Origin of the sequence: Streptoalloteichus hindustanus, assembly GCF_900129375.1 — a bacterium.
Lineage (GTDB): Bacteria > Actinomycetota > Actinomycetes > Mycobacteriales > Pseudonocardiaceae > Streptoalloteichus > Streptoalloteichus hindustanus.
Genome location: NZ_FQVN01000016.1, coordinates 1 through 114,780 on the forward strand (window position 1 = coordinate 1; position 114,780 = coordinate 114,780).

At 73.7% G+C, this 114,780-nt stretch carries 98 protein-coding genes, 2 tRNA genes, 1 other RNA gene and 2 pseudogenes (1 of these 103 only partly in view); 56 read left to right on the forward strand and 47 right to left on the reverse strand.

What is annotated here, in order from left to right; genetic code table 11:
- The first annotated feature begins 616 nt into the window (after positions 1 to 616).
- The 4 genes from BUE43_RS29700 (at position 617) to BUE43_RS29715 (ending at position 4,239) form a co-directional block, all read left to right on the forward strand.
- Complete coding sequence (locus tag BUE43_RS29700) at positions 617 to 1,054, forward strand: helix-turn-helix domain-containing protein (RefSeq protein WP_073489660.1); 438 nt, start codon at positions 617 to 619, stop codon at positions 1,052 to 1,054.
- A gap of 87 nt (positions 1,055 to 1,141) precedes the next feature.
- Positions 1,142 to 1,690 carry an ImmA/IrrE family metallo-endopeptidase gene (locus tag BUE43_RS29705; RefSeq protein WP_073489661.1) on the forward strand — a complete coding sequence of 183 codons (549 nt, stop codon included), beginning with the start codon at positions 1,142 to 1,144 and terminating at the stop codon, positions 1,688 to 1,690.
- Between the two features lie 5 nt (positions 1,691 to 1,695).
- Positions 1,696 to 2,949, forward strand: coding sequence for an MAB_1171c family putative transporter (locus BUE43_RS29710; RefSeq protein WP_073489730.1), 1,254 nt, complete (start codon positions 1,696 to 1,698; stop codon positions 2,947 to 2,949).
- A gap of 57 nt (positions 2,950 to 3,006) precedes the next feature.
- A complete protein-coding gene (locus tag BUE43_RS29715) occupies positions 3,007 to 4,239 on the forward strand; it encodes a cytochrome P450 family protein (RefSeq protein ID WP_234995995.1) in 1,233 nt (410 codons plus the stop codon).
- 222 nt (positions 4,240 to 4,461) lie between these two features.
- Here BUE43_RS29715 and BUE43_RS29720 read toward each other — a convergent pair whose 3' ends face one another.
- The 5 genes from BUE43_RS29720 to BUE43_RS29740 form a co-directional block, all read right to left on the reverse strand.
- Entirely contained in the window at positions 4,462 to 5,133 is a 672-nt protein-coding gene (locus BUE43_RS29720) for a PepSY domain-containing protein (protein WP_073489662.1), read from the reverse strand.
- Between the two features lie 150 nt (positions 5,134 to 5,283).
- Positions 5,284 to 5,559: a helix-turn-helix transcriptional regulator gene (locus BUE43_RS29725; RefSeq protein WP_073489663.1), complete on the reverse strand. Its 276-nt coding sequence runs from the start codon at positions 5,557 to 5,559 to the stop codon at positions 5,284 to 5,286.
- 100 nt (positions 5,560 to 5,659) lie between these two features.
- Complete coding sequence (locus tag BUE43_RS29730; protein WP_073489732.1) at positions 5,660 to 6,541, reverse strand: aminoglycoside phosphotransferase family protein; 882 nt, start codon at positions 6,539 to 6,541, stop codon at positions 5,660 to 5,662.
- Positions 6,542 to 6,728: 187 nt separating this feature from the next.
- Positions 6,729 to 7,916 (reverse strand): sensor histidine kinase, encoded by a 1,188-nt coding sequence (locus BUE43_RS29735; RefSeq protein ID WP_143174482.1) that lies wholly within the window; start codon positions 7,914 to 7,916, stop codon positions 6,729 to 6,731.
- 2 nt (positions 7,917 to 7,918) lie between these two features.
- A complete protein-coding gene (locus BUE43_RS29740) occupies positions 7,919 to 8,572 on the reverse strand; it encodes a response regulator transcription factor (protein WP_073489664.1) in 654 nt (217 codons plus the stop codon).
- A 161-nt stretch (positions 8,573 to 8,733) separates the two neighbouring features.
- On the opposite strand from BUE43_RS29740, the gene BUE43_RS29745 reads away from it, so the two are divergent.
- Complete coding sequence (locus BUE43_RS29745) at positions 8,734 to 9,996, forward strand: serine hydrolase domain-containing protein (RefSeq protein ID WP_234995997.1); 1,263 nt, start codon at positions 8,734 to 8,736, stop codon at positions 9,994 to 9,996.
- Positions 9,997 to 10,240: 244 nt separating this feature from the next.
- Here BUE43_RS29745 and BUE43_RS29750 read toward each other — a convergent pair.
- Positions 10,241 to 10,314 (reverse strand) — tRNA-Arg (locus BUE43_RS29750).
- Positions 10,315 to 10,469: 155 nt separating this feature from the next.
- On the reverse strand, positions 10,470 to 11,093 hold the full coding sequence (locus tag BUE43_RS29755) for a hypothetical protein (protein WP_073489735.1): 624 nt from the start codon (positions 11,091 to 11,093) through the stop codon (positions 10,470 to 10,472).
- A 116-nt stretch (positions 11,094 to 11,209) separates the two neighbouring features.
- Here BUE43_RS29755 and BUE43_RS29760 point away from each other — a divergent pair, with 116 nt between their 5' ends.
- Complete coding sequence (locus BUE43_RS29760; protein ID WP_407697144.1) at positions 11,210 to 13,258, forward strand: bifunctional copper resistance protein CopD/cytochrome c oxidase assembly protein; 2,049 nt, start codon at positions 11,210 to 11,212, stop codon at positions 13,256 to 13,258.
- An 87-nt stretch (positions 13,259 to 13,345) separates the two neighbouring features.
- Here the strand turns inward: BUE43_RS29760 and BUE43_RS29765 are convergent, their stop codons facing one another.
- From BUE43_RS29765 to BUE43_RS29775, 3 genes are read right to left on the reverse strand one after another with little or no spacing between them, the layout of a single operon-like run.
- Complete coding sequence (locus BUE43_RS29765) at positions 13,346 to 14,179, reverse strand: ABC transporter permease (protein ID WP_073489665.1); 834 nt, start codon at positions 14,177 to 14,179, stop codon at positions 13,346 to 13,348.
- Positions 14,180 to 14,195: 16 nt separating this feature from the next.
- Complete coding sequence (locus tag BUE43_RS29770) at positions 14,196 to 15,134, reverse strand: ATP-binding cassette domain-containing protein (protein ID WP_234995998.1); 939 nt, start codon at positions 15,132 to 15,134, stop codon at positions 14,196 to 14,198.
- Between the two features lie 23 nt (positions 15,135 to 15,157).
- On the reverse strand, positions 15,158 to 15,781 hold the full coding sequence (locus BUE43_RS29775) for a TetR/AcrR family transcriptional regulator (protein WP_143174483.1): 624 nt from the start codon (positions 15,779 to 15,781) through the stop codon (positions 15,158 to 15,160).
- 269 nt (positions 15,782 to 16,050) lie between these two features.
- Here BUE43_RS29775 and BUE43_RS29780 point away from each other — a divergent pair, with 269 nt between their 5' ends.
- The 6 genes from BUE43_RS29780 (at position 16,051) to BUE43_RS29805 (ending at position 29,093) form a co-directional block, all read left to right on the forward strand.
- Positions 16,051 to 16,530: a single-stranded DNA-binding protein gene (locus BUE43_RS29780; protein ID WP_073489667.1), complete on the forward strand. Its 480-nt coding sequence runs from the start codon at positions 16,051 to 16,053 to the stop codon at positions 16,528 to 16,530.
- 495 nt (positions 16,531 to 17,025) lie between these two features.
- A complete protein-coding gene (gene ettA, locus BUE43_RS29785) occupies positions 17,026 to 18,702 on the forward strand; it encodes an energy-dependent translational throttle protein EttA (protein WP_073489668.1) in 1,677 nt (558 codons plus the stop codon).
- A gap of 27 nt (positions 18,703 to 18,729) precedes the next feature.
- The gene (locus tag BUE43_RS29790; RefSeq protein ID WP_073489669.1) at positions 18,730 to 22,590 is read left to right on the forward strand and encodes a diguanylate cyclase domain-containing protein; all 3,861 of its coding nucleotides are present in this window, start codon (positions 18,730 to 18,732) and stop codon (positions 22,588 to 22,590) included.
- Between the two features lie 359 nt (positions 22,591 to 22,949).
- The gene (locus BUE43_RS29795; protein ID WP_073489670.1) at positions 22,950 to 27,914 is read left to right on the forward strand and encodes an NAD-glutamate dehydrogenase; all 4,965 of its coding nucleotides are present in this window, start codon (positions 22,950 to 22,952) and stop codon (positions 27,912 to 27,914) included.
- A gap of 113 nt (positions 27,915 to 28,027) precedes the next feature.
- Entirely contained in the window at positions 28,028 to 28,459 is a 432-nt protein-coding gene (locus tag BUE43_RS29800) for an acyl-CoA thioesterase (protein WP_073489671.1), read from the forward strand.
- On the forward strand, positions 28,452 to 29,093 hold the full coding sequence (locus BUE43_RS29805; RefSeq protein WP_073489672.1) for a DUF8185 domain-containing protein: 642 nt from the start codon (positions 28,452 to 28,454) through the stop codon (positions 29,091 to 29,093). Before BUE43_RS29800 ends, BUE43_RS29805 begins: the two co-directional genes overlap by 8 nt.
- 130 nt (positions 29,094 to 29,223) lie before the next feature.
- Here BUE43_RS29805 and BUE43_RS29810 read toward each other — a convergent pair whose 3' ends face one another.
- The 7 genes from BUE43_RS29810 to BUE43_RS29840 form a co-directional block, all read right to left on the reverse strand.
- On the reverse strand, positions 29,224 to 30,180 hold the full coding sequence (locus BUE43_RS29810) for a hypothetical protein (RefSeq protein WP_073489673.1): 957 nt from the start codon (positions 30,178 to 30,180) through the stop codon (positions 29,224 to 29,226).
- The gene (locus BUE43_RS29815) at positions 30,177 to 30,923 is read right to left on the reverse strand and encodes a phosphatidylserine decarboxylase (RefSeq protein ID WP_073489674.1); all 747 of its coding nucleotides are present in this window, start codon (positions 30,921 to 30,923) and stop codon (positions 30,177 to 30,179) included. The genes BUE43_RS29810 and BUE43_RS29815 overlap by 4 nt, the downstream gene beginning before the upstream one ends.
- Positions 30,924 to 31,318: 395 nt before the next feature.
- Positions 31,319 to 32,329 carry a DMT family transporter gene (locus BUE43_RS29820; protein ID WP_200797723.1) on the reverse strand — a complete coding sequence of 337 codons (1,011 nt, stop codon included), beginning with the start codon at positions 32,327 to 32,329 and terminating at the stop codon, positions 31,319 to 31,321.
- Positions 32,330 to 32,417: 88 nt separating this feature from the next.
- Positions 32,418 to 34,007, reverse strand: a complete 1,590-nt coding sequence (locus BUE43_RS29825) for an alpha-amylase family glycosyl hydrolase (RefSeq protein ID WP_073489676.1) — start codon at positions 34,005 to 34,007, stop codon at positions 32,418 to 32,420.
- 118 nt (positions 34,008 to 34,125) lie between these two features.
- On the reverse strand, positions 34,126 to 34,518 hold the full coding sequence (locus BUE43_RS29830; RefSeq protein ID WP_073489677.1) for a globin: 393 nt from the start codon (positions 34,516 to 34,518) through the stop codon (positions 34,126 to 34,128).
- 351 nt (positions 34,519 to 34,869) lie between these two features.
- Positions 34,870 to 35,796, reverse strand: coding sequence for a mechanosensitive ion channel family protein (locus BUE43_RS29835; RefSeq protein ID WP_407697145.1), 927 nt, complete (start codon positions 35,794 to 35,796; stop codon positions 34,870 to 34,872).
- A 31-nt stretch (positions 35,797 to 35,827) separates the two neighbouring features.
- Positions 35,828 to 37,972: a prolyl oligopeptidase family serine peptidase gene (locus BUE43_RS29840; protein ID WP_073489678.1), complete on the reverse strand. Its 2,145-nt coding sequence runs from the start codon at positions 37,970 to 37,972 to the stop codon at positions 35,828 to 35,830.
- A gap of 341 nt (positions 37,973 to 38,313) precedes the next feature.
- On the opposite strand from BUE43_RS29840, the gene BUE43_RS29845 reads away from it, so the two are divergent.
- Complete coding sequence (locus tag BUE43_RS29845) at positions 38,314 to 38,877, forward strand: HNH endonuclease (protein ID WP_234996005.1); 564 nt, start codon at positions 38,314 to 38,316, stop codon at positions 38,875 to 38,877.
- Positions 38,878 to 38,925: 48 nt separating this feature from the next.
- On the opposite strand, the gene BUE43_RS33880 is transcribed toward BUE43_RS29845, so the two are convergent.
- Positions 38,926 to 39,261 carry a hypothetical protein gene (locus BUE43_RS33880; RefSeq protein WP_143174485.1) on the reverse strand — a complete coding sequence of 112 codons (336 nt, stop codon included), beginning with the start codon at positions 39,259 to 39,261 and terminating at the stop codon, positions 38,926 to 38,928.
- Between the two features lie 514 nt (positions 39,262 to 39,775).
- On the opposite strand from BUE43_RS33880, the gene BUE43_RS29855 reads away from it, so the two are divergent.
- On the forward strand, positions 39,776 to 41,110 hold the full coding sequence (locus BUE43_RS29855; RefSeq protein ID WP_073489680.1) for an MFS transporter: 1,335 nt from the start codon (positions 39,776 to 39,778) through the stop codon (positions 41,108 to 41,110).
- A 108-nt stretch (positions 41,111 to 41,218) separates the two neighbouring features.
- Here BUE43_RS29855 and BUE43_RS29860 read toward each other — a convergent pair whose 3' ends face one another.
- Positions 41,219 to 41,698 (reverse strand): DUF4442 domain-containing protein, encoded by a 480-nt coding sequence (locus BUE43_RS29860; RefSeq protein ID WP_073489681.1) that lies wholly within the window; start codon positions 41,696 to 41,698, stop codon positions 41,219 to 41,221.
- 135 nt (positions 41,699 to 41,833) lie between these two features.
- Here BUE43_RS29860 and BUE43_RS29865 point away from each other — a divergent pair, with 135 nt between their 5' ends.
- From BUE43_RS29865 to BUE43_RS29875, 3 genes are all read left to right on the forward strand, one after another.
- On the forward strand, positions 41,834 to 43,249 hold the full coding sequence (locus BUE43_RS29865) for an amidase (protein WP_073489739.1): 1,416 nt from the start codon (positions 41,834 to 41,836) through the stop codon (positions 43,247 to 43,249).
- An 84-nt stretch (positions 43,250 to 43,333) separates the two neighbouring features.
- Positions 43,334 to 43,630 (forward strand): aa3-type cytochrome oxidase subunit CtaJ, encoded by a 297-nt coding sequence (ctaJ, locus tag BUE43_RS29870; protein ID WP_073489682.1) that lies wholly within the window; start codon positions 43,334 to 43,336, stop codon positions 43,628 to 43,630.
- A complete protein-coding gene (locus tag BUE43_RS29875) occupies positions 43,617 to 44,108 on the forward strand; it encodes a DUF5130 family protein (RefSeq protein ID WP_073489683.1) in 492 nt (163 codons plus the stop codon). The genes ctaJ and BUE43_RS29875 overlap by 14 nt, the downstream gene beginning before the upstream one ends.
- 126 nt (positions 44,109 to 44,234) lie before the next feature.
- Here BUE43_RS29875 and BUE43_RS29880 read toward each other — a convergent pair whose 3' ends face one another.
- Positions 44,235 to 44,981 carry a response regulator gene (locus BUE43_RS29880; protein ID WP_073489684.1) on the reverse strand — a complete coding sequence of 249 codons (747 nt, stop codon included), beginning with the start codon at positions 44,979 to 44,981 and terminating at the stop codon, positions 44,235 to 44,237.
- Between the two features lie 88 nt (positions 44,982 to 45,069).
- Positions 45,070 to 47,634, reverse strand: coding sequence for an aminopeptidase N (gene pepN, locus BUE43_RS29885; RefSeq protein ID WP_073489685.1), 2,565 nt, complete (start codon positions 47,632 to 47,634; stop codon positions 45,070 to 45,072).
- Between the two features lie 186 nt (positions 47,635 to 47,820).
- On the opposite strand from pepN, the gene BUE43_RS29890 reads away from it, so the two are divergent.
- Together BUE43_RS29890 and BUE43_RS29895 are read left to right on the forward strand one after the other, a co-directional pair.
- A complete protein-coding gene (locus tag BUE43_RS29890; protein WP_073489686.1) occupies positions 47,821 to 48,444 on the forward strand; it encodes a mycothiol-dependent nitroreductase Rv2466c family protein in 624 nt (207 codons plus the stop codon).
- Positions 48,445 to 48,723: 279 nt separating this feature from the next.
- Complete coding sequence (locus tag BUE43_RS29895) at positions 48,724 to 50,154, forward strand: aldehyde dehydrogenase family protein (protein WP_073489687.1); 1,431 nt, start codon at positions 48,724 to 48,726, stop codon at positions 50,152 to 50,154.
- A gap of 76 nt (positions 50,155 to 50,230) precedes the next feature.
- Here BUE43_RS29895 and BUE43_RS29900 read toward each other — a convergent pair whose 3' ends face one another.
- The 3 genes from BUE43_RS29900 to aceE form a co-directional block, all read right to left on the reverse strand.
- The gene (locus tag BUE43_RS29900) at positions 50,231 to 51,046 is read right to left on the reverse strand and encodes an MBL fold metallo-hydrolase (RefSeq protein WP_073489688.1); all 816 of its coding nucleotides are present in this window, start codon (positions 51,044 to 51,046) and stop codon (positions 50,231 to 50,233) included.
- A gap of 403 nt (positions 51,047 to 51,449) precedes the next feature.
- Entirely contained in the window at positions 51,450 to 52,223 is a 774-nt protein-coding gene (locus BUE43_RS29905) for a 2-phosphosulfolactate phosphatase (RefSeq protein ID WP_234996000.1), read from the reverse strand.
- A gap of 82 nt (positions 52,224 to 52,305) precedes the next feature.
- A complete protein-coding gene (gene aceE / locus BUE43_RS29910) occupies positions 52,306 to 55,080 on the reverse strand; it encodes a pyruvate dehydrogenase (acetyl-transferring), homodimeric type (protein WP_073489689.1) in 2,775 nt (924 codons plus the stop codon).
- Between the two features lie 321 nt (positions 55,081 to 55,401).
- Between aceE and BUE43_RS29915 the strand changes: the two genes are divergently transcribed.
- From BUE43_RS29915 to BUE43_RS29925, 3 genes are all read left to right on the forward strand, one after another.
- The gene (locus BUE43_RS29915; protein WP_073489690.1) at positions 55,402 to 55,836 is read left to right on the forward strand and encodes a DUF3052 domain-containing protein; all 435 of its coding nucleotides are present in this window, start codon (positions 55,402 to 55,404) and stop codon (positions 55,834 to 55,836) included.
- Between the two features lie 105 nt (positions 55,837 to 55,941).
- Positions 55,942 to 56,406: a peroxiredoxin gene (locus BUE43_RS29920; RefSeq protein ID WP_073489691.1), complete on the forward strand. Its 465-nt coding sequence runs from the start codon at positions 55,942 to 55,944 to the stop codon at positions 56,404 to 56,406.
- Between the two features lie 49 nt (positions 56,407 to 56,455).
- Positions 56,456 to 56,527 (forward strand) — tRNA-Val (locus tag BUE43_RS29925).
- Positions 56,528 to 56,861: 334 nt separating this feature from the next.
- Here the strand turns inward: BUE43_RS29925 and BUE43_RS29930 are convergent.
- Positions 56,862 to 58,049, reverse strand: coding sequence for a Shedu anti-phage system protein SduA domain-containing protein (locus BUE43_RS29930; protein WP_073489741.1), 1,188 nt, complete (start codon positions 58,047 to 58,049; stop codon positions 56,862 to 56,864).
- A 38-nt stretch (positions 58,050 to 58,087) separates the two neighbouring features.
- Between BUE43_RS29930 and BUE43_RS33885 the strand changes: the two genes are divergently transcribed.
- Positions 58,088 to 58,429, forward strand: coding sequence for a hypothetical protein (locus BUE43_RS33885; protein WP_143174487.1), 342 nt, complete (start codon positions 58,088 to 58,090; stop codon positions 58,427 to 58,429).
- Positions 58,430 to 58,458: 29 nt separating this feature from the next.
- Here the strand turns inward: BUE43_RS33885 and BUE43_RS29935 are convergent, their stop codons facing one another.
- The 4 genes from BUE43_RS29935 to BUE43_RS29950 form a co-directional block, all read right to left on the reverse strand.
- On the reverse strand, positions 58,459 to 59,166 hold the full coding sequence (locus tag BUE43_RS29935; RefSeq protein WP_073489692.1) for a TIGR02679 domain-containing protein: 708 nt from the start codon (positions 59,164 to 59,166) through the stop codon (positions 58,459 to 58,461).
- The gene (locus BUE43_RS29940; RefSeq protein ID WP_234996001.1) at positions 59,163 to 63,413 is read right to left on the reverse strand and encodes a TIGR02680 family protein; all 4,251 of its coding nucleotides are present in this window, start codon (positions 63,411 to 63,413) and stop codon (positions 59,163 to 59,165) included. Before BUE43_RS29940 ends, BUE43_RS29935 begins: the two co-directional genes overlap by 4 nt.
- 55 nt (positions 63,414 to 63,468) lie before the next feature.
- Positions 63,469 to 64,683 carry a TIGR02678 family protein gene (locus BUE43_RS29945; protein WP_073489693.1) on the reverse strand — a complete coding sequence of 405 codons (1,215 nt, stop codon included), beginning with the start codon at positions 64,681 to 64,683 and terminating at the stop codon, positions 63,469 to 63,471.
- A gap of 69 nt (positions 64,684 to 64,752) precedes the next feature.
- Positions 64,753 to 66,396, reverse strand: coding sequence for a DUF2397 domain-containing protein (locus tag BUE43_RS29950; protein ID WP_234996002.1), 1,644 nt, complete (start codon positions 66,394 to 66,396; stop codon positions 64,753 to 64,755).
- A gap of 147 nt (positions 66,397 to 66,543) precedes the next feature.
- Here BUE43_RS29950 and BUE43_RS29955 point away from each other — a divergent pair, with 147 nt between their 5' ends.
- A complete protein-coding gene (locus BUE43_RS29955; protein WP_073489694.1) occupies positions 66,544 to 67,509 on the forward strand; it encodes a cobalamin biosynthesis protein in 966 nt (321 codons plus the stop codon).
- A gap of 54 nt (positions 67,510 to 67,563) precedes the next feature.
- Here the strand turns inward: BUE43_RS29955 and BUE43_RS29960 are convergent, their stop codons facing one another.
- On the reverse strand, positions 67,564 to 68,427 hold the full coding sequence (locus tag BUE43_RS29960) for an SURF1 family cytochrome oxidase biogenesis protein (protein ID WP_073489695.1): 864 nt from the start codon (positions 68,425 to 68,427) through the stop codon (positions 67,564 to 67,566).
- Positions 68,428 to 68,630: 203 nt separating this feature from the next.
- Between BUE43_RS29960 and BUE43_RS29965 the strand changes: the two genes are divergently transcribed.
- On the forward strand, positions 68,631 to 69,443 hold the full coding sequence (locus tag BUE43_RS29965) for a class I SAM-dependent methyltransferase (RefSeq protein WP_073489696.1): 813 nt from the start codon (positions 68,631 to 68,633) through the stop codon (positions 69,441 to 69,443).
- 146 nt (positions 69,444 to 69,589) lie between these two features.
- Positions 69,590 to 69,679, forward strand: a pseudogene (locus BUE43_RS36125) (IS982 family transposase); the annotation flags it as partial.
- Positions 69,680 to 70,230: 551 nt separating this feature from the next.
- On the opposite strand, the gene BUE43_RS29970 reads toward BUE43_RS36125, so the two are convergent.
- Complete coding sequence (locus tag BUE43_RS29970) at positions 70,231 to 70,686, reverse strand: low molecular weight protein-tyrosine-phosphatase (RefSeq protein WP_073489697.1); 456 nt, start codon at positions 70,684 to 70,686, stop codon at positions 70,231 to 70,233.
- Between the two features lie 189 nt (positions 70,687 to 70,875).
- Between BUE43_RS29970 and cobC the strand changes: the two genes are divergently transcribed.
- From cobC to BUE43_RS30000, 6 genes are all read left to right on the forward strand, one after another.
- Positions 70,876 to 71,967 (forward strand): Rv2231c family histidinol phosphate aminotransferase CobC, encoded by a 1,092-nt coding sequence (gene cobC / locus BUE43_RS29975; RefSeq protein ID WP_073489698.1) that lies wholly within the window; start codon positions 70,876 to 70,878, stop codon positions 71,965 to 71,967.
- Between the two features lie 92 nt (positions 71,968 to 72,059).
- A complete protein-coding gene (locus BUE43_RS29980) occupies positions 72,060 to 73,196 on the forward strand; it encodes a Nif3-like dinuclear metal center hexameric protein (RefSeq protein ID WP_073489744.1) in 1,137 nt (378 codons plus the stop codon).
- Positions 73,193 to 73,930: a zinc ribbon domain-containing protein gene (locus BUE43_RS29985; protein ID WP_073489746.1), complete on the forward strand. Its 738-nt coding sequence runs from the start codon at positions 73,193 to 73,195 to the stop codon at positions 73,928 to 73,930. The genes BUE43_RS29980 and BUE43_RS29985 overlap by 4 nt, the downstream gene beginning before the upstream one ends.
- Positions 73,931 to 73,932: 2 nt before the next feature.
- A complete protein-coding gene (locus BUE43_RS29990; RefSeq protein WP_073489745.1) occupies positions 73,933 to 75,072 on the forward strand; it encodes a bifunctional RNase H/acid phosphatase in 1,140 nt (379 codons plus the stop codon).
- A gap of 63 nt (positions 75,073 to 75,135) precedes the next feature.
- Positions 75,136 to 75,547, forward strand: an RNA gene (rnpB, locus tag BUE43_RS29995) — RNase P RNA component class A.
- Positions 75,548 to 75,654: 107 nt separating this feature from the next.
- A complete protein-coding gene (locus BUE43_RS30000; protein WP_073489699.1) occupies positions 75,655 to 75,840 on the forward strand; it encodes a hypothetical protein in 186 nt (61 codons plus the stop codon).
- 32 nt (positions 75,841 to 75,872) lie between these two features.
- Here BUE43_RS30000 and BUE43_RS30005 read toward each other — a convergent pair whose 3' ends face one another.
- Positions 75,873 to 76,823 (reverse strand): LysR family transcriptional regulator, encoded by a 951-nt coding sequence (locus BUE43_RS30005; RefSeq protein WP_073489747.1) that lies wholly within the window; start codon positions 76,821 to 76,823, stop codon positions 75,873 to 75,875.
- 76 nt (positions 76,824 to 76,899) lie between these two features.
- On the opposite strand from BUE43_RS30005, the gene BUE43_RS30010 reads away from it, so the two are divergent.
- From BUE43_RS30010 to BUE43_RS30020, 3 genes are read left to right on the forward strand one after another with little or no spacing between them, the layout of a single operon-like run.
- Positions 76,900 to 77,652 (forward strand): succinate dehydrogenase cytochrome b subunit, encoded by a 753-nt coding sequence (locus BUE43_RS30010; RefSeq protein ID WP_073489749.1) that lies wholly within the window; start codon positions 76,900 to 76,902, stop codon positions 77,650 to 77,652.
- Complete coding sequence (locus BUE43_RS30015; RefSeq protein ID WP_073489748.1) at positions 77,652 to 79,586, forward strand: fumarate reductase/succinate dehydrogenase flavoprotein subunit; 1,935 nt, start codon at positions 77,652 to 77,654, stop codon at positions 79,584 to 79,586. Before BUE43_RS30010 ends, BUE43_RS30015 begins: the two co-directional genes overlap by 1 nt.
- Positions 79,583 to 80,341: a succinate dehydrogenase/fumarate reductase iron-sulfur subunit gene (locus tag BUE43_RS30020; RefSeq protein WP_073489700.1), complete on the forward strand. Its 759-nt coding sequence runs from the start codon at positions 79,583 to 79,585 to the stop codon at positions 80,339 to 80,341. The genes BUE43_RS30015 and BUE43_RS30020 overlap by 4 nt, the downstream gene beginning before the upstream one ends.
- A gap of 63 nt (positions 80,342 to 80,404) precedes the next feature.
- Here the strand turns inward: BUE43_RS30020 and BUE43_RS30025 are convergent, their stop codons facing one another.
- From BUE43_RS30025 to BUE43_RS35725, 8 genes are all read right to left on the reverse strand, one after another.
- Positions 80,405 to 81,169 carry a hypothetical protein gene (locus tag BUE43_RS30025; protein WP_073489701.1) on the reverse strand — a complete coding sequence of 255 codons (765 nt, stop codon included), beginning with the start codon at positions 81,167 to 81,169 and terminating at the stop codon, positions 80,405 to 80,407.
- A gap of 73 nt (positions 81,170 to 81,242) precedes the next feature.
- The gene (locus BUE43_RS30030) at positions 81,243 to 82,046 is read right to left on the reverse strand and encodes an ESX secretion-associated protein EspG (protein ID WP_073489702.1); all 804 of its coding nucleotides are present in this window, start codon (positions 82,044 to 82,046) and stop codon (positions 81,243 to 81,245) included.
- Positions 82,043 to 83,353 (reverse strand): hypothetical protein, encoded by a 1,311-nt coding sequence (locus BUE43_RS34470; protein WP_073489703.1) that lies wholly within the window; start codon positions 83,351 to 83,353, stop codon positions 82,043 to 82,045. The genes BUE43_RS30030 and BUE43_RS34470 overlap by 4 nt, the downstream gene beginning before the upstream one ends.
- Positions 83,354 to 83,372: 19 nt before the next feature.
- Complete coding sequence (locus tag BUE43_RS30040; protein ID WP_159447811.1) at positions 83,373 to 83,960, reverse strand: DUF3558 domain-containing protein; 588 nt, start codon at positions 83,958 to 83,960, stop codon at positions 83,373 to 83,375.
- Positions 83,953 to 84,288 (reverse strand): hypothetical protein, encoded by a 336-nt coding sequence (locus BUE43_RS34475; protein WP_073489705.1) that lies wholly within the window; start codon positions 84,286 to 84,288, stop codon positions 83,953 to 83,955. Before BUE43_RS34475 ends, BUE43_RS30040 begins: the two co-directional genes overlap by 8 nt.
- Positions 84,289 to 84,487: 199 nt before the next feature.
- On the reverse strand, positions 84,488 to 84,751 hold the full coding sequence (locus BUE43_RS35715) for a DUF3558 family protein (RefSeq protein ID WP_073489706.1): 264 nt from the start codon (positions 84,749 to 84,751) through the stop codon (positions 84,488 to 84,490).
- Positions 84,748 to 85,068, reverse strand: coding sequence for a DUF3558 family protein (locus BUE43_RS35720; protein WP_073489707.1), 321 nt, complete (start codon positions 85,066 to 85,068; stop codon positions 84,748 to 84,750). The genes BUE43_RS35715 and BUE43_RS35720 overlap by 4 nt, the downstream gene beginning before the upstream one ends.
- Positions 85,069 to 85,203: 135 nt before the next feature.
- Positions 85,204 to 85,326 carry a hypothetical protein gene (locus BUE43_RS35725; protein ID WP_268844457.1) on the reverse strand — a complete coding sequence of 41 codons (123 nt, stop codon included), beginning with the start codon at positions 85,324 to 85,326 and terminating at the stop codon, positions 85,204 to 85,206.
- 79 nt (positions 85,327 to 85,405) lie between these two features.
- Here BUE43_RS35725 and BUE43_RS30060 point away from each other — a divergent pair.
- A pseudogene (locus BUE43_RS30060) lies at positions 85,406 to 85,681 on the forward strand (DUF397 domain-containing protein); the annotation flags it as partial.
- Here BUE43_RS30060 and BUE43_RS30065 read toward each other — a convergent pair.
- Complete coding sequence (locus BUE43_RS30065; protein ID WP_073489709.1) at positions 85,572 to 85,892, reverse strand: hypothetical protein; 321 nt, start codon at positions 85,890 to 85,892, stop codon at positions 85,572 to 85,574. The pseudogene BUE43_RS30060 and the gene BUE43_RS30065 sit on opposite strands and share 110 nt — an antisense overlap.
- A gap of 377 nt (positions 85,893 to 86,269) precedes the next feature.
- Between BUE43_RS30065 and BUE43_RS30070 the strand changes: the two genes are divergently transcribed.
- The 13 genes from BUE43_RS30070 to BUE43_RS30130 all read left to right on the forward strand — a co-directional run bounded on the left by BUE43_RS30070 (position 86,270) and on the right by BUE43_RS30130 (position 98,364).
- Positions 86,270 to 86,545, forward strand: a complete 276-nt coding sequence (locus BUE43_RS30070; protein ID WP_143174490.1) for a hypothetical protein — start codon at positions 86,270 to 86,272, stop codon at positions 86,543 to 86,545.
- Positions 86,546 to 86,551: 6 nt separating this feature from the next.
- Positions 86,552 to 87,007 (forward strand): hypothetical protein, encoded by a 456-nt coding sequence (locus BUE43_RS30075; protein WP_143174491.1) that lies wholly within the window; start codon positions 86,552 to 86,554, stop codon positions 87,005 to 87,007.
- Positions 87,008 to 87,107: 100 nt separating this feature from the next.
- Positions 87,108 to 89,960, forward strand: a complete 2,853-nt coding sequence (locus tag BUE43_RS30080) for an ATP-binding protein (protein ID WP_234996007.1) — start codon at positions 87,108 to 87,110, stop codon at positions 89,958 to 89,960.
- The gene (locus BUE43_RS30085; protein WP_073489711.1) at positions 89,957 to 91,957 is read left to right on the forward strand and encodes a hypothetical protein; all 2,001 of its coding nucleotides are present in this window, start codon (positions 89,957 to 89,959) and stop codon (positions 91,955 to 91,957) included. Before BUE43_RS30080 ends, BUE43_RS30085 begins: the two co-directional genes overlap by 4 nt.
- Positions 91,958 to 91,977: 20 nt before the next feature.
- Positions 91,978 to 92,592 (forward strand): hypothetical protein, encoded by a 615-nt coding sequence (locus BUE43_RS30090; RefSeq protein ID WP_073489712.1) that lies wholly within the window; start codon positions 91,978 to 91,980, stop codon positions 92,590 to 92,592.
- Between the two features lie 2 nt (positions 92,593 to 92,594).
- Positions 92,595 to 93,572, forward strand: a complete 978-nt coding sequence (locus BUE43_RS30095; protein ID WP_073489713.1) for a C40 family peptidase — start codon at positions 92,595 to 92,597, stop codon at positions 93,570 to 93,572.
- Positions 93,573 to 93,612: 40 nt separating this feature from the next.
- Positions 93,613 to 94,065 carry an adenine nucleotide alpha hydrolase family protein gene (locus BUE43_RS30100; protein ID WP_073489714.1) on the forward strand — a complete coding sequence of 151 codons (453 nt, stop codon included), beginning with the start codon at positions 93,613 to 93,615 and terminating at the stop codon, positions 94,063 to 94,065.
- A gap of 442 nt (positions 94,066 to 94,507) precedes the next feature.
- On the forward strand, positions 94,508 to 94,699 hold the full coding sequence (locus tag BUE43_RS30105) for a hypothetical protein (RefSeq protein WP_073489715.1): 192 nt from the start codon (positions 94,508 to 94,510) through the stop codon (positions 94,697 to 94,699).
- 210 nt (positions 94,700 to 94,909) lie between these two features.
- The gene (gene npdG, locus BUE43_RS30110) at positions 94,910 to 95,575 is read left to right on the forward strand and encodes an NADPH-dependent F420 reductase (RefSeq protein ID WP_073489716.1); all 666 of its coding nucleotides are present in this window, start codon (positions 94,910 to 94,912) and stop codon (positions 95,573 to 95,575) included.
- Positions 95,576 to 95,584: 9 nt separating this feature from the next.
- Complete coding sequence (locus BUE43_RS30115; RefSeq protein WP_073489717.1) at positions 95,585 to 95,977, forward strand: DUF4326 domain-containing protein; 393 nt, start codon at positions 95,585 to 95,587, stop codon at positions 95,975 to 95,977.
- A complete protein-coding gene (locus BUE43_RS30120; RefSeq protein WP_073489718.1) occupies positions 95,974 to 96,744 on the forward strand; it encodes a helical backbone metal receptor in 771 nt (256 codons plus the stop codon). The genes BUE43_RS30115 and BUE43_RS30120 overlap by 4 nt, the downstream gene beginning before the upstream one ends.
- Positions 96,745 to 96,803: 59 nt before the next feature.
- The gene (locus tag BUE43_RS30125) at positions 96,804 to 97,970 is read left to right on the forward strand and encodes an MFS transporter (RefSeq protein ID WP_073489719.1); all 1,167 of its coding nucleotides are present in this window, start codon (positions 96,804 to 96,806) and stop codon (positions 97,968 to 97,970) included.
- A 16-nt stretch (positions 97,971 to 97,986) separates the two neighbouring features.
- Entirely contained in the window at positions 97,987 to 98,364 is a 378-nt protein-coding gene (locus tag BUE43_RS30130) for a MerR family transcriptional regulator (RefSeq protein ID WP_073489751.1), read from the forward strand.
- Between the two features lie 29 nt (positions 98,365 to 98,393).
- Here BUE43_RS30130 and pip read toward each other — a convergent pair whose 3' ends face one another.
- Positions 98,394 to 99,350 carry a prolyl aminopeptidase gene (gene pip / locus BUE43_RS30135; protein ID WP_073489720.1) on the reverse strand — a complete coding sequence of 319 codons (957 nt, stop codon included), beginning with the start codon at positions 99,348 to 99,350 and terminating at the stop codon, positions 98,394 to 98,396.
- Between the two features lie 55 nt (positions 99,351 to 99,405).
- On the opposite strand from pip, the gene BUE43_RS30140 reads away from it, so the two are divergent.
- Complete coding sequence (locus tag BUE43_RS30140) at positions 99,406 to 100,383, forward strand: glutathione S-transferase family protein (protein ID WP_073489721.1); 978 nt, start codon at positions 99,406 to 99,408, stop codon at positions 100,381 to 100,383.
- A gap of 204 nt (positions 100,384 to 100,587) precedes the next feature.
- On the opposite strand, the gene panB is transcribed toward BUE43_RS30140, so the two are convergent.
- Both panB and BUE43_RS30150 read right to left on the reverse strand, forming a co-directional pair.
- A complete protein-coding gene (gene panB, locus BUE43_RS30145) occupies positions 100,588 to 101,463 on the reverse strand; it encodes a 3-methyl-2-oxobutanoate hydroxymethyltransferase (protein WP_073489722.1) in 876 nt (291 codons plus the stop codon).
- Between the two features lie 318 nt (positions 101,464 to 101,781).
- Positions 101,782 to 102,045, reverse strand: a complete 264-nt coding sequence (locus BUE43_RS30150) for a DivIVA domain-containing protein (RefSeq protein WP_073489723.1) — start codon at positions 102,043 to 102,045, stop codon at positions 101,782 to 101,784.
- A gap of 237 nt (positions 102,046 to 102,282) precedes the next feature.
- Here BUE43_RS30150 and BUE43_RS30155 point away from each other — a divergent pair, with 237 nt between their 5' ends.
- Positions 102,283 to 102,810 (forward strand): fascin domain-containing protein, encoded by a 528-nt coding sequence (locus tag BUE43_RS30155; RefSeq protein WP_073489724.1) that lies wholly within the window; start codon positions 102,283 to 102,285, stop codon positions 102,808 to 102,810.
- Positions 102,811 to 102,863: 53 nt separating this feature from the next.
- Here the strand turns inward: BUE43_RS30155 and BUE43_RS30160 are convergent, their stop codons facing one another.
- Positions 102,864 to 103,736: an alpha/beta fold hydrolase gene (locus BUE43_RS30160; protein WP_159447812.1), complete on the reverse strand. Its 873-nt coding sequence runs from the start codon at positions 103,734 to 103,736 to the stop codon at positions 102,864 to 102,866.
- A 183-nt stretch (positions 103,737 to 103,919) separates the two neighbouring features.
- On the opposite strand from BUE43_RS30160, the gene lysX reads away from it, so the two are divergent.
- Both lysX and BUE43_RS34850 read left to right on the forward strand, forming a co-directional pair.
- Positions 103,920 to 107,294, forward strand: coding sequence for a bifunctional lysylphosphatidylglycerol synthetase/lysine--tRNA ligase LysX (gene lysX / locus BUE43_RS30165; RefSeq protein ID WP_073489752.1), 3,375 nt, complete (start codon positions 103,920 to 103,922; stop codon positions 107,292 to 107,294).
- A gap of 32 nt (positions 107,295 to 107,326) precedes the next feature.
- Positions 107,327 to 107,977, forward strand: coding sequence for a DUF998 domain-containing protein (locus BUE43_RS34850; protein WP_268844459.1), 651 nt, complete (start codon positions 107,327 to 107,329; stop codon positions 107,975 to 107,977).
- A 291-nt stretch (positions 107,978 to 108,268) separates the two neighbouring features.
- Here the strand turns inward: BUE43_RS34850 and BUE43_RS30175 are convergent, their stop codons facing one another.
- The gene (locus BUE43_RS30175) at positions 108,269 to 109,993 is read right to left on the reverse strand and encodes an NAD+ synthase (protein ID WP_073489727.1); all 1,725 of its coding nucleotides are present in this window, start codon (positions 109,991 to 109,993) and stop codon (positions 108,269 to 108,271) included.
- A 75-nt stretch (positions 109,994 to 110,068) separates the two neighbouring features.
- On the opposite strand from BUE43_RS30175, the gene BUE43_RS30180 reads away from it, so the two are divergent.
- The gene (locus BUE43_RS30180) at positions 110,069 to 111,670 is read left to right on the forward strand and encodes an alpha/beta hydrolase (RefSeq protein WP_073489728.1); all 1,602 of its coding nucleotides are present in this window, start codon (positions 110,069 to 110,071) and stop codon (positions 111,668 to 111,670) included.
- Between the two features lie 43 nt (positions 111,671 to 111,713).
- Positions 111,714 to 113,282: an alpha/beta hydrolase gene (locus tag BUE43_RS30185; RefSeq protein ID WP_073489753.1), complete on the forward strand. Its 1,569-nt coding sequence runs from the start codon at positions 111,714 to 111,716 to the stop codon at positions 113,280 to 113,282.
- A gap of 276 nt (positions 113,283 to 113,558) precedes the next feature.
- On the opposite strand, the gene BUE43_RS30190 is transcribed toward BUE43_RS30185, so the two are convergent.
- Entirely contained in the window at positions 113,559 to 114,257 is a 699-nt protein-coding gene (locus tag BUE43_RS30190; RefSeq protein WP_073489729.1) for an LppX_LprAFG lipoprotein, read from the reverse strand.
- 116 nt (positions 114,258 to 114,373) lie between these two features.
- Here BUE43_RS30190 and BUE43_RS30195 point away from each other — a divergent pair, with 116 nt between their 5' ends.
- Positions 114,374 to 114,780: the start of a glutamine synthetase family protein gene (locus BUE43_RS30195; protein WP_073489754.1), read on the forward strand. 937 nt of this gene lie beyond the right edge of the window; the window shows 407 of its 1,344 coding nt (coding positions 1-407); the start codon lies at positions 114,374 to 114,376; its stop codon lies off the right edge, out of view.

The following is a 114,780-nucleotide window of genomic DNA, read 5'->3' on the forward strand; positions in this document are numbered from 1 at the left end:
TGCGGGGGTTGGCGGGGTTGCTGGTGGTGGGGTGTTCGGTGAATGGTGTGGCGTGTGGGCCGGGGTGTTCCGGCCACCACAACCCCTGACACACCACCAGCCGCACTCCCTCGCCCTTGCTCGCCAGCGCGCTCGACGGCGTTCGGCGCCCGTGAGACCCGCCGGTTCTGTCACGTCTCCGTCAGGCTTTCGCCTGTCCGGGTGGCCTTTGCGAGTTCTTCGGATCACGGCGCGGCGGCGTGGACGCCCGACTTCGGGGGCGCGGAACGCCAGGGCGCGGGGGAACGGCGAGAGTGAACACAAGGTGTATACATGCCGTGGGCCCGGTTCCCTGACGGGGACCGGGCCGCACGACAACGGACGTCAGGTGGGCGAACCCCCAAGAACCGCCCACCGACCGGCGCCGCCCGCGCCGTCGTCCTCCTGCCACCACGCACAACTGGGATGAAGACGGGCAGGGTGACCTGTGGGTCGCCGCTTCACACCAGTTGATGTGCGGTGAGCGCGATGTAACCAGCCAGAGGCCCGGAGTGTCAACCTGTGTGGGCGCTAGGGTGGTACAACCTTCACCTCAGTTGAGGCAGTTGGTGCTGTGTCGGTTCTCGGAGGTGTCACCATGGCCGGGAGCGAGCGTGCCCCGCGCACGTTGGCCGAGAAACTGAACCACCTGTTCGAGTCCGTCCACCCGGCGGGCCGCGGTCCCTACAGCAACGAGGAGGTCGCGGCCGCCATCCGCGACCAGGGCGGCGCCACGATCTCGGCCACCTACATCTGGCTGCTGCGCAAGGGCCAGCGGGACAACCCGACGATGAAGCACCTCGAGGCGCTGGCCGCCTTCTTCGGCGTCCCGCCCGCCTACTTCTTCGACGACGCCACCGCGGCCGACGTGGCCGCGGAGATCGGGCTGCTCAACGCCCTGCGCGACACCGGCGTGCAGAAGGTTGCGCTCCGCGCCGCCGGCCTGTCCTCGCGCAGCCTCGACTCCATCGTGGAAATGATCAAGCGCGTGCGGGAGCTCGAGGGCTTGTCCCAGGACTCGGACGGGGGAGACTGAGAGGCGCCGCGGCCCCCAGGCCCCTCCGCCGTGCGGACGGTCGTCGCGGTGTGACAGCGACAGGACCGGGAGCTGGGCGGTGACCGCATGGATCGCAGGCGTTTGCGACGACGCTGCGAGCAGCGGGTGCGCTCGCTCGACATGCCCGACCCGTTCGACGTGCGCGCCCTGTGCGACCGCATCGGCCAAGCCCGGGGCCGCCCCATCCACCTGCTGCCGCTGGCGCTGCCCACCGGGAGCCCCTGCGGCCTGTGGCTCTCCACGAGCAGCGCGGAGTACGTCGTCTACGAGGAGCGCACCAGCCCCCTGCACCGGGAGCACATCGTGCTGCACGAGCTCGGCCACCTGCTGTGCGACCACGAGGCGGCCCCGGTGCTGGGCGAGGACGTCTCCCGGCTCCTGCTGCCGAACCTCGACCCGAGGATGGTCGCGCGGGTGCTCGGGCGGACGCACTACACCGCCGAGGAGGAGCAGGAGGCTGAGATGATCGCCTCCATGATCCTGCAGCGGGCGCGTCGCGGCGTCCCCGCGCCCGTCCGGCGGACCGGTCCGGTGCCCCCGCACCCGTCGGATCACGACGGGGCCGACGTGGTGGCGCGGATCGAGAGCTCGCTGGAACACCCGACAGCGGAGTGACGCCGGTGAACCACGTCCTCTACCCGCTGTGCGCGGCGGCCGCGTGGACCGCCTTCCTCTACAAGTTCCGCGGCCGCCGCCGGCAACCCGACAACCCCGCCATCACGGCGGTGTGGGTGGCGTTCCTGCTGCTCGCGCTGGTCTTCACCGTCTCGGTCCCCGCCGTGTGGGAGGGGCTGGACCGCTCGGTGGGCGTGCCCAACCTGTCGACCCTGCTCTCCCAGGGCTGCGTCGTGGGGTTCAGCGCGAGCATCCAGGCGATGTTGCTGTTCTGGGTGCACCCGAGGGACCAGGCCGTGGCCAGGATCCGCTGGCGGCTGCTCGCCGTGGCCGGCGCGCTGGTCGTGATGGCGGTGCTCTTCGCCACGACGGCGCCCGCCGTGGAGCGCAGCACCGACTTCGTCGTGTGGTACGCGGCGAACCCGTACTACGCCGTCTACCTCGTCTTCTACGTCTCCGCGTTCGCGGTGGGCCTCTGCGACACCGCCCGCATCGGCTGGCACTACGCCCGAGAAGCCCCACGCCCCTGGCTGCGGCGCGGGCTGCGGCTGACCGCCGCGGGCGCGGCCACCGGTCTGGGCTACTGCGCCGTCCGCATCGCCAACATCCTCGGCCCGGTGCTCGGCGTCGACACGCGTCGCTGGGAGGCGCTGGCCCCGCTGTGCGCCAGCGCCGGCGCCCTGCTGGTGATCGTCGGCCTGACGGTGCCGGCGTGGGGGCACCGGATCACCGCGCTCGCCGGGCTGGCCGGCCGCTACCTCGCCCACCGGCGGCTCGCCCCGCTGTGGCGGGCGGTGGCCCTGCGCTCCAGCCCGGAGGTGGTGCTGGACCCGCCGGCCGTCCGCGCGCTGGAGTGGCTGCGCGTGCGGGACCTGGACTTCCGGCTGTACCGGCGGGTCATCGAGATCCGGGACGGCCGGCTGGCGCTGCGCCCCCACCTCGACGCCCGGGTCGCGGCCGCCGCCGACCGGCTCGGCCGGGAGGCGGGGCTCAGCGGCGACGGGCTGCTCGCCGTGGTCGAGGCCGCGCGGCTCGCCGCGGCGGTGCGGGCCAAGGCCCGCGGCAGCCCGGCCGACGACGGCGCGACCGACGACGACGGCGCCTCCGCCGAACCCGCCGGCGCTGAGCCACACGGCGCTGAGTCACACGGTGTCGAGCCCGGCGGCGCCGACCTGTGCGCCGAGATCACCTGGCTCGTGCGGGTCTCCCGCGCCTACCGCCGATCCCCCGTGGTCCGCGCGGTCCTGACCGAGAGGTGACCCACCGGGGCCGCCCGACCCGCCGCCCACCCGCCCCCCACCACCCGAGGTGCCCCCGTGCCCGACACCCCGCCCATGCCCTTCGACGCCGAGTTCCTCGCCGACCCGCACGCCGGCTTCGCCCGCCTCCGCCAGCAGGCGCCGGTGCACCGGATCAGGACGCCGGACGGCGCTGCGGCCTGGCTCGTCACCCGCTACGCCGACGTCCGGGCCGCGCTCGCCGACCCCCGGCTCTCCCTGGACAAGGCGAACTCGGCGGGCCGGGGGTTCACCGGGTTCGCGTTGCCGCCGGCGCTGGACGCCAACCTGCTCAACATGGACCCGCCCGACCACACCCGGCTGCGCCGGCTGGTCTCCCGGGCGTTCACCCCCCGCTACGTCGAGCGGATGCGGGACCGCGTCCAGGCGATCACCGACGAGCTGCTCGACGCCGTCGCCCCCCTCGGCCGGGCCGACCTCGTCGCGAGCCTCGCCGCCCCCGTGTCGGCGATGACCATCTGCGAGGTGCTCGGCGTCGAGGAGGCCGACCGGGCCGACTTCCGGAGCTGGGTCGAGGCGATGGTGGCCCCCGACCCGAGGGACCCGGCGCGGGCCAAGGAGCGGATGCGGTCCGCGATCGGTCAGATGGCGCACTACCTCACCGACCTGGTCGCGCGGAAGCGCCGGGCGCCGGGCGAGGACCTGCTGTCGTCCTGGGTCACGGCACGGGACGCCGAGGATCGGCTGAGCGAGGACGAGCTGACCTCGCTCGCCTTCCTGACCCTCATGGCGGGCTACGAGAACCCGGTCCACCTGATCGGCAAGGGGGCGCTCACCCTCGCCCAGCGGCCCGAGCTGGCGGCCGAACTGCGGGAGCGCCCCGAGCTCGTGGTGTCCGCTGTGGACGAGTTGATGCGGTACGACGGGCCGCAGACGCTGGCCATCCGGCGTTTCCCGCTGGAGGACGTGGAGATCGGCGGGGTCCGCGTCCCGGCGGGGGAGACCGTGCTGCTGTCGCTCATGTCCGCCAACCGGGACCCGGACCAGTTCGCCCGCGCGGACGAGCTGGACATCCACCGGGCCGACAACCAGCACGTCGCCCTCGGGCACGGCATCCACTTCTGCCTCGGCGCGTCCCTGACGAGGGTGCAGGCCCAGGTCGCGCTCGGCACCGTGGTGCGGCGCTTCCCCGACCTCGCGCTCGCCGTGCCGGCGGCCGAGCTGCGCTGGCGCCCGTCCCACCGCAGTCACGGGTTGCTGGAGCTGCCGGTGGTGTTCACCCCCACCAGCCGGAGCGGTGCCGGCCGGTGATCTCGCGGCTCGCGTGAGATCGGGAGTGCCACGGCGGTCCCGGCGCGTCGCGGGGAGCGCGTCGCCGAACAGCATTCGGTCGGGGCGGGTACCGACCCCGCCCCGACCGAACACCGGCCGTGAGGCCTGTGACTCCCGATCGGTCCGTGCGGCCCGGGCGCCGACGCCGCGGCGCCCGGGCCGTCCCGGAGGAGGCGTGCTCGTGCGTGGCCCGGCCGGGACCTAGCTCCAGTCGTCGCCCTCGCGCCGGTCGATCTCCCGGTGCAGCACGTTGCCGTTCTGGGCGTCGATCTCGTACTCGACCTTCTGGTCCTCGCTGAGCACGGTGACCTTCCACATCGGCCGGTCGGGCTGGTCGGCCACGTTGTCCAGACGGACTCTGGAGACCGTGCCCTGCGTCTGCTCGGTCGCCATCGTCACCGCGTCGGTCCAGTCCACGCTCGCGATCTCCCGCAGCCGCGTCCACGGCTGCTCGGCCGGCGGCTGACTGCGCTGCCGCGCGTTGAACGTGCGCGGGTCCACGTCGTAGGCGGCCACCGAGGGCTCGGCGGTGAGCACCGCGATCCGCCACACCTTCCTGCCCTCCGCCGTCTCCGGCTCGGCGGCGAGCAGCCGGGCGTCCGACGCGCGGCCCTGCGCGGCCTCCACCGCGCGCCGCAGGTCGTTCGGCCCGATCTTGTTCGGCCCGGCGGCGGCGCTCGTGGCGGCGGAGGCGCTCGCGCGTCGGCTGGCCAGCGGCGGTGGCGAGCTGTTGCTCGGCGGCATGCTGGCGTGGGTGGTCATTGGCGCCTGCGGCGCGCCGCCCTCCTCCGACCGGCTGGCGCAGCCGGCCGTGAGCAGCGAAGTGGCGGCGAACCCGACCACCAGGGCACGCACGACGTTCCGGGTTGGCATGATCGCTCCCTCCGGGCAGTTCTCGCCGTCAGGGAAACCCGGGGTGCGGGGGCGGGCAACCGGAGATCGGGCGGTGGCCCCGCCTTTCCCCTCGAACCGGTGATGACCATTCACCTGCCGGCTCGTCCCCCGACAGCGGCGGCGATCCGGTCAGCCGCGGCCGGTCCAGCTCCCGTAGACCTGCTCGGACAGCGGCTGGAACGGCGTGCGGCTGAACACCGCCTCGACCGGCAGGCCGAACACCGCGCAGATCCGGAAGGCGAGGTCGAGGCTGGGGTAGTGGTCGCCCCGCTCCAGCGCGCCGATCGTCTGCGGGTTCACCTCGACCGCCTCGGCGAGCTGCGTCCTGGAGAGTCCCCGTTCGGCGCGCAGGACCTGCAGCCGATTGTAGATCGGCAGGTCTTTGCCCCTTCGGACTGGACTCATACCCCGAAGTCTTGCAAAAACCCAACCATAGGGACAAGTTGCCCTTTCGGGACCACCAGGCCGTTCACCTCTTCGGATGCCGCTCCGCCCGCCGGCCGCGCTAGATCGCCAACACGGCCTCCGCGATGGCGACCTGGACCGGGTTCAGCGCCGTGTGGCCGTCCTCCACGTCCCAGAGGCAGTTCTGCAGGACCCGGCCGAGCGTCCAGCCGACCGCGCGGCGCCGGTCCAGGTCGAGCACCTCGGTCACCAGGTCGAACCTGCGGCGGACCGCCCGCGCCACGTCGCCGGTCGCGACGACCTCCTCCCAGCGGTTGTCGAGCGCGGGCAGGAGCTCGAAGGCGGGGTCGCCGGAGATCGGCTGCGGGTCGATGGCCAGCCACGGCTCACGCCCCGACGACGGCGGCGACGCGAGGACGTTGTCGTAGTGCAGGTCCCAGTGCAGGAGCCGGTCGCCCGGCTCGCCGACCAGCTCGCGCACGGCGGCGGCGCAGGTCCTCAGCAGTTCCCGGTGGCCCGGGTCGGGCAGCGCCGGCAGCGCCCGGGGGAGGTGGTCGAGCATGCCCCTGGCGATCCCGTCCAGGGTGCGCACGCCCCGAGGCGCGGGTGTCGCGACCAGGCGGGCGAGCAACTCGGCGAGGATCTGGAGAGCCGCCATGTCGTCCGGAACGCTGGACAGCGACCGCTGGCCGTCCAGTCGCTCCAGCAGCATCGTGCCCGTCTCCGGGTCGTGGTCGAGCAACCGCACCGCGCCCTGCCCGTTCCAGGTCCGCAGCGCGAGCGGCTCGTCGACGTTGTCCTCGGTGACGGGCTGGAGTTTGAGGGCCGCGGGCGTGCCGTCCGCCCGGACCACGGGCAGCACGAGCGCGATCATGCCGTGCGCGCCCGGCCCGTCGGGCCGCAGCTCCCACCGCTCCAGGAAGCTCGCCGCCAGGTCCGGCAGCTTGGAGATCCACGCGGGATCCCACGTCGCGTTGTGCATGTCGTGGTACGCGACCAGGCCCGCGGGCACCTCGATCCGGTGGGTGTCGACCCCAGCGCCCAACTCCGCCCCCGAGCTCTCCGAAACCGGCACACCTCCATCCTGACCCGCCCCGCCAACCCAGTTACCGGCCTCGGAGGCCCCCGGGGGATTGCCCGGAGACGGGGAAACGCCGTTCAGCGGAGGGTCACGCCGTGCTCACGGGGGCGAAAGGGAAGCGGACCTCGACGTCAAGTCCGCCGGTGGGTGGGGCGTGGATGCGCAGCGACGCGTCGTGGGCGCGGGCGATCGCGTCCACAATGGACAGTCCGAGTCCGGTCCGTTCGGGCGCGGCCGCGCGGTGCGCGCCGAGCCGGTGGAAGGGCTGTACGAGGTGGTCGACGTCAGCAGGGGGAACGAGCGGGCCGGTGTTCCGGATGGTGAGGGCCGAGTGGTCGGCCCGGGTCGCGGTGGCGACGCGGATCGAGCCACCGGGGTGGTTGTGGTGCAGGGCGTTGTCCAGCAGGTTGGTCACCAGGCGTTCGACCAGCCGTGCGTCGCCCAGTGCCGTCGCCGGGCCGAGGTCGGCGCTGACCACGAGCCGCTGGCGTCGGATGTCCTCGCCGCGGCTGTCGAGGACGTCGCCGGCGACGTCGGCCAGGTCGACGGGTTCGCGGTGGTCGAGTCCGCGTTGGCTGCGCGCGAGCGTCAGCAGCGCCTCGATGAGCCTTTCGAGGTGGTGCCCGGCGACGACGGCCCGTCGGCAGGCCGCGCGCAGGGAGTCGACGGTCGGCGCGGGGTCGGCGAGCGCGACCTCGAGCAGGGTGCGCTGGCGGGTCAGCGGGGTCCGCAGTTCGTGCGAGGCGTTGGCGACGAACCGCCGCTGGGCGTCGAACGCCACTTCGAGCCGGCCGAGCAGCGCGTCGAACGTGTCGCCGAGCTCCCGGAGCTCGTCGGGGTGGCCGGTCAGGGCGAGGCGTTGGTGCAGGCTGGTGGCGGAGATCTCCCTGGCGGCGCCCGTGATCGTCCTCAGTGGACGGAGCGCCCGCCCCGCGGCGAGCCAGCCCAGACCGGCGGACAACACCGTCATGACGGCGAGCGCGATCGCGGCCCGCTCCAGCAACCGGTGTGCCACGGTCGCGCGCAGGTCTTCGGCCGGAATCCCGGCGGACGGCGCTTCGGCGATGTCCCGGAGCACACGCGCGGAGGAGTCGCTGTCTGTGAGGACGAGGATGCCCGCGGACCGCAGCAGCAGGTAGGTGACGATCAGCAAGGCCGTCCCCGAGGCGAGGAAGAGCCCGCCGTAGGTGGCGGTGAGGCGCAGCCGGACAGTGCTCCCGCGCAGCCGGAAGGTGCCCCGGCGCGGACGCCGGGCGCGCGGCGCGTCAGCCCGCACGCTCAGACGCGGTAGCCGGTGTGGGCGACTGTCTCGATGACGGCCGGCTCGCCGAGCTTGCGGCGCAGCCGGCTGATCGTCACCTTGACCGCGGTGGTGAACGGGTCGGCGTTCTCGTCCCACACCCGTTCCAGGAGCTCCTCGGCCGCCACGACCCGTCCCCGCGCCGCCAGCAGGAGCTCCAGCACGCCGAACTCCTTCGGACCCAGCTCCACCGGCCGACCACCGCGGGTGACCCGGCGGCGGGCGGGGTCCAGCCGCAGGTCGCCCGCCGCCAGCACGGGGGGCAGGGCGGGCTGCGCCCGCCGGAAGAGCGCGCGGACCCGGGCGACGAGCTCGTCGAACGCGAACGGCTTGGGCAGGTAGTCGTCGGCGCCCAGGCCGAGGCCGTCCACGCGGTCCTCGACGGTGTCCGCCGCGCTCAGCATGAGGACCCGGGCCCGGCAGCCGTCGTCGACCAGGCGGGCGCACACCTGGTCGCCGTGGAGTCCGGGCAGGTCCCGGTCGAGGATGATGACGTCGTACCCGGTGAGCGTCGCGCGGTCCAGCCCGCTCACCCCGTCGAAGGCCACGTCGACGGCCATGCTCTCGCGGCGCAGCCCGACGCCGATCGCCTCGGCCAGCTCGGCGTCGTCCTCGACCACCAGCACCCGCATCCCTCAGCCCTTCCGCTCCCGCCTGCGCGTGATGGTGTCCTGGCGACCGTTTCGTGGCGGTTACACCGCCCGCCGGTGTCGCCGAAACCACGGTGAAACCCCGTGCCGGGTACCACTGGCGGCACCGCGTGTTCACCCGCGAACCGAAACGGAGACCCAGGGTGGCGAAGATTCTCCCGTCCCGCCGCGCCGTGCTCGGCATGTTCGGCGCGGCCGGCCTGCTGGCGACCACCGGCGCCGCCGAGGCCGGCGACGACCTCAACCCGTTCGGCCCCGGCCGCGTCCCCCGGGACGTCCTGCCGGGAGGGTCGTACGACCGGCACATCGCCGACCTGGCGGCGCAGGACAGGTTCTCCGGCACCGTGCTCGTCGCGCACCGGGGCCGACCGGTCCTGGCGCGGGCGTACGGGATGGCGGACCGCGAGCGCTCGATCCCCAACCGGGTCGACACGATCTACGCGCTCGCGTCGGCGTCGAAGCCGTTCGTCGGCTTGGCGATCGTCCAGCTCGCACAGCAGGGCAAGCTGAGGTTCGGCGACAAGCTGGGCGCCCACCTCCAGGGCTATCCGGCCGACGTCGCCGAGAAGGTGACCGTGCACCACCTGCTCACCCACACCGCCGGAATGAGCGACCCCCGCTGGAACCCACCGCCGGAGCGGACCTACCACAGCGTCGAGGAGCAGATGCGGGACCAGGCGGCGGACCTCCGCCGCGAGGAGCTGAGGTTCGCCCCGGGCAGCCAGAGCTCCTACAGCAGCTCGGGCATGGCCGTCCTCGGCGAGATCGTGGAGAAGGTGACCGGCAGGACGTTCTGGGACTACGTCCGCGACCACGTCTTCCGCCCGGCCGGCATGACCCGGTCGGACTACTACACCCGCCCGCAGTGGCTGGCCGACGAGCGGATCGCCCACCCCTACATGCTCCAGGAGTCCGGCGAACGCGTGGACGGGGTCCGCCACCTCGACAAGGGCGGGAAGCCGGGGAAGATCCCGGGCGGCGGCCAGATCCCGGGCGGCAACAACTCGGCCCGCAACTTCATCGGCACGGCCGCCGGGAACGGCTTCTCCACCGCTCCCGACCTCGTCCGCTTCGCCCGCGCCCTGACGGGCCACAAACTCCTCAACCGCGCCTACACGGAGCTCTTCGTCGGCGGCAAGCACACCGGCCCGCGCCCGCACGTCGGCAACCCCGACCCGGCCGCGCAGGAGTCGTTCATGGCCTACGGGGTGACGGCGTCGGTCTTCAACAACCAGCGCCTGATCGGCCACGGCGGCGGCATCGCCGGCGGATCGACCAACTGGACGATCTACCTGGACTCGGACTGGACCGGGGTCATCCTGTCGAACTACGACTACGACAGCTACGACGCCCTGAGCACGATCATCAGCCGCGAGCGGCACGCCGTCACCGACCCACACCACTGACCGAACGGCTTGTGACGAGAGCCACCACCGGCGAGCTGGGGAAGGGACCGGAAGAACGACCGGCCGGCGCGTATGTGGCGGTCGGGGGACGCCGGGACACCCGTTCGCGTCCCCGTCACCGGGGAGTCGTCCGCCGACCTGACCGCGCCACGACCGGCGGACGCCAGCCCGAAGTGGCCGCTTCCCGCACGTCCGATCTTGTGGCAGGATCGCGCCACACCCGTGTTGACCTGGGAAAACTGAGTGCCCCCGGCAGGACTCGAACCTGCGACCCAGAGATTAGAAGTCTCTTGCTCTGTCCAGCTGAGCTACGAGGGCGGAGGGTGACGCGCCGAGCGGCGCCGCCGTCACCCGAGGTGGTAATCGCCGCACCGGCCGCCCGCGTTAGTCGGTGTGAGGCACTGTTAGCCACTCGCGACCAAGGAGCGACCAGCTCGTGTCCACTCGCGTCACACTACCGTGGTGACCAGGGGTTATGCCGAGGGGAGCCGGTGGAGGGCGACCACGGTGAGCGCGTTCAGGGCGTCACGCACCGTGTCGACCGGGGTGTCCCGCTTGGACAGCGCGGTCAGCAGCGTGCGGTCCGGGCGCACCGCGACCGCCGCCGTGCACGTCTGGTAGCCGCTGTCGACCTTGCAGCGGAACCAGGTCGGGTAACCCTCGGTCACGAAATCACGCCCACCCGGCTGTTCCGCCTTCACCTGGTCCAGGGGCTTGAAGAAGCCGACGGCCGCCGAGTCGTCGGCCGCGCCCCCGGCCAGCAGGCGGAAGCAGCCGTCCGGCACCGGCTCGCCCCGCCGGGGCTCGCCCCTGGCCCCGCCGACCGCGCCCAGGTCGGCCGGCTGGAGCAGGGCGCAGGGGTCCACCCCGTCGACGTTCTTCGGCGCGGGGGCTCTGCTGCCCTGCGGGCCGCCCTGGGTACCGCCCTGGGTGCCGCCCGTCCCCGGCGGCGTGGGCCGGGCGGACCCGGTCGCCTCACCCGGGCGGAACCCGGCCGCCGCGGTCGGGTCGCCGCTCACCTCCCGGCCGCAACCGGAGAGCGCCACCACCGCGAACACGAGCGGCAGGACGAGTCGGCGGGCACGGCGACGCGGCATCACGAGGTGCAACGGTAGCGGCGCGATCGCCGGGGCCGCCGCCGAACCGGTGACAGGGGACACGGTTGCTCAGGCCGGCGGTGTCCCCGCTCCGGGGTGCTGCCTACCCTCGTCCCGTGCCCTCCGACGCGCCAGCACCCCTCTCCACCGGGGACGACACGGTCGGGCCCCGCCCCAGCCGTCCCGTCCTGAGCATCGCCGCGCTGCTGCTGCCCGGCGTCGCGCTGGCCGCGGTGCTGGCCGCCGCGATCACCTCGGTGACCGCCGGCGACGTGCTCGCCGCCCTCGGCCTGCCCGACCCCGGCGCCCTCACCCGGCTCGGGCTGCCGGTCGCGCGGGTCGTGGCCGAGTCCGGCGCGGTGGTGTGCGTCGGCTCCCTGCTGTTCGCCGCCTTCCTGGTCCCGCCGCAGAAGTCCGGCACCCTGTCCGCCGACGGCTACGCCGCGCTGCGCACCGCCGGCTGGTCCGGCCTGGCGTGGCTCCTCGGCTCCGTAGCGCTCGTGCCGTTCATCGCGGCCGACGTCGCCGGCCGGCCCGTCGGCGAGATCCTCCGCCCGCGCGTGCTGTTCGACCTCGTGGACGCCGTCGAGCAGGCCAGGTCGTGGACGATCACCGCGCTGGTCGCGCTGGTCGTGACCGTCGGCTGCCGGGTCGTCCTGACCTGGGGCTGGACCGTCGTGCTGTTCGGCGCGTCCCTGGCCGGCCTGCTGCCCGTCGTCGTCAGCGGCCACTCCGCCTCCGGCGGGGCGCACGACCTGGCCACCAACAGCCTCCTGTACCACCTGTTCGGCGCCGCGCTCTGGATCGGCGGGCTGGTCGCCCTGATCGCGCACGCCGCCCGCCGCGGCGACCACCTCGCGCTGGCCGCCCGCCGGTTCTCCCTGGTCGCCCTGGTGTGCTGGCTCGCGATGGCGTTCTCCGGCGTGGTCAACGCCCTGGTCCGGCTGCCGCTGAGCGAGCTGGTCACCTCCGACTACGGCCGGCTCGTCCTCGCCAAGATCGGCGCGCTGCTGGTGCTGTTCTGGTTCGGCTACGCCCAGCGCCGCCGCGGCGTCCGGGCGGTCGTCGAGAAGGGCAACCCGGGCGCCCTGCTCCGGCTCGGCGCCGTCGAGGTGCTGGTCATGCTGGCCACGGTCGGCCTGTCCGTCGCCCTGGGCCGCACGCCCCCGCCCGGCTCGCTCGGCGTCATCCCCGGCCCGCTGGAGCGGCTCATCGGCTACGACCTGCACGGTCCGCCCACCCTCGCCCGCCTGCTCCTCGACTGGCGATTCGACCTGGTCTACGGCGCCGGCGCGCTCGTGCTCGGCGGCCTGTACCTGGCCGGCGTTGTCCGCCTGCGCCGCAGGGGCGACCGGTGGCCGGTGGGCCGCACGATCGCCTGGCTCGGCGGCTGCCTCAGCCTGCTGGTCGCCACCTCGTCCGGCATCGGCCGCTACTCCCCGGCGATGTTCAGCGTGCACATGGGCGGGCACATGATCCTGTCCATGCTGGTGCCGATCCTGCTGGTGCTCGGCGCGCCGGTCACCCTGGCCCTGCGCGCGCTCAAGCCCGCCGGCCGGGAGGGGCCCCCCGGGCCCCGGGAGTGGCTGCTGGCGTTCGTCCACTCGCCGGTCTCGCGCGTGCTCACCCACCCGCTCGTCGCGCTGGCGCTGTTCGTCGGCTCGTTCTACGGCCTGTACTTCTCCGGCCTGTTCGACGTCGCGCTCCAGGAGCACTGGGCCCACCTGGCGATGAACGCCCACTTCCTCATCGCCGGCTACGTCTTCTTCTGGCCGGTGATCGGCATCGACCCGTCGCCGAGGCCGCTGCCGCCGCTGGCCCGCTTCGGGATCATGTTCGCCGCCATGTCGTTCCACGCCTTCTTCGGCATCGCGCTCATGATGTCCCGCTCCGTCATCGGCGAGATCTTCTACCGCGACCTCAACCTGCCCTGGGTGACCGACCTGCTCGCCGACCAACGCCTCGGCGGTGGCCTGAGCTGGGCCACCGGGGAGATCCCCGTGGTCTTCGTGGTGGTCGCCCTCGTGGTGCAGTGGGCGAGAGCCGACGAGCGCACCGCCCGCCGCACCGACCGGCGCGCCGACGCCGACGGGGACGCCGACCTCACCGCCTACAACGCGATGCTGGCCAAGCTCGCCGGCAACGACCGCGGTCCCCGCGCCTGACCGTGAACAACGCCGGCAACGCCGGACGCGGCGCCCGCCCCGAGCGCCGCGTCCGGTGACCCCCGCGTCACGTCACGTCATGTCACCTCACGGCCGGCGGATGCCCCTGGCCGCGAGCGCCCCGCCGACCAGCGCCAGCGCCGCGCTCGTCACCAACGCCCCCACCACGGACGACGCGGTCGCGCTCCCGAAGGCCAGGCCCCGCGAGGCGTCCACCGCGTAGGTCAGCGGGTTGACCCGGGCGACCGCCTGCAGCCACTCCGGCATCCCGCCGACCGGGACGAACGCGCTGGAGGCGAACATCAGCGGGAACATCGCGATGAACCCGACCATCTGCATGACCTCGACGTTGCGCAGCCACGACGCCAGGGCGATCAGCACCCAGGACACGCCCCAGCCGACGAACAGCGCCAGCGCCAACGCGCACAGCGTGCCGACCACTCCGCCGGCGGGCGCGAACCCGAACAGCGCCGCGGCGGCCACGAGCAGGATGCCGAGCTGCAACGTGTTCCGCACCAGGTCGTAGAGGCTGCGCCCGACCAGGACGCTCACCAGCCGCACGGGCATCGCCCGGAACCGCCCCAACACCCCGTTGCGCAGGTCGTTGGCCAGCCCGGCCCCCGCCCCCATCGCGGACTGCGTCGAGGTCGTCACCAGGATCGCCGGCATCAGGTAGTCGATGTAGTTCGCGCCCGCCGGGAACCCGGGACCGTTCGCGATCCCCCGGAACACCTGGCTGAACAACACCAGCATGACGAACGGCTGGATCAGGCTCATGATCAGCAGCCGGGGCTCGCGCAACGCGCGCAGCGAGCGCCCGGCGAACACCATCACCTGCGTGAACACGCTACTGCCCTGCCAACCGGCGCCGCCGGACTCGGCGGTGCGCACGGTGGGACGTTCCGCGGTCACTGTGGACATCCGCTCTCTCCTCCGGTCAGGCGGCCTGACGGCCGGTCAGGGTCAGGTAGACGTCGTCCAGCGTCGGCTCGTGCAGGTTCAGCTCGACGAAGTCGACGTTGACGTCGTCCAGCGCGCGCACGACCACCGCGAGCTGGCGCGACGACTCCACGGGCGTGGTGAGCGCGTGCCGCTCGGCGTCGTGCATCGGGGCCAGCCCCGCCTCCCGGAGCGCCCGGAGCGCGGGGGACGCGTCGGCCGGCTCCTCCAGCACGACCGTCACGGTCCGCTGTCCGACGTCGGCCTTGAGCTGCGCCGCGGTCCCGGCCGCGACGACGCGCCCCGCCGACAGAACCGTGATCTGGTCGGCGAGCCGGTCGGCCTCCTCCAGGTACTGCGTGGTGAGCAGGACGGTCGTCCCGTCGCCCACCAGGCCCTCGACGATCTCCCACAACGCGACCCGGCTCGCCGGGTCCAGGCCCGTCGTCGGCTCGTCGAGGAACACCACCTCGGGGTGGCCGATCAGGCTGCTGGCCAGGTCCAGTCGGCGCCGCATGCCGCCGGAGTACGTGCTGGCCTTCCGCTTGGCCGCCGCGGTGAGGTCGAAGGCCTCCAACAGCTCGCCGGAGCGCTGTCGCGCCTGACGGCGGTCGGCGCCCAGCAACCTGGCGATCATCACCAGGTTCTCCTCGCCGGTGAGCTGCTCGTCGACGCTGGCGAACTGCCCGGTCAGCCCGATGCGCCGACGCACCTCGTGGCCCTCGCGGACCACGTCGTGACCCGCGACGCGGGCGGTGCCGTCGCTCGGCGGCAGCACTGTGCTGAGGATGTTGACGAGAGTGGTCTTGCCGGCGCCGTTGTGCCCGAGCAGCCCCAGCACGGTGCCACGCGGCACGCCGAGGTCGACGCCGGTCAGCGCGGCCACCTCGCCGAACTTCTTGCCGACGTCGTCGGCCTCGATCATCAGGTCGGTCACGGTCTTCCCCCTCGGAAGCGGACTCAGCGGGCGAGCACGCCGTGCAGGAACACGTCGATGAGCTCGTCCGTGCTGGCGGGGGCCGTCTCGCCGAACGCGCGGCGGCCCATCTGGTCGGTGAACACCAGTCCCAGGAACATCCCCGCGACCGTCCTCGGGGCGACGCGCAGCCGGTCGGCCTCCGGGGCGAGCAGGTCGGCCACGGCCTGCGTGGTGAGCCGCGCCTGCTCCAGTCGCCGCTGGTGCCACTGCTGCTCCTCGTCGGGGGACGGGCGCTCGGGGCGCCATCCCGACGCGGCGAGGGCGTGCATCAGGGCGCCGGAGCGGCGGAAGTGGTCGCCCATCGCGTCGGCGGCGGCGCGCAGCAGCGCCTCCAGGTCGGAGGTGCGGGGGATCGCCTGAAGCGCTTCGAGCAACGGCTCCACGCGGAGCGCCGTGTGGACGCAGTACCCGAGCAGCTCGTGCTTGTCCTTGAAGACCCGGAAGACCGTGCCCTCCGCGATGCCGGCGGCCTCGGCGATCTGGCTCGTGGTGACGTTGATGCCGTGCTCGACGAGGAGCGGCAGGGTGGCCTCCGCGATCGCCTCGCGGCGGTCCTCGGGGGACATCGCCGGGGCGCGACGGCGGCGTGCTGGCTGGTCGTTCACGACGCCGACGGTACTGAGTGAGTGCTCACTCAGTCAAGGAGTGAGTGCTCACTCACTTCGGTGTGCACGAGCCGCCGGCTACCAGAACCCCCCGACAAGAACGCCCCCCACCACCCGTTCGAGCCCCCGTTTGTCCACAGCCCCAGCGGTTGTCCACAGCCGACGACGCACTGCTGGCCCCACCCCCTCGCCATGCCCGACCCTGCTCATGTCGGCCGACGAAGACCAACAACCCCAGCGCACGGCAGCGACTGATCAGGGAGGACGCGATGTACGAGACGCACGTGACCGTGGTGGGCAAGGTGCTGAGCGAGCCGCGCCAGTGGCGAACCCGGGACGGCGCCGCCGTCGTCCGGTTCCGCCTCGGCGCCACCGAACGCAAGTTCTCCCGCACCACGGGCGACTGGACCAACGGCGACCAGCTCTACCTCGACGTGAGCTGTTGGCGCCGGCTCGCCGAGGGCGCGGCCTCAACCCTGGACAAGGGAGACCCGGTCGTCGTCACCGGGCGACTGTTCACCAGCCACTACGAGATCGACGGGCAGACGCGCTACCGCACCGAACTCGAAGCCGTCGCGATCGGCCTCGACGTCGGCCGCTGCGCGGTCATCCCCGTCCGACGGCGGGCCGGCCCCGTCGCGGAGGTCTCCGGCGCCTCCGACGACGCCAAGCCGGTCGAGTCGGCCACGCCAGCTGCCGTACCCCCACCTGAGGAGGAGAAGGTGGCGCAACTCGCGGCGGTCCGCTGACACGGCCCCTGTCGCTCCTGGCACCCGGGAGTCAGGAGCGACAGGCAGGGGGTGGGCGCAGAGGTGAGTCGCGCGAGCGACGAGCACAGGTGTGAGCCACGTCGCCCTCACCTGCGGCCCGGCCGCCCGGACCGCCCGACCTCACCCACGGACAGCACTCAGACATCACGCACGGCCTCCCTCGGGCCATGCGCCACCAACGACCACATCCGAACCGGGGCACAAGACCAAACACCAGGGCGGGGCGGGGGAGGGGTGGGGAGGGGGGGCCCTCCCCCTCGTGGGGTGGTCGGGTGATCTTGGGGCGGGGTTGGAGGCGGTCCTCGGGGGTGGGGGACGGTGGTGGGTGGGGATGGGCCTGGTGGGGGAGGCGGGGTGGTCGGTTGGTGACGGTGTGGTGGGGGAGGCGGCTGGATCGGTGAGGTTTGTCCCCCGATCGCACGAGACGGGCCACCGCGGTGCTTCACCCGGGCCGACCGCTCTACGATCGCGGCCATGGCCGAGTTCATCTACAGCATGAGGAAGGTGCGCAAGGCGCACGGGGACAAGGTCATCCTCGATGACGTGTCCCTCGACTTCCTCCCCGGCGCGAAGATCGGCGTTGTCGGCCCGAACGGGGCCGGCAAGTCGAGCGTGCTGAAGATCATGGCGGGGCTCGACCAGCCGAACAACGGCGACGCGTACCTGGCGCCCGGCGCCACCGTGGGCATCCTGCTGCAGGAGCCGCCGTTGAACGAGGACAAGACCGTCCTGGGCAACGTCCAGGAGGGTGTGGGCGAGATCAAGCAGAAGCTCGACCGGTTCAACGAGATCGCCGAGAAGATGGCGACCGAGTACTCGGACGAGCTGATGGAGGAGATGGGCCGGCTCCAGGAGGAGCTGGACCACGCCAACGCGTGGGACCTCGACTCCCAGCTGGAGCAGGCGATGGACGCCCTGCGCTGCCCGCCGCCGGACGTGGAGGTCCGGCACCTCTCGGGTGGCGAGCGCCGTCGGGTCGCCCTCTGCAAGTTGCTGCTGAGCAAGCCGGACCTGTTGCTGCTCGACGAGCCGACCAACCACCTGGACGCGGAGAGCGTGCTGTGGTTGGAGCAGCACCTCGCCCAGTACCCGGGCACCGTGCTGGCCGTCACCCACGACCGGTACTTCCTGGACAACGTGGCCGGCTGGATCATGGAGCTGGACCGCGGGCGCGCCCACGGCTACGAGGGCAACTACTCCGTCTACCTGGAGAAGAAGGCGGAGCGGCTGGCCGTCCAGGGCAAGAAGGACGTCAAGCTGCAGAAGCGCCTCAGGGACGAGCTGGCGTGGGTGCGCTCCAACGCCAAGGCCCGGCAGGCGAAGTCCAAGTCCCGTCTGCAGCGGTACGAGGAGATGGCCGCGGAGGCGGAGCGGACCCGCAAGCTCGACTTCGAGGAGATCCAGATCCCGCCGGGCCCGCGACTGGGCAACGTGGTGGTCGAGACCCAGGGCCTGCGCAAGGGCTTCGGCGACCGCGTCCTGATCGACGGCCTGTCGTTCAGCCTGCCGCGCAACGGCATCGTCGGCGTGATCGGGCCCAACGGCGTCGGCAAGACCACGTTGTTCAAGACCATCGTGGGTCTGGAGCAGCCGGACTCCGGTGAAGTGCGGGTCGGCGAGACGGTGAAGCTGTCCTACGTCGACCAGAACCGGGCCGGCATCGACCCGGACCAGACGGTGTGGCAGGTCGTCTCGGACGGGCTGGACTACATCCACGTGGGCCAGGTCGAGATGCCGTCGCGGGCCTACGTCAGCGCGTTCGGGTTCAAGGGCCCGGACCAGCAGAAGCCGGCCGGCGTGCTCTCCGGCGGCGAGCGGAACCGGCTCAACCTGGCGCTGACCCTCAAGCAGGGCGGCAACCTGCTCCTGCTGGACGAGCCGACCAACGACCTGGACGTGGAGACGCTGGGCTCGCTGGAGAACGCGCTGGAGCAGTTCCCGGGCTGCGCGGTGGTCATCTCCCACGACCGGTGGTTCCTCGACCGCGTCGCGACCCACATCCTGGCCTGGGAGGGGACCGAGGAGGACCCCGCCAGGTGGTTCTGGTTCGAGGGCAACTTCGAGGGCTACGAGAAGAACAAGATCGAGCGGTTGGGCCAGGAGGCCGCCCGGCCGCACCGGGTGACCCACCGGAAACTCACCAGGGACTGACCGGGGACGGAAGCGGAGCGAACCCGAGTGGCGGCCAGGGGCGGAGCGCCGACGGAGAGCGGGGCGGGCGAGTTGTTCGAGCCCGCCTGGCGGTTGCGTTGGCGTGCGCCGGAACTGGCGCTGGTGCTCGGGGAGCGGGCGGCCAGGACGGCCGCCCTGCGCCGTGACGAGCGGGTTCGGCTGCGGTCGGAGCTGCTCGTCGTGTTCGTCCTCAACCGCCTCGGCCGTGGCGTGGCGGCCGCCGAACGCGCGGTGGCCGCGTTGCGCCCGGCCGAGGCGGTGGACGATCCGGAGTTGGCGTGGGCGTTGCGGGTCGAGCTGGCGCAGGCCGCCAGGGCGGCGGGCGCGCCCCTGACCGCCTTCGGCGTGTTGCGGCCGGTGCTGGCCGCCTCGGCGGTGCCGGACGAGGTGCGGGCCTCGGCCCTGGTGCAGCTGGCCGCCTGCCTGGCGCATCTGGGCAGGGGCCAGGAGCTGGCCGGGTCGTTGGCCGAGGCCGACCGGCTCTACGCCGGCGACCGGCGGCTCGACGAGGACGTCCGGGTGTTGTCCCGGGGCGTGCTGCGGGCGGTCACCGCCGCCCACCACCGGCGGTGGGGTGACCTGACGGCGGCGGTCGCCGCGTGCCGGGAGGGGCTGGATCTCCTCGGCGGCCTGCGGGACCCGGCCGCCGACGGCGGGCACGTCGGCGCCCGGCTCGTGCTGGAGCTGGTGTGCGCGTTGCTCGACGCCGACCGCCCGGAGGAGGCGGTGGCGGCGGCCCGCCCGGTGCTGGAGCGCCCGGTGCGCGCCGCCGCGGCCGAGCCCGCGGGGTGGTTGCGGATCGCCCTGGCGACCCGGTGGCACCTGCCAGCGGGCGAGCTGGACGCGGCCAGGGACCTGCTGCACGACGCCGCGGACCACGCGCGGCGGCACCAGCTGGACCTGCTGCTGGCCGAGGCCATGGTCGCCCTGTCCTCGGTGCACGAGCTCGGCGCGGAACTCGCCGAGGCGTTGTCCTGCCTGCGGGACGCCCACACCGCCGAGCGGCGGCGGCAGCGCGCCGTGCACGGGGTGCGGGTGCGGTTGGCCGAGGAGTTCGCCGCGCTGCGCAAGGAGGTCAGGGACGTCAGCGCCCGGCCGGCGGTGGCGGCCGAGCAGGTCTCGGCGCTGTTGCGGTCGGCGGAGGAGCCGGGTCCCGCCGAGACCGACGAGCTGACCGGGTTGGCGAACCGCGAGGGGTTCCAGCGGCGGCTCGGTCAGGTGGCCGAAGGCGCGCGGGCGGGGGAGCCGGTGGCCCTCGTTCTGGTGGACCTGCGCCGGCCGAGCGGTGTGGCCGAGACCGGCGCCGAGGTCGTGCGGGGCGCGGCCGCCGCGATCCGGGGCGCCGCGCCGGACCGGTCCGAGGTGGCCAGGCTCGGCGGCGGTGAGTTCGCGGTGCTGGTGGCGGGCGCCACCGGCGCCGAGGCGCGGCAGTGGGCGGAGCGGCTGCGGGAGTCCGTCGCCGGCGCGGACTGGGCGAGCCTGTCCGGGGGCGGCCGGGTGAACGTGCGGGTCGGGGTCGCCGAGCGCCAGCCGGGAACCGACGGGGCGGAGTTGCTGCGGGCGGCGGGTCAGGCGCTCCGGGAGAGCCGGCCGCCGGCCACCGCGCCCGATCTCGACCCGGCGTCGGCGGTGACCGTGGTGCTTCCGGTCATTCCCGCCGAGGAACCGCCCGGCGACCAGCCGAAGCCGACGCAGACAGCTGATCCGGCATCCACGTCGGCACCGACTTCGCCGTCGACGCGGAGGTCGGCGCAGGGCGGCTCCGGCCGTCGGCGGCGGAAGAGCGACGACGCCGAGGAGAGCCGGGGCTGGCGGGTGGTGCCCCGACGGCAGGGCGGTCGCCGTCGGCGGCGAGCCGCGGCAGCGGAGTCGGAGCACGAGGTGGAGACCGGCGCGCCGGTGGATTCCGGCGACGCGGCGGACACTGGGACGCGGGGGGAACCAGCACCCGAGGGCTCGTCCCCGCCCGCGCTTCCCGCCGCGTCGGCCGGTGAGCTGGCTGCCGACGAGCTGGCCGGCGGTGCGACGGAGGAGGCCGCCACCGGAGCCGGGAAGGCGGCCGGGGCGACGGGCCCGGGAAGGGCGGCCGCCGTGCCGAGGAGCCGACGAGGCAGACACCGCAGCGACGACGACGCGAGCGACGACGGTGACGCCCGCGACGAGAGCCAAGCCACCGCGCGGCCCCCGTCGCCCCTGTCACCACCGCGTCCCGACGACGAGCCCGAGCCCATGACAGTCCTCCTGCCGGTGGTGGGCGCCGAGGACCGGACGAGCGCGCGGGCGAACACGACCGCCGACCGGTCCGAGCCGGCCGGCCGGCTGGCGGCTGGCGGCGGCTGGCCGATCAGCGCCGCGCTCCCCGGTCCCGTGGGCGGGGGCGACCGGCCGAGCGTCTCCCTGTGGGGCGCGGGCGGCGACGAGCAGCGCGGCCCCGGGCCGCTGCCGGAGCCCACACCGGTGCCGCCGATGCCGGAGCCGTCGCCCATCCCGCCGACGCCGGAGCCCTCCCCGATCCCCCCGACCCCCGAGCCGTCGCCCATCCCGCCGGAGCCGGGGCCGACCCCGGTGCCCCGGCCGTGGGAGCCGGACCCCGTGCCCGGCCCGGAGCCGGAGTCGCGGGTGTCGCCGGCCCTGGTGGAGCTGGTCGGCCGGTCCGGCGCGCCCGAGGAGTTGACCAGGGCGTTGCTGGCCGCGCTGGCCAGGGCCGACCAGCCGGCCAGGGCCGACCAGCCGGCCGGGGAAGCCCAGCCGGCCGGGGAAGCCCAGCCGGCCGGGGAAGCCCAGCCGGCCGGGAAGGACCAGCGCACCGCGAAGGACCAGCGGGCCGAGAACAACACGAACGACGGGAACGACACGGACGGCGCGGTCGGCCAGGAGCGTTCCGGTGCTCGGGTCGTGGCGTCGTCGGCCTACCGCGAGGTCGAAGGTGGGCGTCCGGGACTGGGCGGGGACCCGCCCGAGCGGGTCGCGCCGAGGGCGGCGGACACGCACCCTGGACGGGACACCCCCAACCAGGACGCCGCGAGCAGGGACGATGACCACGCCCGGGTGCCGCCCGGCTCCGCGACGGTCGGGGCACCGCCCGTCGACCTGGTCGACGGCTCACCGGAGCCCGGGTCGGACGCGAGCCGAGCGCGTCGCCGCCACCTGGAGGCGGTGCCCACCGAGGAAGGTCACGGGGAACTCGGACCCGGGGAACCTGGTCACGCGGAGCCCGGTCACGCCGAGCGTGGTCACGCGGGGCTGGGGGCTCTCGGCCCCGAGCCCGCCGCCGTCGACGAGAACAGCCTCGCCGACCTGCTCGCCGGCGCGCTGGCCGCCTACGAGGTGACGCGGCGGGAGCAGCCCGAGCGGTTCGCCGACAGCGACGTCGATGCCGTCGGCGTCGCGCCGGCCGGCGCGACGACGTCTCCCCCGGAGCCCCTGTCCCTGGAAGCGCCGTCCGCCGGTTCGGCCGGTTCGGCCGGTTCGGCGTTGGCGGGCCGTGCCGGCGAGTCCGTGACCGAGCAGACCCTGCCGAAGATCCCTGGGCTCGTCGGGGAGACGCCGGCGGAGCGGGCGATGACCGGGACGGCCGGGCGGACCCCGACCGCGGACCGGCACGTCGCCGACAGCGGTCAGGACTCCGCGTTGGCCTCGCTCGCGGACCCCGTTCCGTGGCGCGTCGAGCCGCCGTCGTCCCGGACGTCGGCCGCCGACGCCCCGACCGGTCTGCCGGGCATCGGCTCGCTGGACGAGTTGGCCCGGTTCAGCACCGACCTCCCGGCCGCGCCCACGTCCCGGCCGGCGCCGGACCCCGGCGCCCGGCACCGCGCCGCGGACCACGGGCGCGGGCAGGTGTGGATACCGCCGGACTCCCGTTACTGACGCCCGCGCGTCGTTGAATTTTCAAGCGACCTCGGTGGATGAAGGTCGCGGAGCCGCGACACGCCGACCCCGGATCGGGCCGCGACACGCCGACCCGCGAACGACTCGGCGTGTCGCGTCAAGATCGTGCGACGCCCCCCCGGGTGGGCGTTTCGTCCGCCGCGTGCCGGGTACTGACGAGTAGTCCCTGCCCGTAATCGATCACGTGACCGATTCGCCCCGCGTCGGCGTGGCGCAGACCACTCCGAGCGGCCGGGACCCGGCCCCGCCCGTTGCCCCCCGACGGATCGCGGCTGGTTAGGGTTGAGGTGGTCCTGGCACAGCGGAGTGCCGGAGAGCGCGTGGAGCCAGAAGCAACGATGACCTCGACTTCGGCGAGTTCAGCCCCGTCCCGACCCGACAGCAGAACCGACGGCCCCGAGCGGACGGCGAGTCCGGAGCAGGGCCGAGAGCAGCTCCTGCGACGAGCCGCCGAGGCGGCCCCCGAGCTCGCGGAGCTGATCGAGCTGTACTACCGGCACGTGCCGGCCGAGGAGGTCGTCGACGACCGCCCGGCCGACCTCGTCGGCGCGGTGCGCTCGCACCACGACATCGCCGTCACCCGGGTGCCCGGTCGGCCCGTGGTGCGCGTGTTCAACCCCGACCCGACCGCCGACGGCTGGTCCTGCCCGGCCACCGTGATCCAGCTCGTCACCGACGACATGCCCTACCTGGTCGACTCGGTCGCCGCCGAGCTGGCCCGCAGGGGTGTCCAGGTGCAGCGGGTCGTGCACCCCATCGTCGTGGTGCGCAGGGACGTGGCCGGCGGGCTGCGCGCGGTGCTGCCGGGGGCCGACCCCGAGCAGCCGCCGGGCGACGCGCTGGCCGAGTCGTGGATGCTCATCGAGGTGGACCGGATCACGGACCCGGAGCGGGCCCGTGAGCTGGAGCAGCGGTTGCAGTCGGTGCTCAACGACGTCCGCGAGGTCGTCGAGGACACCGACCGGATGAGCGGCACCGCGGGCACGCTCGCCGACGAGCTGGAGCGCACCCCGCCGCCGCTGCCGGGCGAGGAGGTCCACGAGGGCGCGGAGCTGCTGCGCTGGCTCGCCGACGGCCACTTCACCTTCCTCGGCTACCGGCACTACGAGCTGGTCGAGGACCCCGAGACCGGCGACAAGGCGTTGCGGGCCGTGCTCGCCTCCGGGCTGGGCGTGCTGCGTCGCGACAGCCTCGCCGCCCGGAGCTTCACCACCGGCCCGGACGCCGCGGCCCAGGCGCTGTCGCCGCAGCTCCTCGTGCTGACGCAGGCGAGTGCGCCCTCGACCGTGCACCGGCCGGTGTACCCGTACTACGTGGGCGTGAAGACCTTCGACGCCGACCGCAACGTGACCGGGGAGCACCGCTTCCTGGGCGTGTTCACCACCTCGGCGCTGCACGAGGACGTGCTGGACATCCCGGTCATCGAGCGGCGCGTGCGCGAGGTCATCCACCGCGCCGGCTTCCCGCTGGAGTCCTACTCCGGTCAGCGGATGCTGGAGGTGATCCAGAACTACCCGCGCACGGAGCTGTTCTCCACCGACCCGGACTCGCTGTACGACACGACGACCGGGGTGCTGGCGCTGGCCGAGCGGCGCAAGCTGCGGCTGTTCCTGCGCAGGGACCCGTACGGCCGGTTCTACTCGTGCCTGGTCTACCTGCCGCGCGACCGCTACACGACGACCACGCGGCTGGCGATGCAGGACGTGCTGCTGGCCGAGCTGCAGGGCAGCTCGCTGGAGTACAGCGCGCGCGTCGGCGAGTCGGCGCTGGCCCGGGTGCACTTCACCGTGCACACCGACCCGGGCCGGCAGGTCGAGCCGGACACCGCGCGCATCCAGGACAAGCTGGCCGCCGCCGTGCGCAGCTGGGACGACCTGATGATCGACGCGGTCCTGGCCGAGCAGCAGGGGCCGGACGGCACGCAGGGCGTGGTCAGCGGCGAGTCCGCCACCGAGCTGGGGCAGCGCTACGCCACGTTCTTCCCGGAGGCGTACAAGGAGGACTTCACCGCCGGTGAGGGCCTGGCCGACCTGCGCCGCCTGGAGGCGCTCACCGGGGCGCCCGCCGACCTGGACATGCACTTCTACGTGCCGGTCGCCGCCGAGCCGGGGGAGCGGCGGTTCAAGCTGTACCTGGCGGGGCACCGGGTCACCCTGTCCGCGGTGCTGCCGGTGCTCCAGCGGATGGGCCTGGAGGTCGTCGACGAGCGGCCCTACGAGGTCGTCCGCGCGGACGGCGTGCGGTGCTGGATCTACGACTTCGGGCTGCGGCTGGAGCCGGCGGCCCTGGAGAGCATCGCGACCGAGGACGCCACGACGCTGCAGGCGCGGTTCCAGGACGCCTTCGCCGCCGCGTGGCGCGGGGACGCCGAGGTCGACCGGTTCAACGCCCTGGTGCTGCGGGCCGGGCTGAACTGGCGGCAGGCGGCGTTGCTGCGGGCCTACGCCAAGTACCTGCGGCAGGCCCGCACCCCCTACAGCCAGGACTACATCGAGGACGCGGTGCTCGGCCACACCGCCGTGGCCACCGCGCTGGTCCAGCTGTTCGAGACCCGGTTCGACCCGGCGCTGCCCGAGGAGACCAGGGCCAGCCAGGCCGAGGCGCTCACCGCCGAGATCACCCGGATGATCGACGAGGTCACCAGCCTCGACGCCGACCGGATCCTGCGCAGCTACCTGACCCTGGTCAGGGCGACGCTGCGGACGAACTACTTCGTCAGGGACAGCGCCGGCCAGGGCCGGGCGTTCCTGTCGTTCAAGCTGGACCCGCAGGCCGTGCCGGACCTGCCGGAGCCCCGGCCCCGGTTCGAGATCTTCGTGTACTCGCCGCGGGTGGAGGGCGTGCACCTGCGCTTCGGCCCGGTGGCCAGGGGCGGTCTGCGCTGGTCCGACCGCAGGGAGGACTTCCGCACCGAGATCCTGGGCCTGGTCAAGGCGCAGGCGGTGAAGAACGCGGTGATCGTCCCGGTGGGCGCCAAGGGCGGGTTCGTCGTCAAGCGACCGCCGGCGGCGACCGGCGACCCCGGCCTGGACCGGGAGGCGTTCCTCAAGGAGGGCATCGCCTGCTACCGGATGTTCATCTCCGGCCTGCTCGACCTGACCGACAACATGGTCGGCAACGAGGTCGTGCCGGCCAGGCAGGTCGTGCGGCACGACGGCGACGACGCCTACCTGGTGGTGGCCGCCGACAAGGGCACCGCGACCTTCTCCGACATCGCCAACGAGGTGGCCGCCTCCTACCACTTCTGGCTGGGTGACGCGTTCGCCTCCGGCGGCTCGGTCGGCTACGACCACAAGGCCATGGGCATCACCGCCCGCGGCGCGTGGGAGAGCGTGAAGCGGCACTTCCGCGAGCTGGGCGTGGACACCCAGTCGCAGGACTTCAGCGTCGTCGGCGTCGGCGACATGTCCGGCGACGTCTTCGGCAACGGGATGCTGCTGTCCGAGCACATCCGGCTGGTGGCGGCGTTCGACCACCGGCACGTGTTCCTCGACCCGGACCCGGACCCGGCCGTGTCGTTCCGGGAGCGGCGGCGGATGTTCGAGCTGCCCCGGTCCTCGTGGGACGACTACGACCGCAGCAAGATCAGCAAGGGCGGCGGGGTCTTCCCGCGCACCCTGAAGTCGATCCCGGTCAGCCCGCAGGTCAGGGACGCGCTCGGCCTGCCGGAGGGCGTGACCAGGCTGTCCCCGCCCGAGCTGATCAAGGCGATCCTGCTGGCCCCGGTCGACCTGCTGTGGAACGGCGGCATCGGCACCTACGTCAAGGCCTCCACCGAGACGCACGCCGAGGTCGGCGACAAGGCCAACGACGCGGTCCGGGTGGACGGCGCCGACCTGCGGGTCCGGGTGGTGGGCGAGGGCGGCAACCTGGGCCTGACCCAGCGCGGCCGGATCGAGTTCGCCCGCGCCGGCGGCAAGGTCAACACCGACGCGCTGGACAACTCGGCCGGCGTGGACTGCTCCGACCACGAGGTCAACATCAAGGTCCTGCTCGACCGCATGGTCGACGCGGAGCGGCTGGAGCCGGGCGAGCGCAACGAGCTGCTCGCCGCGATGACCGACGAGGTCTCCGACCTGGTGCTGGCCGACAACCACCGGCAGAACGCGGTGCTCGGCGTCAGCCGGGCGCACGCCGCGCCGATGCTGACGGTGCACGCCCGGCTGATCACCGACCTGGAGCAGCGGCGCGGCCTGGACCGGGCGCTGGAGGCGCTGCCCACCCCGGCCCAGTTCAAGGCGCTGGACCAGGCGGGGCAGGGGCTCACCTCGCCGGAGCTGGCCACCCTGCTGGCGCACGTCAAGCTGGCGCTCAAGGAGGAGGTGCTGGCCAGCGACCTGCCGGACGCCGAGGCGTTCGCCAGGCGGCTGCCGGAGTACTTCCCGGCGGTGCTGCGCGAGCGGTTCGGCGACGGCATCGCCAACCACCCGCTGCGCCGGGAGATCACCACCACCCTCCTGGTCAACGAGGTGGTCGACGGCGGCGGCATCTCCTACGCCTTCCGGCTGGCCGAGGAGATGACCGCCAGCGCCACCGACGCCGTGCGCGCCTTCGCCGTCGTGACCAGGGTGTTCGACCTCCAGTCGCTGTGGCGGGAGATCGACGCGCTGGACAACGTGGTGCCCACCGAGATCGCCGACGACATGGTGCTGGAGACGCGGCGGCTGCTGGACCGCGCCTCCCGGTGGCTGCTGACCAACCGGCCGCAGCCGCTGGCCGTCGGCGCCGAGATCAGCCGGTTCGCCCCGGTGGTCCGCGAGCTGGCGTCGCACGTGACCGAGCTGCTGCGCGGCCGCGAGCGCGACGCGGTGGTCGCGCACGTCGAGCGGCTGACCGGACAGGGCGTGCCGGAGGCGCTGGCCCGCCGGGTCGCGGTCCTGCTCTACACCTACGGGCTGCTCGACGTCACCGAGGTGACCGAGCTGGCCGAGCGGGAGAAGCTGGAGGTGGAGCGCAGCCCGCAGGAGACCGCGGAGCTGTACTACGCCCTGTCCGCCCACCTGGACATCGACCAGATGCTCAGCTCGGTGAGCGGGCTCCAGCGCGGCAACCGCTGGCACGCCCTGGCCCGGCTGGCGCTGCGCGACGACCTGTACGGCTCGTTGCGGGCGATCACGCTGGACGCCCTGCGCAGCAGCGACCCCGGCGACACCGCCGAGGAGAAGATCACCAAGTGGGAGGAGGCCAACTCCTCCCGGCTGGCCAGGGCCAGGGCCGCGTTGCGGGCGATCCGCGACTCGGGCCGGCTGGACCTGCCGACGCTGTCGGTGGCGGCCCGCCAGGTGCGCAGCATGGTGCGCTGACCGGCGCCGACGCCGGAGCGACCCGGCGTTGGTCCGGCCCGCGGCGATCGTGAGTACGTTAGGGGATGCAATCCCCTGATGGGCTCACGATCGCCGCGAGGAGGCGTTGTTTCTTGGGCGCGTTCGTCACCGAGGTCCAACCGCGCTGGTCGGACATGGACGCCTTCGGGCACGTCAACCACGCGAACACCGTGACGCTGCTGGAGGACGCCAGGGTCGCGATGCTGTTCGTGGAGGCGGCGCGGCACGGGGTGGACGGGCTGGCGCGGGGCATGGTGGTGGCCAGGCTGGCCGTCGACTACCACGCGCCGCTGCTGTTCACCGGCGAGCCGGTGTGCGTGCGGATCGCGGTGCGCGACCTGAAGGTCGCCTCCTTCGTCCTCGACTACACCGTCCACGGCGGCCGCTCGGGCGACGGCCCGGTGGTCGCCAGCGCGCAGACCCTGATGGCCCCCTACGACGTGGCCAACACCCGACCCCGCCGGCTCACCGAGACCGAGCGGGACTTCCTCGCCGCCTTCCACGCGGGGGGCGGCGTTGCCTGAGCTGCTGGTTCCCGACGCCGCCGACCGCGAGGCGCTGGGCGCCTTCGTGGCCCGCGCCGTGCGGCTGGACGCGCAGACCGTGGTGCGGCTGCGGGCCCGACCCCACCGGCCCGAGCTGCTGGACGCGTGGGCGGCCACCCCGTTCGACGCCCTGGTCACCCGCTCGGTGACCGGGCGGGCCGAGCCGGCCGACGTGACGGTCTCCGGCAACGAGCTGCTCGCCGCCCTCGCGGTGGTGGGCGGGCCGCGGCTGGACCCGGGCCCGCCCAGGGACCTGCTGTGGCGCTCGGCCCTGCCGCCCGGCGAGGGCTGGAGCCGGGTGGACGACCTGCCGGCCACCGTGGTCAGCGAGCTGACCGACCGCGGCGCGGCGCTGGCCAGGGAGAACCAGGGCCCGCACGGCACCCCGCCGGCGTCGCTGCTGGACCAGCCGGTGCTGGTGGTCAGCGGGGCCGGGTTCGACGTGAAGATCCCGCTGCGCTGCCTGTTCGCCCTGTCCGGGATGGGGTTCCTCGGCCCGGTCGGGCCGGACGACGTGGTGCGGGTCAGCGCCACCGACTCGTGGCTGCGGCTGGACGCCCGCTACGGCGCGGTGGTCCGGCGGCGACACGCGTTGCTGCCGCTGCTCGTCTGACGGGCACCGCCGGCCGTCGTCGCGGTGCCCGTCGTCGCGGTGCCCGTCGTGCGAGTGCTCGGCGAGGCCGGCGGGACCACACGGGGCCACACGGGGCCGGGCGCCGCCACCGGCGGCCCGGCCCCCGGCGTCACATCAGCTCGAACCGGTACGAGTACCGGTTGAGGTGCATGACCAGGCTGGACAGCAGCGCCCCCGTCTTCCGGAACTCGCTGAGGTTGACGTGGTTGACCTCGAACGCCAGCCGCGCGGCCAGGTCCTCCAGCAGCCGGTTCTTGGCCAGCTCGGCGGCGTGCGCCTCGCTGCCCGGCCGCAGCTCGTGCAGGTGCGACGCGTTGAGGACCGTGTTGTTCACCCGCACCGAGTTGCAGACGCCCGCGCGGCAGGCCGACAGCGGCACCGGGATGACCTCGGTGTGCCGTTCCAGCCGGCGGATCTCGCCCCGGTCGTGCGCCTCGACGCACACCAGCGTCCGGTCCCTGGTCAGGGGGAAGACGGTCTGGTCGAGGTGCGGTGGCGCCGCGGTGGGCGACTCGGCGGTCCGCAGCCGGACGACGCGCATGTCGAAGGTGCGCTCCATCCAGTCGTAGACCTGCGGTTCGGAGCGGGGGCCGCAGCCGCCCACGTAGACGTCGTCCCGCAGGTGCTTGAGGTCGGCCTCGCCCTCGAAGTGCCCGGCCGGCACGAACGCCCGGTAGCCGAGGGACTCGAAGAAGGCGAGCGCGATCTCGGTCCCCGCCCGCCGGGCCGGGTCGGCGAAGTGCGCCAGCACCACCACGTTCGCGGCCGGCAGGTGCTCCAGCACGACGCCCAGGCTCGCGGTGCGGGCCAGGTCCCGCAGCCCGGTCACCCGCGGCGTGGGCAGCAGGTAGACCAGGGCGTCGGCGGTGAGGTCGCGGTAGAGCTCCAGGAACTGGCTCATCGCGCGGTGCCGCTCCACCGAGGGACCCCGGGGCGGCCCCTCCCGACCCGCCTCGGCGACCAGCGCGAACGGCACGGTGAGCAGGAACGCCGGGTGCGGCAGCTGCGTCGGGTTGAGCCAGTCCGCCTCCCCCTCCGCCGGACCCGCGTTGAGCTGGGCGGTCACCGGGTCTCCCCCTCCTCCTGCTCGGCGAGCGGGCGGACGCGGACCAGCGGGTCGACCCCGGCCTCCACGTGCCGCCCGGTGCGCTGCACCGGCTCGAACCCGAACCGGTCGGACAGCGGGATGACCAGGTCGCACTGGGAGCCGTAGCGGATCTGGGAGAAGCGCTGGCCCTGCCGGCAGCGCCGGTTCTGCCTGGGGTCGAACGGGGTGATCCGGTTGACCGCCTGGTCGGCGATCTGGAGCACGTAGTAGTCCTGGCCGAGCCGGGCGGAGTGGAAGCGGTTGACCACGCGCTGGTTGCGGTGCAGGTAGTCGGCGGCGGCCAGGTCGACCCGCAGGTCGTCGAGGATGTGCTTCTCCATGTCCAGCATCGGCAGGTTGTGCGTGCTGATCGGCTCGGCGAACCGGTGCGACAGCCGGCCCGAGTAGGGGACCCGGTTGACGTGGACGTCGAAGAACGTCATGAAGATGCCGATCACCAGGGCCGGGCGGTCGAACGCGGGGTCGCACAGGGCGTCCCTGGGCGTGTAGGGCCGGCCCTTGACGTCCACCACCGGCTCGTCCGGTTTCGCCAGGCGCTGGTAGAGCAGGACGCCGTCGGCGGGGGAGAAGAAGAAGCCCGGGTCGCTGTACGCCGGGCGGGTGGGATCTCGGAAGAAGTGGTACTGCGAAAGCCAGGAAAGTGGTTTCTCTCGGTATGGGGATATGTCCGATCTCACCCATTCCTCGAGGTTCTTCACCATGCCGGGTGCGCTCCTTGTTCGGTGAGTGTTCGGAGTGCCGAGCGGCGAAGGTATCCACGGGATACCGGAGCGGCCACCGGAGTAGCCGGTTCGGGTGGGGTGACGCCAGGTCGAGTGGAGCCGGGAGGGGAACTCCGCCGACGCACGGTGATCCGGCCCCGGGCGCTCCCTGCGTCGGGTGGCCGAGCGGCTGCGCCGGGCGGGGGAGAACACGCCCACGCTCGGTGGTCCCGGGCTGCCGCCGGGCGGGGTGGTTCGGCCGTCCTGTCGGGGTTCGTCCGCTCCGTCGCCGAGTGAACGTCACCCGGATGAGTTGATCTGTGCGGCGAGCGCGTGACCTTCCCGCCCCGCCCTCCGCCCGTCGCCCGGTCCGGGAATCGTGGGCCGGTTCCGGTTCAGCCGGTCGGGGCCGGCCGATCGGGTGTCCGGCGTCCGGCCACCGGATCTCCGGGTTTCTGGTCTCCGGGTTTCTGGTGCCCCGCTTCCTGGCGTCCGGGTTCCTGGCGCCCGGCCGTCCGACGTCCGCGCGCCGGCAGGGCGAGCACCGCGAGGCCGCCCAGGACGAGGACCGCGCCGGCGACGCCACCGGTGGTGACCGGCTCACCGAGCACGGCGACCCCCAACGCGGCGGCGACCACCGGCTCGGCGAGGTTGAGCGTGGCGACCGTCGGCGCCGGCAACACCCGCAGGCCCGCCCCGAAGAGCAGGTAGGCCAGGACCGTGGGCACCAGGGCCAGGTAGCCCACCGTCAGCCAGCCCTGCGCGTTCTCCAGCCCACCCGGCCAGCGCAGCGCCAGCACCGGGACCAGCGGCACGGCGCCGGCGGCGAACAACAGCCCCATCGCCCCGTCCGAGCGCTGGCCCGAGGCGATCAGCCGGGAACCGGCGACCGTGTACACGCCGTAGCCCAGACCTGCGGCCAACGCGAGGGCCAGACCGAGCGGCACGCCGTCCCCGCCCCCGGCGGGCGCCCCGGCGAGCACCAGGGTGACGACACCGGCGACGGCCAGCGCCGTGGCGGTCGTCCACAGCCGACCCGGCGCGCGGCGGGTCGCCGCCCACGTCGCCAGCCCCGCCCAGATCGGGCACGAGCCCAGCGCGACCACCGTGCCGATCGCCACCCCGGCCAACCGGACCCCGGAGAAGAACCCCACCTGGAACAGCGCCACGCCCGCCGCGCCGGCGGTGAGCACCCGCCAGTCCACCCGCGCGGCGGCGCGGAACGCGCCCCGGGCCCACGCCAGGCCGAGCAGCACCGCGCCGGCCAGCGCCACCCGGGCCGCGCCCACCACGAGCGGGTCGAGCCCGTCCGGCCCGAGGGCCTGGGCGGTTCCGGTGGTGCCGAACAGCGCCGAGGCGACGAGCACGAGCGACGCCGCGCGACTGGTGGTGGCGGTCCCGGTCATCCGGGCCATGATGGACGGTGGCCCACCGCTCGGGCGAACGGTTTTCCCACGTCGCGGCGCCCGGCTCCGCGCCGGACGCCGGCCGGGCTCAGACCAGCCAGACGGCGGTGTCCGGCGGCAGGTGCTCGCCCTCCAGCGGGCCGCTGGCCAGCAGCACGTCGCCCGGGGGCAGCGGCACCGGGCCGCCGGAGGTGTTCAGCGCGCAGATCAGCCCGCCGCCCTTGCGGCGGAACGCGAAGCAGCCGGGGGGCGCGCCGTACCACTCGACCTCGTCGCCCGCGAACGCCGGGTGCGTCCGTCGCAGCTCGATCGCCTGCCGGTACAGCGACAGCATCGAGTCGGGGTCCTCCAACTGGGCCTCGGCGGTGAGCCGGCCCCAGTCGCCCGGCATCGGCAGCCAGGTGCTCACGCCGGTGGTGAACCCGTAGGGCGCGGTCTCGCCCTCCCACGGCAGGGGCACCCGCGCGCCGTCCCGGCCCGGCCGGGCCCCGCCGGTGCTCCGGAAGATCGGGTCCTGCCGGGCCCAGTCGGCCACCGCCACGTCCGGCAGGCCCAACTCCTCGCCGTTGTAGAGGTAGATCACGCCGGGCAGCGCCAGCTCCACCAGCGCCATCGCCCTGGCCCGCTGGGTGCCCAGCGCGCCCCCGCCGTACCGGGACACGTGCCGGCCGACGTCGTGGTTGGACAGCGTCCAGGTGGGCGGCGCGCCGGCGGCCGAGGCGAGCGAGCGCTCGATCGTCTCCCGCACGGCGTCGGCGTCGAAGGCGGTGGCCAGCAGGCGGAAGTCGAAGCCCAGGTGCGGCCCGTCGTGCGCGGAGCGGAGGAGGAGCTCGTCGTCCCCGGCCCGGATCTCCCCGGTGGCGACGCGGCCGGGGTACTCGTCGAGCACCTCCCGGACCCGGCGGTGGATCTCCCGCGCCCCGTCGACGTCGAACCGCGGGTCGACCTCGTCCGGGGTGACGGGAGTCGCCTCGGCCACCAGCAGACCCGAGGCCGCCTCCGGCCGGCCCACCTCCCTGGCCATGCCGTGCGCGACGTCCACCCGGAAGCCGTCCACGCCGCGGTCGAGCCAGAACCGCAGCGTCCGCTCCAGGTCGGCCCACACGTCCGGGTGCGCCCAGTTGAGGTCGGGCTGCCCCGGCGCGACCAGGTGCAGGTACCACTGCCCGTCGGCGACCCGGGTCCACGCGGGGCCGCCGACCATGCTGGACCAGTCGTTCGGGGGGAGGTCGCCGCCGGGGCCGCGGCCGTCCCGGAAGACGTAGCGGGCGCGTTCCCGGTCGCCGGGGGCCGCGCGCAGCGCCGCCTGGAACCACTCGTGCTGGTCGCTGGTGTGGTCGGAGACCAGGTCGATCGTGACCCGCATGCCGTGGGCGTGCGCGTCGGCCAGCAGCCGGTCGAAGGACGCCAGGTCGCCGTAGAGCGGGTCCACGTCCCTGGGGTCGACGACGTCGTAGCCGTGGTCGGCCATCGGGGAGCGGAAGAACGGGGTCAGCCAGAGCGCGTCCACCCCGAGCAGCTCCAGGTAGCCGAGCCGGCCGCGGATGCCCTCCAGGTCACCGACGCCGTCGGCGTCGGAGTCGGCGAACGAGCGGACGTACACCTGGTAGAAGATCGCGTTCCGCCACCAGGTCGGGTCGTCGGCGATCTCGTTGCGTAGGTCGGCCGATCGTCGCACGGTGAGTCATCCTGCCATCAGAAGCCGATCTCGCTCGCCCCGTCCGAGTGATCAACCTTGCGTCGGCTCCGTGACCAACACCACTCGGGACGGCGGGGTCGCGAACCCGCTCCGCGACTCAGATCCAGGCGTTCATCAGACTGTTCGCGGCCATCTCCAGGTACGACCAGAGCTGGGCGCGGCGCTCCTCGTCGAGGCCGGCCTCGTCCACCGCCACCCGCATGCACCGCAGCCAGGCGTCCCGCTCCAGCGGGCCGATCTTGAACGGCGCGTGCCGCATCCGCAGGCGCGGGTGGCCGCGCCGCTCGGAGTAGGTGTGCGGGCCGCCCCAGTACTGGGAGAGGAACAGGAGCAGCCGCTCCTCCGCGGGGCGGAGGTCCTCCTCCGGGTACATCGGCCGCAGCAGCTCGTCCCTGGCCACCTCCTGGTAGAAGCGGGCGACGATGCGACGGAAGGTCTGCTCGCCACCCACGGCCAGGTAGAAGTTCTCCGGAGCGCCCACGATCCCCATCCTTGCCTAAGCCGTCGTCGAGACGTCAACGCGGCCGGGCACAAGAACATTTCCGGCGCAGCACCGGTGCGACCCGCCCCACGTTCACCGGTCCGTGGCCGGGCCGTCGCCCGCGCGCCGTCCCGCCACCCTGCCATGCTGGAAATCGGGGGTTCCCCCCACGTAACACCGTTTTGGACGTACGGGCGGGCAGCGGGGGCCGAAACAACGGGCACCCCTGGCCCCACGAACGCCCTCCTGTCATGTCGTGCGGCACCGTGCGCCCCGTCCGGGTGAGCTGCCAGTGCCCGCAAAGCCGAGGGCCGCCGCCGACCACGAGGTCGGCGGCGGCCCTTCGAGCCGGGGTGGAGCTCAGCCCCCGCGCGTCATCGCGATCGGCGGCTCGAAGCCGGCCTCGTCGAACGCGGCCTTGATCCGGGCGCGCAGCGCCCGCTGCACCGCCCACTGCCGCCCCGGCCGGACCTTGACGGTCAGCCGCAGGGTGATGCTCTCCGCGGTCACCTTCTCCACGCCGAGCACCTCGACCGGCTCCAGCACGTCCTCGGACAGCGGGGCCAGGGACGTGGCCTCGGCCGCGGCCTCGCCGGCCAACTCGGTGGCCCGCCCCACGTTGGTGCTGTGCGAGACCGGCAGGTCCACCACGGCCACGGCGTAGCCCTGGCTGGAGTTGCCGACCCGCAGGATCTCACCGTTGCGGACGTACCAGACCGTGCCGTTGACGTCCCGGACCGTGGTCACCCGCAGGCCCACCGCCTCCACGGTGCCGGTGGCCGGCCCGAGGTCGACGACGTCGCCGACCCCGTACTGGTCCTCCATCATCATGAACATCCCGGACAGGAAGTCCTTGATGAGGTTCTGCGCGCCGAAGCCGAGCGCGATGCCGGCGACGCTGACCGAGGCCAGGATCGGCGCCAGCGGGATGCCGAGCTTGTCCAGCACCATCAGCGCGGCCATGCCGAGGACCAGGAACGAGGTCAGCGACTTCAGGACCGAGCCGATGGTCCGCACCCGCTGCGCCCGCCGCTCGGACAGCAGCGGCCCCAGCCCCTCGGTGGCCCGCTCCTTGAGCGGGGTCAGCAGCAGCGGGGCCCTGCCGTCGCCCCGGCCGCTGGTCAGTCGGTTGATCAGGCGGTGGATCAGGTACCGGACCAGGAACGCGATCACGATGATCAGCACGATCTGGCCGGCGTTCATGATCAGCGAGGGGAGGTTGGTGGCCAGGTAGTTGACGACCTTCTCCGGGTCCTGCGCGGCCTTGGTCACGCCGTTGAGGTCCACGTTCGGGACGTCGATCGGGTCGGTGGGCACGTCAGGGTCTCTCCAGCTCCATGCCGGTGGCGTCGGCGAGGAAGACGAGCTGGTCCACCGCGAGCGCGACGGTCCTGCTCACCGAGCGCGTCGAGTGGCCCACGTCGGTCTCCCTCCGCAACAGCACCGGTTGCTCGTCGGGGTGCGCCGCGGTCGCGTGCTGCAGCGCCGCGCACATTTTGCGCGCGTGCGCCGGGTCGACGCGGCTGTCCGAGTCGAACACCGTGAACAGCACCGACGGGTACTTCACCCCGGGCCGCACGTTGTGGTACGGCGAGTACTCCAGCAGCCAGGCCAGCGCCTCCGGGTCGTCGGCGCTGCCGTACTCCTCGTGCCAGATGCGCCCGATGAGGAACTTCTCGTACCGGGCCATGTCGAGCAGGGGCGCCGAGCAGACCACCGCCCGGTACAGGTCGGGCCGCTGGGTCAGCGCCGCGCCGACCAGCAGGCCGCCGTTCGAGCCACCCACCACCGACAGCCGCTCCGGCGTGGTCCACCCGCTGGCGACCAGGTGCTCCGCCGCGGCGTGGAAGTCGTCGAAGACGTTCTGCTTGCGCTCCCGCATCCCCGCCTGGTGCCACTCCTCGCCCTCCTCGCCGCCGCCGCGCAGCGACGCCAGGGCCCACACGCCGCCGGCGGCGACCCAGGCCAGCGCGGTGGGGCGGTAGCCGGGCTCCTGGCTGAGCGAGAAGCCGCCGTAGCCGGTGAGCATCGCCGGGCGTGGCCGGTCGGGCAGCTCGGTGGGGGTGATCAGGAACATCCGCACGACCGTGCCGTCGGCCGAGGCGTACTCGACCTGCCGGGTCCGCAGCGGGGGCGGGGCCACCGCGCCGGGCGCGGCCTCCACCAGCTCCGCGGTCCCGGAGCCGAGCCGGTACCGGTGGACGCAGGGCGGGGTCAGGAAGTCGGTCCAGCCCAGCCACAGCGTGTCCGCGCTGTGCCCGGTGGCGTCGTCGACCGTGGTCAGCCCGGTCAGCGAGCCCGTGCCGGGCAGCGGGACGGTCTCCACGTGCTCCCCGCTGGCCGGGTCGTGCAGGTGCACCTCGGCCACCGCGTGCCGGGTGCGCAGCACCGCCAGCCGGGGGCCGGTGCCCTCGTCGCCGGGCACCCAGCGCACCGCGTCGAGCACGGAGTCGGCCTCCTCGCCGACCAGCTCCGTCCAGTGCTCGGGCTCCGGGGCGGCGGGGTCGGCCACGCACAGCCGCCAGCGCGGCGCGTCGAGCGTGGTGAGCAGGTACAGCCGGCCGTCCCGCTCGACCCACGCCTGACACCGGGTGTCGCGGTCGTCGCTGACGACCTGGCGCAGCGCGGGGACCGGGGCCGGAGCCGGGCCCTCGGCGGGCGTCAGCTCGGCGATCCAGACGGAGTCCCGGCGCGCGGTGCCCTTGCTGCCGCTGACGACGAGCCAGCGGCCGTCCCGGGAGACGCGCACGCCGTAGTAGTAGGTGTGGTGCAGGCCCTCGCCGTGCACCATCACGTCCTCGGTGTCCGGGTCGGTGCCCAGCCGGTGCCGCCAGACCCGGCGGTGGAACTGCGTCTCGTCCGGTGGCAGCAGGCCGGGGTCCAGCCGGCGCACGTAGAAGAACTCCTCGCCGCCGGGCAGCCAGGCGATGTCGGAGTACCGGCACCGGTCGATCGGCCCCTCCACCAGCTCGCCGGTGTCGACGTCGAGCACGTGCAGCCGGGACTCCTCGTCGCCGCCCACCGACACCTGGTAGGCCAGCAGGCGGCCCTCCAGGCTCGGCGCCCAGGTGTCCAGGGTGGTCAGCCCGGACGGGTCCAGCGCGGTCGGGTCCAGCAGGACCCGCTCGTCGCCGTCGGGCTCCCGCACGCGCAGCACCGCGTGCTCCTGGCCGGGCTCGCGGCGCACGAAGAAGGCGCGCCCCGCCCGCCACACCGGCACGGACACCGACCCGGCGCTGACCAGCTCCTCCAGTCGGGCGGCCGCCGACTCCCTGCCGGGCAGCGCGTCCAGCCGGGCGCGGGTGAGCTCGTCCTGGGCGGCGGACCAGGCGGTGGTGCGCGGGTCGCTCGGGTCCTCCAACCAGCGGTAGGGGTCGGCGACCGGATGGCCGTGCAGGTCCTCGACGAGGTCGAGCCGCTCGGCGGGCGGGTAGGTCGCGTCGGCGGGGGGCGCGTCGGTCACGGCACCGACACTAGCCAGCGCGGGGACGGGAACGGGGTGGGACCGCGCCGTTCCCGCCGTGTTCGGTGTGGCCTGCTCGACACGTCGCGGATCGCGCGTGCGTTTCGGGGCGGGTTTGTGGTCGACTAGGCGGCAGCACCGGTGGGCCCGACCCACACGGGGAAGGCCCTCCGGTACCGGGCGTGGCTCGGGTGCGGGTGACCCGCGCCGCCAGCCCCGGAACCGGTGGAGGTGGTCGCGTGCCCGACCGACAACCGACCCCAATCGGCGCCCCCGGCGGGCCGGCGCCGCGGACCCTCGCGTGCCCGCTGCCCCGCCCTCCGACGTTGACCACGGGTCCGGTGGCCGGGATCGTCGCGGACAAGGCCACGGCCAGCGGCGCCCCCGCGTGGGGGCGGCGTCGGGTGCTCCTCCTCAACACCACCTTCGAACCGCTCACGGCGCTGCCGCTGCGGCGCGCGATCGTGCTCGTGGTCTGCGGCAAGGCCGAGGTCGTGCACGGCGACCCCGCCGGTCTGGTGCTGCACTCGGCCACCGACAGCATCCTGGTGCCCTCGGTCATCCGGCTCAGCACGTACGTGCGGGTGCCGTACCGGGCCAGGGTGCCGTTGACCAGGGCGGGGCTGATGCACCGGGACCGGTATCGGTGCGCCTACTGCGGGGGCCGCGCCGAGACGATCGACCACGTCGTGCCGCGCAGCAGGGGCGGCGCGCACTCGTGGGAGAACTGCGTGGCCAGCTGCGCGCGGTGCAACCACCGCAAGGCGGACAAGTTGTTGGCGGAGCTGGGCTGGCGGTTGCGGGTGCTCCCGACCGCCCCCAGGGGGCCGCACTGGCGGCTGCTCGCCGGGGTGCCCGACGCCGACCCGCTCTGGCTGCCCTACCTCGGCGAGCCCGCCGCCTGACCGGCCTCACCCCAGGAATCGGCGCGGTCGGCGGCGGCCCGCCGTCGGTCACATGGCGAACGCGGCGGCGCGGTGTTCGCCGTGGATGCGCACGCCCCGGTCCACGTCCCCGTGGATGCGGACCCCGCGCTCGGCGGCCCCGTGGATGCGGACGCCGGCGGTGAGGGCGTGGATGCGCACACCCCGCTCCACCGAGTGAATCCGCACGCCCCGCTCGGTGGAGTGAATCCGCACGCCGCGGTCGACGGCGTCGGCGGTGGGAACACCGTGTGCGCGGTGGATGCGGACGCCGGCGTGGATGCGCACTCCACGCCCGTCTGTCCGATGGATGCGCACGCCGGAGTGGATGCGCACGCCGCGCTGCGCCTCGCGGTGGATGCGCACGCCACGGCCGGTGGCGTCGTTCGCGACGCTGTGAATACGGACGCCGCGGGAAACCCGGGCGTCGCACCCGGCCGAACGGTCGAAGCCCGGCCTGCTCCCGGCCGGTCGCCGGGCGCCGCCGTCACCGCTGCGGAATGCAGCCGGACGGGTGAAAGCGTTGCTCTGAATGGTGGGCGTCACGATCCGCATAACCGGTCCTCCTGGGGGAAGCAGTCGTACTGAGGATCTCTCGCGTCATTCCGCAAGACCCGGACAGGTGAAAAGCTAGGAGCCGCGCTGTCGGGGGACAAGCCGCCAACCTGCCCGCCATTCGCCGCCGTCCGGCCCGGGTCTGTTCGGCTTCGGACGGTCGGCTGCTCGAGTGATGCGTGGTAACGCTGCGCAAGGACGCTGTCGCCCGCGGGTACGGTCGACAGGCGCCGGACAGACATCATGTCGGGCGAGCCGGCACGAGCCGCCCTGGTGGTGGGCGCGTGGTGGACGACGGCTTCGACGACGGCGGAGTGGGAGCGGCATGGGCGAGCGGGGCGCGGACGGCGGGGTCCGGTCGGACAGCGCCGAGCCGCGGCGGGACGTCGGTCCCGCCGGTGGGGCCGACGCCTCCGGTGGCGCCGACCGGCCGGCGGGGCCGGCCAGGGGTGTGCGCACCCCAGCCTTCCACCGACTGCTCGCCGCGTGGACGGTGTCCCTGGTCGGCGACGGCGTCCGGGTCGTCGCGCTGCCGTTGTTCGCCGCGGTGACGACCAGGGACCCGCTGGCCGTCTCGGCGGTGGCCGTGGCCGAGGTGCTGCCGTGGCTGCTGGTCGCCCTGCCGGCCGGTGCGCTGGTCGACCGCTGGCGACCCCGGCGGGTCGTGCTCGTCGCGCACGTCCTGCGGGGGGCGGTCACCCTGGGTCTGGCCGCCGCGGTGGCCACCGGCCACGCGGGGGTGTGGGCGCTCGTCTGCGTCGCGTTCGTCCTGACCTCCGCGGAGACCTTCGCCGACTCGGCCTCCCAGCTCCTGCTGGTCGAGATCGCCGGTCCGGCGGATCTGGACGCCGCCAACGGGCGGTTCATCAGCGCGGAGACCGTCGGCGTCGACCTGGCCGGACCGCTGGCGGCGACCCTGGTGTTCGCCTGGGAGCCCGCGGCCTGCTTCGCCGTGGACGGGCTGTCCTTCGTCGTGGCCGCGGCACTGGTGGCCAGCCTGCCGGATGTCGTTCCGCACCGCGAGTCGACGGCGGGGACGCGCCTGCGCGCGCAGATCGCCGAGGGCGGGCGCTACCTGCTGGGGCACCGGGGGCTCCGCGCGCTGGTGGGGGTGGTGGTCGTGGCGGCCGTCGCGGCCAGCGCCGTGAACGCCGTGACCGCCCTCTACGCGATCGAGGCGCTGGCGATCCCGGCGGCCGTGGTGCCGACCCTGATGGTGGCGATGGCCGTGGGCACGATCGTGGCGGCCAGGGCCGTCCCCCGGCTGGTGGGATGGCTCGGCGAGGGCAGGGTGATGGTCGCGTCGCTGGTCGTGCTCGCCGCGGGCTTCGCGGGGCTGGGGTTGGCGCCGCACCCGGTGACGGCCTGGGTCGGCTACCTCGTGGTGGGCGTCGGCGTGGGCGCGTGGAACGTCCTGTCGGCCACCCGGCGGCAGCGGCTCACCCCCGGCCACATGATGGGCAGGGTCTCCAGCACGTACCGAGTGCTGACCTGGGGGTTGATGCCGCTGGGCGCGGGCGTGGCCGGCCCGCTCGCCAAGGCCACCTCGCTGGGCGCGGTGTTCGTGCTGGCCGGCGGCCTGGTCGCGGCGACGGCGCTGGTGGCGGCCGTCCCGCTGCTCCGGACCGGCGCCGGCGGGCCCGAGCCCGAACCGGCCTAGCGACCGCCGTTCGGGTGTCATCCGGACGGGGGTAAAACCCGGACAGGCCAAGCCGTCCGGACGCTGCAGGTCATCCGGACGGCGGCAGGGGTGGTCGTCGGTGGGGGCTCAGGCGGGGCTGGTGGTCCGGGTGCGGATCGCCCCGCGGTCCTTGCGGCGCACGTAGACCTGCTTGCGCACCTTCGCCACCACGGTCCCGTCGGTGGCCACGACCTCGGTGTCGAACCAGAACAGCCCCTTGCCGTCCGCGTCGGTCCGCTCGCGGATCTCGGCCAGGTGGTCGTCGGTCAGCCGGAACTCGGCGAGGACGTCGCCCCGGCCGGGGCGGACGAACGTGATCTCGCCGGCCTTGTCCCACACGACGTAGTCGCGCCCCAGGTTCCGCAGCACGAGCAGCATCCAGAACGGGTCGGTCATCGCGAACAGCGAACCGCCGAAGTGCGTGCCGACGTAGTTGGTGTTCCACCGGTGCTGGCGCAGGCGGACGCGCGCGTGGCGGAAGTCGTCGGACAGCTCCAGGACCCGGACGCCGGCGAACAGGAACGGCGGCCAGAGGTTCATCAACCGGCGGAGGCGGCGGGCACGCATGGGCGCGATTGTCGCAGCAAGTGCTACTGGTCGGTAACTTGTTGCCCCCGCTCTTCCCGGGATGTGCCGGGGATCACTTCCGGGTGATCCTGGGAGGAGATCGACGCCGGCGTGACCGCGGCCTGGGGAGGCGGCATGGAACTGCACGAGCTCACCGCGCTGGAGCAGGCCGAGGCGGTGCGCCGGCGGGAGGTCGACCCGGTCGAGCTGGCGGAGCACCACCTCCGGCGCGCCGAGGCGCGGCCCGACCTGGGCGCCTTCGCCCTCCTGACCGCCGACCGGGCGCTGGCCGAGGCCAGGGCGGTCCGCCGGCGCGTGCTCGCCGCCGACGCCCCGCTGCCCCCGCTCGCGGGGGTGCCCACCGCCGTCAAGGACCTCAACCTCACCGCCGGCGTCCGCACCGCCTTCGGCTCGGCGCTCTACCGGGACTTCGTCCCCACCGTCGACGACGACGTGGTCGTCGCGCTGCGCCACGCCGGGCTGGTCGGCCTGGGCAAGACGAGCACCTCGGAGTTCGGCCTGGCCTGCTACACGGAGCCCGCCGGCCAGCCGCCCGCGGTCACCCCGCACGACCCGGGCCGGACGGCCGGCGGGTCCTCGGGCGGGGCGGCCGCCGCCGTGGCCGCGGGCCTGCTGCCGATCGCGCAGGGCAGCGACGGCGCGGGCTCGATCCGCGTCCCGGCGGCCTGCTGCGGCGTGGTCGGCCTCAAGCCGTCCAGGGGGAGGGTGCCCAGGGGGCCGCTGGCCGGCGACGTCACCGGGATGGCGGTCATCGGCCCGCTCGCGCGCACCGTCGCCGACGCGGCGGCGGTGCTCGACGCGATGGTCGTCGACCGACCGGGTGAACCCTGGACCGCGCCCCCGCTGCCGGCCGGCGAGACCTTCCTCGACCACGCCCGCCGGCGACCGGGCCGGCTGCGGATCGGTCGGTACGCCCGCCCGCCGGTGCCGGACACCGAGGTGGCCCCGGAGTGCCTGGCGGCATGGGAGGAGGCCAGCGAGCTGCTCGACCGGCTCGGGCACGAGGTCGTCGACGTCGAACCGCCGTTCCCGGACTACGCGGTGCCCGCTGTCGAGACGGTGTGGGCCGTGCTCGCCCACGCCGTGCCCGTCGACCCGGAGCGCGTGGGCGAGCTCCTGCCCCTCACCCGGTGGCTGCGGGAGCGGGGGCAGGCGATCCCCGCTCCGGACTTCCTCCACGCCCTCCAGGTCGCGCAGACGGTCGGGCGCGCCGCGGTGACCGCCCACCGCGACTGCGACGTGGTGCTCACCCCGGCGCTGGCCCAGCTCCCGCCCCCGGTCGGCTGGTTCGCCGAGACCGGCGACCCCGCGGCGGACTTCGCCAGGCAGAAGCGGTTCACCCCCTTCACCACCGGCTACAACGTCACCGGCCAGCCCGCGGTGGCGCTGCCGGTGAGCCGCACCGCGAGCGGGCTGCCCGTCGCCGTGCAACTCGTGGGGCGCCCGGCGGGGGAGGGCGCGTTGCTCGCGGTGGCGGCCCAGCTCGAAGCGGCCCGGCCGGACGCCTCCCACCGGGTCCCCGTGCCCTGACCCGGCAACCGGCGCCGCCCGTCGCGCGGTGATCTCGGCGGGTCCGAGGGGCCGAGTGCGTGGTGGATCAGCTACGGTACGGCCGTGAGCGTCGTGGAGACCGTCGTCGTCTTCGCGCTGATCCCGCTGGGCATCTACGGCGTGATCACGCTGTTGACGTTGTGGCCGAAGTTCACTCGTGGGCCGCGTTACCGTCCGGGCCAGGAGTGGGAGTACGAGCCGGTGTGGTGGACCGCCAACCCGGCCGGCCTCGGCGTGCCCGCCGGGGGACACGGCGGGGCGGCGGGATCGTCGACGCCCGGCGCGGAGCCGGCCGAGGAGACCCTGACGGCCGGGCAGCCGGCCGGAACCGCCCGGGGAGGTGCCCGTGGGAGCTGGTGAGATCCGCGAGCGTCGGCAGGTCGACGAGGCCGAGCTCGGGCCGGGCGAGGCCGTGATGGCCACCGGCCGGGTCTCGGTCGCCCGCCGCATCGTGCCCGGCCGCCCCCGGCTGCCGTTCACCCCGCAGCAGCTCGCCCAGATCGACGAGGCGCTGACCGTCACCAGCCGGGTCACCGGCCTGGACTTCAGCGTCTACCTCGGCGACCTCGGCGAGGACACCCGGGCCACGGCCGAGCGGCTGCACGCCGACGTCGGCCGGCGCGCCGCCGAGGCCGTGCTCGTCGCGGTGTCGCCCGGCCAGCGCGTGGTCGAGGTGGTGACGGGTGAGGAGTCGCACCGGCGCCTGCCCGACCGGGGCTGCACGCTGGCCGTGATGGGCATGGTCGCCTTCTTCAAGGAGGGCGACCTGGCCGGCGGCCTGCTGAGCGGCCTGCGCATGCTCGGCGACCAGGCCGGCCGCGCGCCCGAGCGGCGCTGATCCCGCTTCCGGCGCCGTGCCCGCCACCCGTGGGCACGGCGCCTTCTGCTGCCGCCCGCCCCCATACGGCGGTGCGGGGTCCTCTCGGCCGCCGGGGCTGCCCTGAGGAGGCCCCCTGAGGAGACCTCAGAGCAGGCCGAAGCGCTGGAAGTAGTCGAACAGCTCGACCGCCGAGGACGTGACGCCCACGGCGCCCAGCCCGTGCGCCCTGGCGCCGTACTGGGTCCCGTTGTGCGGCATGCAGTAGACGACGACCGGGGTGTCCACCCCGGTGTCCCTGGCCTCCCGCAGCAGCTCCAGGCCGGCGTCGGGATGGAAGGCGCCGTTCTCCTCCCGGCCCATGTCGGTCACAATCAGCCGGAACCGCCTGCGCGACAACAGGTTCATCGCGTCGCTGGTGTTGTCGACGAGGTCGACCCGGACGCCGTTGGCCCGGAGCTGCTCCACGAGCAGGGCCTTGGTCTCGGGTTTGTCGTCCACCCACAGCACGGCGAAGGGCTCGCCCTCGGGGCGTGGCGCGACCGCTTCCGCCGGTTCGACGCGGGTCAGCGGTTCGAGGGGCAGGGGTTCGAGCGGCGGCTGCTTCGGCTCGGGCGGCGTCGCCGCCGGCAGCCCCTTCGGCTCCTTCGTCCCGTCCACGGTCTTGCGCAGGGTCGCGACCTGCCGCTGGAGGTCCTGGATCAGCTCGTTCTGCTGGTGGTTCAGCTCGCGCATGGTCAGCCGCTGGCCGCCGATCTCGATCTCCACCTCGCGGTGCGCGGCGGCGCGCACGATCCGCGCGAGCGGGCCGCGGAACAGCAACAGGGCGGTCAGCGCCAGCGCCGGCCACAGGAGGCTGGCGACCGCTGACACCAGCGACGCGACCTCGGCCATGCCGCCAGCTTACGCTCGGTAGCACCACCGTTACCGCGCATTCGGGTGGTGGGTCTCCCCTGGCTGGGGAGACCCACCACCGAGCGCGTCAGGAGCGGTCGAAGGCGCGGGCCGCCAACGCCCGTTCGATACCCGAGCTGCCCTCGGTCACCAGCCGCCGCAGCGCCGGCGGGTGCTCCTCGACCAGCCACTGGTGGGCCGCCGTCAGCGTGGACCGGTCCACCGCCCACGCGGGGAACAGCCCGACCACGGTGGGCTGGGCGCGCTCGCTGGAGCGCCGCTGCCACACCCCGTCGACGTCGGCGAAGTAGCGCTCGACGTACGGGGCCAGCAGCTCCTTCTGCGCCGGGTGGGAGAACCCGCTGATGATCGCCTCGTTGACGGCGTTGGGCAGCTCGTCGTCGTGCACCGCCCGCCGCCACGCCTCGGCCTTGGCAGCCGCGGTCGGCACCAGCGCCCGCGCCCGCTCCGCCTGCCGGCGGCCGGTCGCGGTGCGGTCCCGCTCCTCCTCGGCGGCGATCTCCGCCTCGCCCGCCGCGCCGTGCGCGACCAGTGCCTGCAGCAGCCGCCACCGCAGGTCGGTGTCCACCACCAGGCCGGGCAGCGGAGCGGAGCCGTCGAGCCAGCCCCGCACGGTCGCGACCTGCTCCGCCCCCAGCACCGAGCTGGACAGGGAGTTGACGAACGCGAGCTGGTGGTCCGAGCCGGGCTCGGCGGCCACGGCCAGCTCCAGCACGCGGGTGGAGAACCGGCGCCAGCCCTCGGCCGTCCACGTCGGGTCGGTGTAGGAGTTCAACGCGGTCTGCGCCTGCAGCAGCAGCCGCTGGACCACGCCCACCTCGCTCTCGCCGCCCACGCCGCCGAGCACCAGGGTGACGAAGTCCCTGGCCTTCAGCTCGGCCTCCCGGGTCATCTCCCACGCCGCCGACCAGCACAGGGTGCGCGGCAACGGGTCGGCGATGTCGCCGATGCGGTCGACCAGCGTGGCCAGCGACTCCGGGTCCAGCCGCATGGTGCAGTAGGTCAGGTCGTCGTCGTTGACCAGCACGAGCCGGCCGCGGGGCACGCCGACCAGCTCCGGCACCTCGGTGCGGTCGCCGGAGACGTCCAGCTCCACGCGGTGCGTGCGCACCAGCTTGCCGGTCTCCGGGTCCTCGTCGTACACGCCCACGGCCAGGCGGTGCGTCCGCAGCTCGCCCTTGCCCGGCCGCGCCGGGCTCTGGAGCACCGCGAACTCGGTGAACCGGCCCTCGGCGTCGACGGCGAACCGCGGCCGCAGCATGTTCAGGCCGGTGGTCTCCAGCCACTGCGCGCTCCACCACGACAGGTCGCGGCCGGAGGCCGCCTCCAGCGCCGACAGCAGGTCGGCCAGGGTGGCGTTGCCCCACGCGTGCTTGTCGAAGTAGACCCGCAGCCCGGCGAGGAAGTTCTCCAGCCCGACGTAGGCCACCAGCTGCTTGAGGACGCTGGCGCCCTTGGCGTAGGTGATGCCGTCGAAGTTGACCTCCACCGCCTGCAGGTCGGGGATGTCGCAGGCGATCGGGTGGGTCGAGGGCATCTGGTCCTGGCGGTAGGCCCACGCCTTCTCGATGCTGGCGAACGTGGTCCACGCGTGCCGGTACTCGGTGGCCTCGGCCTGCGCCAGCACGCTCGCCCAGGTGGCGAACGACTCGTTCAGCCACAGGTCGTCCCACCACCGCATGGTGACCAGGTCGCCGAACCACATGTGCGCCATCTCGTGCAGCACGGTCTCGGCGCGCCGCTCGTACATGTAGGAGGTCACCCGGCTGCGGAAGACGAAGTCCTCCAGGAAGGTGACGCAGCCGGCGTTCTCCATCGCGCCCGCGTTGAACTCCGGCACGAAGCACTGGTCGTACTTGCCGAACGGGTAGCGCACGCCGAAGGCGCGGTGGAAGAAGTCGAAGCCCTGCTTGGTCTCGGTGAACAGCCGCTCGGCGTCCATGTGCTCGGCCAGCGACGCGCGGCAGTACAGGCCCAGCGGGATCGTGCCCTCGGCGTCGGTGAACTCGTCGCGCCACTCCGCGTACGGGCCGGCGACCAGGGCCACGAGGTAGGTCGACATCGGCTTGGTGGTGGCGAAGACGTGCCGCACGGCGCCCCCGGCCGCGGGCTCGGTGCGCAGGGCCGGCGCGTTGGAGATCACCTTCCAGTCCGCCGGCGCGACGACCGCGAGGTCGTGGACCGCCTTGAGGTCGGGCTGGTCGAAGCAGGCGAACATGCGCTTGGCGTCGGCCGTCTCGAACTGGGTGTACAGGTACACCCCGCCGTCCACCGGGTCGACGAACCGGTGCAGGCCCTCGCCGGTGTTCATGTACCGGCAGTCCGCCCGGACCAGCAGCTCGTTCCGCTCGGCGAGGTCGTGCAGGACGATCCCGTCGTCCTCGCGGTAGTCGGCGACGTCGAGCTCGACGCCGTTGAGCACCGCCCGGTCCACGCCGGCGGCGACCAGGTCGATCCAGCTCGACGCGCCGGGCCGCCGGCCGCGGAAGCGCACGGTGGTGGTGGAGCGGAAGGTGCCCTCGCCGGGGCGTCCTGCGCCGTCGGTGAGGTCCAGCTCGACGGTGTAGGACTCCACCTCCAGCAGCTCGGCGCGTTGCCGCGCCTGCTCACGGGTCAGGTTCGGGGCCGCCACGTTCCACCTCGTTCGTCCACGTCGAGTCGTTTCCGCGCGCATCCAATCACGATCCGTCCCGAGGGCGCGCTCTGGTTCCGGTGGGAACACGGGCGCGCGGCCGGTGGTTGAACGTGCATGGAGCGCCCCGGGTGGGGTGCGCACCGTCCGACAGGACTGTCGTGCTGTGAACGGAGAGGCCGGCTCATGACCGCTGCGACCCCTGACCACCGCTTCCGGGTGGACCTCTGGTTCGACCCGCTGTGCCCGTGGGCCTGGATCACCTCCCGCTGGCTGCTGGAGGTGGAGCGGGTTCGGGACATCGACCTGAACTTCCACGTCATGAGCCTGGCCGTGCTCAACGAGGGCCGGGACCTGCCCGCCGAGTACCGGGAGCTCATGGACCGGGCGTGGGGGATGGTGCGGGTCGCGGTCGCCGCCGCCAAGCACCACGGCGAGCAGGTGCTGCGCCCGCTGTACACCGCGATGGGCGAGCGGGTCCACAACCAGGGTGTCCGGGACTACGACGTGGTGATCCGCGAGGCGCTGGCCGAGGTCGGCCTGCCCGCCGAGCTGGCCGCGGCCGCCACCGGCACGGACTACGACGAGGAGCTGCGGGCCAGCCACGAGCGGGGCATGGCCCCGGTTGGCATGGACGTGGGCACCCCGGTCATCCACGTGGACGACGTGGCGTTCTTCGGCCCGGTGCTGTCGCGGATCCCGCGCGGCGAGGACGCCGGCCGCGTGTTCGACGGCGCCCGGCTCCTGGCGGGCTACCCGCACTTCTTCGAGCTGAAGCGGACCCGCACCGAGGACCCGGTGTTCGACTGAGCCAACCCGGACCGGTGGCCGTGTCCACTGGTCCCCCGCTGGAAGGCGCGTCCCGGGTGCACCCCGGGCGCGCCTTCCGCGTTCTCCGGCCCGGAACGCCCGGTCGGGGGACTGGACGTGGTGCCAGCGGCCGGTGTCGGCGGGGCGCCGGGCGGACGGCCAGCACGACCGGGCACGGCGTGGCGAGTCCCACGGGCGGGTGGATGCGCACCCCCACACGGATGTGACAGTCTCGACGCTGTCTCAGCGTCAAGTGTTACAAGCCCACTGGGAGGATCCATGGCGGCTCCGGTCACTGCGCGCACCGACCACCTGATCGGCGGCGAGCGGATCACCGGCTCCGGGGAGCGGATCGACGTCGTCAACCCGGCGACCGAGGAGGTCATCGCCTCGGTCCCCGCCGGGACCGCGGAGCAGGCCGACGCCGCGGTGCGGGCCGCCGCCGAGGCGTTCCCGGCGTGGGCGGCCACCCCGGTCGCCGAGCGCGCCGCGATCCTGACCCGCGTCCGCGAGGGCATGAAGGAGCGGTTCGACGAGCTGGCCGCCACCATCACCGCCGAGGTCGGCACGCCGATCACCTTCGCCAGCAAGGTCCAGGTCCCCAACCCGCTCGGCATCACCAAGGCCGTGCTCGCCGAGCTGGCCGCCGGCTTCCCCGCCGAGGAGGAGATCGGCAACTCCCTGGTGGTCAGGGAGCCCGTCGGCGTCGTCGCGGCCATCACGCCGTGGAACTTCCCGCTTCAGCAGATCGTGGCCAAGGTCGTCCCGGCGCTGGCGGTGGGCTGCACGGTGGTGCTCAAGCCCAGCGAGGTCGCGCCGCTGACCGCCGGCCTGATCGCCGAGATCGTCGAGGCGGCGGGCGTGCCGGCCGGCGTGTTCAACATGGTGCACGGCACCGGCCCGGTCGTCGGCGAGGCGCTGGCCGCGCACCCGCTGGTCGACATGGTCTCGTTCACCGGCTCGACCCGCGCCGGGCGGCGCGTCTCCGCCGTGGCCGCCGAGACCGTCAAGCGGGTCGCGCTGGAGCTGGGCGGCAAGTCCGCCAACGTCATCCTGGACGACGCCGACCTCGTCAAGGCGGTCAAGCTCGGCGTCGCCTACTGCTACCTGAACAACGGCCAGGCGTGCACCGCGTGGAGCCGGATGCTCGTGCCCGCCGACCGGCACGACGAGGCGGTCGAGATCGCCGCCGCCACCGCCGCGAAGTTCGCGCCGGCCGACCCGGCCAGCCCGGACACGCGGCTCGGCCCGGTCGCCTCCGCCGCGCAGCGCGACCGCGTCGTCGACTACATCCGCAAGGGCGTCGAGGAGGGGGCCGCGCTGGCCTGCGGCGGCCCGGAGGCCCCCGAGGGCGTCGAGCGGGGCTACTTCGTGCGGCCCACGGTGTTCGGCGGCGTCACGCCGGAGATGACCATCGCCCAGGAGGAGATCTTCGGGCCGGTGCTGTCCGTGCTGCCCTACCGGGACGAGGACGAGGCGGTGCGCATCGCCAACTCCACCATCTACGGCCTGGCCGCCGGCGTGTTCTCCGCGGACAGCGAGCGGGCGCTGTCGGTGGCCCGTCGGCTGCGGGCCGGCTCGGTGGACGTCAACGGCGGCGCGTTCAACACCAGCGCGCCCTTCGGCGGCTACAAGCAGTCCGGCACGGGCCGTGAGTTCGGCCGGCACGGCATGGAGGAGTTCACCGAGGTCAAGGCGATCCAGCGCTGATCGCCGGAGCCGTCCGGCCGGTCGTCGGCATCCCGCGGGAGGGGAGCCGACGACCGGCCGGCCCGGCTGACCCGGGTCAGGCCCGGCTCGCGAGCACCCGGTCGAGGACCGGCCGGGTGACGTCCTCGGGGTAGGGGGAGCGGCGGAGCGCGGCCTCGACCGACAGCTCACCCGCCTCGACCGCGCGGATCAGGCCGGCGACCACCGTCAGCTCGTCGCGCTGTCCCTCCGTGAACGCCCGGTCGACCGGCTCCCCGTGCCCGGGGACCACGACCACGGGATCGAGGGCGAGCACGGCGTCCAGGGTGGACGGCCACTCCAGCGGGTGGGCGTCCCTGCCGATCAGCGGCGGCGCGCCCTGCTCCACCAGGTCGCCGGTGAACACCGTGGCCACGTCGGGCACGTGGACCACCACGTCGTTGTCGGTGTGGCCGCGCCCGGGATGCGTCAGGACTGCCGTCCGGCCGCCGAGGTCCAGTTCCACCCTCGGCGCCACCTCGCGGTCCGGCAGGACGAGCTCGGCGCGCAGCAGGGCGTCGGCCAGCTCCGGCTTGCCCTCGTCGCGGTAGCGCTGCGCCCACGCCTCGCGTTGCTCGTCGGCTGAGGAAGCCATCTCGTCGCGGCACCGGGGGTGCGCCCACACGTCGCAGGGGCGGAAGGCCGCGGTGCCGAAGAAGTGGTCCCAGTGCGCGTGCGTGATCATCACCGACCACGGCAGGGCGGTCACCTCCCGGACCGCGGCCGCCAGCTCCTCGCCCTGCGGGTCGTTGCCCCCGGTGTCGACCACCAGGCACCGCTCGCCCCCGACCACCAACCCGAGGGACTGGTCCAGCTCGACGTACCGGCGCACGAGCACCCCGTCCGCCACTTCCACCCAGCGCCCGCGTTCCATCCGCCCTGCCTCCCTGAAGCCCGTCTGCGCCCGCCATCCTCCCGGGGAGGCGATGCGTGTCCCATCCAACCTGTGACGGGTTCACGACGGTTCTGCGTTGTCTGCGAGGCCGACAGGGGCGGCGTTCGGGGGTCACCTGTATGAGGGGAGCCACGGTGGTGGTCGTATACGAAATACACGAGCGGTGCGGATTATCGCATTTCGTATACGAAAGGCTGCGCCGGCCGAGGTGGGACGACTTCGTATGCGATCGACGATGGTTGCGAAGCCGGCACCCGTCGCCCTCGATCTCTGCCCAGAAGTGTGCTGTCCAGTGCCGTATTTCGTATACGAAAGCCAGGACCCCGGGCGGCTGGTATTTCGTATACGATATCGCCGGCTCGCAGGAGGACTGGCGCGTGCGTCAGCCGTCCGTGTTCCCCCAGCGTGCCCACGCGTCGACGAACCGCCCCGCGACCAGCACCGGAGCGGTGTCGCTCGCGTCGACCTCCGCCGCCAGTGACACGTCGGCGGGCAGGCCGGCGTCGGCGAGCTCGCGTCCGGACACGCAGTCCCGCAACACCTTGGACAGCCGCGGGCGCGCCGCGTGGAACGCGTCGGCGGCGAGCACGGCCTCGGGGGAGGCCGGTGCTGCTCCCAGCCCGGCCAGCGCCGCGACGACCGCCCCCGCGCCGAGCAGGTCCTCGATCGCGGGCCGCAGTCCTCCCTCGTGCGTCGGCCCCCAGCGCTCGCCGGCCGGAACCACGCCGACCGGCCGACCGCCGGCCACGCGCAGCGCCGCCCCGGCGACGGCGCGGGCGTTGCGCAGACAACCCGCCAACGCGACGGCCCCCGACCCGGAGGCCGTCGTCGCGAGGGTGGCGCCGTTCGGCGAGGGGAGGGCCACCAGCGTCCCGGTTGGCAGCTCCGGCAACAGAGAGGGGCGGGGCGGGCTCATGTCGCCGGCCACGAACACCGCTCCGGCCCGCCCTGCCTGCTTCCGCGCGCGAAGCACCGAGCATCCGGCGGCCACCAGGAGATCCGTGGTGGTGCTGAAGCTCAGCACGTCGACCACGACCAGCGCGCCGCACGAGCGGCCCAGCACGTGGACGCCGTCCAGGCCCCACTCCAGGCGTACGGCGTACCCGTCCTGGTCGACCACGCGGAGATCCTCCACCAGCGAGGCGGGCCGCCGCACCGAGGTTTCGTCCCCCGGTGGACAGCCGGCGGCCCGCGCGTCACGGGGACACGCGGGCCGCTCGGCTCACCGCACCTGCCGGTCAGGCCACGCCCGGGTCGGACGTCTGCGGGCCGGCGGCCCGCACGTCGTCGATCCGGTAGCGCTCCGCCGCCTCGGCCACCCGGGAGCGGTCGACCTCGCCGCGCCGGGCCAGGGCGGCCAGCGTGGCGACGGTGATCGACTCGGCGTCCACCAGGAAGTGGCGCCGGGCCGCCGGCCGGGTGTCGGAGAAGCCAAACCCGTCGGTGCCCAGGGTGACCATGTCGGTCGGCACGTACGGCCGGATCAGGTCCGGCACCGCGCGCATCCAGTCGGAGACGGCCACGACCGGGCCGTGCGACTCGGCCAGCACGCGGGTCACGTACGGCACGCGCTGCTCCGCCCGCGGGTGCAGCAGGTTGTGCCGGTCGCACTCGACCGCCTCGCGGCGCAGCTCGCCCCACGAGGTCGCCGACCACAGGTCGGCCTGGACGCCCCACTCCTCGGCCAGCATCTGCTGCGCCTTGACCGCCCACGGCATGGCCACACCCGAGGCCAGCAGCTGCGCGCGCGGCCCAGAGCCCTCCGCCGGCCGGAACCGGTAGAGGCCCCGCAGCAGGCCCTCGACGTCGAGGCCCTCCGGCTCCGCCGGCTGCTGGTACGGCTCGTTGTAGATCGTGAGGTAGTAGAAGACGTCCTCGGCGTTCTCGCCGAACATCCGGCGCAGACCGTCCTTGACGATGTGCGCCACCTCGTAGGCCCACGCCGGGTCGTAGGACACCACGGCCGGGTTGGTGTGGGCCAGCAGCAGCGAGTGGCCGTCGTTGTGCTGGAGGCCCTCGCCGGTCAGCGTCGTGCGGCCGGCGGTGGCGCCCAGCACGAACCCGCGCGCCATCTGGTCGGCCGCGGCCCACAGGCCGTCACCGGTCCGCTGGAACCCGAACATCGAGTAGAAGATGTAGATCGGGATCATCGGCTCGCCGTGCGTGGCGTAGGCCGTGCCGGCGGCGGTGAACGACGCGGTCGAGCCCGCCTCGTTGATGCCCTCGTGCAGGATCTGGCCGCGCTCGCTCTCCTTGTAGGCGAGCATGAGCTTGGCGTCCACCGACGTGTAGAGCTGCCCGTGCGGGTTGTAGATCTTCTGCGTCGGGAACATCGAGTCCATGCCGAAGGTCCTGGCCTCGTCCGGGATGATCGGCACGAACCGCGGGCCGATCTCCGAGTCCTTGGCCAGGTCCTTGAGCAGCCGGACGAACGCCATCGTCGTGGCGACCTCCTGCTTGCCCGACCCGCGGCGGATCACGTCGTAGACCTTGTCGCCGGGCAGCACCAGCGGCTTGGCCTTGGCCCGCCGCTCCGGCAGGTAGCCGCCGAGCTGGCGCCGCCGCTCCTGCAGGTACTGGACCTCCGGCGCGTCCGGCCCCGGGTTGAAGTACGGCGGGCGGTACGGGTCGCGCTCCAGCTCCGCGTCGGAGATCGGGATGCGCAGCGTGTCCCGGAACTTCTTGAGGTCGTCCAGGGTGAACTTCTTCATCTGGTGCGTGGCGTTGCGGGCCTCGAAGGTCGGGCCCAGGCCGTAGCCCTTGATGGTCTTGGCCAGGATGACCGTCGGCTGGCCCACGTGCTCGCTGGCCGCCTTGTACGCCGCGTAGACCTTGCGGTAGTCGTGCCCGCCCCGCTTGAGGTTCCAGATGTCCTGGTCGCTCATCTGCGCCACGAGCTCCTTGGTCCGCGGGTCGCGGCCGAAGAAGTGCTCGCGGACGTAGGCGCCGTCGTTGGCCTTGTAGGTCTGGTAGTCACCGTCGGGGGTGACGTTCATCAGGTTGACCAGGGCGCCGTCGCGGTCGCCGTGCAGCAGCGAGTCCCACTCGCGGCCCCAGATCACCTTGATGACGTTCCAGCCCGCGCCGCGGAAGAACGCCTCCAGCTCCTGGATGATCTTGCTGTTGCCGCGGACCGGGCCGTCCAGCCGCTGCAGGTTGCAGTTCACCACGAAGGTCAGGTTGTCCAGGCCCTCGTTGGCCGCGACGTGCACCAGGCCGCGCGACTCCGGCTCGTCCATCTCGCCGTCGCCGAGGAAGGCCCACACCCGCTGCTGCGAGGTGTCCTTGATGCCGCGGTCGTGCAGGTACCGGTTGAACCGGGCCTGGTAGATCGCGTTCATCGGGCCGAGGCCCATCGAGACGGTCGGGAACTCCCAGAAGTCCGGCATCAGCCGGGGGTGCGGGTAGGACGGCAGACCGCCGCCAGGACCGGCGTGCGAGTACTCCTGGCGGAAGCCGTCGAGCTGCTCGGCGCTGAGCCGGCCCTCCAGGAACGCCCTGGCGTAGACGCCGGGGGAGGCGTGGCCCTGGACGAAGATCTGGTCACCGCCGCCGGGGTGGTTCTTGCCCCGGAAGAACCAGTTGAAACCGACCTCGTACAACGACGCCGAGGAGGCGTAGGTCGAGATGTGACCACCGACACCCACGCCGGGGCGCTGCGCCCGGTGGACCGTCATCGCGGCGTTCCACCGGATCCACGCCCGGTAGCGGCGCTCGGTCTCCTCGTCGCCGGGGAACCAGGGCTCCTGCTCGGTGGGGATGGTGTTGACGTAGTCGGTGCTGGTCAGCGAGGGGACACCGACCCGGTTCTCCCTGGCGCGCTCCAGCAACCGGAGCATCAGGTAACGGGCGCGCTGCTGGCCGGAACCCTCCAGCATCGCGTCGAAGGACTCCAGCCACTCGGCCGTCTCCTCCGGGTCGATGTCCGGGAGGTGGGCGGCCAGTCCGTCGCGGATGACGCGCACCCGCTCCGGGGTGCCCGCGCTACCGGCGCCGTTGTTCTGCGGGGCCAAGGGTTCTCCTCGCCTGCGTCGTCGACTTGTGCACGGATAGGCAGGTGCCCATCCGGTCCATCATCCCTCTTATCGCGCGCGCGTAGCGAGCGGGTGCGACGTTACTCGCGGGTAACTGCCAATCGGCCGATCGAGGGTGATCGACTCGCTTCGCCGTGCTCCTGGGCAAACCCGTCCGGCGTGTCCCGGGCTGAGCGGTTGCGCAGGTGGCCACTGCCAGTGTTCGCTAACCGCGACCGATTTCGACCGACAGGTGCGGCGGCCACCTGCCCCACGGGTAGCGGTGCCGCCGCACTGGCGCACTAGGAGGAGTGAGAAGGCGTGGTCGCCGCGGGAGACGCCGGCAAGATCGGTGTCGCCGAGAAGCTCGGCATCGAGCCTGACATGGTGGTCCAGGAGCTCGGCTGGGACGAGGACGTCGACGACGAGGTCCGAGCCGCCATCGAGGAACGGTGCGGGAGCGAGCTCCTCGACGAGGACGCCCAGGACGTGATGGACGTCGTCCTGCTGTGGTGGCGGGAGGGCGACGGCGACCTGGCCGACGACCTGGTCGACGCGATCGGCCCGCTCGCGGACGAGGGCGTGGTCTGGGTGCTCACCCCCAAGACCGGTCGACCGGGCTACGTCGAGCCCAGCGACATCGCCGAGGCGGCCAAGACCGCCGGCCTGTCGTCGACCTCCGCCGTCTCGGTGTCCGACGACTGGTCGGGGACCCGGCTGGTCGGGGCGAAGGCGAAGCCGAAGTCCAAGCGCTGAGACGCGGACCGACCGGCCGACCGTGCCGGACCGGGCCAGCCTCTAGGCTGGCCGGTGTCAGCCGTGGGACCAGCCCAGCCACGAGACCAAGAGGAGAGTGCTTCCATGCCGATCGAGGTCGGTGCCGAGGCCCCGGACTTCACGCTCCCGGACTTCAACAAGGAGCAGGTCACCCTGTCCTCCTTCCGGGGCGAGAAGAACGTGCTGCTCGTGTTCTACCCGTTCGCGTTCAGCGGGATCTGCCAGGGCGAGCTCTGCCAGGTCCGGGACGAGATCGCCGAGTTCCAGAACGACGACGTGCAGGTGATCGGCGTGTCCGTGGACACCCCGTTCAGCCTCAAGGCGTGGGCCGAGCAGCAGGGCTACGCGTTCCCGCTGCTGTCGGACTTCTGGCCGCACGGTGAGGTCGCCAAGGCCTACGGCGTGTTCAACGACAAGGCCGGCATGGCCAACCGGGGCACCTTCCTGCTGGACAAGCAGGGCGTCGTCCGGTTCGCCGAGGTGAACCAGCCGGGCGAGGCCCGCGACCAGAGCGCCTGGAAGAAGGCGATCGCGTCGCTGTCGGCCTGACGGCTTCCCGACGGGGGCCGGTGGTCACCACCACCGGCCCCCGTCGCCCGGGCGCATAGCTCAGCGGGAGAGCACTCGCCTTACAAGCGAGGGGTCGCAGGTTCGAACCCTGCTGCGCCCACGTCCTCGGGGGACGTGTGTCCGCCGAAAGCGCGGACCGGGTCGTCCGTCCTTCATTGGGGGGCCGAGCCCCCAAACCCCCACGGTGCGCGCTCCTCCCGACCCAGCAGCGCATTTCGCACTTCACCAGCGACCTGCCGGGCCGCACCCTTCGTCAAGATCTGCGGAAGAGGTGTCCCGCCAGGCCTGCGGTTCTTGCTGTCGGCCATGTCTTCGCTCTGCTGAACCTTAGTGTTTGTCTCTGAATGAACCACGGCTCCTGCCGGTCTGTTTCCTTCGGAATGCGAGCGACGGGATTCAGATCTGGTCTTTCAGTAGGTTGCTGAGGTCTTGGATCATGTAACGTCCTCGTCTAGCGCGAGAGTTCGCTCGGCTGCATCGATCAGCTCCTGATAGGTGATTACCTCAACTCTGTTCAGAGCGGCGTTGTAGGTTCGGAGCGCGTCCGCGATCTCGTCTGCCCTGTACTCCGGGTTGACGAATTTGGGGTGGCCGATCAGTACGGTCGCGAAGGTGCGTCGGCACTCGATGCCGTGATCGGTGAGGATCGCAGGGCGGTGCTCGTCCAACGACCGCAGGTAGTTAGCTGCCTGAGAAACCGCTCGATGTACGTCGGCCCCGACCGCGCAGTGGGAGCGAATCCGCTCCACCAGATGGGGCACTTTTGCCCTCTTCAGCTCGACCACATGCAGCGAACCGTCGCCACGCAGGAGAGGTATATCGATCTCGTCGACTGTGGTGAGACGTCGTCGAGAAAGCTCTTTAACGTAACGTCCGCCAAAAATCCAGCTTTGTTGCTGGAGCTCTTTATGGATATCGCTTTCGCTGGCTTCTGGGTCTTCGACGACTGTTCTTAGCTGATCGAGCGCCGCTCTCCTCCGTCTCCGCTGAACCGCAGTAGCAATGAGTTCCGCGCCCGGTATGTCTGCAATCTCTTCGGCGAGATCGAGAAAGTTCGATTGGTCTTCGGGTTCATTGAGGACGAGTTGTACGCGCCGGAACCAGGTGAGGTAGTGTCGTTCCTGCCAGCGAATCTTAACTCCGCCATGTGAATCTTCGCCAACGGACCAACGTTCCATCATGTTGGCTACCTTGCTGAGCCACTGTTGTGCGTCCCGTGCGCTTGCGTCTGGTTGATCCTTGAGAAACTCTGTGAGCAGCTCGCTGGAGCGACGCAGTCCGACCTCAAGGAGCATGCGCGTGAACTTCTCTTCGGACTGCCTCCTCTCGGGAACATATCTCGTCTCCAAGAGGGCCAGAGGGATCTCTCCGGCGGCGTACTCGGCGAAGTCGGTCAGTCGGCCGCTGATGTTTCCGTGCTCCCGACTGGAAGCGGCTCGTGAAGCGTTTAGCAGGTGGTTGACAAGGTGCTTTCCTCGCTGGTATCGGCGGCCGCTCGAGCCCGTTTCATCCGTAATGAAGTTGATTGCCTTATCAATATGATCGCGGACCTCGGCTGTGCTTGCCAACTCGCGCGTCTCTTGGAGCAGCTTCAGGAGAGTGAAGCCTGTTCGGTACCCCATGGGGCGAGTGTCCCACATCCGAAGGTTAGGCTGTGGGCATGTCTTCGAACGTTGGGTCAGAGTTGCGTCAACTGCTGACTGAAATGAGTGGTCACCGCATTGCTGATCGTGACTACGTTGCTTATTTCGTCAATGAGTGCGGAGAGCGGATGATCTTCGTGCGGGAGCCGGGGAAGCAGCACGGAGTCTTCCTGCACTCCGATCTAGACTGGGAACCAAAGCTGGTGGAAGGGCCCCCGACGGCCGGAGCGAACGCTCAGGAGGTTCCCCCAACGGTGCGGCAGTTTCTTGGAGATGTTCCGGTGCTCGGTGATGTCATTCTCAATCAACCAGAAGCGTTGTGGCTCAAAGCTTGCCTTGCCGCAAGTGAGAGGTGGTGAGGTTCCGGAGTGTCAAGCCTGAAGGGACTTCAATGCCTGGAGGCTGACGCAGATGGAGTGACTGGCGAGGGCTGGTCGGTGACGCCGCAGTGGGTCCAGAGGTGGAGGCGGTCGGTGGTGGACTGGGGGTGGGGGAGGCCGTGGGCGAGGGCGGCGGCTCGGAGGACCTCGCGGTGGAGGGCCTGGCGGGCTGGTTCGTCGAGGGCCGCGACCTCGGGGAGGGCGGCCAGCTCGGAGCGGGAGATCGGGCGGGGCGGTGGGGTGGACGGGTCGAGGTGGAGGAGGGCGAGGACGGCGGCGGCCGGGGCGGCGAGGACGGCGAGGTCGGGCGGGAGGAGCTTGCCGTAGCGGTAGACGCCGTCGATCCACGGGGCGACCCAGTGTTCGTCGGCGAGGCCGTGGTTGGCCAGGGCGGCGCGGAGGAGTGCCTCGGTGCGGTGCCAGCGCTCGTCGCCGGGGCGGCCGACGGAGGCGGCGGCGACGGGTGTGCCGTGCACCTCGGCCAGGACCTGGTCGAGGTCGAGGCCGTGGGTGGCGAGTCGGTCGCGCAGGACTCGGAGGGAGATCGAGATGCGGCCGGGGTGGCGCAGTGGGCGCCCGAGGAGGGCGCCCACCGCGTCCGCCGTGGCCTGGTCGGGGATCTCCAGGCGCAGCGCCGTCCGGTTCTCGGCGAGGGCGTCGCGGGCCAGTGCCCAGAGCCCGGCCAGTTCGGGCTGGGACGGCTTCACGGTGGTCACAGGTCCTCGCGGTCCAGGCCGGCGCCGTCCCAGGTGGTGTGGGTGCAGGCGATGCCGCGTCCGGTCTTGGGACGCAGCACGTCGTAGATGTGCATGCGGGGGATCTTCGGGGAGACGCCCCAGCCGCTGGGCCAGGTGATGATCCAGTCCATGTCCAGGTCGACGAGCAGGCCGAGCAGCCGGGCGATGGTCGGGTCGTCGAGGCGCTCGAACGCCTCGTCCAGGAGCACGAGCCGCAGCGGGCCGGCCAGGCCGCCCTCGGGCGCGCCCTCGCCCGCCGGCGAGGCGCCCACGGCGTCGTAGAAGGACGCGGCGGCCGCGAACAGGGTCACGTAGGACACCAGGCGGGTCTCGCCGGAGGAGAGCTGGCGGAGTCGGCGGTCGCGGGGGCGGCCGTCGGGGCCGGTGTCGCGCACCCGGACGGTGAACGAGTACCAGGAGCGGTAGTCCAGGGCGCGGGCCAGGATCTCGGCGTAGCCGGCGGAGTGGGCGTCCCGCTCGGCCTCGATCCGCTCGGTGAAGACCCGCCGCAGGGCGTCGTCCTGCTCGCTGGTGCGCTGGGCGAACGGCATCCGGACCAGGTCCAGGGCCTGCCGGGTGCCCTCGTCCAGGGCCGCCGACGGCCGCCACTCCAGCCGGACGTGCACGCCCTGGCTGGACCGGGCCCGCTCCAGGACGTCGTTCATCCGCCGGCACAGGTCCTCGGCGACCGCGATCTGGCCGCGCAGCCGCTCGGCGAGGTCGCGGATCAGGTAGGTCGCGAAGATCTCCTGGTAGCGCTCGCCCAGGTAGCCGCGCTGCTCGGCGAGCCGGGTGGCGACCCGGTGCGCGGCCTCGGCCACCGGCCGCGGCCCCTCCTCGCCGGTCACGGTCACGGTCAGCACGCCGGCGTACGTCTCGGCGGCGATGTCGTGCGTGCCGGCCAGCGCGGTCTGCAACGCCTGGAGCTTGGTGATCACCGTGCCCTCGCTGGCCACCCGCTGGTCGGGCGCGGCGGCCACCGCGGCCAGTGCGGCGTCGAGGTCGTCCAGCGGCGGACCGGCCAGGTCGGCGTCCTCGGATCCGGCTCCGGCTCCAGCCGGGTCCTGGGTCGAGTCGGTGTTCGCGTCCGTCGCGGTGGCCAGGCCGACCGCCGCCGCCCACACGCCCGGTGCGGTGAGCGTGGCCCGGAAGCCCTCCTCGGCGCGGAGCGCGTCGTCCTCGCGCCCGCCGAGCTGGCCGCGCCGGGTCTCCAGCAGCGTCTCGGCCTTGGTGACCTGCTCCCGCAGGCTCGCCACCCGCTCGCGCGCGGCGGGCAGGTCGCGGCGGAGCTGGCGGCGCTGCTCCTCCAGCGCGGCGAGCTGGTCGGCCACCTGCTGCGCCTCGCCGCCGACCGCCCCGGTGAGCTCGGTGAGCGCCGCGGCCTGTTCGGCGTACTCGACGCAGGCGCGGTCGGCGGCCGTCTCGGCCTCGATCCGGTCGGCCACCGCCGCGTGGTGGTGGTTCACCGCGTCGGTCAGGTCGGCGACGGTGCCGGCGCACCGCTCGACGAGCGTGTCGCGGAGCTGCTCGACGCTGTGCCGCGCCTGCTCGGCCGCGCGGTGCGCGCGCTCCAGCTCGGCGGTGTCCGCGGCGAGCCCGGCCTCGGCGGTGTCCCTGGCCAGCTCGCCGGAGGCCGCCGTCCACCGCCGCTCGGCCTCGCGGTGCTGCTCGCGCAGCGTGACCGAGCGGCGCTCGGCCTCCGCGGCGGCCTCCCGGGCGCTGGCCAGCGTGGCGTGCGCGGCGATCAGGTCGCCGTCGTCGGGGAAGGCGTCCAGGTGCCGCTGCCACGTGGTGGTGACCGCCCTGGCGTCCTCCATCTCGTGCTGGGCGGCGGCCAGCTCGCCGCGCAGCACGTCCAGCTCGTCCTCCAGCGCGGAGATCCGCCGCTGGCGGGCCGCCTCCCGCGCGCCGGCGCCGACGTACTCCGCGGCGTCCTTGCGCCAGGCCCCGGTGAGGACGCCGGCGCTCCACTGCCCGAGCGTGGAGACCGCCAGGCCGCCCGTGGGCTCGTCGGAGAGCGCGACCGCCGCGAGGACGCCCCGGACCACCTCGGCCGGCACCGGGCAGCCGGGCTCCGGCGCGGGCGTGAGCACGTCGGCCAGGCTCGGCCCGGCCACGGCGGGGGCGGTGACGGCGAGCAGGTCGGCCAGCTCGGGGTCGGCGACCTGGCCGTCGGCGGTGACCCAGGCGGTGAGCAGGCCGCTGGCCTGCAACGCCGCCTCCAGCCCCGCCCGGCGCTCCTCGGCGAGCGAGTCGGCGAAGTCGACGAGCCGGTAGAACGGCGCGCCGGCGCCCGGGTCGCGCTCGGCGGTGGCGAACGGCGGACGGGCCGGCTCGGACTGCACGCCGCCCCGCAGGGCCCGCAGCTCGGCGTCCCGCTCGGCGATCGCCCCGCGCGCGGTGTTCACGGTCTGCTCCGCCGCCAACAGCTGCTGGGCGGCGATCCGCTGGTGCGGGGTCGCCCACTGCCGCACCGACTCGCGCGCGGAGCGGGAGGCGGTGCGGGTGGCGACCAGCTCGTCGGCGGTCGGCAGGACCGGCCGGTCGGCCGCCGGCAGCTCGGCCAGCGGGCCGACGCCCAGCCAGCCGGCGCACTGCTCCAGCCACACCGCGGCGGCGTCGGCCAGCCGCTGGCCCGCCTGGTTGCGCCGGCCCGCGGCCTCGGTGGCGGCGATCTGCGCCTCGCGGGCGCCGCGGTGCAGCTCCTCGACCCGGGTCCGGTGCCGGTCCAGCTCGACGGCGCGGTGCCGCAGGGCGTCGGTGAGCGCGGCGCGCTGCCGCGCGGCGGCCACCGCCCGGCCGGCCTGGTCGGCCGCCGCGTCGAGGGCGGCCAGCAGGGCCGCGGCGTCGACGGCCGGCGGCATCCGCCGCTCGATGGGCAGCGGGTCGGCGTCGGCGTCCGGCTTGGCCCGCACCTCGTCGGCGAGCACGGCGGCGTCCGCCGCCGGCGCCGCGGGCGGGCGCGGGCAGGCCGAGGCGTCCAGTCCGGCGCCGGCGAGCTGCTCCCGCCCGCGTTCGGCCAGCGCGTCGGCCGCGCCGGTGTCTTGGGCGAACCGGCGCAGCACCGCCAGCACCGAGTCGACCGAGCGGTCCTCCTGGGCCCGCTGGCGCGCCGCCGCGTCCAGCGCGGTCTCGGCCGCCGTCCTGGACCGCGCCACGAGCTGCTCCCGGTCCTGGAGGTCGCGCAGGTCGCGGTAGACCGGGGACGACTTCACCGCGTCGATCCGGGTCTCCAGCCGGCCCTCGGTCGCCTCCATCGCCGCGACCTCGGCGTCGGCCTCCGCCCGCTGCCGGCGCGCCGTCTCCAGCCGCTGCGTCTGCCGGTCCACGTCGCTCCGCAGCGACGCGAGGCTGTCGCGGGCGCCGGTGAGCCGGTCGCCGGCGGCGCGCAACTGGGCCAGCGCGTACCCCCGGTAGCTGGACAGGAACGCGCCCAGCGCGCTGTCGGCCCTGGTCAGCCGGGTGATGTTGGTGCGGATCGACTCCAGGTCCTCGAACGAGGTTGCGAGCTGCTCGACGAGGCCGGCGTCCAGCGGCGGCAGCGCGTCGGTGAGGATCTGCTCCAGTTGGCCCTCCAGCACCTTCAGACCCACGTCGGGGTTGCGCAGGGTGCGCTGGAGGTGGAGCAGGTCGGAGTACCGCGCCGCCGGCACGCCGTAGACGGTCTCGGCGATCTTGGCGCGGAACGGGGCGTCCTCCAGCACGCAGTCGGCCCCGAGGGCGTCGCGGAGCTGGGCGGGCCCGAGCGGCACGCCGTCCGGGCCGACCAGCCGCAGGTCCACGCCCACCCGCTCGGCGGTCACGAACCGCCAGGAGTCGGTGATCTGCTGGGAGGTCTTCGACGCCTTCACGCCGATGCCGCAGGTCAGGTACTCGGCGTCGGGCTCGTCGACCCCGCCGGTGGTCCCGCCGCCGGCCCCGCCGTTGGCGCCGACGCGGCGCAGCTCGATCCACGCGTAGCCGATGCGGTTCGGCCCGCCGTCGTAGTCGTCCAGCATCAGCCGTCGGATGCTGACCGTGTCGAAGCCCTTGGAGCCGAGCTGCCGCAGGTCGCCGTCCAGGCACAGCGGCAGCAGCAGCTCCAGCGTCCGCGACTTGCCCGAGCCGTTGGTGCCCTGGAAGATCGCCCGACCGCCGGAGAAGTCGAAGGTCTGCTCGGCGTACTGCCAGACGTTGACGATGCCGCCCCGGTGCAGCTGCCAGCGGGGGCTCACGCTCGTCGTCACTTGGGATCTCCTCGTGGGGCCGCGCCCGGCCGTCGTGGGGCCGGCCGCGGGGCCGTCAGATGCTGAACAGGGACCAGTTGGCGGGTTCGGGTTCCGGCGCGGGCGTCGGCTCGGCGGCGCCCTGGCGGGTCGGGGTGTCGTCCGGCTCCGGCTCCCAGCGGTGCGCGGCCGGGCTGAGCAGCCAGGTCCCCGGCTCCTCGGTGGGGGTGGCGAGGCCGACGCGGGTGAGCAGGGTCAGGACCTCGCCGGTCAGGGCGTCGAAGTCCTCGGTCGCCTGCCGCGACCACGCCGCCGGGTAGTCCTCGACCAGGCGGGCGCACTGCTCGCGGACCCGCTCGACCCGCACCGGGTGCCGCCCGTCCTGGCGGGCGTCGCCGTCGCGGAGCTCGCGCAGGGCCAGCAACGCGATCCGCGCGACCGTGCCGGGGCCGGGGAAGGCCAGGTCGGTCAGGTACTCCTCGGGGTCGGCGGTGAGCACGCCCTCCACCCGGGTCTCGGTGACCAGGCCGAAGCACCGCTCCAGCACGACGGACTCCCGCCGGTGGTGCCGGCGCAGCCACGCCGACTGCTCCTCGGTCAGGTCCGAGTGCAGCACCACCGGGTTCTCCACCAGCCGCCGGCGCACGACGTGCTCGACGCCGCGCGGGCCGGGGCGCGCGGCCAGTTCGACCAGCGCCTCGGGAGTGGACGCCTCGGTGAGCGGGCCGGCGAGCAGCAGGCCGAGCACGTCGGTGTCGATGGTGATCAGGGCCTCCACCGGGGCGTCGCCGGTCCAGGGCGCCACGGTGCCCTCGGTCTCGCTGATCACGCCCATGGCGAGCAGGTGCCGGAGCGCGGCGGTGAGCGCGCGGCGGTCGGCCTGGTCGTCCACCACCGCGACGCCCGCCTCGCCGGCGGCGGCGCGCACGTCGGCGACCAGCCGGGACAGCAGCACCTGCCGGCCGACGCCGGTCAACGCGGCCAGCGTGAGCGCCAGGTACGCGTAGCCGCGGGGCGACAGCGAGGGCTCACCCCGCGTCGGGTCGTCGCCGGGGCCGGTCTTGTAGAGCCGGGCGAACCGCCGCTCCACCACGAGCCGGTAGCCCAGCGCCACCGCGAACAGCTCCTGCAACGGCTCCCGGTGCCGGTAGACCAGCGGCAGCAGGTCGCCGTCCTGGCCGCCGGCGCGCAGCAGCGGCCGGCGCAGCAGCACGCGGGCGCAGCGGACGACGTTGGCCGCGTCGATGTCGGACAGCTTGTCCAGCACGTCCAGGGCGGGGTGGGCGCTCACCGGCGGACTCCCTCGGTGCTCCGCCGGGCCGCTCGCTCCCGGTCGTCCGTGGACGGAAGAGGACGGCGCTCACCCACGGTCGGCTCCCGAGGTCAGCTCGACCGCCGTGTCGTGCAGGGTGAGCACGCCACCGGCCGTCCTGATCCGGGTGGTGCGGCCGGCCTCGGGGACGACGGTCAGCCGCAGCCCGCGCACCGGGTCGGCGGCCGTTCCGGGCTGGTCGGTGCGCTCCCGCTGCGCCATCGCCAGGGTGAGCAGCTCGCACAGGACGCCGAGCGCGCCCGAGGACAGGCGTGCCGTGTCGAGCCGGGGCGCGGCCGAGGTCAGCTCCGCCACCGCCGCCGCGCGCCGCGCGTCGACCTCGCGGGCCTCCGCCAGCAGGGCCTGTTCCGTCATGGGGTCGTAGACGATCCGCGAGGTGCGGCCGCGCGCTCCGCGGTCGCCCCGGCTGCGCACGCTCACCGACACGTCCAGCACCGGGCCGTCCCGCCACGGCGTGTGCTCGTCGTCGCCGTCGTGGTCCGGGGCCGGCAGCAGGTGGCGCGCGGAGTGCAGGCCGAACGCCGCCGCGTACAGGGCGTGCGCCCGGTCGGCGCCGGCCCCGTCGAACCAGCCCGCGAGCCGCAGCAGCTCGGCGCGCCGGCCGGGCAGCAGGCCGCCGCCGGCCGTGGCCCGCTTCACGCTGGCCAGCAGCGAGCCGATCGCCCGGCTCGTGGCCTCCCGCAACGCGGTGACCTGGCTCGGCCGGCCGGGACCGTCCACGAACCAGTCGGTCAGCTCCCGCCAGTCGGCCGTCGACCGCCCCCGCGACCGCTCCACGGCGTCGCCGAGCGGCTCGGCCGGGCGCTGCGCGCCGAGCAGCCGCAGCAGCTCCGGGCGCGCCCCGGCCAGCGGGCCGGTCAGCGACTGCGCGATGGCGGGGGTGTGCCGCAGCACGTCCTCCACGACCATCTGGATGTACTCCACGAGCAGGTTGCGGAAGCCGGAGATCTCGTCGGGCGCGAGGTGGTGCCGGGTCAGCACCTGACCCAGGTAGGCGTAGAAGTCCCGCACGGTCGCGGCAAGCTCGGCGTGCTGGAGGAACAGCGTCGTGACCTGCTCGGCCAGCCGCTTGGCGAGCTTCCTGGCGGCGCGGGAGTGCGGGGCGTCCCGCTCGGTCCTCAGCGCGTCGGACAGGGTCGCCCCCAGCTCGGCGAGGCCGCGCTCGATGGCCGGCAGCAGCTCGCGGGAGACCTCGCGGGCGCCCTCGGGCACCCGCAGCAGCTCGTCGACGTCCCGCTGCACCCGCACCGCGAGCTTGCTCACCTGGTAGCGGGCGCTGCCGTGCTGGAACTCGGCGATGCTCGCGGCGACGGTCTCGCGGCGGCCGAGCACGAGGTTGCCCCACTCCACGAGCTGGCGCAGCCGGGGGATCACCGACTCGATGCGCGACTCGCCGGGGTCGATCCGGCCGGCGCGCTCGGCGGCGGCCAGCGCGCTCGCCACCTCGCCGGCCGACAGGTCGGCCAACAGGGTCGAGGTGAACAGCCGCATGATCTCCAGGTAGGTGCGCCGGTAGTCACGCGCGTCCAGGTACGCGTAGAGCCGCAGCCGGCGGTCCGTCCCGTGATCCGCCCCGACGTCGTCGGTGTCGCGGGCCGCGACGGCGTTGCCGGTGCCGTCGGTGTCGCCGGCGGCCTCCCGGACGACGAGCTCCCCCTGCTGCTCCCTCACGACGGGCAACCCTAACTTGCCGTCCCCTGTCAAGACGTCCCGCCGGCCGCCGCGCGCGGGTGGGGCGCTACGGTCCCTTCTTCGCACGGTCGCACCTGTGCGTCCGTGGTCGGGGGACGGAACGGCGCAGCGAGAGGGGAGGGCCGGGTGAGCGCGGCACGCGCCATCGGTCTGCTGTTGGGGGTGGCCGCGGACGCGGCCCTGGGCGATCCGCGCCGGGGGCACCCGGTCGCCGCCTTCGGAAGGGCCGCCACGGCCGCGGAGAAGCTGTTGTACCGGGACCACCGGGCTCCGGGCGCGGCGTACACGGCGTTGTTGGGCGGGACGGCGGTGCTGCTCGGCGTGGCCGCCGAGCGCGTGACCCGCCGCAGCCCGGTCGCGCAGGCGGCGACGACCGCCGTGGCGACCTGGGCGGTGCTCGGCGGGGCGTCGCTGGCGAAGGAGGGCACGGTCATGGGCCGGGCGCTGGACGCCGGCCGGATCGACGAGGCCCGCGCCCGCCTGCCGCACCTGTGCGGCCGCGAGCCCGGCACGCTGGACGGGGCGGGGCTGGCCCGCGCCACGGTGGAGTCGGTGGCCGAGAACACCTCCGACGCCGTGGTCGCCCCGCTGTTCTGGGGCGCCGTGGCCGGCGTGCCCGGCCTGCTCGGCTACCGGGCGGTCAACACGCTGGACGCGATGGTCGGGCACCGCTCCGAGCGGTACCGCCACTTCGGCTGGGCGTCGGCCCGGCTCGACGACCTGGTCAACCTGGTGCCCTCCCGGGCCGCCGCCGCGCTGACGGCGCTGTGCGCGCCGGTCGTGGGCGGCTCGGCCGGGGGCGCGTGGCGCACCTGGCGGCGCGACGCCTCGGCGCACCCGAGCCCCAACGCCGGCCAGGTCGAAGCGGCCTTCGCCGGCGCGCTGGAGGTCCGCCTCGGCGGCCGCACGATCTACGGCCGGGGCCCGGACCGGCGGGTGGAGGAGCGCCCGGTGCTCGGGGACGGCCGCACGCCCGACGCCGGGCACGTCACCCGGGCGGTGGAGCTGTCCCGGGTCGTCGGCGCGGTGGCCGGCGCGGCCTCGGCGGCGACGACCCTGCTGCTCGGTCTGCGCCGGTCCCGCCGCCGCTGACCCGACCGGTGCCCTCGGGCCGGTGCTGGCCCGCCGGTGCTGGCCGGAGCCGGCTCAGCCGCTGCGGTCGCCGTGCCGGCTCGGGGGCCCCGCCGCCCGACTCCTGGTCGCGACGCGCTCGCCCGGCTCGTCGTCGAGGTCGTCCTCGTCGTCCCTGGCGAGGGCGTCGTGCACCGAGACCCGCTTGGGCCGGTCCGGCTTCGCCTCCCGGAAGGCGAAGTAGCCAAGGCCCAGGATCGCCATGATCGCGAAGCCGGCCCACTGCAGCGAGTACGCGAGGTGCGGGCCGGTGGTCAGGTCGGGCAGGGGCATCGCGCCCAGCACGCCGGGCTGGCCGTCGACCAGGGTGAAGAAGCCGGGCCGCAGGTCGAGGCCGGTGGCCCGGCCGACGGTGGCCGCGTTGGCCACGTAGACCTGGAGGTGCCCGAACTCGGTGAACGCGTCGCGGTTGGCGCCGTCGACCTCGTCGACCCGCACGTGCGCGGTGACGCTGACCTGCCCGGTGGGCGGCGCGGCGAACGGGGGCACCCTGTTGCCCTCGACCGGGTGCACGTACCCCCGGTTGACCAGCACGGAGCTCCCGCTGGCCAGCTGGAACGGGGTCAGCACCTCGTAGGCCGCCTTGCCCTGCACGCTGCGCAGGCGCAGCAGCGCCTCACCCCGCGGCAGGTAGCTGCCGGTGAGCACGACGCGCCGCCACTCGGTGCGGCCGTCCGGCGCCTGGTCGCCCGGCAGCACCTCCTCGACGGGCACCGGCGCGAGCTGCTCCGCCGTGCGCACGCCGTCGATGAGCGCCTGCTTCTCCTCGTGGCGGTGGTACTGCCACGGCGCGAGCACCGTGAACGCCAGGGCCGCGAACACGCCGACCAGCACGATCGCCGCCAGCCAGCCAGGGCGGAACAGGAACTTCAGGCGCACCCCTCAACAGTAGGACGCCTACACGTGGTCGACACCAGGTGGTGCCCCGCGTCGCCGCCGGCGGGCACCCGCACGGGCGAAGCGGGCCGCCGCCGCGCCGTGGTTGATTGCCCGGCCCGGTGACCCCGGTGATGCTGAGGTGCGGTCAAGGTCGGCGCGCTCCGCGCCGATCCCGCCGACGAGGGGGAAGCGGAAGGAGCGGCATGGACAACCGCATCGAGAGCCGGACCCGCCCGCGGCTGCTGCCTCTCACCCACGTCGTGCGCCACGGCGCCCGGCGGCTCGTGGAGCGCACGATCGTCAAACGGGTGGGCTATCCCACCATGGGGCACCTGCTCCGGCACGACGCCCCGCTGCACCTCACCGCCTCCTCGTTCGTCGAGGGCGTGGCCGGCCGCGACGGCCTGGCCCGCTACCGCAAGGAGCTCGACGCGCTGGACACGGAGTGGCGGGAGCGGGCCGAGACCACCGCCGACCTGCCCTACCCCCGGCACTTCGACGTCGAGGACGAGTCGGCCCGCACGCTGTACCTGCTCGCCAGGGCCGTCCGGCCGGAGCACGTGCTGGAGACCGGTGTGGCCAACGGCCGGTCGACCTGGTGGATCCTGCGCGCGCTGCGCCGCAACGGCCGGGGCCGGCTGCACAGCTTCGACGTGCGCGGCGACGTCGGCGGGTACCTCTCCGCCGAGGAGCGGGACGGCTGGGACCTGCGGCTGCTGCGCTCCCGCTCCCGGCGGTCCTGGTCGGCGGCCCTGGCCAGCCTGCCCCCGCTCGACCTGTTCGTGCACGACAGCCACCACACCTACGGCTGGCAGTGGCTGGAGTACACCGGAGCGCTGAGCCGGCTCCGGCCCGGTTCCGTCCTCGCCAGCGACGACGCGGACGCCTCCTACGCCTTCAGCGCGTTCTGCGAACGCCACACGCTCCAGCCGCACTACCTCTTCGACCGCCGCAAGGTCTTCGCCGCCGCGCGCACGCCAGCAACGCCTGCCGACGCTCAGACGAGTGATGCGTGAGTCCGCGTGGCGCCCGGAGACGGGCGAAGGGTGTTCAAGATCCATTACGGACGACAGGCGTGAACACCCTTCCTCGCCGTGCTCCACGGCAGGGCTGACGGCCAACTGGCGGGCAGGCCCGTGCCGGCAGATCCCGGAGCCGCTTCACGCCGGTGGAGTGCGCCCGCTCCCACCCGGCAGTGCAGCGCTCACCGTTGGCCGGCTGGGCGAAGCACGGCTACTGCCGCTCGCACTCCGCTGGTTTCGAGGGCTGTGGCCTCACTTGTCCGCATCCCCGCCGGGCTGCCGGTCAACCCGCCCCGCTCACCGACCGTCTCGGGCTGCTGATCACCGGCGATGAGGGCTGCGCTTCCCGCGAACTCGACCACTACCTCGCCGAACGAGGCATCCGGCTGATCCGGCCGCGTCGCTCTCCATGCCTGGCCCTGATCGCCGCCCTCTGGCAGAACCGCGCCCACGTGCGCCGACCGAGACGGGAACTCCTCGCCCAGCCGTCGGCCCGGACCGCTCGCTCGCACCGATCGGCCAGACTGATCAGCCGCACCGATCAGCCGCACCGGTCAGCGCACTGATCGGCCCCGCCGATCGGCCGAACCGATCGGCCGGACTGATCGGCTCCACCGATCGGTGTCCGCTCGGCGCCCGTGCTCGGGATCGGCTCGACCGACTGCGCGAGGCCGGCTTCCGGTCGCGCGGCCGGGCCGCCGACCTCGTGCGCCGGCTCCGTCGGCTCCCGGGCTGGACGGCTGCCCGAGGGGACCTCAGCGCGCCGGGGCTGACGGGTCGGTCACAGCCTCTCCCGCACCCAGCCGAGCAGCCCGGGCGCCGCGGCCTCGACCATCTCCAGGACCTCGACGAACCCCTGCCGGCCGCCGTAGTAGGGGTCGGGCACGTCCAGGTCGGTCGCCCTCGGGTCGAACGAGCGCAACAGCCGCACCCGGGCCGGGTCGTCCACCAGCCGCCGCAACGCCCGGTCGTGGTCGGTGTCCAGCGCGACCAGCAGGTCCGCGTCCAGGTGGTCCCCGTCGACCCGCGCGGCCACGTGCTCGGTCGGGTAGCCGTGGTCGGCCAGCACCTTCGCCGCGCGCGGGTCGGCCGGGTCGCCCGCGTGCCACGACCCGGTGCCCGCGCTGGTCACCCGCACCCGGTCGGCCAGGCCGACCCGCTCCAGGTGGGTGGTGAACACCAGTGCCGCCATGGGGGACCGGCAGATGTTGCCGGTGCAGACGAAGCAAACATGCACGACGGTTCACCTTAGGTGGCGTGCGAGTCCGGACGCCGAGGTCCCGCCGGGGCGCTCCCGGGCGCTGACCCGCCGAGGTCCGGTGCGTGGTCCCGCCCGCTCCGCTGGCCGCGTGGCGCGTCGGACACACTGCGTCACGCACCCCTGCGGCGTCGGTCCGGCGCCGTCGCGCCCCTAAACTCTCCGGCGATGACCAGCGACGACGACCAGCGCACCGCCGAGCGGGCGAAGCTGCGCCACCACGGCGACGTGGACGCCGCCCCGGGGCTGGTCGACTTCGCGGTGAACGTCCGACTGGAGCGCCCGCCCGCCTGGCTGCGGGACCGGCTGCGCGTCGCGCTCGACCGGCTCGGCGCCTACCCCAGCGCGGAGGCCGACGCCCTCGCCCGCGCCGCCGTCGCCGCCCGGCACGGCCGCCGCCCGGACGAGGTGCTGGTGCTCAACGGCGGCGCGGAGGGCTTCGCGCTGCTGCCCGCGCTGCGCCCCCGCCACGCCGCCGTGATCCACCCGTCGTTCACCGAGCCCGAGGTGGCGCTGGTCGACGCCGGGGTCCCGGTCACCCGGGTGCCGCTCGACCCCGCCGACGGCTACGCGCTGCGCCCCGACCTGGTGCCCGCCGACGCCGACCTGGTCGTGCTCGGCAACCCGACGAACCCGACCTCCGTGCTGCACCCCGCCGCCGCCGTCCGCGCGCTGGCCCGCCCCGGGCGGGTGCTCGTGGTCGACGAGGCGTTCGCCGACGCGGTGCCCGGCGAGCGCGGGTCGCTGGCCGGCGACGCCGACACGCCCGGCCTGCTGGTGCTGCGCAGCCTGACCAAGACCTGGGCGTTGCCCGGTCTCCGCGCCGGCTACGCGCTCGGCGCTCCCGACCTGCTCGCCCGGCTCGCCGCGCCCCGCCCGCACTGGCCCGTCGGCACGTTGGTGCTGGAGGCGGTGGCCGCGTGCTGCTCCGCCGCGGCCGTCGCCGAGGCGGACGCGGCGGCGCGCGAGCTGTCCCGCCACCGCGACGACTTCGCCCGCGCGCTGGCCGAGCTGCCCGGCGTGGCGGTCCACCTCCCGGCGGCGGGGCCGTTCCTGCTGCTCCGCGTGCCCGGCGGCGACCGGGTGCTGGCCGGACTGCGCGCGCGGGGCATCGCGGTGCGGCGGGCCGACACCTTCCCCGGACTGGGCGTCGACCACCTGCGGGTGGCCGTGCGCGGCCCCGCGCGGAACGCCCTCCTGCTCGACGCGCTGCGCGCCGAGCTGGCCGTGTCGGACGTCGCCATGGAGGTCTTCACGTGAGCGTGAGCGAGCGCGGTGGGAGCGGTGAGCTGACCGCCGAGCCGGGTGGCGGTCGGGCCGGTGGCGCGCGCGTCGCCGACGTCGTCGCCGCCATGGAGGCCGCCTACCCGCCGGCGCTGGCCGAGTCCTGGGACGCGGTCGGACTGGTCTGCGGGGACCCGGACGAGCCGGTGCGGCGGGTGCTGTTCTGCGTCGACCCGGTTGAGTCCACAGTGGACGAAGCGGTCGAGGTGGGCGCGCAGCTCCTCGTCTCCCACCACCCGCTGATGCTCCGCGGCGTCAACGCCGTGCCGGCCAACACGCCCAAGGGCCGCGTGGTGCACCGCCTCGTGCGGTCCGGCATCGCCCTGTTCACCGCGCACACCAACGCCGACTCCGCCGACCCCGGCGTCTCGGACGCCCTCGCCCGGGCGATCGGGCTCACCGTGACCGGACCGCTGGACCCGCGCCCCGCCGACCCGCTCGACGCGTTGAGCACGACGGTGCCGCTGGCCCACGCCGAGCGGGTGCTCGCGGCGCTGGCCGGGGCGGGCGCCGGCCAGGTCGGGAACTACGGCGACGCGGCCTGGTACGTCGACGGCACCGGCCAGTACCGCCCGCTCCCGGGAGCCGCGCCCGCCCTCGGCGAGATCGACGCGGTGCACCGCGAGCCGGAGACCCGCATCGAGACCGTGCTGCCCCGGCGCCTGCGCCGGTCGGTGCTCGCCGCGCTGCGCGCCGCCCACCCGTACGAGGAGCCGGCCTTCGACCTGCACGAGGTGGCCGACCTGCCGTCCAGCCGGGGACTGGGCCGGATCGGGGAGCTGCCCGCGGCCGAGCCGCTGTCGGCGTTCGTCCGGCGGGTCGCCGACGCGCTGCCGCCCACCGCGTGGGGCGTGCGCGCCGCCGGCGACCCGGACCGCCCGATCAGGGCGGTGGCGGTCTGCGGCGGCGCCGGCGACTCCTACCTGGACCGCGCGACCGCGGCCGGCGTCGACGCCTACGTCACCGCCGACCTGCGGCACCACCCCGCCGGCGAGCACCTGGCCCGCGCCGACGTGCCGGGCGCGCGCGTGCCCGCGCTGGTCGACGTCGCGCACTGGGCCAGCGAGTGGCCCTGGTGCGACCAGGCGGCCGGCGTCGTGCGCGCCGCCCTCGGCGGTACGGTCGAGGTCCTTGTTTCCACCCGCCGCACCGACCCGTGGACGATCGGTGCGACGACCAGCCCGACCGGGAGGACGCCCGCGTGAAAGCCCAGCCCGCCGCCCAGCGTCGGCTGCTCGACCTGGCCAAGGTCGACGCCGAGCTGCACCGCGTCGCGCACCGTCGCCGCACGATGCCGGAGCTCGCCGAGATCGCCGAGCTGGAGCGCGCCGTCCGGGCCAGGCAGGACGCCGTGATCGCGGTCGAGACCACCCACAGCGACCTGGACCGGGACGCCCGCCGGCTGGAGACCGAGATCGAGCAGGTGCGGGCGCGGGAGGACCGCGACCGCCGGCTGCTCGACGGCGGCGCCGTGGGCGCCAAGCAGGTCGTCGACCTCCAGCACGAGCTGGAGACGCTGGCCCGCCGGCGGGGCGTGCTGGAGGACGAGCTGCTGGAGGTCATGGAGCGGCGCGAGGCCGTCGAGCAGGACGTCGCGCACCGCCGCGAGGAGCTCGCCGCCGTGGAGGAGAAGCTCGGCGACGCGCGGGGCCGGCGGGACGAGGCGCTGGCCGACCTCGACGTGATCGACGCGCGGCGCGCCGTCGAGCGCAAGGGCCTGGTCGCGGCGCTGCCCGACGAGCTGGTCAGCCTGTACGAGCGCATCCGCACCCACAAGGGCACCGGCGCGGCGTTGCTGCGGTCGCGGCGCTGCGGCGCGTGCCAGCTCGAACTGGACCGCACCGTGCTCGGCGAGCTGCGCACCGCCGCGTCGGACGAGGTCGTCCGGTGCTCGGAGTGCGGCGTCATCCTGGTGCGCACCGGGGAGTCCGGCCTGTGAAGGTGGTCGTCGAGGCCGACGGCGGTTCGCGGGGCAACCCCGGGCCGGCGGGCTACGGCGCGGTGGTGCGGGACGCCCGCACCGGCGAGGTGCTGGCGGAACGCTCGGGCGGTTTGGGCGTGACCACCAACAACGTCGCCGAATACGAGGGCCTGCTCGCCGGGCTGCGCGCGGCCGTCGAGCTGGGCGCCGACGAGGTCGAGGTCCGCATGGACTCCAAGCTCGTCGTCGAGCAGATGAGCGGCCGGTGGAAGGTGCGGCAGGCGCACCTCCAGCCGCTGGTGGAGGAGGGCGGGCGGCTGGCCAGGGGCCTGTCCGACGTCCGGTACACGTGGGTGCCGCGCGCCCGCAACGCCCACGCCGACCGACTCGCCAACGAGGCGATGGACGAGCAGGCCGGCGGCGGCCGGCGGGCCGAGCCCGAGACGCCCACCTCGACCGGTGCCACCTCGACCGACGCGATCGCCGAGCCGGCGACGGCCCTGGCCGCGCGGACCGGCCCGCCCAGCGCGTGGACCGGCGCGGTCGGCGAACCCACCCGCTTCCTCCTGCTCCGGCACGGGCAGACGGAGATGTCCGCGCAGCGCCGGTACTCCGGGCGCGGGGACGTGCCGCTGAGCGCGGTGGGCGAGCAGCAGGCGGCGGCCGCGGCGAAGCGGCTGGCCGGGATCGAGAACGTGGCGGCCGTGGTGTCCTCGCCGCTGGCGCGGACCAGGCAGACCGCGCGGGCCGTGGCCGACGCGCTCGGCGTCGAGCCGACGACGCACGAGGGCCTGGTCGAGACCGACTTCGGCGCGTGGGAGGGGCTGACGTTCGCCGAGGCCGCCGAGCGCGACCCGGAGCTGCACCGGCGGTGGCTGTCCGACCCGAGCGTGCCGACGCCCGGCGGGGAGAGCTTCGACCAGGTCCACCGGCGGGTGCGCCGGGCCAGGGACGAGCTGATCGCGAGCCACGGCGGGGCGACGATCGTCGTGGTGAGCCACGTCACCCCGATCAAGTCGGTGCTGCGGATGGCCATGGACGTCGGGCCGTCGCTGCTGTACCGGCTGCACCTGGACCTGGCGTCGCTGTCGGTCGCCGAGTTCTACCCGGACGGCCACGCCTCGGTCCGCCTGGTCAACGACACCTCGCACCTGGGCTGAGCGGTCGGCCAGGACGCCGGGGAAGGTCCGGCCCCGCCCTGGCGTTAGGATCTGTCGAGCGGACGAGCTGGCCGGGCGACCGCGTTGGCGTCCCGTCCCCCCGGGGAGCGGGTCGCCGCCGAGGAAAGTCCGGACTCCACAGGGCAGGGTGGTTGCTAACGGCAACCCGGGGTGACCCGCGGGACAGTGCCACAGAAAGCAGACCGCCCGGCAGCCGCCGGGTAAGGGTGAAACGGTGGTGTAAGAGACCACCAGCACCCCGGGTGACCGGGGTGGCTCGGTAAACCCCACCTGGAGCAAGGCCAAGAGGGCGCCACACGTGGTGCCTGCGCAGGCGTTCGAGGGTCGCCCGCCCGATGCCTGCGGGTAGGCCGCACGAGCCTGCCGGCGACGGCAGGCCTAGATGGATGGTCGCCGAACGGGAGCGCCGCGAGGCCCCCGGGAACAGAATCCGGCTTACAGGCCAGCTCGTCCGCTCCCTTTCCGCTCCCCCTCCCCGCCCGGCGCCGGCAGGCGTCGCGAAGGTCGGGAACGGGTACTCCCGCCCCGGACGGTCCGGGTGAGGCGAGGGAGGCGGAGCCGGTGACCAGCGAACCCGAGGGCGCGCCGTCGGAGGACGAGCGGACGCCGATGGAGAAGCTGAAGGAGAAGGCGAAGAAGCTCGTCGACCCCGGGGCGCCGACCCCGGGCCGGGACAACGCGCAGACCTTCGCGCCGGAGCCCCCGCCGGACGAGCGGCCGGACGCGGAGCGGGGCGGGCAGCGGTAGCGCGGCGGGCGGCGGTAGACCGGCGGTAGGGCTCAGTCCGGCGCGCCGGGGGTGGGCAGCGACTGCACGCCGGGCGCAAGCCGGTGCAGGTCGGCGGAGCGCGTCACGTACGTCAGCAACGTGGAGCGCAGCGCCCGAGCCGCGTGGGGCAGGCTGACGTCGGTCCGGTAGGCCAGGGCGATCGTCCGGCTGATGCCCGGCGGCGCCAGCGGCGTACCCCGCAGCCGAGGGCGGTCCCGCAGCACCATGCTCGGCACGATCGCCACCCCGAGGCCCGCCTCCACGAACCGCAGCACCGCGTTCAACTCCCCGCCCTCCACCGCGAAGCGGGGGCTGACGCCGGCGGTGCGGCAGGCCGCGAGCGTGGCCTCGCGCAGGTCGTAGCCCGGGCGGAACATCACCAGCGGCCGGTCGGCCAGCTCCGTGATCCGCAGGTGGTGGCGGTGCGTGGGCGGCGGGTCGTCCACGCTGGAGGCGACCACGAGGTCCTCGTGCAGGATCGGCAGCGTGGTCAGCGCCGGGTCGGCGCCCTCCGGCGGGACGATGACCAGGGCCAGGTCGAGCTGACCCCTGGTCAGCTCGCGCACCAGGTCCCGCGACCCGCTCTCCTCCACCATCAGGTGAATGCCCGGGTAGGTGTCGTGGAACCGGCGCAGGACGTCCGGCAGCAGGCTCAGGCTCAGGCTCGGGGTGGCGCCGACGCGCACCCGGCCGCGGCGCAGCCCCACCAGCTCCTGCACCTCCAGCCGGGCCGTCTCCACGTCGGCGAGGATCCGCTTGGCCAGCGGCAGCAGCGCCTCGCCCGCCGGGGTGAGCGCGATGTTGCCGCGGGCCCTGGTGAACAACGCCGTGCCGAGCTCCGCCTCCAGGCTCCGGATCTGCTTGCTCAGTGAGGGCTGCGCCACACGCGTGACCTCGGCGGCCCGCGTGAAGTGCCGCGTCTCGGCGACCGCGAGGAAGTACACGAGCTGCTGCAACGTCACTTCCATAGCGTAGGGCTATCGTCACGAGTCGAACGATGTATTGGACGACTGGTGGGGCGGCTCCTACCGTCGCGGCGTGGCAACTGCGAGCACGCGGCTCACCCGGCCAGGGGACAACGCCCCGCCGGGCGTCCCCCGGGCGCGGACCCCGAGGACGACGATCGGTCGGCTGTGGGCCTCCACCGTCGGCAAGAAGGCCGTGATGGCCGTGACCGGCGGGGCGATGTTCCTGTTCGTCATCGGGCACATGGCCGGCAACCTCAAGGTCCTCTTCGGACCCGAGGCGTTCAACGAGCACCCGAAGTGGCTGCGGAGCATCGGCGAGGGGCTGCTGGGCCACGGCGGGTTCGTGTGGATCGCCCGCGTCGGGCTGCTCCTCAGCCTGGTCCTGCACATGACCGCCGCGATCCAGCTCGCCCGGCGGGCGCGGACCGCCCGTCCCGCGCGGTACCAGCACCGCCGGCCGGTGCAGGGCAGCTACGCCGCGCGGACCATGCGCTGGGGCGGCGTGATCATCGCGTTGTTCCTCGTCTACCACCTGATGGACCTCACGGCGGGCTGGCTCAACCCGGTCGGCGACCTGGAGAACCCGTACGGCAACGTCACCGCCGACTTCCGCCACTGGTACGTGAGCCTGACCTACGCGGTGGCGATCGTGACGCTGGGCTTCCACATCCGGCACGGCGTGTGGAGCGCGTTGCAGACCCTCGGCGCGTCCAACGGCGCCCGGCAGCGCGTCCTCAGGGGCGTCGCGCTCGGCGTCGCCGTGGCGATCTGCGCCGGGTTCCTGGCCGTGCCGTTCTCCGTCCTCACGGGATTGGTGAAGTGATGCGTTACGTCGAGGGAGCGCCGATCGCGGACACCGCGGCGCCCGGTGGTCCGATCGAGACCCGCTGGGACCGCCACCGCTTCGGCACCAGGCTGGTCAACCCGGCCAACAAGCGGAAGCTCACGGTCATCGTGGTCGGCACCGGCCTCGCCGGCGGCGCGGCCGCCGCCACCCTGGGCGAGCTGGGCTACAACGTCCTGTCGTTCTGCTACCAGGACAGCCCGCGCCGGGCGCACAGCATCGCCGCGCAGGGCGGCATCAACGCCGCGAAGAACTACCGCAACGACGGCGACAGCGTCCACCGGCTGTTCTACGACACCGTCAAGGGCGGCGACTTCCGGTCGCGGGAGTCCAACGTGTACCGACTCGCGCAGATCAGCGTTGAGATCATCGACCAGTGCGTGGCCCAGGGCGTGCCCTTCGCCCGCGAGTACGGCGGCCTGCTCGACACCCGCTCCTTCGGCGGCGCGCAGGTCTCCCGCACCTTCTACGCGCGGGGCCAGACGGGACAACAGCTCCTGCTCGGCGCGTACCAGGCGCTGGCGCGGCAGGTGAACGCCGGGCGGGTGAAGATGCACCCCCGCACCGAGATGCTCGACCTGGTCGTCGCGGACGGGCGGGCCAGGGGCATTGTCGCCAGGGACCTGGTGACGGGCGAGGTCACCACGCACCTGGCCGACGCGGTCGTGCTCGCGACCGGCGGCTACGGCAACGTCTTCTACCTGTCCACCAACGCCAAGGGCTGCAACGCCACCGCGATCTGGCGCGCCCACCGGCGCGGGGCCCTGCTGGCCAACCCCTGCTACACCCAGATCCACCCCACGTGCATCCCGGTCAGCGGCGACCACCAGTCGAAGCTGACCCTGATGAGCGAGTCGCTGCGCAACGACGGTCGGGTGTGGGTGCCGGTCAGGGCCGGCGACACGCGGCCGGCCAACCAGATCCCCGAGAGCGAGCGCGACTACTACCTGGAGCGCATCTACCCCAGCTTCGGCAACCTCGTGCCGCGCGACATCGCCTCCCGCGCCGCCAAGAACGTCTGCGACTCCGGCCACGGCGTCGGCCCCGGCGGCCTCGGCGTCTACCTGGACTTCGCCGACGCGATCCGCCGCCTCGGCAAGCCCGCCGTGGAGGCCAAGTACGGCAACCTCTTCGAGATGTACCAGCGCATCACCGGCGAGGACCCGTACGAGGTCCCGATGCGCATCTACCCCGCCGTGCACTACACGATGGGCGGGCTGTGGGTCGACTACGACCTGCAGAGCACCATCCCCGGCCTGTTCGTCGTCGGGGAGGCCAACTTCTCCGACCACGGCGCGAACCGGCTCGGCGCGAGCGCGCTCATGCAGGGGCTGGCCGACGGCTACTTCGTCCTGCCCAACACCATCGGCGGCTACCTCGCCGACGGGCCGTTCGACCCCGTGCCCGCCGACCACCCCGCCGTGACCGAGGCGGAGACCGGCGTGCGGGACCGGGTCGCGCGGCTGCTCGCGGTCAACGGGGACCGCACCGTCGACTCCTTCCACCGCGAGCTGGGCCGGCTCATGTGGGACCACTGCGGCATGGAGCGCTCCGAGGAGGGCCTGCGCAAGGCGCTGGAGCGGATTCCCGAGCTGCGTCAGGAGTTCTGGGAGCGGGTGCGGGTCCCCGGCGACGGCGAGGGGCTCAACCAGGCGCTGGAGAAGGCCGGCCGGGTGGCCGACTTCTTCGAGCTGGCCGAGCTGATGTGCGTCGACGCCCTGCACCGCACCGAGTCCTGCGGCGGCCACTTCCGCGCCGAGAGCCAGACGCCGGACGGCGAGGCGCTGCGCGACGACGAGCGCTTCAGCTACGTCGCGGCCTGGGAGTACGCCGGCGCCGACGAGCCGCCCGTGCTGCACCGCGAGGCCCTGGACTTCGAGTACGTCACGCCCAGCCAACGGAGCTACAAGTGAGACTGACCCTGCGGGTCTGGCGGCAGGCCGGACCGGACGAGGACGGACGCCTGGTCGACTACGCGGTCGACGACGTCAGCCCGGACATGTCGTTCCTGGAGATGCTCGACGTCCTCAACGAGCGGCTGGTCCTCGACGGCGAGGAGCCGATCGCCTTCGACCACGACTGCCGCGAGGGCATCTGTGGCATGTGCGGCATGATGATCAACGGCGTGGCGCACGGCCCGGAGCGGGCCACCACCACCTGCCAGCTCCACATGCGGCACTTCTCCGACGGCGACGTCGTCGTCATCGAGCCCTGGCGGGCCAGGGCGTTCCCCGTCATCAGGGACCTCGTCGTCGACCGGGGCGCCTTCGACCGCATCATCGAGGCCGGCGGCTACATCACCGCGCCCACGGGCAGCGCGCCGGACGCGCACGCCATCCCGATCCCCAAACCGGACGCGGACAAGGCGTTCGAGGCGGCGGCCTGCATCGGCTGCGGCGCCTGCGTCGCCGCCTGCCCCAACGGCTCCGGGATGCTGTTCACGGCGGCCAAGGCCACCCACCTCGGCCTGCTCCCGCAGGGCCAGCCCGAGCGGCACAGCCGCGCCGTCGACATGCTCGCCACCCACGACGCGCTCGACTTCGGCGGCTGCACCAACGCCGGCGAGTGCGCCCCGGCCTGCCCGAAGGGCATTCCGCTGGAGTCCATCGCCCGCCTCAACCGGGACGTCCTGCGGGCGACCGTGAGCGGAGCGCACAAGCCGCGGTAGCGGCCCGGGGGGCGCGCGGCGCGATGCCCCGTCGGGGTAGCGGGACATCGCGCCGCCACTCCCTCAGCTCCCCTTCGCCGTCGCTTCGAGGAAGAAGGCGGCGTACAACTTCACGACTGACTGCGAGAACTCGTTCGCCGCGATCGTCGCGGCGCGGTTCGCTGGACGGCCCGAGCTCTCGGCCTCGAGCACGACGACCTGGTCGGGGACGTCGGGGATGTCGAGGATGATCTGGGCGTCGTTGCGAACCTCCTTCTCACCGATCCCGTCCTCCGGGCGGTTCAGGACGCACATGCGCCGCCCGGCCGCCTCCTCCACCGTGGCGACGAGGTCCACGACCTGCTGTGGCCCCGGCCGGCACACCTTGTCGAACGCGCCGTCCCGGAAGAAGACCTTCACCTGATATCCGATCCTCTGGTCCCCGGCGCCGCGCGCGGACGAGCCGGCCTTCTCGAACAGGCAGTACTGGAGGTGGATCGTCCGGATGATGTTCCCGCCCAACGCGGTCTCCACCGCGTTGTCCGGAACCATCCCGCACAGGTAGAGGGCGCCCCAGTGACCAGCGGGCCCCGGCCGCTGCTTGCCCAACGCCGCGATCTCGGTGATCTTCCGCTTCTCCAGCGGAACCCATTCCTGGCACAGGTTGGGCGGGCTGTTCCCGCAGTGCTTGGTGGTCGGCTGGGGAACCGGGGGCGGCGTCACGGACGACGACGTGGTGGTGGGAGAGGGCGGGGGAGCCGCCTGGTCGGCCTCGCGGCCGCAGGACGTGGTGGCCAGGGTGAACGTCAACACCGTCGCCGCGATGAGCCGGTGCAGGGGTCTTCGCACGTCTTCTTCTTCCGGGCAGGGAAAAACGCCGTCTGGCCACCGCTGGGCGGTGACCGGACGGCGCGAACGGGAGTCAGAGTACGTCTCGGGTGCTGGCCAGCAGTTCCCGGACGTGCCCGACGAGCTGCTGGGTGCTCAGCGGCGTCACGGTGACCCACCCGTTGCGCCGCAACTGGAGGAACCGGCCCTCCGCGTTGTCGTGGAAACCCACCACCCACGGACCGGGCCGCTTCTGCCCCGTGCCGTCCGAGGCGACGACGCTGAACTGTCCACGGTGGACCACTCCGTCCAGCATGTGCGCCAGCCTGTGCGCGTCGTCGGGGCGTTCCCCCTCCTCGACCAGGCGGCCGGCCAGGGACTTCGGGTCGCCGCCATCCGTGCTGTCCGCGCCGCCCGCGCCGTCTCTGACGGCCGCGTCGAGCGCCGCCGCCCGCACGCTGACCGACCTGGCCCTGCTGACCGGCGCGTCCCCGGCCAACCCGACCATCTCGGTGACGACCGTGTGGTCGGGCATCGAGCGCAACACGACCCTCGCGCCGTCGATGACCGCGACGACCCCCCGGTGCCCGGAGGCGGCGCCCCTGGCACGCACCACGCGGTCGGAGATCAGTCGCGTGTCCACCGCCCATGAGGAGTGCGCGAGCAGGTCGAACTGGTCGCGCAGGTCCGGGTGCAGCCCGCGGTCGTCGGCCAGGTCCCTGGCCCGGAGCTGGTCCAGCACCCCGGCGACGAGGTCCCGCCGCTCCTCGCGCGTCCGGCCGGGGCTCGGCAGGTCGAGCACGTAGGGCAGGTCGCCGAGCCCCAGCCGCTCCCAGCACACCTCGAACTCCACAGTGGACAGCTCGGTCGGCGTCCAGTGCCCGATCGGCGTGCTCACGGCTGACCCGGCGGGTTCCCGCCGATCACCGGCGGGGCCACCATCGGGAGCCCGCCGAGGAAGTGCTCGTCGGTCTGCTCCGCGTACTTGTCGGTGTGCTCGCCGTCCTCCTCGCCCCCGCCGCCGGCGCCGTGCGCGCCACCGACGGCCGGCTGCATGATGGAGCCACCCCGACCCGGAGCACCCGCCGCGCCACCCCGCGCGCCGGGACCGGCTTCGCCGATCACCCCGCCGGAAAGCGGTCCGCGTCCCCACGGGCCACGACCACCCTCGCCGGGGCCACCAGCGCCGGGGAACCCGCCGGCCCGCACTCCGCCGCCGGCACCGGCACCGGCACCGCCGGCCCGGCCGCCGCCAGGCAGACCACCGCCACCCGGGCCGCCGCGCTGTCCTCCCCGCTGGACGGGCTGCTCACCCGGCCGCTGCCCCCACTGGAAGGGAGGTTGGACGCCAGGCGGGGGGAACGGGGTGGGGTTGGGGGAGGGCTGCCAACCCGGCGGCGGTGGCGGGGTGGGCTTCGGCGCCGGCCCGGGCTCGATCGGCACCGGGGTCGGGAAGTTGTTCGGCGGCGTGATCGCGGGCGGGAGTGAACCGTCCTGCCGGTTGCTCGGAGGCGGCGTCACCGTGGTCGGCGGCCTGTTCTCCTCACCCCTCGGGCTCACCACCGTGTTCCGCCGGCCGGTCGGCCGGCTCTGCCACGAGTCGACCGAGCTGGACGGCGGCGGCGTGCCACCGCTCGCCGCCTCCACAGTGATCTTCGGCGGCTCCGGCAACGGTTGCAGGCTCTGCAGAACCGAGCGCGAGGAGGACTCGTACCCCTCGAGAACCCGGTTCGCCGCCTCGTCGGCGGCACGTCGAGCGGCGACCTGCTTGTCGAAGTTGGTCTGCACGTCGATGGCGTTGTTGGTCGCCACCTTCGCCACGTCGCCCAGGAGGTCGTCGAACCCGTACTCCGGCTTCGCCACGACCTCAGGCATGGCGTTCTTCGTGTGCGAGGCCGTGGTGGTCTGCTGGTCGAGTCGTTGGCCGCTCGCCTGGCTCATGTCACCGGCCTCGGCGGCCCACTTGGTGGCCTGGCCCATCGCCGCCGTGGCCGCGTTCGCGCCACTGCCCTCCCAGGCGACGCCGATCTGCCCGAGGACTCGACGCAGGTTGTTCTCGGACTGGTACAGCGCCTCAGTCAGCCCGCGCACCGCGTTCGTGTTGTCCTCCAGGACGCTCAGGCCGGCGCCTTCCTGCTTGACCCACCTGACCTTGGTCTCCAGGTCGAAGCCCTCGTATCGGTAGTACCCGACCCCGAAGTGCATTTCCTCTCCCCCTCGAACCTCAGCGCTGGAGCAGGGTCTGCATGGCTAGTTCGGCTCCTTGCTTGGCCTTCTCGCACATCTGGTCCACCGTGAAGCCTGTGGAGTCCGGGCGGAACTGGATGTCGAGGCTTTGCCGCTCCGCGACATCAACGACGATGTTGCAGGAGGTGGTTCCGTTCCGGGTTTCCACCGCGCCGAATCCAGCCACCGACAGCTTGCTGACCTGTACACGGCGCTTTCCGTCCAGCCACGCCTCGATGCCTTCCTGCGGGCGCGGTACGACCAGATAACTCACCCAAGGTTCTGATCGTGTCCTGCGGAAGGCGCAACCCTTGTTGCCATACTTGTCTGGCGAACCTTCGGTGATCAACCGTGGTGGGCTGTCCAGCCCGAGCTGCTGCTGCTGCTCCTGGGTGAGAACCTTGCACTGGTCAAGGCCCTCCATTGAGATCGACTTCGGGCGGGAGGCTGTGCTCGTGGCCGCCGACGTGTTGCCAGTCGTCGTTGTCGAGCTTGCTGTTGGCTGACCCGAGGTGCTGCACGCCGCCAGTGCGGAAGCCGCAATGAGCAATGAGAGCAGAGGGCGTGGAGAAGGACGGTTAGACACTCGAGACTCCCTTGGAGAGGGCTTCCGCGATCTGCTCGTCGGTGTAGCCGTAGTCCTTGGCGACCTTCTGGAGTTGGGAGGCCGCGCTCCGCAGTTCGGCGACGTACTGCCTTGCCCGCGAGATGTGGGAGTCCTGGTCGCTCTGGAGGCGCGCCTGGAGCGCGGATGACATGTCCGCGCTCGCTGGGTCGCCGAACACGGCGTCGAACCGCATCTTGCCGGCATGGATGTCGACAACGTCAGCCATTCGGTCTGCTTCGGCTTGGAAGGCTGCGGCGGCTTGGAGGACGTTCTCCTTGTTGACGACGAGCTTGCTGCCCTCGGACACCTCTGTGTCTCCCCCTGTGTGCAAGAGCTTCTTTCGTGCACTGACGGTACCGCAGAGGGGTACGCGTAGTGATCGGTTCCCTGAGGTCCGCACGTTCCCTCGGATGGCCGCGCGAGATGCCGGTGCGGCTAGTCATGAGGGGTGGCGGTGCGCTGCCGCGCTGTCTGGCTGGGGCAGCCCTGACGGTCGGGTGACGCTCTCAGCGCTGGAGCAGCGTCTGCATGACCAGTTCGGCGCCCTGTTTGGCCTTCTCACACGATTGATCGTTCGTGATCTCGTTGCCTGAGGGCGAGAGCTGGATGTCGAGGCTCTGCTTGTCTGCTGCGTCAACGACGACGTTGCAGGATTCGCCGTTGCGTGTCTCGGCGGCGTCGAATCCGGCGACGGTGAGCTGCTTGTCCTGGACCGGTCGCTTCCCGGTCAGCCAGGCCTCGGCATCTTCCTGAGGTCGCGCGACGATCAAATAATCGTAGTGGGGTTTCCCCGCCCCTTGGAAAGATCGCAACCCATGTTGCCGAACATGTCGGCGCTCCTGGTCCCCTTGCTTGGTCCGGTGTCTAGCCCGAGTTGTTGCACCTGAGCCTTGCTCATGGTGGTGCAGGTGTCGAAGTTGTCGACGGGGATGTTCTTCGGGCGCGGTGGGAATGCGGGAGCAGAGGAGGCGGTTGCGGCGTCGGAGCGAGGCACCTTCGCCGACGGGCTACCTGCCGTGCCGCAACCGGCCACTGCGGCGCCGAGCGCCAGCGTGGTGAGCAGCACGACGAGACGGCGGTCGGGCATCCGGCATCTCCTTGGTGATCTTTCGCGGCACTGACGGTATCCGCAGAGGGGTACGCGCGGTGGTCAGATACCCGAGGTCCGATGGCTCGCGTGGAGGGAGTTGGGCAGGGGAGATCTGGCTGGTCAGGAGGTGGGTCAGTCGCGGCAGGTGTCGTGGAGGCACTGGACGTCGCGCGCGAGGGTTGCGGTGGTGGCGAGGGATGAGCGGTCAATGGCGGGCAGGGAGAGGATGAGATGCCGGCCGATGCAGGTGATCATCACGACTAAGCGTGGATCGAGAACCTGGTAGGCCGCCGAGGCTCATGGCTCGTCGGACGGGCAACGTCGCGAGTCGAGCCACAGCGGCGGCAACGGCGGTGCCAGTGTTGAGGTCGCCGCTGCGGTCGAGGGTGTGGCCGTGCGGGACCCGAGGAAACCGACCAGTCCGTTCTTTCTGTTCCAAGCAGAGGAGCTCGCGGCCCCGGCTGGTGTGCGCCCGGGGCGACGACGCGACAGGGGTGGGGTCAGTTCCTGGAGGGGCGGCCCGGGGGCATGCGGTAGACCGGGCGGAAGGGTTTGCCGTCGTTGTAGAGCTTCTCCAGCTCCGCGACGCGGGCCGCCACGGCGAGGTTGACGATGTCGGCGAGGCTGCGGACGCCGGAGGCGGGTTCGCGGGCGGCGAGGTAGGTGGCCGCGGCGCGGGCGCGGTCGAGCACGCCGCGGTCGAAGTTGATCGTTCGCTGCACCCGGCGCTGGCCGTCGCCCGGCTCCCCGGTAACCTCACCGCGGCTCGTGTCCGGGCCGACACCAACGGAGCCGGGCGTGGGTTGGGTCGGCTGTGCCATCGGCGGATCTCCCTCGCGGCGGCTCGATGGTGCGGACCGGCTCGCCGACGGTACTCGTGGCGCGGCGCCCGGATCTCGCTACCCCTGAACGGGGTACGTGGCCCGGTGACGCCGCCACCCGCTCCGGAACCCGGTGGGATGTGCTGGCGATCGTGTGCCCCCCGAAGACGATCACGCTGCGTGGTCGACTGTTCCGCAGGTGGGTGAATTGTCCCGGCAACTGGGAGAAGGTCGCGTCGGTGGTTCACCCGGGGACACCGCGTCGCGATGATGAGCGTTGGCCGGATTAGACGTATTCAGCGTCGGAGAGTGGTCCTATGGTTCCCACGTCGAACATCGACGACCGCCGCCGGCGGGGATCGCACCAGGAGTAAGACATGCTCGCGACGGCCATGAACACGGCGGCCACGCTGGCCCAGTCCGGCCTGGGAACCGGCGGGATCCGGCAGTGGATCCTGGACAACCTCGTCCCCCTGTTGCTGCTCACGGTGGCGCTCCTGCTGCTGTGGCTGGGTGGAGGCAAGGGTGACAACGCGGGTGTGATGAAGCGCGTGGGCGGCGTGTTCGTCGCCCTGGCGATCATCGGCCTGGCGGTCACCGGCTCCGGCGTCGACATCGGCCGCTGGATCGCCAGCCTGTTCAGCGGCGGGTGATCCGCCGTGCGGATCCGCACCGACGACGAGGTCTACCGGGTCGACGCCGTCTGGCTCGGCCCGCCGAGGGCCACCTTCCCCTGGCGCGCCCGGTACGTGGCCTGGGGCGTGGGCATCGCCGTCTTCCTGCTGGTGCTGACGGTCGAACGCCGGATGGGCATCGGGTTCAGCTTCTTCTCCACCGCGTGGGCCCTGGTCATCACGATCGTGCTCACCAAGATCATCTGCTCCCGGATCAGCCACGAGCGGCCGCTGACGGCGGTCGGCGTGATGTGGCTGCGCGAGCTGACCGCCCCGAGGGAGACCACCTCCTCCCGGGGCGGGGCGGCGAGCGCGGCCAGGGTCCGGGTGAGCCCGACGCGGCCCCGGCCGCGGCGGGCGCGGTCCGGCCGGACCAGGGCACGGCGCGACCGGACGCGCGGAACCCGTGCCCGCACGAAGGAGGTTCGCGGTGTTCGGTAAGCGGCGCGGTCGGCGCGGCGGGGGCAGGTCGGAGGGCTCCGTCCCGCGTCAGTCCGAGACCCGGGGCGACAAGCGGGTCTACAGCCGCCGCGGCCGTCGGCTGCCCGGCGAGCAGTCGGTCCCGCACTACACGCCGGCCATCACGGCCCGCAGCATCGACGGCCACCTGCTGCGCACCTCGCAGGACGTCTTCGCCTGGTACCGGCTCTCGCCGCAGCGCTGGTCCTTCCGCTCGGACTCGCAGCGCCAGGACCTGGTCTACGCGATCGCCGGCCAGTACGCCGAGCTCCAGGGGCGGTGGCTGCACCTTCGGGTCACCACCCGGCCCTACCCGATCCGCATGTGGGCCGAGGCCCACGTGCACAACGCGGTCAACCGGCTGCCGGACGTGCCGGGCGCGCTGACCTTCGACGACTACATGATCGGCGAGCAGCAGCAGCTGATGGGCCGGTCCATGGCGGAGAAGGAGGTCTACCTCGGCGTCCAGGTGCAGACCCGCAACGTGGTGGACCGCGCGGTGGAGCGGGCCGCCCCGGTGCTGCGCCGCATCTTCCCGGAGGCGGTCGACGCCGAGCTGGTGGCGCTGGACTCCGAGGTGGAGCACCTGGACCAGGTGATCGGCTCCTCCGGGCTGGAGGGCCGCCCGGTGACCGCCGAGGAGATGTCCTGGCTGATGCACCGGTCCTGTTCCCTGGGGCTGCCCGCGCCGCGCAACATGCCCGCGGTGCCCGGGGCCGACTGGGAGCCCGAGGACCTGGCCAGCTTCACCGACGCCGCCGACTTCCACCAGGAGCCGTACGCGCCGACGGTCGTGGTGCGCGGCCGCACCGGCTCCAACGCCGGGATCCGCCGGCACCTCTGCGTGCTCACCGTCGGCCAGATGCACGGCCTCCAGATCCCGGAGGTCGACGACCCGTGGGTGCAGCGGTCCGACCGCCTGCCCGCCTCCGTGGAGTGGTCGGCCCGGATCTACGTGCGCCGGCCGGAGGAGGTGGCCGGCGAGCTGCAGCGCCAGATGAACAAGGTGCGCTCGCAGGTCCGGCACTACACCGACGAGCACGAGCTGGAGCCGCCGCAGTCGTTGGCCCGCCAGGCCGGTCGGGTGCTGGAGATCGACGACGAGATGACCTCCGGGTTCACCGCGCTGGCCACCAGGGTCCGGTCGTGGTGGCGGCTGGCGGTCTCCGGGCCGAGCGAGCGGGACGCGCTGCGGCTGGCCCAGCAGCTCCTCGACCTGTACAAGCCGAAGATCGCGATCGAGCACCCCGAGGCCCAGTACGCGATGGCCAGGGAGTTCATCCCCGGCGAGCCGCTGGCCTCCGGCGCGTACATGCGGCGCGGCTCGGTGGTGTGGGCGGCCTCCGCCGTGCCCACCGCGACCGCGGAGGTCGGCGACCGGCGCGGCATCCTGCTCGGGGAGACCTGCACGGCCACCCGCCGCCCGGTGGCCTGGGACCCGTGGATGGCGCAGGAGGTGCGGGACGCCTCCGGCCTGACCGCCATGGTCGCCGGGCTCGGCGGCGGGAAGTCCTTCCTCGGCGGCGGGATCGTCTACAAGACGTTGCGGTCCGGCGCCTACTGGACGGTGCTCGACCCGTCCGGCCCGCTGGCCAAGCTCTGCGAGCTGCCCGAGCTGCGGCCCTACGCGCGGCCGATCAACCTGCTCAACGCGCAGCCCGGCATCCTCAACCCGTACCGGGTGGTGGCCGAGCCGCAGCTGGAGCACTTCCTCGACGAGGACGACCCGGAGCGGGCGTGGCGCAGGGAGCGCGCGCTGGCCGCGGCCACCCGCCGCCGGCTGGTGCTCGACGTGCTCACCGGCCTGCTGCCCTACGAGGTGGCCCGGCTCGCCCAGACCCGGATCGTGCTGCTGCGGGCGGTGCGCACCGTCGGCGGCCGGCAGGACGCCCACCCCGGCATGGTGTTCGACGCGCTGCGCAGGGACGCCAGCGACCACCACGAGCACGCCGTCGTCGTGGCCGACTTCCTCGACGAGCTGCGGGAGCGGATGTCCCTGTTGATCCCCGAGGTCGACGCCGACCCGTACTCCGAGGCCAGGGACGACCGGTTCACGGTGCTGACGATGGCCGGGCTGACCCTGCCGAAGGACGGCGTGGGCCGCGAGCACTGGACCGACGCCGAGGCGCTCGGCGTCGAGCTGCTGAACCTGGCCGCCTGGCTCACCCAGCGCTCCATCTACGAGCGGCCCCGGGACCTGCGCAAGGGCGTCTGGATCGACGAGGCGTTCTTCCTGTCCGAGGTGCCGACCGGCCGGGTGCTGATGAACCGGTTCGCCCGCGACTCGCGGAAGTGGAACGTCCGGGTCCTGCTGTCCAGCCAGATCCCGGCGGACTTCCTGCGCATCCAGGGCTTCGTGTCGCTGCTGGACTCGGTGTTCGTCGGCCGGCTCGACGACGAGCACGCGCAGGCCGACGCGCTGCGGCTGCTCAAGGTCCCGGTCGGGGCCGGCTACGAGCAGGTGGTCGCGAGCCTGGGCCGACGGCCGGGCGGCGTGGCCCGCAACGCCACCGAGCGCGACCGCTCGCCGCGGCAGTTCATCTTCGGCGACGGCGCGGGCGGTGTGGAGCGGATCCGGATCGACTTCGGCGGCGACCACCTGACCCACCTGCGGACGGCGATGGACACCACGCCGGACGCGCTGCGCGGCGAGCCGGTGGCCGCCGCGGCGCCGGACGTGGCCGAGCCGGTGGAGCCGGCGGGCGGCCCCGCGCGGCGCGGGGAGGCGGCGGACGCCGTCCCGGCGGAGCGGGTGCCCGGCGAGGACGAGGTGGACGAGTTCGGCGGCCTGGGCCTGGACCCGGAGCCGGACACCGAGCTGCAGGCCGCCGGCGTGGGCCGGGGCGACTGGGGCGCGCCGACGAACGGGCCCGCGGGAGGCGGGGCCGGCGGGAGGTCCACCGCGGACCGACCCGGCCGGGACGACAGGGCATGACCGTGTGGGCCCTGGTGGGCTGCCTGGTCGCCGGCACGGCGGTGGCGAGACGGGTCAGGGCCGCGCGGCGCGCCGGCGGACCGCGGCGCACCCGTGCCCGCGGCCGCGGCGCCGCGCTGTTCGCGGTGATCGCGTTGCTGCTCGGGCAGGCCGTGCTGGGCGCCCCGGTGGCCCACGCCCAGGTCTGCGAGAAGGAGGCGCCCAACCCGGAGCGGCCCGGCGCCGGCATGGTCGGCGCGCTCGACCCGGCGCCGCTGGGCGCCGGCCAGCCGGGCAGCGCCTACGACGAGGTCGGCTACGCCGGGCTGGTCTGGCACACCTACGACCTGGGCTGCGTCGCGGGCGCGGCGAGCAACCCGAACGCGGTCATCGACACCTGGGCCGGCAACGAGCTGTTCAACGTCGGCAAGAACCTGGTGGGCGCGACCAACGGCCTGCACTACATGCTGCTGTCGGGCGACCTGATGAAACCGCTCGACGACCTGGTGATGACCGGGACGATCGCGCTGTACAACAGCGTGTACGCGCCCTGGTTCGGCCTGGTCGCCCTGCTGCTGGCGATCGTGCTGTTCCGGCACATCTGGCGGGGCGACCTGGCGACGATCAGCAAGCGCGGCATGTGGGCGTTGGGCGGCATCTGGCTCGCCTCGGCGACCTACCTGACCCCGTTGATCTACACGCACGCCCTGGACGAGGTGCTGATCACCGGCACCTCCCAGGCCCAGGCCGGCTTCCTCAAGGAGGTCGGCATCGACGAGCGCAACGCGCTGCCCACCGTGCTGCACGACCAGGTCGTCTACCGGAACTGGCTGCGGGGCGAGTTCGGCTCGCCGGACGCGCCCCAGGCCCAGCAGTACGGCAGGGACCTGCTGCGCGCGCAGGCGTGGACCAAGCAGGAGGTCGCCGAGGGCAAGGACGCCGGGTCGGCCGACCCCAAGAAGAACGCGTTCAAGTCCATCGCGAACCAGGGCACCCTGGGCAGCACCTACGGCTACCTCAAGGGCACCGACGGCAGCCGGCTCGGCGCCGGCGTGCTGGGCGCGTTGCAGGGCGTGGCGTACGCGCTCTTCCAGCTGCTGGCCAAGGCGGCCATCCTGCTGGCGCAGGTGCTGCTGCGGGTGCTGATCCTGGCCGGGCCGGTGATCGGCCTGGTCGCCATGCTCTACCACGACGTGCTGCGCGCGGTCGGCCGCGCGATCGGGGCCGCGCTGCTCAACGTCATCGTGCTGGCCGCGCTGGCCGGCATGCACACCCTGATGCTGACCTGGATCTTCAACCCGGGACGCGGGTTCTCGCTGCTCACCCAGATGCTGCTCGCCGGGCTGATCACCGTGGTGTTCTTCATCATCGGCAAGCCGGTGCGGCGGCTGTGGCAGATGGTCGAGATGGGCGTGGGCGCGGTCGGCAGCGCGGTGCCCTCCGCCGGGCCCGGGCTGCTCGGCCGGCTGCGGCGGAAGCGGCCGACCGGCCCCACCCCCCAGGACGAGTTCTGGGAGCAGGTCCGCGGGATGGACCCGGACGAGGAGATCCGGCCGGCGAAGGCCCGGCGGCGGGCCCGGCCCGAGGCGGCCGGCCCGGTCGTGGCGCACGCCCAGCGGACGGGCACGGCCGCGGCGGCGATCGGCGGCGCCGCCGGGGTGGCGGGCGCGGTCGCCGGGGCCATCGCCGGCGCCGCGAGGCGCCCGGACGGCCAGCCCGCGCTGACGGCGGCGGCCTCCGGGCGCGGACCCGGTCGGGCCGCCGGCGAGCTGCCCTCGGGCCGCAGCCGGCTGGTGGACACCTCGCCCGTGGTCGACCGCAGCTGGGACCACCACGGCGAGGACGCCGTCGTGATCCCGTCCCGGATCAACGGGTCCCGCCGCCAGAGCGCGGCCGGCGCCGGGCCGGCCGCGCCCGAGCCCCGGCGGGCCGACGTCGAGGTCGTCGCCGGGCGACCGGTGTGGGTGGTGTACCGGCCGTCGCGGGGCATGGAGTTCCGCGACGGCTGGGTGCGCTGAGGGAGAGAGGGGGCAGACGGATGCCGATCCGCACGCATCGCGGGCGCGCCGCGGTCTACCGCCGTTTGTGGGGCTGGCCGCTGCGCTCGCCAAAGCACCTCGTCGTCGCCGTCGTCGGGTTCGTCGCGCTGGCCACCGCGGTTGGGCTGCTCCTGCCCAAGTACGGCCCGGGCGCGCGACAGGAGCCGCCGCGGCCCTCCCGTACGGCCACGGCGCCGCCGGCGGCCCTCGCGCCGGGCAGCACCGCCGGGCCGACCCGTTCCGAGGAGCGCCGCGCGCCGCGCACGCACTCCTCGATCCCGCAGGCGGCCCCACCGCCCGCGGCGCCGACGCCGGAGGCGTTGGAGGCGGCCAAGAACTGGGGCCGCGCGTGGGTGAACCACCCGCAGGGCATGACGAGCGCGCAGTGGCTGGAGGGCCTGCGGCCCTACACGACGGAGGAGTACCTGACCGTGATGAGCACGGTCGACCCGGCCAACGTGCCGGCCACCAAGGTCACCGGCGCGCCCACCGCGCTCAGCTCCACCGCAGGCTCGACGCAGGTCAAGCTGCCCACCGACGCCGGTGACCTGCAGATCCTGGTGATCTCCACCCAGAACGGCTGGCGGGTGGCCGGCTACACCAGGGCGGGCTGACGATGCGGCTCGCGATCATCGGTCTGGTCCTGGTCTCGGTGGTGGTCACGGTCGTCACGGCGACGACGGGCGTCGTGTCGACGGTCGTCGGCGGGAACGGCGGAACCGCGCAGGCGGCCCGCTCCTACAGCACGTGCAACGCGATGATGGGTGTCTGGCCGGAGGGGGGCACCGACCAGTCGCGGCGCGACGTGCGCGCGTTGGGGGAGGAGTCGCTGCAGATCGCGGCGCTGATCATGACGATCGGCCGGGAGCGGAACCTGCCGCCGGCGGCCTGGCAGGTCGCGCTGCAGGCCGGTCGTCAGGAGTCGGGCCTGCGCAACCTCCGACACGGCGACCTCGACTCGCTCGGCATCTTCCAGATCCGGGGCATGCACGGCAGCGAGCAGCAGCGGTTGGACGTGCGCTGGCAGATCAACTGGTTCTACGACACGTTGGTGCGGATCGGGAACTGGGACCGGATGCGGCCCGGCGACGCGGCGCAGGCCGTGGAGCGCTCGGCGTTCCCCGACCGCTACCACCGCTGGGAGGGCATGGCCGTCCAGCTGCTCTCCGACCTCGGCAAGGTCGACGACCCGACGGGCTGCCGGGAGGCGCCGCCGCCCACCGAGGCCGCGGCCAAGGCCATCGCCTTCGCGTCCGAGCAGATCGGCGACCCGTACGGGTGGGGCGCCAACGGGCCGGACTCCTGGGACTGCTCGTCGCTGGTGCAGGCCGCCTACCGGGCCGCCGGGGTGACCATCCCCCGGGTGACCTACGACCAGTGGCTGGCCGGCGCGTACATCCCCCTCGACCAGGCCCAGCCCGGTGACCTGGTGTTCTTCGGGAACTCCTCGAACCGGTGGCTGATCCACCACGTCGGGCTGTACATCGGCAACGGCGAGATGATCGAGGCGCCCTACACCGGAGCCTCGGTCCGCAGGACCAGGATCAACGTCTGGCACGACCTCATTCCGCACGCGGTGCGCCCCGGCGTGTAGTCGCCCGGTTGCTGACCTGACACCACGGGAGGCAGACAGCATGTACACCAACGCCCCGATCCCCCGTCCTGCGGGACCGCCGGCGTCCAGCACGCCCCTGCGGGACTCGCTGCAGCACGCCCGGCACGGCGTGGACGCCGGGTACGTGGTGCTGCCGCGCTCCCTGGCCGAGTCGATGCCGTTGCCGTGGCAGCAGCAGATGGCGCATCTGCTCGCCGAGTTCCACCAGGCGTTCGGGCACCTGCCGTGGCCGGTGTACCGCGTGGTGCCCTCGCGCTACGAGCGGCTGGTCGACCTGGACGAGGAGCAGCTCGCCGAGGTCGGCTGCCTGGTGGAGATCGACGGTGACGGCGAGCTGGTGTACCGCGAGCGCAGCGGGCAGCGGATCGACAACCCGGAGGACAAGCAGGTCCTGGTGTCCTGTTTGGACCCGATTCCCCGGCAGCAGGAGGCGGGTCACGTGCCGCCGGCCTCGTCACCCCAGCGGTGGTGAACCTCCCCTTCGGGTGACGACCGGGTGAGCTCGCGGGCGGCGCGCCCCGGCGCTTCGGCGGCGGGGCGTTTCGCTTGCGCGGGTTGCTGATCCTTCCTGGTGACACCTGCCTGAGGGAGACGGGGACGGGCGGACGGAGCTCCTGCGGGCTGGGTGGGGGAGGGTTCGGGCTTATAGGGCCGAACGGGGTGTTCCGCAAGTGGAAGGCGCGAACCATCCACAGGGCCCCGGAGTTGTCCACAGGGCGACGTGTTCTTCTTGGGCCGCTGGTTGTGGGCGGATAGGCTGGTGCAGGGCTCGCCCCCCAGGGCGGGTGGGGGCTGTCCTCGGGAGACGGCGGGACGACCGACGATCGCCGCCGAGGAGCCCGAGTCGAGGAGCCCGAGCCCCGGGAGCCTGCCCAGCAGGTGACACACCGGTCGGCCCGTGCCACGCTCGGGACATGGTGGACGCCGAACAGGGCTGGTACTTCTGCCTCAGACACCACAAGGTCGAGCGCGGTCTGGAATGCCGGGCGGTGGACCGCATGGGCCCCTACCCGGACGCCGCCACGGCCGAGCGGGCGCTCGCCATCGCCAGGGAGCGCACCGAGCGGGCCGACGCCGCCGACCGCGACTGGTCCGACCAGGACTGATCCGCCGGGAACCACGAGCGCGGGGAACCGCGAGCATGGTCGAGATCGAGTGACCGTCGTCGCCTTGCCGAGCCCCGCGAGGGGTTACGAGAGTAAACCGGTGTGAGCGCGGGCGGCGTTCGGTGAGCGGCGGCGAGGTCCTCACCTGGTGACGCCGACCGACCGCGGGTGTCGGCGCGGGAACAGCGGGCTGTGGCGAAGGGAAGACGGTTGAGCGTGCAGGAGTTGACCATCGGCGTGCTCGGCGGGACCGGCGCGCAGGGGCGCGGCCTGGCCTACCGCTGGGCGAAGGCGGGTCTGTCAGTGCTGATCGGCTCCCGCGACGCCGCCAGGGCCGAGTCCTCGGCCGCCGAGCTGCGGGCGGCCACCGGGTCGGACACCGTCGCCGGCGCGGACAACGCGGGTGTCGCCGCCCGGTCCGACGTCGTCGTCGTGGCGGTGCCGTGGGACGCCCACGCCGCCACCCTGGAGCCGCTGCGCGCGGAGCTGGCCGGGAAGATCGTGGTGGACTGCGTCAACCCGCTGGGCTTCGACAAGCAGGGGCCGTTCCGGCTGGACGTGCCGGAGGGCAGCGCCGCCGAGCAGGCCGCCGCCCTGCTGCCGGAGTCCCGGGTCACCGCGTCGTTCCACCACGTCTCGGCGGTGTTGCTGGCCGACGGCGACGTCGAGAAGGTCGACACCGACGTCCTGGTGCTCGGCGACGACCGGGAGGCCACCGACCTGGTGCGGGAGCTGGCGGAGCGGATCCCCGGCGTGCGGGGGATCTACGGCGGCCGACTGCGCAACGCCGGCCAGGTGGAGGCGTTCACCGCCAACCTCATCGCCATCAACCGCCGGTACAAGGCGCACGCAGGGATCCGCATCACTGACGTGTGAGGTGAGGCCGTGCCCGAGCTGCCCGCCGCCTTCAGCGAGGACGAGCGCCGGCTCGCCGAGCGTCTGACCGCCGGCCACACGGTCGTCGTGAACGTGCGGAAGTCCGGGCCGCACAGCCGGTTGGTGCCCTGGCTGGTCGAGCACGACCTGATCACCTACGTGGGACACGCCGGACCACGGCACTCCTGGCCTGACTCCGACTTCGCGAGCCCGTTCGTGAAGGAGGCGAAGGCCGACCGGGAGGCCATGGTCCGGCATTACCGCGCGTGGCTTCAGGAGCGCCCGGAGCTCGTGCGGCGCGTGCGGTCCGGTGAGCTGCGCGGGCGGGCGTTGGGGTGCTGGTGCGCCCCGGAGCCCTGCCACGCCGACGTCCTCGCCGAGTTGGCGGAGAGGAAGCGATGACGCCGGTGGACGACCTGGGCGCGGAGGTGCCGCTGCGGGGGACGCCCTCGCGGGTCGTGTCGCTCGTGCCCTCGCTGACCGAGGCGGTCGAGCGCACCGCGCCGGGCGTGATCGTCGGCGCGACCGAGTACTGCGCGCATCCCGCCGACCTCGACGTGCCGCGCGTGGGTGGGTCGAAGTACCCGAAGGTCGACGAGGTCCTCGCGTTGGCCCCGGACCTGGTGCTGGCCAACGTGGACGAGAACCTGCCCCGCGACGTGGCCGCGCTGCGCGCCGAGGGCGTGCCGGTGTGGGTGACCGCCGAGCCGCACGACGTTCCGGGCTCCCTGGCGTCGCTGCGGCGGCTGTTCGCCGGCGCGTTCGGGCTGGGCGCCCCGGACTGGCTGGTCGCGGCCGAGCGGGTGTGGGCGCCGGTGGACCCGGTGCGGGCCGTCGCGGTCGTGCCGGTCTGGCGCCGGCCGTGGGTGGTGGTGGGCGGCAGCACCTTCGCCACCGACGTCCTCCGCCGCCTCGGCGTGCTCAACGCCTACGCCGACCACGCGGACCGCTTTCCCCGGCCGGAGCTGGCGGAACTGCGCGCGGTGCTCGACGGGGGCCGGGCCGACCTCGTCGTCCTGCCCGACGAGCCGTACCCGTTCACCGCCGACGACGGCCCCGAGGTCTTCCCCGGCACGCGGTGCGCCCTGGTCTCCGGCCGCCACCTCACCTGGCAGGGGCCGTCGCTGGTCGAGGCCAGGGACGTCCTGGGCCGGGCGCTCTTCCCCTGACCCGCGCCCGCCGCCGCGCTTGACCTTCACGCTGGCGTGAATGCCTAGCGTCCGCCGACGTGAACCGGTTCGTCCTCCTCTCGCTGCTGCTCAGCTCGTTCGCGGTGGGCACCGACGACTTCGTCGTCGGCGGCCTGCTCCCGGAGATCGCCGCCGACCTCGGTGTCACCGAGTCGGTGGCCGGTCAGCTCGTCACGGTGTTCTCCGTGGTCTACGCGCTGGGCGCGCCGGTCATGGCCGGCCTCACCGCGCGGCTGCGCCGACGCCGGGCGCTGCTGGTGGGCAGCGCCGTGTTCGTCGTCGTCAACCTGGCCACCGCCGTCCTGCCCGGGTACCCGGCGGTGCTCGCGGCCCGGGTGGTCGCCGCGCTCGCCGCCGCGGCGATCACGCCGCTGTGCTTCACCACGGCGGCGGACGTCGCCGAGCCGGACCGCCGGGGCAGGGCGTTGTCGATGGTGGCGGTCGGCCTGACGCTGGCCATGGTCGCGGGAACGCCGCTCGGCGTGCTCGTGGCCGGGCAGTTCGGCTGGCGCGCCAGCTTCGTGTTCGTCGCCGCGCTGAGCACCGTCGCCCTGGTGGGGCTCGCCGTGGCGCTGCCCGATCTGCCGCCGGCGCCGCACGTCCCGTTGTCCCGCAAGCTCGCGGTGCTCCGGCGGCCCGTGGTGCTGCTGGGCCTGGCCTCGACCGTGGTGGCCGCGTCCGGTGGCCTGATGCTCACCACCTACCTCGCCCCGGTGCTGCGGGAGGCCGCCGGTGTCACCGGGGACCTGCTCGCCGTGGCCTACTCCTGCGCCGGTGTCGCCGGCGCACTGGGAGCGATGCTCGGTGGGCGGGCGACCGACCGGTTCGGGGCGGAGCGCTCGCTGAGGGCAGCCATCCTCGGTCACGCGGCCGCTCTGGCGTTGTTGGCCGGGTTGACGGCGTTGCGCGCGCCGTGGTGGTTGGCGCTGGCCAGTGTGGGGGTGTGGGGGTTCGTCGGATGGGGGTTCAACCCGCCCATGCAGGCCCGGTTGCTGGCTCTCGCGCCGCACGCCGCCGCCGAGGTCGTCGCGTTGAACAGCTCGGCGCTCTACCTGGGCACGGCGGTGGGCGGCGGGCTCGGCGGCGTGCTGCTGGCGACCGCCGGGCCGGCGGCGGTGCCCGCGGTGGGCGCGGTGCTCCAGCTCGTCGCGTTGGCCCTGGTGGCGGTTCCGGTCTCGCGGACGGCGCGGGCCGTGGCCGCCTAGGGTGGCGCGGGTGGAGATGCTGATCGGCGAACTCGCCCGACGGACCGGGGTCAGCACGCGGGCCCTGCGGCACTACGAGGAGAACGGGGTGCTGCGGTCGTTCCGGGACGCCAACGGCTACCGCCGCTACCCGGAGCAGGCCGTGGTGCGGGTGCGCAACATCCGCCACCTGCTGGAGGCGGGGATGATCCTGGAGGACATCGAGCCCATGGGCGACTGCCTCGACCAGGACCTGCGGGGACAGGCGGCCTGCCACGCGGCGTTGGAGGTCGCCGAACGGCGTCTCGCCGAGCTGGAGCGGCGGTGGGCGGCGCTCGGCGCGCTGCGCGACAACCTCCGCTCCCGGGTCGAGTCGCTCCGCGGCGAGATCCACCGGCGGCACGAGGTCGCCTGACGGTCCCCCGACCTCAGGGGCGGGCGACCTCAGGGGCGGAACCGGTCGGCGGCCTCGACGAGGTGGTGCAGGATGCCCGGCTCGTCGAACGCGTGCCCGGCGTCCTCCACGATCACCAGCTCCGACCCCGGCCACGCCCGGTGCAGCTCCCACGCGGTCGTGGCCGGGGTCGCCGCGTCGTACCGGCCCTGCACGATGACGCCGGGAATGCCGGCCAGCCGGCCGGCGTCCCGCAGGAGCTGGCCCTCCTCCAACCAGCCGCCGTGCCGGAAGTAGTGGTTCTCGATCCGGGCGAAGGCGGTGGCGAACTCGGGCCGCGCGAACTGCTCGACCAGCGCCGGGTGGGGCAGCAGGGTGACCGTGGCGGCCTCCCACGTGCTCCAGGCCACCGCGGCGGGTTGGTGCACGGCGGGGTCGGGGTCGGTGAGCAGCCGGTGGTACGCCTCGATCAGGTCGTCGCGCTGGTCCTCGGGCACCGGGGCGAGGAACTCAGCCCACCGCTCGGGGAAGAGCTGGCCGGCGCCGCCGCCGTAGTACCAGTCCAGTTCGCCGCGGCGCAGCGTGAAGATCCCGCGCAGCACCATCTCCGTCACCCGCTCGGGATGGGTCTGCGCGTACGCGAGGGCCAGGGAGCTGCCCCACGAGCCGCCGGAGAGCTGCCACCGCTGGATTCCCAGGTGTTCCCGGAGCCGCTCGATGTCGGCGACCAGGTGCCACGTGGTGTTGGCGTCCAGGTCGGCCTCGGGAGTGCTGAGGTGGGGCCGGCTGCGCCCGCAGCCCCGCTGGTCGAACAACACGATGCGGTAGGCAGCGGGGTCGAAGAGCTGACGGTGCCGGGGCGTGCAGCCACCTCCCGGCCCGCCGTGCAGGAACAACACCGGTTTCCCGTGCGGGTTGCCGCAGGTCTCCCAGTAGACGTGCTGGCCGTCGCCCACGTCGAGCACGCCGTGGTCGTGGGGTTCGATCGGCGGGTAGAGCGCGCGCAACGTCCACCTCCCGGGAAGCGGTGCAAGATCGTTCCCCGGAGCCTACGGTGCGGGCATGAGCCGACCCCAGTTCGCCCGCGAGACGTCCACCCACGGGGAGTTCGTCCGCCAGCCCAACCGGTTCACCGACCGGATCACGGCGGACGGAACCTCCGGCTGGCCGGCGGAGCCCGGCCGGTACCGGCTGGTGGTGTCGCTGGCCTGTCCCTGGGCGCACCGCTCGGTGATCGCGCGGCGGTTGCTCGGCCTGGAGGACGCGATCTCCCTGGCCGTGGTGGACCCGATCCGCGACGAGCGCGGCTGGCGGTTCACCCTCGACCCGGACGACAGGGACCCGGTGCTGGGCATCGGGTTCCTGGCCGAGGCCTACCGCGCCGCCGACCCCGGCTTCACCGGACGGGTGACCGTCCCCTCCCTGGTCGACACCCGCAGCGGGCGGGTGGTCACCAACGACTACCCGCGGATCACGCTCGACCTGTCGACGCAGTGGCGGGCGTGGCACCGCGAGGGCGCGCCGGAGCTCTACCCGGAGCACCTGCGGGCGGAGATCGACGCCGTCAACGCCGACGTCTTCCGGGACGTCAACAACGGCGTCTACCGCTGCGGCTTCGCCACCTCCCAGGAGGCGTACGAGAGCGCCTACCAGGCGTTGTTCGCCCGGCTCGACGCGCTGTCCGAGCGGCTGGCGCACCAGCGCTACCTGGTGGGCGACACGATCACCGAGGCCGACGTGCGGTTGTTCACCACGCTCGTCCGCTTCGACGCCGTCTACCACGGCCACTTCAAGTGCAACCGGCAGAAGCTGACCGAGATGCCGGTGCTCTGGGCCTACGCGCGCGACCTGTTCCAGACGCCGGGCTTCGGCGACACGGTGGACTTCGACCACATCAAGCGGCACTACTACGCGACCCACGAGCAGCTGAACCCCAACCGCGTCGTCCCGGTCGGCCCCGACCTCGGCGGCTGGCACGCGCCCCACGGCCGCGAGGCCCTGGGCGGCCGCCCGTTCGGCGACGGGACCCCGCCGGCCTGACGACGCGCCGGGCCGGCAACCCAGCCCGGGTCACCAGGCCATCCGGGCGGTCGTCCCAACCCGGACGGGCGGGCGCGGAAACCCGGGCGGGCGGACGGACAGACAGCACAGGGGTGTGGGCGTGGAGAGCCCTCTCCACGCCCACACGCCTGTCCGTCACGGCCGACCGCCGGCAGGCCCGGCGGGACGGCTCACATCAGCGCATCAGTGGAAGACGTGCTCCGGGCCGGGGAACACGCCGCTGCGGACCTCCGCGCCGAACTGGGTCGCGGCCTCGCCGAGCACGCCGGCCAGGTCGGCGTAGCGCTTGACGAACCGCGGCGCCTTGCCCCGGTTCATCCCGGCCATGTCCTGCCAGACCAGCACCTGGGCGTCGCAGTCCGGGCCGGCGCCGATGCCGACGGTCGGGATGCGCAGCTCGGCGGTGACGCGCTTGGCGGTCTCGGCCGGAACCATCTCCAGCACGACGGCGAACGCGCCGGCCGCCTCCAGGGCGAGCGCGTCCTCGACCAGGGCGTCGGCCCCGACGCCCCGCCCCTGCACGCGGTAGCCGCCGAGCACGTGCTCGCTCTGCGGGGTGAAGCCGAGGTGGCCCATGACCGGGGTGCCGGCGTCGACCAGCGCCTCCACCAGCGGGGCGTACCGGCGGCCGCCCTCCAGCTTCACGGCGTGCGCGCCGCCCTCCTTCATCAGGCGGATGGCGCTGAGCATCCCCTGCTCGGTGGAGACCTCGTAGGAGCCGAACGGCAGGTCGGCCACGACCAGCGCCCTGCGGGTCGACCGGCTGACCGCCCTGACCAGCGGCAGCAGCTCGTCGATCGTCACGGGGACGGTGCTGTCGTAGCCGTAGACCGTGTTGGCCGCGGAGTCGCCGATGAGCAGCACCGGGATGCCGGCGTCGTCGAAGATCCGGGCGGTGAAGGTGTCGTAGGCGGTGAGCATGGGCCACGGCTCGCCGCGCTCCTTGAGCTCCCGCAGGTGGTGAACGCGTACCCGCTTCCGCGGTGCGGCGGTGGGGGCGGAGGGCCCGCTGTAGGGGGCGGCCTCCTCGGCCGAGGGCACGCCGGGCACAGCAGTCATCGTTGACCGTCCTTCCCTCGAGGCCCGCTCGGCGGGTCCCCGGGTCGTGCGGATGGTGTCCGCCGAAAAGCCTGACACGCCTCCCCGCGGCGAGCACCGGCGGTGCGATCAGCTTCACAGGGGCGGTCACCCGACCCGCTCGACGCCACCGGCGGCCGAAGATGATGTTGACGTGGAGCGACGAGATCCGCCGTCGCACCGGGCCGCTTGGCCGGGCGCCGGGAACCCCGCCGGCCGCCCAGGACGTGGGTGACCGGAGACACCGCCGAGGACGGGGAAAGCTGACACGAACGGGGAAGGGGACGTCAACGTGGCGGCTCAGGCCCGCTCCTCCCGGGCCCGCAGCTCCCGCTCGACCCGGTCGAGCAACGCGTCGACCTCGTCCTCGGCGAAGCCGCCCCGGCCGAGGGTGCTGCGGAACTCGACGTCCCGCACCTGCGCGGCTGTCACGTCCCCGGCGCCGTCCAGGGTGTCGGCGACCCGGCCCAGGAAGTCGACGACCTCGCGCTCCCGGTAGCCGCGGGTGCCGAAGCCGGTCGTGGTGAAGGTCGCGTGGCGGACCTCGTCCCCGGTGACGCCCATCGCGTGACCCTTCCGAGCGGGACGTGAACTGCGGACCAGAACCGGACCCGGCGACGGTAACGGGCGGTCCCGCGCGTCCTCGACACCGCTGGGCGAAACCACCCGGCCGAGTGATGTGGGCCGTTCGTCCGCTCCGGTCCGCCGGTGTCTGTTGACCTCCTGTCACACGCCGGCGTCGGCCCGGAGCCGCGCGGATAGCGTCGGAGGTCGGGTTGCCCCCGAATCCGAGGGGAAACGATGGCCACCAGACGACGCAGTCCTGTCCTGGGGCGGGGCCCGCTCACCGCCCTGCTCGCCCTCGTGGCCCTGGTCGTGCTCACCCCGGCCGCCAACGCCACCCCGCCCGCGGAAGGTGTGGTGACCCTCCGCGCCGAGGCGAACGGCAAGTACGTCGTCCCCGAGCTGGACTGGCAGTTCAACACGTACGGGATCCTGCGCGCCCGCAACGACAACCCGGACGGGGCCACCGGCTTCGACATGGTCTCCCTCGGCGGCGACTCCTACGCCTTCCGGTCCACCGCCAACGGCAGGTACGTCACGGCCGAGCTCGACTGGCAGTTCAACACCAACGGCGTTCTCCGCGCTCGGGGCGACAGCGTGGGCGCGTGGGAGCGGTTCCAGCGCGTTCCCCTGGCGAACGGGCGGTTCGCGCTGAAGGCGGCCAACGGCAAGTACGTGGCGGTCGAGCTGGACTGGGCGTTCAACACGGTCGCGACGCTCAGGGCGCGCTCGGACTCGATCGGCGCGTGGGAGACGTTCCTGTGAGCGAGTGACGCGTTGGCGCGCCGGGTCTGCCCGCGAGGGCCGGGCCGCGAGGGTCAGGCCGCGTCGAGCACCCGGCGCACCGCCAGGGCGACGGCGTCCGGGCGGTCCGCCGCCATCAGGTGGCCGCTTCCCGGAACCACGACGCGCTCCCCACGGGGCGACATGGCCGCCAGCGCGTCGTGCGCGTGGTGGATCCACCTGGCCTGGCGCGGACCGCCCAGCGCCCGCCGCGCGGTCAGCACGACCAGGGGGACATCCGGCAGCGGGTGCTCGGCGCGCACCCGCTGGACGTCGGCGACCAGGTCGTCGAAGCCGGCGTTCTCGGCCAGCACCGCGCGCAGCACGTCCGGCCGCGAGTACACCTCGGCCACCTCCTCCCGGGACGCGGTCTCCCGCCCGGTCGACGTGCCGAGGCGCACCATCAGACGTCGGACCGCCGGGCCGAGCCACCGGCTGACGGCGGGGGAGGGCGGCGGAAACCGGAGCAGGAACCGGGCGACCGCCTCGGTCGGGTCCGACTCCCGCCGCCCGTCCTCTCCCGGCGGTTCCGTGCTCGGGTCCACCAGCACCAGACCACGCACGCGGTGCGGGCGCGTCCTGGCGTACGCCTCGATGTGCAGTGCCGCCGCGGAGTGCCCGACCAGCACAACGGCCCCGGAGCCGGCCGTCCCGCCCGCGACGGCGTCCGCGTCCGCGCCGGCCGCGTCGGCGTCGGCGGCATTCAGCACGGCGTCCAGCACGGCGAGCTCCCGCCGCAGACCCGGCGGGGCCGACGCGGGCGCGCTGTGCCCGGTCCCCGGCCGGTCGAACGCGACGGTCCGCGCCGAGGCGGCGAGCAGCCGCGTCACCGGGGACCAGTCGAAACAGGCGCCGCCCAGCCCGCACGCCAACAGCACCGGAGGCGCGCCCGGGCGCCCGCGGCGCACCGTGTGCACCGCTCCCGAAGCCGATGGAATCATCGTTTCCGTCCGCACAACACCGTCGACGTTACGCGGGACGGGTGGGTCGGGCGGGTGAACACGGCGGGAGAGAACGTGGTGCAGCGAGTCGGGGGAACGACGCCGCGGCGGGAGGAGCCGGATCGCCGGGAGGACGCGCGCGAGCTCCGGGTGCCCCCCTGGAAGGCCACCGCGGCCGGGGTGGTGGCCACGGTCGTGCAGGTCGCCGCCGTCCTGTCCCTCCTGCTGATCTTCGTCGAGGACGACGTCCCCGAGACCGCGTTGGTCGTGACGGAGGTGTTCGGGGCGCTCGCCCTGCCGGTGGAGGCCAACGTGTTCATCGCGTTGGTGCTGGCCGTGCTGGGCGCCGCCCTGCGCCGGCGCAAGCGGGCGGCGCTGCGCACCCTCCTGCTGTTCCAGCTCCTCTACTTCGGCCTCGGGGCGCTGTTCGCGGCGCTGCTCTGGGTCGCGCCCGACCAGGTGCTCGACGACCCCGCCGAGCGGTCGACGGCGTTCTGGCAGGACGTGGCGCCGTACCAGTTGCTCACGGTCGGGCTGGTCGTGCTGCTGCTCGTGCTGCGCCCGGCCTTCCCCGCCCGGCTGGCCGCGGGGGCGGCCTGGCGCGCGCTGGCGCACCTCAGCGTCGGGCTCGCCGGGGCCTGCCTGGTCGGCTGGGGGCTGGCCGAGCTCTTCCCCGGCACCCTCGTCTCGGCCGTCGAGAAGCTGGTGTGGGCCGCCAACCAGGTCACCGGCGAGGTGCTGCCGCTGCCCCGCATCGGCGTCAACTCGCGGGGCCCCGACCAGCTCAGCCTGGTGCTGAGCACCCTGGGCGCGCTGGTCGGCGCCTGGGCGATGGCGGTGTTCTTCCGCTCGGTCCGCACCCGGCGGCTGCTGTCCCCCGACGAGGAGCTGCGGGTGCGGGAACTCCTCGCCGAGCACGGCGAGCCCGACTCGCTGGGCTACTTCGCCACCCGCAGGGACAAGAGCGTGATCTTCTCCCCGTGCGGGCGCGCCGCCGTGACCTACCGGGTTCTCGGCGGCACCAGCCTGGCCAGCGCGGACCCGGTCGGCGAGGAGGAGCACTGGCCGGCCGCGATCGCCGCGTGGCTGGCCGAGGCGCGTCAGTACGGCTGGGCGGTCGCCGCCCTCGGCGCCAGCGAGCGCGGCGCGCACGCCTACCGCGCGGCGGGGCTGAAGGCGTTGGAGATCGGGGACGAGGCGATCCTGGTCGTCCGCGACTTCAGCCTCACCGGACGCGACCGGCGCGCGGTGCGGCAGGCGGTCAACCGGGTGGAGCGCGCCGGGTACCAGGTGCGGGTGCGCCGCCACGGCGAGATCCCCGCCGAGGAGATGACCGAGCTGCTCGACGCCGCCCAGCGGTGGCGGGGCGCCGAGACCGAGCGCGGTTTCTCGATGGCGCTGGGCCGGCTCGGCGACCCGACCGACGAGCGCGGCGTCATGGTGCAGGCCTACGACGCGCGAGGCCAGCTGCGGGGCCTGCTGTCGTTCGTGCCGTGGGGGCGGCGCGGCCTGTCGCTGGACCTGATGCGTCGGGACCGCTCCGCCGAGAACGGGCTCAACGAGTACATGGTGTGCGGCCTGGTGGCCGCGGCCGGGACGCTGGGCGTGCAGCGGATCTCGCTGAACTTCGCGATGTTCCGCGCGGTGTTCGAGGAGGGCGCGCGGATCGGGGCGGGCCCGGTGCTGCGGACCTGGCGGGGCCTGCTCAGCGTGGCCTCCCGCTTCTTCCAGCTGGAGTCGCTCTACCGGTCCAACGCCAAGTACGGGCCCGTGTGGGAGCCCAGGTTCCTGTGCTTCGCCCGCACCCGCCAGCTGGTCAGGGTCGGCCTGGTCGCAGGGGTGGCCGAGGGGTTCGTGCCCAGCCTGCGCTCGTTGTTGCGGGGCGGCGGGCGGGGGCTGCGCGCCGGCGCCGTGGACGCCGACTTCGTCCGCCGGGTGCGGGAGATCGACGCCCGCGCGTCGGAGGTGCGCCAGCCCCGGCGCCGCCCGCCCGAGCAGGTCAGGGTCCGACTGTCCAAACTGGAGCGTCTGCGGGCGTCCGGGGTGGACCCCTACCCGGTCGGCGTGGAGCGGGGACCGCTGCTGGCCGAGGTGCGGGAGCGGTTCGCCGGGCTCGCGCCCGACACCAGGACGGGCGAGACCGTCGCCGTGGCCGGCAGGGTGGTCGCCAAGCGGGAGCTGGGCGGGCTGACCTTCGCGGTGCTGCGGGACTTCGACGCGGAGCTGCAGGTGATGCTGTCCGCCGACGTGCTGGGCGCCGACGGCCTGGCGGCGTGGCTGGCCTCGGTCGACCTCGGCGACCAGGTCGGGGTGCGCGGCGAGGTGGTCACCAGCCGGCGGGGCGAGCTGTCGGTGGCCGTCACCGGGTGGGCGATCACCGCCAAGTGCCTGCACCCGTTGCCGGACAAGCGGAAGGGCCTCGGCGACCCGGAAGCGAGGGTGCGCCAGCGGTACCTGGACCTCGTGGTCAGCCCGGAGTCGCGGACCATGCTGCGCGCGCGGTCCGCCGTGGTCCGCGCGCTGCGGGACGCGCTGCACGACCGGGGTTACCTGGAGGTCGAGACGCCCATGCTGCAACGGGTGCACGGCGGGGCGAACGCCCGCCCCTTCGTCACCCACATCAACGCCTACGACATGCGGATGTACCTGCGCATCGCCCCCGAGCTGTACCTGAAGCGGCTGTGCGTCGCCGGGGTGGACCGGGTCTTCGAGCTCAACCGCAACTTCCGAAACGAAGGGGTGGACGCCACCCACAACCCGGAGTTCACCATGTTGGAGGCGTACCAGGCGTACGCCGACTACACGACGATGGCGGACGTGGCGCGCGAGCTGATCCAGGAAGCGGCGGTGGCCGCGCACGGGGCGCCCGTCGCCCGCAGGGCGACCGCCGCCGGCGAGACCGTCGAGCACGACCTCAGCGGGGAGTGGCCGGTCGTCGGCGTGCACGAGGCCGTCTCCGCCGCGTTGGGCGAGGAGATCACCCCGGACACGGACCTGCCGGAGCTGCGCCGCCGGCTGGCCCCGGTCGGGGTGGCCCACCGGGAGGGCTGGAGCCGGGGCCAACTCCTCATGGAGGCCTACGAGCACCTGGTCGAGCCGCACACCACGACCCCGACCTTCTACCGGGACTTCCCGACCGACGTCTCGCCGCTGACCCGCCAGCACCGGTCCGACCCGCGGTTGGCGGAACGGTGGGACCTGGTGGCCTTCGGGTCCGAGATCGCGACCGCCTACACCGAGCTGACCGACCCGCTGGAGCAGCGGGAGCGGTTGTTCGCCCAGTCGCTGCGGGCCGCGAGCGGCGACGTCGAGGCCATGGAGCTGGACGAGGACTTCCTGACCGCGCTCGAACACGGGATGCCGCCGACCGGCGGCATGGGCATGGGGGTGGACCGACTGTTGATGATGTTGACCGGCGCCTCGATCCGACAGACGGTGTTGTTCCCGTTCGTGCGCCCCGCCACCCGCGGGGGCGACGGGGGAGACGGCTCCGCTCCGCCCGGCGGCGCCGGGGAGCGGAGCTGAACGGCCGGCGCGGCCTGCTCGCCGGCCTGCTGCTGGCGACGGCGGTCCCGTTCTACTCCGCCTGGCTGGCCGAGTTCGCCCTGCCGGTGGAGTTGTCGCCGACCGCCAGCTACGTCAGCGAGCACAGCGCCGCGAAGCAGCCCTACCGCTGGTTCTTCCGCCTTCCCGACGTGCTGGCCGGGGTGTTGCTGCTCGTCGCGGCCGGCGTGTTGAGCGTGCTGACCGGCGGGCGGGTGGGGGCGGCCCTGGTGTTCGGGGTCGCGTTCCTGGGCGGGACCACGGCCGGGATCGCGGTCTTCCCGCTCGACTGCGCGCTCTCGCGCGACCAGCTCTGCCGCGCCGCGGAGGAGGCCGGCGAGCTGTCCACCGCGCACACCGTGCACCAGGTCCTCAGCGTCCTGGCCTTCCTGGCCTCGGTGATCGCCGCGTTCGCGGCGCAACACCTGACCACCGGGCGCGCCCGCACCGCTCTCCGCGCGGTGCTGTCCGTGCTCCTGGTCACCGGCGCGCTCGCCGTGCCGCTCCAGGAGACCGACTGGGCCGGCCTCGCCCAACGGGTCCAGCTGGCGGCGGTCGCCGTGGGGCTCGCCGTCGGGGCGGGGGAGTGCTTCGCCACCGGCGCCCGCGCCCGCGGCGACCAGCCGTCCCGGGAAGGCGAGGGCCGCACGGTCCCGGACCGGTGACGCCCGTCGCCGTCGGTGACACGGCGTCCAGGTCGTGAAACGCCCGGTTCATGGGGCGTCTGGGGTGTGGGGCGTCTGCGGGCGCGGGTCCGCGGGCGCGGGCGACGCGAACCGGACCAGACGACCGCCGGAAACGCCAGCGCCGACCCGGCACCGGGTCGGCGCTGACCGGCTCCGCAGCGCTCACGCCCGCAGCGCTCACGCCCTTGCGACGCTTGCGTTCCTGCGACGCTCACGTCGGACGTGGCGCGGCGCTCCCGAACGGACCCCGCGCTCCCGAACGACCAGCGCTCAGCCCACGGCGTGCTCGCGCCAGCCGTTGGTGATGGGCAGCCGGCGGTCCCGGCCGAACGCCTTGAACGTGATCTTCGGGCCCGGCGGGTACTGGCGGCGCTTGTACTCGGCCAGGTCGACCATCCGCAGCACGCGCTCCACCAGCTCCGGCGCGAACCCGGCCTCCAGCAGGTCCGCGTACCCGCGGTCGCCCTCGACGTAGTCGTCGAGCACGTCGTCGAGCAGCTCGTAGTCGGGCAGCGAGTCCGCGTCGAGCTGACCGGGCCGCAGCTCGGCCGACGGCGGCTTGCTGATCGAGTTCTCCGGGATCGGCGGCGCCTCGCCGCGCTTCTCCGCCTCGGCGTTGCGCCACCGCGCCAACTGCCACACCAGCGTCTTGGGCACGTCCTTGATCGGCGCGTACCCGCCGACCGCGTCGCCGTAGATCGTCGAGTAGCCGACGGCCAGCTCGGTCTTGTTGCCGGTCGCCAGCACCAGGTGCCCGTGCTGGTTGGACAACGCCATCAACGTCATGCCCCGGCAGCGCGCCTGGATGTTCTCCTCGGCCAGCCCGGTGAGCCCGAGCTGCTCCACGAACACCCGCACCTGGTCGGCGATCGGCTGCACCGAGAAGTGCAGGCCCGTGCGCCGGGCCAGCTCCGCCGCGTCGCCCCGGGAGTGCTCGGAGGAGTACTGCGACGGCATCGACACGCCGTGCACCGCGGCGGCGCCCACCGCGTCGACCGCGAGCGCGGCGACCACCGCCGAGTCGATGCCGCCGGACAACCCGAGCACCACCGACTTGAAGCCGTTCTTCTGCACGTAGTCCCGCAGGCCGGTGACCAGCGCCGACCACACCTCGGCCTCGTCCGGCAGCGGCTCGGCGACCGGCGGGGCGGGCAGCGGCTCGTAGGCCGCCGACGCCTGCTCCGACAGCACCGCGCGCCGCACGTCGAACCCGCCGATCGGCCCGCTGCCGGTGTGCCCGCCGGCGGGCAGGTCCATGTCCAGCACCAGCAGGTGCTCCACGAACTGCGGGGCGCGCGCCAGCAGCTCGCCGTCGGCGGACACCACGAGCGAGTCGCCGTCGAAGACCAGCTCGTCCTGTCCCCCGACCAGGTTGACGTAGGCCATCGGCGCGCGCGCCTCGGCCGCCCGGCGGGCGACCAGCTCCCGCCGCACGTCGTCCTTGCTCCGCTCGTAGGGCGAGCCGTTGACGCAGAGCACGAGGTCCACGCCGGCCTCGCCCAGCGCGGCGATCGGGCCCCCGTCCTGCCAGATGTCCTCGCAGATCACGACGCCCAGGTCGAGGCCGCGCACCCGCACGATCGGCAGCTCGTCGCCCGGCACGAAGTACCGGAACTCGTCGAACACGCCGTAGTTCGGCAGGTGGTGCTTGTGGTAGCGCGCCACCACCCCGCCGCCGTGCAGCACCGCCGCCGCGTTGCGGGGGCCCGCCGCGTCGCGGTCCAGGTAGCCGACGACCACCACGGCGTCGCCGCAGCCCGCGTCGACCAGCCGGCCGGCGAGCGCGTCGAGGGCGCGCCGGGAGGCGGCCGCGAACGACTCGCGCAGCGCCAGGTCCTCGACCGGGTAGCCGGTGAGCACCATCTCGGGGAACACGACCAGGTGCGCGCCGGACTGGACCCCCTTTCGGGTCCACTCGACGACGAGGTCGGCGTTGCCGGCGAGGTCGCCGACACACGCGTCGACCTGCGCAAGGGCGAGACGGAGCTGGGGCATGCCCTCATCATCGCGCACAACCCGACACTCCGGTGCCCCCGTGTGCGCCGGAACGGGGGCGTGATTGCTGGCACGATGCGCGGCGTGCCCCGACTGACCCGATCGGCCGTCGCGCTCGGCGTGGCGGTCCTGGTGGCGACCTCCTCGGCCTGCACCACCGGAAACCCCGACCAGCCGCCGGCCCCGTCCCACACCGAGACCAGAGGGCCCGCCGGCCCGGTGCCGGCCGGTCTGGAGCGGTTCTACGGCCAGCCGCTGAGCTGGGGCGCGTGTGAGAGCTTCGCCACCACGGCCGACGACCGGACGGCGTTCAGCAGGCGGGGGCTGGAGTGCGCCCGGCTCACCGTGCCGCTGGACTACGGCGCGCCGCAGGGGCGGACGATCGCGCTCGGCCTGCTCCGCCGCCCGGCCGAGGACCGGGACGCCCGCGTCGGCTCCCTCGTGCTCAACCCGGGTGGCCCCGGAGCGTCCGGGATGAGCACGGTCGCGAACCTCGCCGAGACGGTCTCCGGCGGCGAACTGGGCCGGCGGTTGGACCTGGTCGGGTTCGACCCACGCGGTGTCGGGGCCAGCGAGCCGCAGCTGCGGTGCCTGACCGACGAGGAGCGGGACGCCGAGCGTCTGGACAACGACGTCGACACCTCGCCCCAGGGCGTGGCGCAGACCGAGGCCGAGGAGAAGGCGTACGCGCAGAAGTGCGCCGAGCGAGCGGGCACGGAACTGCTGGCCAGCATGGGAACGCGCGATGTCGCCAAGGACATGGACGTCCTGCGTTCGGCGCTCGGGGACCCGAAGCTGACCTACCTCGGCTACTCCTACGGCACCCGGATCGGCACCGCCTACGCCGAGGCGTTCCCCGACAACGTGCGCGCCATGGTGCTCGACGGCGCGGTGGCGCCCGCGCAGGACCCGGTGGCCGAGCTCGTCGCCCAGGGCGCCGGCTTCCAACAGGCGTTCACGTCGTTCGCGACCTGGTGCGTCCAGCAGCCGCAGTGCGCGTTGGGCACGGACTCCACGCAGGCGGTGCCGGCCTTCCGCAGGCTGGTCGACCCGCTGGTGGACCAGCCCGCGCCGGTGGACGGCGGCCGGAAGCTGTCCTACGGCGACGCCACCACCGCCGTGATCCAGGCCCTGTACGCCGAGTCGTACTGGAAGACGCTCAACCACGCGTTGCGGCAGCTCGCCGAGGGCCGGGGGACCGAGCTGATGGCCTTCGCCGACCTCTACTACGGGCGCGGCTCGGACGGCCGGTACTCCACGACGATGGACGCCTTCACGGCGGTGCGGTGCGTTGACGACCCGCGCGTGCTCGACAAGAGCGTGCGCGCGGAGGCCGACCGCCGCTACCGCGAGGCGGCGCCGTTCCTGGACGACCGGCGCGGCGCGTCGAACGCGCTGGACGCGTGCGCGTTCTGGCCGGTCCCGCCGACCAGCCAGCCGCACCAGCCGAAGGTCGACGGCCTGCCGCGGACCGTGGTGATCTCGACGACCGGCGACCCGGCCACGCCCTACCAGGCGGGCGTCGACCTGGCGAAGGCGCTGGACGCCCGCCTGCTCACCCACCAGGGCGAGGGGCACACGGTGTTCCTGCAGGGTGTGCGGTGCGTCGACGACATGGTGACCCGCTACCTCGTCGACCTCCAGCTCCCCGACGAGGGCGCCACCTGCCGCCGCTGACGCCCCCCTCACTCGAACAGGTGACAATGGCGGGGTGTCCCGCCTGTCCCGCCTCGCGGCCGCCCTCGGCGTCGTCTGCCTCCTGACCTCGTGCGCCAACACCGTCAGCGGCACCCCCGCCCCACCCCGGATGGAGCAACGCGGCCCGGTCGGCGCGGTCCCGGCGGGGCTGGAGCGGTTCTACGGCCAACCCCTCGGGTGGACGTCGTGCCAGGGGTACGCGACGACGCCGGAGCAGAAGACGCTGTTCCGCAAGCCCCAGCTGGAGTGCGCCCGGGTGACCGTGCCGCTGGACTACGGCAAACCGCAGGGCGAGACGATCACCCTCGCCCTGTTGCGCCGCCCCGCCACCGATCCGGCGCGCCGCGTCGGGTCCCTCCTGGTCAACCCGGGCGGGCCCGGTGGCTCCGGCACCGAGGCCGCCGCCTCGTTCGCCAGCCGGATGACCGGTGAGCTGGGCCAGCGGTTCGACCTGGTCGGGTTCGACCCGAGGGGCGTGGGGCTGAGCGAGCCGCCGGTGCGCTGCCTGACCGACCAGGAGCGGGACGCGGAGCGCCTGGACCTCGACCTGGATCCCTCCCCGGAGGGCGTGGCGCAGACCGAGGCCGAGGAGAAGGCGTACGCGCAGAAGTGCGCGGAGCGGATGGGCAAGGATTTCCTCGCCAACGTCGGCACCCGCGAGGTCGTGAAGGACATGGACGTCCTGCGCTCGGCGCTGGGCGACGCGAAGCTCAACTACGTCGGTTTCTCCTACGGCACCCGGATCGGCACCGCCTACGCCGAGGCGTTCCCCGGCAACGTGCGCGCCATGGTGCTGGACGGCGCGGTGGCGCCGACGGAGGACCTGGTCGCCCAGTCGATCGGCCAGGCCAAGGGGTTCACCGCCGCCTTCGAGGCGTTCGCGGCCTGGTGCGTCGCGCGGGAGAACTGCGCGCTGGGCAAGGACGCCAAGGAAGCCGAGAAGAAGCTCAACGCGATGGTCGCGCCGCTGAAGAAGGAACCGCTCGCGGTGGGCGACCGCAAGCTCTCCTACAGCGACGTCGGCACGGCCGTCGCCCAGGCGATGTACAGCAAGGACCTGTGGCCGATGCTCGACACCGGGCTGACCGAGCTCGCGGCGGGCAAGGGACGCGCGTTGCTGGTGCTCGCCGACGCCTACCTGGGCCGGGGCGCCGACGGCAGGTACTCGCCGCAGAACGACGCCTTCCGGGCGATCCGGTGCGTCGACGACCCGCCCGTCACCGACCGGGCGGTGGTGTTGGAACGCGCGCGCAAGATCCGCGAGGCCGTGGGCGAGCGCAACGTGCTCGACGGCGACGACGAACCGGTCGGCGCGCTGGACGCGTGCGCGTTCTGGCCGGTCCCGCCGACGAGCCAGCCGCACCAGCCGAAGGTCGACGGCCTGCCGACGACGCTGGTGATCTCGACGACCGGGGACCCGGCGACCCCGCACCAGGCCGGTGTCGACCTGGCGAAGGCGCTCAACGCCCGCCTGCTCACCTTCGAGGGGAACCAGCACACCGCGTTCCTGCAGGAGAACCGGTGCGTGGACGCGGCGGGCGCCGAGTACCTGGTCAACCTGAGGCTTCCCGCCGAGGGCGCCCGCTGCTGACGCGGACCATCCCCCCACTCTCGGCCCAGCCCCCACCCACCCTGGGGGGCGAGCCCCGCTCCAGCCTATCGCCCCACACCCCCGCGCCCACCCCACCGCGAGTCGCCTGTGGACAGTCACCCGCCCGGGGGTAGCGATGTTCACCCGACCATCGGGTAACTGGGGACAACCAGCCCGGGTTGTGGACAACTACGCCAAACCAGTTGACAGCCGCCGGAAAAACCACCCGCGGAACGGTCGGGGACGGCGCCCACCGGGAATCACCGGCGCCGGCGATCACGAGGGCGGCCGGATGTCGAGCGGGCGGTCGAAGTCGGACAGCGTCATCGTCACCGTGGCCGCGCCGTCGTCCATCCCCGGCACCTCGAACCGGAGCCGCACCAACCGGTCGGACCCGTCGGCCACCCAGAACCAGCCCGCCGGGTCGGCCAGAACCCCCGGCAGCAGCCCGGTCACGGCGGCCCGCGGCACCACGCCGGTCACCCGCCGCGCCCGCACCCCGGCGACCTCCTCCTCCGCCTCCACCCGAGGGTCGCGGACGTCGCCGAGCACCCGGGCGACACCCCGCTCCGGGTCGAGGATCGCGGTGGGGTCGTACACGGCCGCGGCGAAGGCGGAGGGCAGCCGCCGGTAGCCGCCGGCCGGCTCCCGGACGTACACCGACTCGTCCAGCAGCACGAAGTCCAGCTCCACGACCGCCCGGGCCTCCTGCACCCTGGCCCTGCCCCGTGCCGCCCCGGCCCGGGTCAGGTCGCCCTCCGCCGCCCGCACCGAGAACCCGCCGACCGGCTTGTCCGTGTCGAGCACGAAGTGCGCGCCGGGCACCCCGCGCATCGCCTCCGCCGACCGGTCGAGCAGCCGACGCCCGTCGGACACGACCGGCGCCGGCCCCGGCGCGTCCCCGCACCCCGGCAGGAGCACGGCCGCGGCCGTCAGCAGGACCAACAAGCCGAGTCGGGCAGGACGACCCACCATGTGCCGATGGTAGGAGCGCCGGCGTCGGGAAACGCGCGTTCCGCCCCCGGCCCACGCGACGGTGCGAACCGGCACGGAGGCGGCGCCACGCCGTCGTGACCGCCTACGCTGCGGGCATGGATCGCCAGCAGGAGTTCGTGTTGCGCACCCTTGAGGAGCGCGACATCCGGTTCGTCCGGTTGTGGTTCACCGACGTCCTCGGGTTCCTCAAGTCGGTCGCGGTCGCTCCTGCCGAGCTGGAGGGCGCGTTCGCCGAGGGCATCGGCTTCGACGGCTCGGCGATCCAGGGCTTCGCCCGGGTGTACGAGTCGGACATGGTGGCCAAGCCGGACCCGGGCACCTTCCAGGTGCTGCCGTGGGAGACCCCGGACGGCGAGCACTACTCCGCCCGCATGTTCTGCGACATCGCCATGCCCGACGGCTCGCCCTGCTGGGCCGACCCCCGGCACGTGCTGCGCCGCACCCTCGCCAGGGCCAGCGAGGCCGGCTTCACCTGCTACGTCCACCCGGAGATCGAGTTCTT

Coding starts and splice junctions, on each gene's coding strand:
- BUE43_RS29700 (WP_073489660.1), top strand. CDS start 617: ATGGCCGGGAGCGAGCGTGCCCCGCGCACGTTGGCCGAGAAACTGAAC.
- BUE43_RS29705 (WP_073489661.1), top strand. CDS start 1,142: ATGGATCGCAGGCGTTTGCGACGACGCTGCGAGCAGCGGGTGCGCTCG.
- BUE43_RS29720 (WP_073489662.1), bottom strand. CDS start 5,133: ATGCCAACCCGGAACGTCGTGCGTGCCCTGGTGGTCGGGTTCGCCGCC.
- BUE43_RS29725 (WP_073489663.1), bottom strand. CDS start 5,559: ATGAGTCCAGTCCGAAGGGGCAAAGACCTGCCGATCTACAATCGGCTG.
- BUE43_RS29730 (WP_073489732.1), bottom strand. CDS start 6,541: ATGCACAACGCGACGTGGGATCCCGCGTGGATCTCCAAGCTGCCGGAC.
- BUE43_RS29740 (WP_073489664.1), bottom strand. CDS start 8,572: ATGCGGGTGCTGGTGGTCGAGGACGACGCCGAGCTGGCCGAGGCGATC.
- BUE43_RS29755 (WP_073489735.1), bottom strand. CDS start 11,093: ATGCCGCGTCGCCGTGCCCGCCGACTCGTCCTGCCGCTCGTGTTCGCG.
- BUE43_RS29765 (WP_073489665.1), bottom strand. CDS start 14,179: ATGTCCACAGTGACCGCGGAACGTCCCACCGTGCGCACCGCCGAGTCC.
- BUE43_RS29780 (WP_073489667.1), top strand. CDS start 16,051: ATGTACGAGACGCACGTGACCGTGGTGGGCAAGGTGCTGAGCGAGCCG.
- ettA (WP_073489668.1), top strand. CDS start 17,026: ATGGCCGAGTTCATCTACAGCATGAGGAAGGTGCGCAAGGCGCACGGG.
- BUE43_RS29795 (WP_073489670.1), top strand. CDS start 22,950: ATGACCTCGACTTCGGCGAGTTCAGCCCCGTCCCGACCCGACAGCAGA.
- BUE43_RS29815 (WP_073489674.1), bottom strand. CDS start 30,923: ATGGTGAAGAACCTCGAGGAATGGGTGAGATCGGACATATCCCCATAC.
- BUE43_RS29820 (WP_200797723.1), bottom strand. CDS start 32,329: ATGACCGGGACCGCCACCACCAGTCGCGCGGCGTCGCTCGTGCTCGTC.
- BUE43_RS29830 (WP_073489677.1), bottom strand. CDS start 34,518: ATGGGGATCGTGGGCGCTCCGGAGAACTTCTACCTGGCCGTGGGTGGC.
- BUE43_RS29855 (WP_073489680.1), top strand. CDS start 39,776: ATGGGCGAGCGGGGCGCGGACGGCGGGGTCCGGTCGGACAGCGCCGAG.
- BUE43_RS29860 (WP_073489681.1), bottom strand. CDS start 41,698: ATGCGTGCCCGCCGCCTCCGCCGGTTGATGAACCTCTGGCCGCCGTTC.
- BUE43_RS29865 (WP_073489739.1), top strand. CDS start 41,834: ATGGAACTGCACGAGCTCACCGCGCTGGAGCAGGCCGAGGCGGTGCGC.
- BUE43_RS29880 (WP_073489684.1), bottom strand. CDS start 44,981: ATGGCCGAGGTCGCGTCGCTGGTGTCAGCGGTCGCCAGCCTCCTGTGG.
- BUE43_RS29890 (WP_073489686.1), top strand. CDS start 47,821: ATGACCGCTGCGACCCCTGACCACCGCTTCCGGGTGGACCTCTGGTTC.
- BUE43_RS29895 (WP_073489687.1), top strand. CDS start 48,724: ATGGCGGCTCCGGTCACTGCGCGCACCGACCACCTGATCGGCGGCGAG.
- BUE43_RS29900 (WP_073489688.1), bottom strand. CDS start 51,046: ATGGAACGCGGGCGCTGGGTGGAAGTGGCGGACGGGGTGCTCGTGCGC.
- BUE43_RS29920 (WP_073489691.1), top strand. CDS start 55,942: ATGCCGATCGAGGTCGGTGCCGAGGCCCCGGACTTCACGCTCCCGGAC.
- BUE43_RS29930 (WP_073489741.1), bottom strand. CDS start 58,049: ATGGGGTACCGAACAGGCTTCACTCTCCTGAAGCTGCTCCAAGAGACG.
- BUE43_RS33885 (WP_143174487.1), top strand. CDS start 58,088: ATGTCTTCGAACGTTGGGTCAGAGTTGCGTCAACTGCTGACTGAAATG.
- BUE43_RS29965 (WP_073489696.1), top strand. CDS start 68,631: ATGGACAACCGCATCGAGAGCCGGACCCGCCCGCGGCTGCTGCCTCTC.
- cobC (WP_073489698.1), top strand. CDS start 70,876: ATGACCAGCGACGACGACCAGCGCACCGCCGAGCGGGCGAAGCTGCGC.
- BUE43_RS29980 (WP_073489744.1), top strand. CDS start 72,060: ATGGAGGCCGCCTACCCGCCGGCGCTGGCCGAGTCCTGGGACGCGGTC.
- BUE43_RS30015 (WP_073489748.1), top strand. CDS start 77,652: ATGCGTTACGTCGAGGGAGCGCCGATCGCGGACACCGCGGCGCCCGGT.
- BUE43_RS34470 (WP_073489703.1), bottom strand. CDS start 83,353: ATGCACTTCGGGGTCGGGTACTACCGATACGAGGGCTTCGACCTGGAG.
- BUE43_RS35720 (WP_073489707.1), bottom strand. CDS start 85,068: ATGCCCGACCGCCGTCTCGTCGTGCTGCTCACCACGCTGGCGCTCGGC.
- BUE43_RS35725 (WP_268844457.1), bottom strand. CDS start 85,326: ATGATCACCTGCATCGGCCGGCATCTCATCCTCTCCCTGCCCGCCATT.
- BUE43_RS30065 (WP_073489709.1), bottom strand. CDS start 85,892: ATGGCACAGCCGACCCAACCCACGCCCGGCTCCGTTGGTGTCGGCCCG.
- BUE43_RS30070 (WP_143174490.1), top strand. CDS start 86,270: ATGCTCGCGACGGCCATGAACACGGCGGCCACGCTGGCCCAGTCCGGC.
- BUE43_RS30085 (WP_073489711.1), top strand. CDS start 89,957: ATGACCGTGTGGGCCCTGGTGGGCTGCCTGGTCGCCGGCACGGCGGTG.
- BUE43_RS30090 (WP_073489712.1), top strand. CDS start 91,978: ATGCCGATCCGCACGCATCGCGGGCGCGCCGCGGTCTACCGCCGTTTG.
- BUE43_RS30095 (WP_073489713.1), top strand. CDS start 92,595: ATGCGGCTCGCGATCATCGGTCTGGTCCTGGTCTCGGTGGTGGTCACG.
- BUE43_RS30100 (WP_073489714.1), top strand. CDS start 93,613: ATGTACACCAACGCCCCGATCCCCCGTCCTGCGGGACCGCCGGCGTCC.
- BUE43_RS30105 (WP_073489715.1), top strand. CDS start 94,508: ATGGTGGACGCCGAACAGGGCTGGTACTTCTGCCTCAGACACCACAAG.
- BUE43_RS30120 (WP_073489718.1), top strand. CDS start 95,974: ATGACGCCGGTGGACGACCTGGGCGCGGAGGTGCCGCTGCGGGGGACG.
- BUE43_RS30130 (WP_073489751.1), top strand. CDS start 97,987: ATGCTGATCGGCGAACTCGCCCGACGGACCGGGGTCAGCACGCGGGCC.
- BUE43_RS30140 (WP_073489721.1), top strand. CDS start 99,406: ATGAGCCGACCCCAGTTCGCCCGCGAGACGTCCACCCACGGGGAGTTC.
- panB (WP_073489722.1), bottom strand. CDS start 101,463: ATGACTGCTGTGCCCGGCGTGCCCTCGGCCGAGGAGGCCGCCCCCTAC.
- BUE43_RS30150 (WP_073489723.1), bottom strand. CDS start 102,045: ATGGGCGTCACCGGGGACGAGGTCCGCCACGCGACCTTCACCACGACC.
- BUE43_RS30155 (WP_073489724.1), top strand. CDS start 102,283: ATGGCCACCAGACGACGCAGTCCTGTCCTGGGGCGGGGCCCGCTCACC.
- BUE43_RS30175 (WP_073489727.1), bottom strand. CDS start 109,993: ATGCCCCAGCTCCGTCTCGCCCTTGCGCAGGTCGACGCGTGTGTCGGC.
- BUE43_RS30180 (WP_073489728.1), top strand. CDS start 110,069: ATGCGCGGCGTGCCCCGACTGACCCGATCGGCCGTCGCGCTCGGCGTG.
- BUE43_RS30190 (WP_073489729.1), bottom strand. CDS start 114,257: ATGGTGGGTCGTCCTGCCCGACTCGGCTTGTTGGTCCTGCTGACGGCC.